The 115,343-nt window shown below is 42.5% G+C and carries 104 protein-coding genes and 1 pseudogene (1 of these 105 only partly in view); 64 read left to right on the top strand and 41 right to left on the bottom strand.

Features of this window, described 5'->3' with window-relative positions; translation table 11 throughout:
* Positions 1 to 5 precede the first annotated feature (5 nt).
* The 8 genes from AB8P51_RS09220 to AB8P51_RS09255 all read left to right on the top strand — a co-directional run bounded on the left by AB8P51_RS09220 (position 6) and on the right by AB8P51_RS09255 (position 7,199).
* Complete coding sequence (locus tag AB8P51_RS09220) at positions 6 to 527, top strand: DUF4199 domain-containing protein (RefSeq protein ID WP_369748539.1); 522 nt, start codon at positions 6 to 8, stop codon at positions 525 to 527.
* 37 nt (positions 528 to 564) lie between these two features.
* Entirely contained in the window at positions 565 to 1,539 is a 975-nt protein-coding gene (locus AB8P51_RS09225; protein ID WP_369748540.1) for a glycosyltransferase family 2 protein, read from the top strand.
* Positions 1,540 to 1,566: 27 nt separating this feature from the next.
* Positions 1,567 to 3,276: a phospho-sugar mutase gene (locus AB8P51_RS09230; protein WP_369748541.1), complete on the top strand. Its 1,710-nt coding sequence runs from the start codon at positions 1,567 to 1,569 to the stop codon at positions 3,274 to 3,276.
* Positions 3,276 to 5,099: an ABC transporter ATP-binding protein gene (locus AB8P51_RS09235; RefSeq protein WP_369748542.1), complete on the top strand. Its 1,824-nt coding sequence runs from the start codon at positions 3,276 to 3,278 to the stop codon at positions 5,097 to 5,099. The genes AB8P51_RS09230 and AB8P51_RS09235 overlap by 1 nt, the downstream gene beginning before the upstream one ends.
* Before the next feature lie 117 nt (positions 5,100 to 5,216).
* A complete protein-coding gene (locus AB8P51_RS09240; RefSeq protein WP_369749147.1) occupies positions 5,217 to 5,759 on the top strand; it encodes an RNA polymerase sigma factor in 543 nt (180 codons plus the stop codon).
* A gap of 31 nt (positions 5,760 to 5,790) precedes the next feature.
* Positions 5,791 to 6,312, top strand: coding sequence for a hypothetical protein (locus AB8P51_RS09245; RefSeq protein WP_369748543.1), 522 nt, complete (start codon positions 5,791 to 5,793; stop codon positions 6,310 to 6,312).
* Entirely contained in the window at positions 6,299 to 6,739 is a 441-nt protein-coding gene (locus tag AB8P51_RS09250; protein ID WP_369748544.1) for a hypothetical protein, read from the top strand. The genes AB8P51_RS09245 and AB8P51_RS09250 overlap by 14 nt, the downstream gene beginning before the upstream one ends.
* A gap of 106 nt (positions 6,740 to 6,845) precedes the next feature.
* Positions 6,846 to 7,199 (top strand): DUF6515 family protein, encoded by a 354-nt coding sequence (locus tag AB8P51_RS09255; protein WP_369748545.1) that lies wholly within the window; start codon positions 6,846 to 6,848, stop codon positions 7,197 to 7,199.
* 73 nt (positions 7,200 to 7,272) lie between these two features.
* On the opposite strand, the gene AB8P51_RS09260 is transcribed toward AB8P51_RS09255, so the two are convergent.
* Complete coding sequence (locus AB8P51_RS09260) at positions 7,273 to 8,319, bottom strand: WD40/YVTN/BNR-like repeat-containing protein (protein ID WP_369748546.1); 1,047 nt, start codon at positions 8,317 to 8,319, stop codon at positions 7,273 to 7,275.
* A gap of 52 nt (positions 8,320 to 8,371) precedes the next feature.
* On the opposite strand from AB8P51_RS09260, the gene AB8P51_RS09265 reads away from it, so the two are divergent.
* The 7 genes from AB8P51_RS09265 (at position 8,372) to AB8P51_RS09295 (ending at position 21,384) form a co-directional block, all read left to right on the top strand.
* Positions 8,372 to 9,583, top strand: a complete 1,212-nt coding sequence (locus tag AB8P51_RS09265; protein WP_369748547.1) for an RsmB/NOP family class I SAM-dependent RNA methyltransferase — start codon at positions 8,372 to 8,374, stop codon at positions 9,581 to 9,583.
* 128 nt (positions 9,584 to 9,711) lie between these two features.
* Complete coding sequence (purL, locus tag AB8P51_RS09270; protein WP_369748548.1) at positions 9,712 to 13,365, top strand: phosphoribosylformylglycinamidine synthase; 3,654 nt, start codon at positions 9,712 to 9,714, stop codon at positions 13,363 to 13,365.
* 166 nt (positions 13,366 to 13,531) lie between these two features.
* Positions 13,532 to 15,307: a long-chain fatty acid--CoA ligase gene (locus tag AB8P51_RS09275; RefSeq protein ID WP_369748549.1), complete on the top strand. Its 1,776-nt coding sequence runs from the start codon at positions 13,532 to 13,534 to the stop codon at positions 15,305 to 15,307.
* A gap of 172 nt (positions 15,308 to 15,479) precedes the next feature.
* Positions 15,480 to 15,932: a MarR family winged helix-turn-helix transcriptional regulator gene (locus AB8P51_RS09280; protein ID WP_369748550.1), complete on the top strand. Its 453-nt coding sequence runs from the start codon at positions 15,480 to 15,482 to the stop codon at positions 15,930 to 15,932.
* A gap of 14 nt (positions 15,933 to 15,946) precedes the next feature.
* Positions 15,947 to 18,352: a 3-hydroxyacyl-CoA dehydrogenase NAD-binding domain-containing protein gene (locus AB8P51_RS09285; RefSeq protein ID WP_369748551.1), complete on the top strand. Its 2,406-nt coding sequence runs from the start codon at positions 15,947 to 15,949 to the stop codon at positions 18,350 to 18,352.
* 2 nt (positions 18,353 to 18,354) lie between these two features.
* Positions 18,355 to 19,545, top strand: coding sequence for an acetyl-CoA C-acyltransferase (locus tag AB8P51_RS09290; RefSeq protein WP_369748552.1), 1,191 nt, complete (start codon positions 18,355 to 18,357; stop codon positions 19,543 to 19,545).
* A 24-nt stretch (positions 19,546 to 19,569) separates the two neighbouring features.
* Positions 19,570 to 21,384, top strand: coding sequence for an acyl-CoA dehydrogenase family protein (locus AB8P51_RS09295; protein ID WP_369748553.1), 1,815 nt, complete (start codon positions 19,570 to 19,572; stop codon positions 21,382 to 21,384).
* A gap of 67 nt (positions 21,385 to 21,451) precedes the next feature.
* Here the strand turns inward: AB8P51_RS09295 and AB8P51_RS09300 are convergent, their stop codons facing one another.
* Positions 21,452 to 23,473, bottom strand: coding sequence for a dihydrofolate reductase (locus AB8P51_RS09300; RefSeq protein ID WP_369748554.1), 2,022 nt, complete (start codon positions 23,471 to 23,473; stop codon positions 21,452 to 21,454).
* A gap of 160 nt (positions 23,474 to 23,633) precedes the next feature.
* Here AB8P51_RS09300 and AB8P51_RS09305 point away from each other — a divergent pair, with 160 nt between their 5' ends.
* Positions 23,634 to 25,070, top strand: a complete 1,437-nt coding sequence (locus AB8P51_RS09305) for an aspartate aminotransferase family protein (RefSeq protein WP_369748555.1) — start codon at positions 23,634 to 23,636, stop codon at positions 25,068 to 25,070.
* Here AB8P51_RS09305 and AB8P51_RS09310 read toward each other — a convergent pair.
* Complete coding sequence (locus AB8P51_RS09310) at positions 25,060 to 26,859, bottom strand: glycoside hydrolase family 15 protein (protein ID WP_369748556.1); 1,800 nt, start codon at positions 26,857 to 26,859, stop codon at positions 25,060 to 25,062. The two genes, AB8P51_RS09305 and AB8P51_RS09310, sit on opposite strands and share 11 nt — an antisense overlap.
* 101 nt (positions 26,860 to 26,960) lie before the next feature.
* On the opposite strand from AB8P51_RS09310, the gene AB8P51_RS09315 reads away from it, so the two are divergent.
* From AB8P51_RS09315 to AB8P51_RS09375, 13 genes are all read left to right on the top strand, one after another.
* Positions 26,961 to 29,171 carry a bifunctional alpha,alpha-trehalose-phosphate synthase (UDP-forming)/trehalose-phosphatase gene (locus AB8P51_RS09315; protein WP_369748557.1) on the top strand — a complete coding sequence of 737 codons (2,211 nt, stop codon included), beginning with the start codon at positions 26,961 to 26,963 and terminating at the stop codon, positions 29,169 to 29,171.
* Positions 29,134 to 30,048, top strand: a complete 915-nt coding sequence (locus tag AB8P51_RS09320; protein ID WP_369748558.1) for a hypothetical protein — start codon at positions 29,134 to 29,136, stop codon at positions 30,046 to 30,048. The genes AB8P51_RS09315 and AB8P51_RS09320 overlap by 38 nt, the downstream gene beginning before the upstream one ends.
* A 1-nt stretch (position 30,049) precedes the next feature.
* Entirely contained in the window at positions 30,050 to 30,679 is a 630-nt protein-coding gene (locus tag AB8P51_RS09325; RefSeq protein WP_369748559.1) for a TMEM175 family protein, read from the top strand.
* Positions 30,676 to 32,010: a M28 family metallopeptidase gene (locus AB8P51_RS09330; protein WP_369748560.1), complete on the top strand. Its 1,335-nt coding sequence runs from the start codon at positions 30,676 to 30,678 to the stop codon at positions 32,008 to 32,010. The genes AB8P51_RS09325 and AB8P51_RS09330 overlap by 4 nt, the downstream gene beginning before the upstream one ends.
* A 5-nt stretch (positions 32,011 to 32,015) precedes the next feature.
* On the top strand, positions 32,016 to 33,347 hold the full coding sequence (locus tag AB8P51_RS09335; protein ID WP_369748561.1) for a hypothetical protein: 1,332 nt from the start codon (positions 32,016 to 32,018) through the stop codon (positions 33,345 to 33,347).
* A gap of 10 nt (positions 33,348 to 33,357) precedes the next feature.
* Positions 33,358 to 34,986, top strand: coding sequence for a M1 family metallopeptidase (locus AB8P51_RS09340; protein ID WP_369748562.1), 1,629 nt, complete (start codon positions 33,358 to 33,360; stop codon positions 34,984 to 34,986).
* A 103-nt stretch (positions 34,987 to 35,089) separates the two neighbouring features.
* Positions 35,090 to 36,466 carry an amidohydrolase family protein gene (locus tag AB8P51_RS09345; protein WP_369748564.1) on the top strand — a complete coding sequence of 459 codons (1,377 nt, stop codon included), beginning with the start codon at positions 35,090 to 35,092 and terminating at the stop codon, positions 36,464 to 36,466.
* Positions 36,467 to 36,503: 37 nt separating this feature from the next.
* Positions 36,504 to 37,766, top strand: a complete 1,263-nt coding sequence (locus AB8P51_RS09350) for an amidohydrolase family protein (protein ID WP_369748566.1) — start codon at positions 36,504 to 36,506, stop codon at positions 37,764 to 37,766.
* Between the two features lie 124 nt (positions 37,767 to 37,890).
* Positions 37,891 to 41,103: a WD40/YVTN/BNR-like repeat-containing protein gene (locus tag AB8P51_RS09355; protein WP_369748567.1), complete on the top strand. Its 3,213-nt coding sequence runs from the start codon at positions 37,891 to 37,893 to the stop codon at positions 41,101 to 41,103.
* Positions 41,104 to 41,152: 49 nt separating this feature from the next.
* Positions 41,153 to 43,096, top strand: a complete 1,944-nt coding sequence (locus AB8P51_RS09360) for an alpha/beta fold hydrolase (protein WP_369748568.1) — start codon at positions 41,153 to 41,155, stop codon at positions 43,094 to 43,096.
* Entirely contained in the window at positions 43,093 to 43,779 is a 687-nt protein-coding gene (locus tag AB8P51_RS09365) for a DUF2490 domain-containing protein (protein ID WP_369748569.1), read from the top strand. Before AB8P51_RS09360 ends, AB8P51_RS09365 begins: the two co-directional genes overlap by 4 nt.
* A gap of 129 nt (positions 43,780 to 43,908) precedes the next feature.
* Entirely contained in the window at positions 43,909 to 44,496 is a 588-nt protein-coding gene (locus tag AB8P51_RS09370; RefSeq protein WP_369748570.1) for a superoxide dismutase family protein, read from the top strand.
* Between the two features lie 758 nt (positions 44,497 to 45,254).
* Positions 45,255 to 46,484, top strand: coding sequence for an LETM1-related biofilm-associated protein (locus AB8P51_RS09375; protein ID WP_369748571.1), 1,230 nt, complete (start codon positions 45,255 to 45,257; stop codon positions 46,482 to 46,484).
* A gap of 39 nt (positions 46,485 to 46,523) precedes the next feature.
* Here AB8P51_RS09375 and AB8P51_RS09380 read toward each other — a convergent pair whose 3' ends face one another.
* From AB8P51_RS09380 to AB8P51_RS09400, 5 genes are all read right to left on the bottom strand, one after another.
* Positions 46,524 to 47,282 carry a LytR/AlgR family response regulator transcription factor gene (locus tag AB8P51_RS09380; RefSeq protein ID WP_369748572.1) on the bottom strand — a complete coding sequence of 253 codons (759 nt, stop codon included), beginning with the start codon at positions 47,280 to 47,282 and terminating at the stop codon, positions 46,524 to 46,526.
* A gap of 63 nt (positions 47,283 to 47,345) precedes the next feature.
* Entirely contained in the window at positions 47,346 to 47,678 is a 333-nt protein-coding gene (locus AB8P51_RS09385) for a 2TM domain-containing protein (protein WP_369748573.1), read from the bottom strand.
* Between the two features lie 2 nt (positions 47,679 to 47,680).
* The gene (locus AB8P51_RS09390) at positions 47,681 to 48,028 is read right to left on the bottom strand and encodes a 2TM domain-containing protein (protein ID WP_369748574.1); all 348 of its coding nucleotides are present in this window, start codon (positions 48,026 to 48,028) and stop codon (positions 47,681 to 47,683) included.
* Positions 48,019 to 48,321, bottom strand: coding sequence for a 2TM domain-containing protein (locus tag AB8P51_RS09395; protein WP_369748575.1), 303 nt, complete (start codon positions 48,319 to 48,321; stop codon positions 48,019 to 48,021). The genes AB8P51_RS09390 and AB8P51_RS09395 overlap by 10 nt, the downstream gene beginning before the upstream one ends.
* 137 nt (positions 48,322 to 48,458) lie before the next feature.
* On the bottom strand, positions 48,459 to 49,781 hold the full coding sequence (locus AB8P51_RS09400) for a 2TM domain-containing protein (protein WP_369748576.1): 1,323 nt from the start codon (positions 49,779 to 49,781) through the stop codon (positions 48,459 to 48,461).
* 253 nt (positions 49,782 to 50,034) lie between these two features.
* On the opposite strand from AB8P51_RS09400, the gene AB8P51_RS09405 reads away from it, so the two are divergent.
* Positions 50,035 to 50,667 carry an FMN-binding negative transcriptional regulator gene (locus AB8P51_RS09405; protein ID WP_369748577.1) on the top strand — a complete coding sequence of 211 codons (633 nt, stop codon included), beginning with the start codon at positions 50,035 to 50,037 and terminating at the stop codon, positions 50,665 to 50,667.
* 14 nt (positions 50,668 to 50,681) lie between these two features.
* On the opposite strand, the gene AB8P51_RS09410 is transcribed toward AB8P51_RS09405, so the two are convergent.
* On the bottom strand, positions 50,682 to 51,416 hold the full coding sequence (locus AB8P51_RS09410) for a LytR/AlgR family response regulator transcription factor (RefSeq protein WP_369748578.1): 735 nt from the start codon (positions 51,414 to 51,416) through the stop codon (positions 50,682 to 50,684).
* Positions 51,417 to 51,418: 2 nt separating this feature from the next.
* The gene (locus AB8P51_RS09415) at positions 51,419 to 53,437 is read right to left on the bottom strand and encodes a histidine kinase dimerization/phosphoacceptor domain -containing protein (RefSeq protein ID WP_369748579.1); all 2,019 of its coding nucleotides are present in this window, start codon (positions 53,435 to 53,437) and stop codon (positions 51,419 to 51,421) included.
* A gap of 145 nt (positions 53,438 to 53,582) precedes the next feature.
* Here AB8P51_RS09415 and AB8P51_RS09420 point away from each other — a divergent pair, with 145 nt between their 5' ends.
* The 3 genes from AB8P51_RS09420 to AB8P51_RS09430 all read left to right on the top strand — a co-directional run bounded on the left by AB8P51_RS09420 (position 53,583) and on the right by AB8P51_RS09430 (position 55,416).
* Complete coding sequence (locus tag AB8P51_RS09420; RefSeq protein ID WP_369748580.1) at positions 53,583 to 54,095, top strand: ester cyclase; 513 nt, start codon at positions 53,583 to 53,585, stop codon at positions 54,093 to 54,095.
* Positions 54,096 to 54,139: 44 nt separating this feature from the next.
* Positions 54,140 to 54,910 (top strand): hypothetical protein, encoded by a 771-nt coding sequence (locus AB8P51_RS09425; protein ID WP_369748581.1) that lies wholly within the window; start codon positions 54,140 to 54,142, stop codon positions 54,908 to 54,910.
* 122 nt (positions 54,911 to 55,032) lie between these two features.
* The gene (locus AB8P51_RS09430; protein WP_369748582.1) at positions 55,033 to 55,416 is read left to right on the top strand and encodes a hypothetical protein; all 384 of its coding nucleotides are present in this window, start codon (positions 55,033 to 55,035) and stop codon (positions 55,414 to 55,416) included.
* A gap of 61 nt (positions 55,417 to 55,477) precedes the next feature.
* Here AB8P51_RS09430 and AB8P51_RS09435 read toward each other — a convergent pair whose 3' ends face one another.
* Entirely contained in the window at positions 55,478 to 57,172 is a 1,695-nt protein-coding gene (locus AB8P51_RS09435) for a PorP/SprF family type IX secretion system membrane protein (protein WP_369748583.1), read from the bottom strand.
* 441 nt (positions 57,173 to 57,613) lie between these two features.
* Between AB8P51_RS09435 and AB8P51_RS09440 the strand changes: the two genes are divergently transcribed.
* On the top strand, positions 57,614 to 58,903 hold the full coding sequence (locus AB8P51_RS09440; protein WP_369749148.1) for an MFS transporter: 1,290 nt from the start codon (positions 57,614 to 57,616) through the stop codon (positions 58,901 to 58,903).
* Between the two features lie 101 nt (positions 58,904 to 59,004).
* Positions 59,005 to 59,424 (top strand): DUF2141 domain-containing protein, encoded by a 420-nt coding sequence (locus AB8P51_RS09445; protein WP_369748584.1) that lies wholly within the window; start codon positions 59,005 to 59,007, stop codon positions 59,422 to 59,424.
* 32 nt (positions 59,425 to 59,456) lie between these two features.
* On the opposite strand, the gene AB8P51_RS09450 is transcribed toward AB8P51_RS09445, so the two are convergent.
* Positions 59,457 to 59,936, bottom strand: coding sequence for a Dps family protein (locus tag AB8P51_RS09450; protein ID WP_369748585.1), 480 nt, complete (start codon positions 59,934 to 59,936; stop codon positions 59,457 to 59,459).
* A gap of 97 nt (positions 59,937 to 60,033) precedes the next feature.
* Between AB8P51_RS09450 and AB8P51_RS09455 the strand changes: the two genes are divergently transcribed.
* A complete protein-coding gene (locus tag AB8P51_RS09455) occupies positions 60,034 to 60,972 on the top strand; it encodes a LysR substrate-binding domain-containing protein (protein WP_369748586.1) in 939 nt (312 codons plus the stop codon).
* Positions 60,973 to 61,025: 53 nt separating this feature from the next.
* On the opposite strand, the gene AB8P51_RS09460 is transcribed toward AB8P51_RS09455, so the two are convergent.
* Complete coding sequence (locus tag AB8P51_RS09460) at positions 61,026 to 61,223, bottom strand: hypothetical protein (RefSeq protein ID WP_369748587.1); 198 nt, start codon at positions 61,221 to 61,223, stop codon at positions 61,026 to 61,028.
* Between the two features lie 180 nt (positions 61,224 to 61,403).
* Between AB8P51_RS09460 and AB8P51_RS09465 the strand changes: the two genes are divergently transcribed.
* A complete protein-coding gene (locus AB8P51_RS09465; RefSeq protein WP_369748588.1) occupies positions 61,404 to 62,642 on the top strand; it encodes a D-alanyl-D-alanine carboxypeptidase in 1,239 nt (412 codons plus the stop codon).
* A 6-nt stretch (positions 62,643 to 62,648) separates the two neighbouring features.
* On the opposite strand, the gene AB8P51_RS09470 is transcribed toward AB8P51_RS09465, so the two are convergent.
* From AB8P51_RS09470 to AB8P51_RS09490, 5 genes are read right to left on the bottom strand one after another with little or no spacing between them, the layout of a single operon-like run.
* Positions 62,649 to 63,230, bottom strand: coding sequence for an NUDIX domain-containing protein (locus AB8P51_RS09470; RefSeq protein ID WP_369748589.1), 582 nt, complete (start codon positions 63,228 to 63,230; stop codon positions 62,649 to 62,651).
* A gap of 32 nt (positions 63,231 to 63,262) precedes the next feature.
* Entirely contained in the window at positions 63,263 to 63,916 is a 654-nt protein-coding gene (locus AB8P51_RS09475; RefSeq protein ID WP_369749149.1) for a DUF2461 domain-containing protein, read from the bottom strand.
* A gap of 42 nt (positions 63,917 to 63,958) precedes the next feature.
* Positions 63,959 to 64,759 (bottom strand): TIGR00266 family protein, encoded by an 801-nt coding sequence (locus AB8P51_RS09480; protein WP_369748590.1) that lies wholly within the window; start codon positions 64,757 to 64,759, stop codon positions 63,959 to 63,961.
* Positions 64,760 to 64,806: 47 nt separating this feature from the next.
* Entirely contained in the window at positions 64,807 to 65,322 is a 516-nt protein-coding gene (locus AB8P51_RS09485) for a hypothetical protein (protein WP_369748591.1), read from the bottom strand.
* Positions 65,323 to 65,332: 10 nt separating this feature from the next.
* A complete protein-coding gene (locus tag AB8P51_RS09490; protein WP_369748592.1) occupies positions 65,333 to 65,788 on the bottom strand; it encodes a DUF4442 domain-containing protein in 456 nt (151 codons plus the stop codon).
* Between the two features lie 133 nt (positions 65,789 to 65,921).
* Here AB8P51_RS09490 and AB8P51_RS09495 point away from each other — a divergent pair, with 133 nt between their 5' ends.
* From AB8P51_RS09495 to AB8P51_RS09530, 8 genes are all read left to right on the top strand, one after another.
* Positions 65,922 to 66,401 carry a DUF4870 domain-containing protein gene (locus AB8P51_RS09495; protein ID WP_369748593.1) on the top strand — a complete coding sequence of 160 codons (480 nt, stop codon included), beginning with the start codon at positions 65,922 to 65,924 and terminating at the stop codon, positions 66,399 to 66,401.
* Positions 66,401 to 66,931 (top strand): nuclear transport factor 2 family protein, encoded by a 531-nt coding sequence (locus AB8P51_RS09500; protein ID WP_369748594.1) that lies wholly within the window; start codon positions 66,401 to 66,403, stop codon positions 66,929 to 66,931. The genes AB8P51_RS09495 and AB8P51_RS09500 overlap by 1 nt, the downstream gene beginning before the upstream one ends.
* 130 nt (positions 66,932 to 67,061) lie before the next feature.
* Positions 67,062 to 67,403: a PadR family transcriptional regulator gene (locus AB8P51_RS09505; protein WP_369748595.1), complete on the top strand. Its 342-nt coding sequence runs from the start codon at positions 67,062 to 67,064 to the stop codon at positions 67,401 to 67,403.
* Positions 67,400 to 69,133 carry a PspC domain-containing protein gene (locus tag AB8P51_RS09510; protein ID WP_369748596.1) on the top strand — a complete coding sequence of 578 codons (1,734 nt, stop codon included), beginning with the start codon at positions 67,400 to 67,402 and terminating at the stop codon, positions 69,131 to 69,133. The genes AB8P51_RS09505 and AB8P51_RS09510 overlap by 4 nt, the downstream gene beginning before the upstream one ends.
* A gap of 133 nt (positions 69,134 to 69,266) precedes the next feature.
* Positions 69,267 to 69,989 carry a head GIN domain-containing protein gene (locus AB8P51_RS09515; RefSeq protein ID WP_369748597.1) on the top strand — a complete coding sequence of 241 codons (723 nt, stop codon included), beginning with the start codon at positions 69,267 to 69,269 and terminating at the stop codon, positions 69,987 to 69,989.
* 96 nt (positions 69,990 to 70,085) lie between these two features.
* On the top strand, positions 70,086 to 71,099 hold the full coding sequence (locus AB8P51_RS09520; RefSeq protein WP_369748598.1) for a dipeptide epimerase: 1,014 nt from the start codon (positions 70,086 to 70,088) through the stop codon (positions 71,097 to 71,099).
* Positions 71,096 to 72,151 (top strand): aminotransferase class I/II-fold pyridoxal phosphate-dependent enzyme, encoded by a 1,056-nt coding sequence (locus AB8P51_RS09525; RefSeq protein ID WP_369748599.1) that lies wholly within the window; start codon positions 71,096 to 71,098, stop codon positions 72,149 to 72,151. Before AB8P51_RS09520 ends, AB8P51_RS09525 begins: the two co-directional genes overlap by 4 nt.
* A gap of 106 nt (positions 72,152 to 72,257) precedes the next feature.
* Complete coding sequence (locus AB8P51_RS09530; RefSeq protein WP_369748600.1) at positions 72,258 to 72,701, top strand: hypothetical protein; 444 nt, start codon at positions 72,258 to 72,260, stop codon at positions 72,699 to 72,701.
* 73 nt (positions 72,702 to 72,774) lie between these two features.
* Here the strand turns inward: AB8P51_RS09530 and trxB are convergent, their stop codons facing one another.
* From trxB to AB8P51_RS09545, 3 genes are all read right to left on the bottom strand, one after another.
* Positions 72,775 to 73,743, bottom strand: coding sequence for a thioredoxin-disulfide reductase (gene trxB / locus AB8P51_RS09535; protein ID WP_369748601.1), 969 nt, complete (start codon positions 73,741 to 73,743; stop codon positions 72,775 to 72,777).
* 141 nt (positions 73,744 to 73,884) lie between these two features.
* Positions 73,885 to 74,538, bottom strand: coding sequence for a uracil phosphoribosyltransferase (gene upp / locus AB8P51_RS09540; protein WP_369749150.1), 654 nt, complete (start codon positions 74,536 to 74,538; stop codon positions 73,885 to 73,887).
* 111 nt (positions 74,539 to 74,649) lie between these two features.
* Positions 74,650 to 75,912, bottom strand: a complete 1,263-nt coding sequence (locus tag AB8P51_RS09545; RefSeq protein WP_369748602.1) for an FAD/NAD(P)-binding oxidoreductase — start codon at positions 75,910 to 75,912, stop codon at positions 74,650 to 74,652.
* Positions 75,913 to 76,161: 249 nt separating this feature from the next.
* Between AB8P51_RS09545 and AB8P51_RS09550 the strand changes: the two genes are divergently transcribed.
* From AB8P51_RS09550 to AB8P51_RS09565, 4 genes are read left to right on the top strand one after another with little or no spacing between them, the layout of a single operon-like run.
* A complete protein-coding gene (locus AB8P51_RS09550; protein ID WP_369748603.1) occupies positions 76,162 to 77,382 on the top strand; it encodes a sulfite oxidase in 1,221 nt (406 codons plus the stop codon).
* Positions 77,383 to 77,859 carry a monoheme cytochrome C gene (locus AB8P51_RS09555; RefSeq protein ID WP_369748604.1) on the top strand — a complete coding sequence of 159 codons (477 nt, stop codon included), beginning with the start codon at positions 77,383 to 77,385 and terminating at the stop codon, positions 77,857 to 77,859. It begins immediately after the preceding gene.
* Entirely contained in the window at positions 77,843 to 78,790 is a 948-nt protein-coding gene (locus tag AB8P51_RS09560; RefSeq protein ID WP_369748605.1) for a sulfurtransferase, read from the top strand. Before AB8P51_RS09555 ends, AB8P51_RS09560 begins: the two co-directional genes overlap by 17 nt.
* A 3-nt stretch (positions 78,791 to 78,793) precedes the next feature.
* The gene (locus AB8P51_RS09565; RefSeq protein WP_369748606.1) at positions 78,794 to 79,675 is read left to right on the top strand and encodes a sterol desaturase family protein; all 882 of its coding nucleotides are present in this window, start codon (positions 78,794 to 78,796) and stop codon (positions 79,673 to 79,675) included.
* Positions 79,676 to 79,683: 8 nt separating this feature from the next.
* Here AB8P51_RS09565 and AB8P51_RS09570 read toward each other — a convergent pair whose 3' ends face one another.
* The 5 genes from AB8P51_RS09570 to AB8P51_RS09590 all read right to left on the bottom strand — a co-directional run bounded on the left by AB8P51_RS09570 (position 79,684) and on the right by AB8P51_RS09590 (position 84,341).
* A complete protein-coding gene (locus AB8P51_RS09570) occupies positions 79,684 to 80,370 on the bottom strand; it encodes an aspartate/glutamate racemase family protein (protein WP_369748607.1) in 687 nt (228 codons plus the stop codon).
* Between the two features lie 60 nt (positions 80,371 to 80,430).
* Positions 80,431 to 81,492 carry a DUF3365 domain-containing protein gene (locus AB8P51_RS09575; RefSeq protein ID WP_369748608.1) on the bottom strand — a complete coding sequence of 354 codons (1,062 nt, stop codon included), beginning with the start codon at positions 81,490 to 81,492 and terminating at the stop codon, positions 80,431 to 80,433.
* Positions 81,493 to 81,547: 55 nt separating this feature from the next.
* Positions 81,548 to 81,892, bottom strand: a complete 345-nt coding sequence (locus AB8P51_RS09580; RefSeq protein WP_369748609.1) for a rhodanese-like domain-containing protein — start codon at positions 81,890 to 81,892, stop codon at positions 81,548 to 81,550.
* An 84-nt stretch (positions 81,893 to 81,976) separates the two neighbouring features.
* A complete protein-coding gene (locus AB8P51_RS09585; RefSeq protein ID WP_369748610.1) occupies positions 81,977 to 83,392 on the bottom strand; it encodes a rhodanese-like domain-containing protein in 1,416 nt (471 codons plus the stop codon).
* Positions 83,393 to 83,537: 145 nt separating this feature from the next.
* Positions 83,538 to 84,341, bottom strand: a complete 804-nt coding sequence (locus AB8P51_RS09590; protein WP_369748611.1) for a sulfite exporter TauE/SafE family protein — start codon at positions 84,339 to 84,341, stop codon at positions 83,538 to 83,540.
* 195 nt (positions 84,342 to 84,536) lie between these two features.
* Between AB8P51_RS09590 and AB8P51_RS09595 the strand changes: the two genes are divergently transcribed.
* The 6 genes from AB8P51_RS09595 (at position 84,537) to AB8P51_RS09620 (ending at position 90,006) form a co-directional block, all read left to right on the top strand.
* Positions 84,537 to 85,388 carry a universal stress protein gene (locus AB8P51_RS09595; RefSeq protein ID WP_369748612.1) on the top strand — a complete coding sequence of 284 codons (852 nt, stop codon included), beginning with the start codon at positions 84,537 to 84,539 and terminating at the stop codon, positions 85,386 to 85,388.
* A 158-nt stretch (positions 85,389 to 85,546) separates the two neighbouring features.
* Complete coding sequence (locus AB8P51_RS09600; protein WP_369748613.1) at positions 85,547 to 86,158, top strand: flavin reductase family protein; 612 nt, start codon at positions 85,547 to 85,549, stop codon at positions 86,156 to 86,158.
* Positions 86,159 to 86,162: 4 nt separating this feature from the next.
* Positions 86,163 to 87,317 (top strand): M20 family metallopeptidase, encoded by a 1,155-nt coding sequence (locus AB8P51_RS09605; RefSeq protein ID WP_369748614.1) that lies wholly within the window; start codon positions 86,163 to 86,165, stop codon positions 87,315 to 87,317.
* Between the two features lie 17 nt (positions 87,318 to 87,334).
* Positions 87,335 to 88,354: a hypothetical protein gene (locus AB8P51_RS09610; RefSeq protein ID WP_369748615.1), complete on the top strand. Its 1,020-nt coding sequence runs from the start codon at positions 87,335 to 87,337 to the stop codon at positions 88,352 to 88,354.
* Positions 88,355 to 88,409: 55 nt separating this feature from the next.
* The gene (locus AB8P51_RS09615; RefSeq protein ID WP_369748616.1) at positions 88,410 to 89,111 is read left to right on the top strand and encodes a hypothetical protein; all 702 of its coding nucleotides are present in this window, start codon (positions 88,410 to 88,412) and stop codon (positions 89,109 to 89,111) included.
* 157 nt (positions 89,112 to 89,268) lie between these two features.
* Positions 89,269 to 90,006, top strand: a complete 738-nt coding sequence (locus AB8P51_RS09620) for a slipin family protein (RefSeq protein WP_369748617.1) — start codon at positions 89,269 to 89,271, stop codon at positions 90,004 to 90,006.
* A gap of 119 nt (positions 90,007 to 90,125) precedes the next feature.
* Here the strand turns inward: AB8P51_RS09620 and AB8P51_RS09625 are convergent, their stop codons facing one another.
* A complete protein-coding gene (locus tag AB8P51_RS09625) occupies positions 90,126 to 90,596 on the bottom strand; it encodes an Hsp20/alpha crystallin family protein (protein WP_369748618.1) in 471 nt (156 codons plus the stop codon).
* A gap of 184 nt (positions 90,597 to 90,780) precedes the next feature.
* The gene (locus tag AB8P51_RS09630; protein ID WP_369748619.1) at positions 90,781 to 91,233 is read right to left on the bottom strand and encodes a DUF2267 domain-containing protein; all 453 of its coding nucleotides are present in this window, start codon (positions 91,231 to 91,233) and stop codon (positions 90,781 to 90,783) included.
* Positions 91,234 to 91,408: 175 nt separating this feature from the next.
* Between AB8P51_RS09630 and AB8P51_RS09635 the strand changes: the two genes are divergently transcribed.
* The 4 genes from AB8P51_RS09635 to AB8P51_RS09650 all read left to right on the top strand — a co-directional run bounded on the left by AB8P51_RS09635 (position 91,409) and on the right by AB8P51_RS09650 (position 93,406).
* The gene (locus tag AB8P51_RS09635) at positions 91,409 to 92,281 is read left to right on the top strand and encodes a universal stress protein (RefSeq protein ID WP_369748620.1); all 873 of its coding nucleotides are present in this window, start codon (positions 91,409 to 91,411) and stop codon (positions 92,279 to 92,281) included.
* A gap of 191 nt (positions 92,282 to 92,472) precedes the next feature.
* Complete coding sequence (locus AB8P51_RS09640) at positions 92,473 to 92,802, top strand: YtxH domain-containing protein (protein ID WP_369748621.1); 330 nt, start codon at positions 92,473 to 92,475, stop codon at positions 92,800 to 92,802.
* A gap of 6 nt (positions 92,803 to 92,808) precedes the next feature.
* Positions 92,809 to 93,168 (top strand): phage holin family protein, encoded by a 360-nt coding sequence (locus AB8P51_RS09645; RefSeq protein WP_369748622.1) that lies wholly within the window; start codon positions 92,809 to 92,811, stop codon positions 93,166 to 93,168.
* Positions 93,158 to 93,406 (top strand): DUF6327 family protein, encoded by a 249-nt coding sequence (locus AB8P51_RS09650; protein ID WP_369748623.1) that lies wholly within the window; start codon positions 93,158 to 93,160, stop codon positions 93,404 to 93,406. The genes AB8P51_RS09645 and AB8P51_RS09650 overlap by 11 nt, the downstream gene beginning before the upstream one ends.
* Positions 93,407 to 93,446: 40 nt before the next feature.
* Here the strand turns inward: AB8P51_RS09650 and AB8P51_RS09655 are convergent, their stop codons facing one another.
* Positions 93,447 to 93,845, bottom strand: a complete 399-nt coding sequence (locus AB8P51_RS09655) for a TonB-dependent receptor (RefSeq protein WP_369748624.1) — start codon at positions 93,843 to 93,845, stop codon at positions 93,447 to 93,449.
* A gap of 21 nt (positions 93,846 to 93,866) precedes the next feature.
* Positions 93,867 to 95,189, bottom strand: coding sequence for a Gfo/Idh/MocA family protein (locus AB8P51_RS09660; protein ID WP_369748625.1), 1,323 nt, complete (start codon positions 95,187 to 95,189; stop codon positions 93,867 to 93,869).
* 188 nt (positions 95,190 to 95,377) lie between these two features.
* Between AB8P51_RS09660 and AB8P51_RS09665 the strand changes: the two genes are divergently transcribed.
* Complete coding sequence (locus tag AB8P51_RS09665; protein ID WP_369748626.1) at positions 95,378 to 96,076, top strand: hypothetical protein; 699 nt, start codon at positions 95,378 to 95,380, stop codon at positions 96,074 to 96,076.
* A gap of 1 nt (position 96,077) precedes the next feature.
* Here the strand turns inward: AB8P51_RS09665 and AB8P51_RS09670 are convergent, their stop codons facing one another.
* The 8 genes and pseudogenes from AB8P51_RS09670 to AB8P51_RS09705 all read right to left on the bottom strand — a co-directional run bounded on the left by AB8P51_RS09670 (position 96,078) and on the right by AB8P51_RS09705 (position 108,074).
* Positions 96,078 to 96,845 (bottom strand): exodeoxyribonuclease III, encoded by a 768-nt coding sequence (locus AB8P51_RS09670; protein WP_369748627.1) that lies wholly within the window; start codon positions 96,843 to 96,845, stop codon positions 96,078 to 96,080.
* Positions 96,846 to 96,878: 33 nt separating this feature from the next.
* Positions 96,879 to 97,586: a PepSY domain-containing protein gene (locus AB8P51_RS09675; protein WP_369748628.1), complete on the bottom strand. Its 708-nt coding sequence runs from the start codon at positions 97,584 to 97,586 to the stop codon at positions 96,879 to 96,881.
* A gap of 4 nt (positions 97,587 to 97,590) precedes the next feature.
* Entirely contained in the window at positions 97,591 to 100,089 is a 2,499-nt protein-coding gene (locus tag AB8P51_RS09680; RefSeq protein WP_369748629.1) for a heavy metal translocating P-type ATPase, read from the bottom strand.
* Positions 100,090 to 100,092: 3 nt separating this feature from the next.
* Positions 100,093 to 100,632, bottom strand: a complete 540-nt coding sequence (locus AB8P51_RS09685; protein ID WP_369748630.1) for a DUF3347 domain-containing protein — start codon at positions 100,630 to 100,632, stop codon at positions 100,093 to 100,095.
* 65 nt (positions 100,633 to 100,697) lie between these two features.
* Positions 100,698 to 102,482 carry an efflux RND transporter periplasmic adaptor subunit gene (locus tag AB8P51_RS09690; RefSeq protein WP_369748631.1) on the bottom strand — a complete coding sequence of 595 codons (1,785 nt, stop codon included), beginning with the start codon at positions 102,480 to 102,482 and terminating at the stop codon, positions 100,698 to 100,700.
* 1 nt (position 102,483) lies between these two features.
* Positions 102,484 to 103,725, bottom strand: a complete 1,242-nt coding sequence (locus AB8P51_RS09695; RefSeq protein WP_369748632.1) for a TolC family protein — start codon at positions 103,723 to 103,725, stop codon at positions 102,484 to 102,486.
* Between the two features lies 1 nt (position 103,726).
* Positions 103,727 to 107,554: pseudogene (locus AB8P51_RS09700) on the bottom strand (efflux RND transporter permease subunit).
* Between the two features lie 112 nt (positions 107,555 to 107,666).
* The gene (locus AB8P51_RS09705; RefSeq protein ID WP_369748633.1) at positions 107,667 to 108,074 is read right to left on the bottom strand and encodes a hypothetical protein; all 408 of its coding nucleotides are present in this window, start codon (positions 108,072 to 108,074) and stop codon (positions 107,667 to 107,669) included.
* Positions 108,075 to 108,651: 577 nt separating this feature from the next.
* Here AB8P51_RS09705 and AB8P51_RS09710 point away from each other — a divergent pair.
* From AB8P51_RS09710 to AB8P51_RS09725, 4 genes are all read left to right on the top strand, one after another.
* Positions 108,652 to 111,216, top strand: coding sequence for a PAS domain S-box protein (locus AB8P51_RS09710; protein WP_369748634.1), 2,565 nt, complete (start codon positions 108,652 to 108,654; stop codon positions 111,214 to 111,216).
* 51 nt (positions 111,217 to 111,267) lie between these two features.
* Positions 111,268 to 112,338, top strand: coding sequence for a response regulator (locus AB8P51_RS09715; RefSeq protein ID WP_369748635.1), 1,071 nt, complete (start codon positions 111,268 to 111,270; stop codon positions 112,336 to 112,338).
* Between the two features lie 158 nt (positions 112,339 to 112,496).
* Positions 112,497 to 112,871, top strand: coding sequence for a hypothetical protein (locus tag AB8P51_RS09720; protein WP_369748636.1), 375 nt, complete (start codon positions 112,497 to 112,499; stop codon positions 112,869 to 112,871).
* 219 nt (positions 112,872 to 113,090) lie between these two features.
* Entirely contained in the window at positions 113,091 to 113,345 is a 255-nt protein-coding gene (locus tag AB8P51_RS09725; RefSeq protein ID WP_369748637.1) for a hypothetical protein, read from the top strand.
* 63 nt (positions 113,346 to 113,408) lie between these two features.
* Here the strand turns inward: AB8P51_RS09725 and AB8P51_RS09730 are convergent, their stop codons facing one another.
* The 3 genes in view from AB8P51_RS09730 to AB8P51_RS09740 are tightly spaced (at most 3 nt apart) and all read right to left on the bottom strand, a layout consistent with a single transcriptional unit that may run on beyond the window.
* Positions 113,409 to 114,383, bottom strand: coding sequence for an MlaD family protein (locus tag AB8P51_RS09730; RefSeq protein ID WP_369748638.1), 975 nt, complete (start codon positions 114,381 to 114,383; stop codon positions 113,409 to 113,411).
* A 3-nt stretch (positions 114,384 to 114,386) separates the two neighbouring features.
* Positions 114,387 to 115,169, bottom strand: coding sequence for an ABC transporter ATP-binding protein (locus AB8P51_RS09735; protein WP_369748639.1), 783 nt, complete (start codon positions 115,167 to 115,169; stop codon positions 114,387 to 114,389).
* On the bottom strand, positions 115,169 to 115,343 hold the end of the coding sequence (locus AB8P51_RS09740) for an MlaE family ABC transporter permease (RefSeq protein WP_369748640.1). The gene runs 608 nt beyond the window's last position; the window shows 175 of its 783 coding nt (coding positions 609-783); the start codon falls outside the window, past its right edge; it ends in the stop codon at positions 115,169 to 115,171. Before AB8P51_RS09740 ends, AB8P51_RS09735 begins: the two co-directional genes overlap by 1 nt.

Consider the following 115,343-nt stretch of genomic DNA (forward strand, 5'->3'; position numbering starts at 1 on the left):
AAATAATGGAACAAAATCAACCTAAAACAGGAAAATTTGCTTTAAACTTTGGTGTCTTTCTAGGGGTGGTTAGCGTGGTTTTTTCGCTTATGCTCTTTTCTCTGGATATGCACTACCAGGGTGGTATTGCTGTAATGTTAGTGAGCATTGTTATTACGCTCGTATTCATTGTTCTGGGAATGCTAAATTTCAAAAAAGCCAATAATGGCTTTATGAGTTTTGGGCAGGCTTTGAAGATAGGTGTGGGAATAGGGCTTATTGGTGCAGTAATTAGCGTCCTTTTTAACCAGGTGCTGATCAACTTCATCGATCCGGAAACAATGACTAAGGCTATGGAATACCAGCGTCAGCAACTGGAGGTGGCCGGACTTACATCAGATCAGATCGATGCACAGATGGGAATGGCGGAAAAGTTTTCCTCCCCTCTTATACAGATTGGTATTGGCCTTGTTGGTAGTATTATACTCAGCTTTCTGGTATCGTTAGTACCCGCCTTAATCCTTAAAAAATCGGCTCAGGATAATTAATATTCGTATTTTTGAAAGGAAGAAGCAACGATTCTCCATGAGCTTATCTATTGTCATTCCTTTACTTAACGAAGAAGAATCCTTAAAAGAACTTCATGATTGGATTGTGTCTGTGATGCAATCCAATCATTTTATATACGAAATCCTGTTTATTGATGATGGCAGTACGGATAACTCCTGGGAGGTGATTACCGAACTGGCATCCCGTAATGAAAATGTAAAAGGAATTCGATTTCTGAAAAATTTCGGAAAATCACAGGCCCTTCATGCTGGTTTCAGGGAAGCCTCGGGGGATATCGTCGTCACCATGGATGCCGATTTGCAGGACAATCCGGAAGAAATTCCTGATTTGATCAGGATGATTGAAGATGAGAACTATGATTTAATCTCCGGCTGGAAAAAGAAGCGCTATGACCACGCCCTCACAAAAAACATCCCTTCAAAACTCTTTAACTGGGCAGCGCGAAAAACCTCCGGGGTAAAACTTCACGATTTTAATTGCGGACTAAAGGCCTTCAGAAAAGAAGTGATAAAAAATATAGAAGTATCAGGAGAGATGCACCGGTATATTCCTGTACTCGTAAAAAACGCCGGCTTTTCCAAAATAGGTGAAAAAGTAGTGCAGCACCAGGCCAGGAAATTTGGCAAGACCAAATTTGGTGCTGATCGATTTATCAACGGATTCCTCGACCTGATTACCATCTGGTTTGTCTCCAAATTTGGCAAGAGGCCCATGCATCTGTTTGGAGCTCTGGGCGTACTAATGTTTGTCATCGGCTCGGGGTTCGCCCTCTATCTCGGCATTGATAAGTTGTTTATTAACCCGACGGGGCGTCTGTTGAGTCAGCGTCCCCAGTTCTATATTGCCCTTACCGCTATGATCATAGGAACCCAGTTCTTTCTGGCCGGCTTTTTAGGAGAAATCATGGTTAGATCGAGAAAAAGTGAGCCCAGGTATAAAATTTCCCATGAAATTAACCTCACTCATAGGGTAAAGGAATATTCTTCGTAATTTTATCTTTATACCAACGTATATTTCATGAATGACATACTTACAACCGCCAAAAGCTGGCTAACCGACTTTTTTGATCCGGCCGTTAAAAAAGAGATTCAGCATCTTATAGAAAATGATCCGGAGGAACTCAAAGATCGTTTTTACAAGAATATGGAATTCGGCACAGGAGGAATGCGCGGGGTCATGGGGGTGGGAACAAACAGAATCAATAAATATACCCTTGGTAAAAGCACGCAGGGACTGAGTAACTACCTCCATAAAGTATATCCCGATACCGAACTGAAAGTAGTAATTGCCTATGATTGCCGGCACAACAGTGATACCCTGGCCAGAACGGTGGCCGAAGTATTCTCAGCCAATAACATTAAAGTATATCTCTTTTCTGAGCTCAGGACTACCCCTGAACTTTCCTTTTCTGTAAGATATCTGGGTTGTCAGGCCGGTGTAGTTCTCACCGCTTCCCACAACCCCCCGGAATATAACGGTTACAAAGTATACTGGACAGACGGTGGGCAGATTGTTCCTCCACAGGACGGTGAAATCATAGCCGAAATCAATAACCTATCCGTCGAGGATGTGCGCTTTAAAGCCAATGATAATTTTATAGAGCTTATCGATCAGCAGGTAGATGAAGCATTCATTAATGCATCTGTAAAAAATGGGGATTTCAGTGCTCCCGGAAAAACCGATTACTCTATAGTTTTTACTTCTCTACACGGAACTTCAATAACCGCCATCCCGGAGGTACTCAAAAGAGCCGGGTATAGCAAGGTTACAATCATTGAAGAACAAGCAGAACCTGACGGGGATTTTCCTACCGTTGTTTCCCCTAATCCGGAGGAACCTGAAGCGTTGACACTGGCCATAAAAAAGGCAGAGGAAATTGGTGCAGACATGGTCGTGGGCACTGATCCCGATAGCGACAGGCTCGGAATCGCAGTGCGAAATCCTGAGGGAAAAATGGAACTGTTGAACGGGAACCAGACCATGGTCCTGATGACCAAATTTCTGCTCGATCAGCAAAAGAAAAAAGGCTTTAAAGGCAATGAGTTTATTGCCTCTACCATCGTCTCTACCCCCATGATGCAAAGTCTGGCATCGGCCTATGGGGTGGAATGCAAGACCTCCCTTACTGGCTTTAAATGGATAGCAAAGATGATCGTAGACCATCCGGATCAACATTTCGTGGGAGGAGGAGAAGAGAGTTTTGGATTTATGGTTGGGGATTTTGTCCGTGATAAGGACGCTGTTACTTCCACCCTGCTCGCCTGTGAGATCGGAGCAACGGCCAAAGCGAATGGAAGTTCATTTTACAAGGAATTGATCCAATGTTACGCAGACTACGGCTTCTACAAGGAAAAATTGATTTCTCTGACTAAAAAAGGGATCTCAGGGGCCGAAGAGATCAAGAACATGATGCAGGATTACAAGGAAAATCCGGTAAAATCCATCGACGGATCAGAGGTAATCACTGTTGACGACTATAATAGCTCTACCTCAACAGACATCAGAACAGGGAAAATTTCTGTAATCGACCTGCCAAAATCCAATGTCCTGATCTATACCACAGAAGATGGTACACGAATGGCAGCCAGACCCAGTGGTACTGAGCCAAAAATCAAATTCTACTTCAGTGTAAACGCTCCCCTGGACCAGGTAAATAATTTTAAGGAAGTAAATGACGCCCTGGACGAAAAATTAAAAAGAATTGTCAGCGAACTGAATTTGGATTGATGAATTACTTTAAAAAAATCCTGCGGTTTGCAGCGCCCTACAAGAAATACGCTTTTTTAAATATCTTTTTTAATCTGTTATACGCCCTATTCAGCGCACTTTCCTTTGCAGCCCTGATCCCAATGCTTGACGTCTTATTCAAACAGACCGAGCAGGTATATACAAAACCAACCTACGAGGGCATAGGATCCATAAAAGATTATGTTCAGGACTACCTCAGTTACCGGCTTACCTCCTATTCAGATGCCGACGAGATGCAAGCTCTTATTTTGGTTATAGGCCTGGTGCTTATTCTATTTTTTTTAAAGAATATCTTCAATTACCTCGCGATGTATTTTATCACCTTCCTCAGAAACGGGGTGCTGAAAGATATCAGGAACAGGATGTATGAAAAAATTACAGATCTCCCTATTTCATTTTATTCTGAAAAACGCAAGGGCGATGTGATCGCCAGAATCACTTCTGATGTACTCGAGATCCAACATTCCTTCCTCTCCATTCTCGAATTGCTGGTTCGTGAACCCTTAACTATCTTGTTTACTATTGGGGTAATGTTCTTTATCAGTGTAAAGCTCACCCTCTTTGTGTTTATTTTCATCCCCCTTGCCGGAATGATCATCTCCAGGATAGGAAAATCCCTGAAAAAGAAATCGGACCGGGTACAGAAAGAGCAGGGAGAATTCCTGTCTATCGTAGAAGAAACTCTGGGCGGACTAAGAGTAATCAAGGCCTTTAACGCAGAATCGAGGTTCTATAAAGTATTCTCAGCTTCTACCGAACGTTTCTTTCATTTTTCGAATAAACTACTAAACCGACAAAATCTCGCCTCTCCTACAGGAGAATTTCTGGGTATCGTGGTTATCGGTGTACTACTATGGTTTGGCGGGAAAATGGTTTTGGTTGATAAAACCCTCGACGCCTCCTCCTTTATAGCCTATATGGGGCTGGCCTATAACATCTTAACTCCTGCCAAGGCCATAAGTAAGGCGTCTTACGGAGTTAAAAAAGGAAATGCCGCAGCCGAAAGGGTGCTAGAAATCCTTGAAACTGAAAATCCGATCAAAGAGTCGGACAACCCGTTACAGGCAAACGATTTTACCAGCTCCCTTACCTTAAATAACATCGCCTTTAAATACGAAGATGACTGGGTCCTTGAGAATTTTACCCTGGATCTTCACAAGGGTAAAACAGTGGCTTTGGTTGGCCAGTCTGGTAGTGGTAAAAGTACGGTCGCTAACCTTGTAACGCGTTTCTACGATGTAAACAAGGGGGAAATTACCATTGACGGCACTGATATCAGGCAGCTTTCGAAACGCTCTCTGAGAGGCCTGATGGGACTGGTTACACAGGAATCCATACTATTTAATGACTCGGTCCGTAACAATATCTCACTGGGGAAGGAAGACGCTTCTGATGAAGAGATCATTGAGGCAGCAAAAATTGCCAATGCACATGATTTTATTACCCAGCTCCCAAAAGGTTACGACACCAATATTGGTGACAGTGGGAATAAACTGAGCGGTGGACAGAAACAAAGGCTCTCGATCGCCAGGGCAGTATTAAAGAATCCGCCCATAATGATCCTTGATGAAGCCACCTCTGCCCTGGATACGGAAAGCGAACGCCTGGTGCAGGAAGCCCTTGAAAAATTGATGCAAAACAGAACATCCCTTGTCATTGCGCACCGGCTATCCACCATACAGAAGGCCGATTCCATTGTGGTTATGGAAAAAGGAAAGATCCTGGAAACAGGGACCCATGAAGTCCTGTTAAAACAAAAAGGAGTCTACTACAAACTGGTTGCCATGCAATCCTTTGATTGAGATCATCCTGACATATTTACTTCCATTGGTCTAAAAAAAAGGTAATTTTATAGAGGAAATACCTGCGGATTAAACCTTTACGGTAAAATTCCGTCTTAAGTGCATAACAAACTAACTTTGATTGCTGAAGAAACCTTAGTAAAAGAACTAAAGCAAAAGGATACCCAGGCAAAAGCTTTTGAGGTGCTTATCAACACCTATAAAGAGCGGTTGTACTGGCATATCAGGAGGATTGTGTTAGATCATGATGATGCAGATGATGTCTTGCAGAATACCTTTATTAAGGTTTTCAGGAATATTGAAAAATTCAAGGGAGACAGTAAATTGTACTCCTGGATGTACAGGATAGGTACGAATGAAGCACTTACCTTCCTGAAGACGAAGTCGAAGAAACTGGGAGTAAGCAGTGATGAATTGATTGAAAGAAAGGCCAGTACGCTTGAAGCGGATGTATATTTTGAAGGGGACGCCATTCAACTTAAATTACAACAAGCTATTGCCAGCCTTCCTGAAAAGCAGAAACTGGTCTTCAATATGAAGTACTATGAAGAAATGAAATACAGCGAGATCGCAGAAATATTAGATGTCTCGGTAGGAGGTTTAAAAGCCTCATACCATCTGGCAGTGAAAAAAATTGAAGCCTTTCTTAAACAGGAGTGAGCTGTGCAGAAAGCAAAATCATACCTAAACCATGAAAAATATATCAAAAAAGAACAGTTTTAAAACGCCACCTGGCTATTTCGAGGGGCTATCAGATCAGATCCTGAGCAAATTACAGGAAGAAGATGCTGAAGGACTACCTGAAATGGAAGGATTTGCCGTACCTGATGATTATTTTGATAAGGTTGAAAAAGACATTCTTACCAAAACAGTTCAAAAAGAAAGTCGGGTAATTAAACTCAGGCCTTACAAATCCTATTTCTATGCGGCCGCAGCTATAGCTGTACTATTCGTTCTGGTAATTGGAATAGAATGGAACAGTACTCAATCCCTTACATTCGATGACCTTGCCGCAGCTGATATTACCAGCTACATAGAATCAAAGGATATGGAACTAAGTAGTTCTGAGATCGCGGAAGTTGTTCCGCTGGCCAGCCTTGAATTAGACGATTTTATGGATAGTTCGGTAGATAATGAGCAAATCATGGACTACCTGGAAGAAACCATAGATGATTTAGATGAATTAAATATCGACTTAGATGAAGAATTTTAATAAACTCCTCGCGATTGCCCTTTTCCTGATCTGCAGCACAACCTTTGCGCAGACTGGTGCGGGTATGGACAAGATAAAATCCCTGAAGATTGCTTTTATCACGGAACGACTGAATCTCAGTAGTGAAGAAGCCGCGATATTCTGGCCTGTTTATAATGAACATGAAGCCACCCTGGAAGCCCTGCGCCTTAAGGAACGAAATGACATCAGGGGCCGACTAAGAAATTTTCAGAATATGTCCGACTCGCAGATTGAAGAATTGATGGACGAGTTTCTTGCCCTGCAGAAAGAGAGAAACGACAGAAACATAGCTTTCCTCAATCGAATGACCAATCTTATCTCGGCAAGAAAGACCTTTCTGCTGATCAAGGCTGAAGATGATTTCAAAAAAAGGTTATTACAGCAAATACAGAAAAGGCGACAATAGGGGAAATTCGATAAAACGCAATTAAAAGGGGGCTATTAGCCTCCTTTTGTTTTAAACCCTTGTCTGTTTCCACAGTCTTAGAAGTATAACCCTTAAAAAAACCGTTATGAAAAAGCTTAAAATTGTTTTGGTCATTATTGCATTTTTTGGAGCCTTAAGCGCTTCCAATGCACAGAGAGTTGTTAAAGTAAAAGTATATCCCAAACACGGGACAGTTGTAACCACTGTACACAAACCGAGGCTGGTAATCCACAAAGGGATCCGATATCATTTTGCGGCTGGTGTTTGGTACAAGACAAGAGGCAGAAAATACGTGGTAACCGCCGCTCCAAGAGGTATAGTAATTAATACCCTGCCAAGAGGTCATAAAGTGGTATTTATCAAAGGAAGGAAATATTTTGCCTATAAAGGAATACACTACAAGAGAATAGGCAGAACTTACAAAGTTGTTTATGTATAATTAGATTTGGGTTGACTTTTTAACAGGAGTCGTATGTTAGTCAGGAAAGGGTAGACATTGTCTGCCCTTTTCTCTATTTAAAGCTTAGCCTGGAAATCCTGAATTTACCAGCGGCGTAAGCAGTTGAATCATTGACAAACCGCAGGGTGTAAAAAGGTTCTTCAGAGAGTTTTGTCCATTGTTTTCCCATATTAGCGGAATAGCTAACCCCTGAGTAAGAGACCGCCATAATCCCATTACCCCCACTACCCGGAACAAACTGAACGCAACTTGTATAACCGGGAATATCTCCGTCGGCCACAAGGCTCCAGGTTTTTCCACCATCAAGAGTAAGGGCTTTATTCCCTGTCTTACCTTCTGGTTCTGTGTAATCTCCCCCCATAGCAATACCCTTGTTTTCCGATGTGAAATGCAGGCTATAAATACCCTGTGTAGGTTCCTTACTATTTATAGGTGTTTTAAAAACTTCCCAGGTACTTCCCTTATCAGGCGAATAAAAGATCCTGCCTTCGGTAGTCCCAATCCAAGCCTTATCTTCAAAAAGTGCAATATTTGTGTTACTGGCAGCAAAAGCACCCTCCCCGGGAATGGCCTTAGGTAATTCTGAACAGGGTATTTTTCTCCAGCTGGAACCCCCATCACGCGTAACAAGTAAAGACAGGCACCCGTCCATCTCATCTCCAATAGCAAGTCCTTCACTATTATTCCAGAAGGCCATTGAATCGTAAAACACCCCTTCTTTATCTTCTTTATAGACCAATTCCATCAGACCCTGATTCCCGGTTTTAAACAACAAGGCAGGCCTGCCTGCAGACAACATAAAAAAGTCGGATTGAGTATGCCCCACTGCCCTGAATTCAGGATATAAAGTATCGTACCGCTGCTGTTTTGCTCTAATTTGCTCTGTGGATAAATCAATAGCTCCGAAAACTCCCCCTGTTCCGGCAAAAGCAACACTCCCATCCATAACTTCCAATGCCCGTATGCTCACCGAATCAGTAAAAAGATCCTCGATTTCAACACTGCTGAAATGTTGTGTAGATGGGTTATCAGAACAACTTAAAAATAGAAGGAAAAAACAGAAGGAAATTAAAGATCGCATCAGATATAATTTCCTCAAAAATAAAGGGTTTCCTATCTAAAACGGTACCTTTGCAACCTAAAATTTTCCCATGCGCTTACACAGGAATCTGGTATTTGCCGTAGTAGACGGACTACAGCTGATTTTCAATGAAGGAGTTTACGCTTCCAAGGCGGTTGAACAAACCTTGAAAATAGACAAACGCTGGGGCTCCAGAGACAGGGGTTTTATCGCCGAAACCATATACGATATCGTTCGATGGAAACGATTGTATGCAGAAATAGCAGAAGTAAAAGAACCATACAGCCGGGCTAATTTTTTTAGGCTGTTTTCTGTCTGGGCAGTCCTACGCGGTATACCACTTCCCAATTGGAAGCAACTGGAAGACACCCCCACAAGGAGGATCAAAGGACGCTTTGATGAATTATCAAAATTGAGGAAATACAGAGAATCTATCCCCGACTGGATAGATGATTTGGGACTAAAAGCCTTCGGGGAAAAATTCTGGGAGAAGGAATTAAATGCACTGAATCAGCTGGCACCCGTAGTGTTAAGAACCAATACTCTTAAAACATCCGTGCCATACCTGAGACAGCGATTAGAGGAGGAAGGAATCCCTACAGATCCTATTTCGGGATACCCGCATGCCCTGGTTTTAAGAGAGAGAACAAATGTCTTTACAACGCAGGCCTTTAAGGACGGGTGGTTTGAGGTGCAGGATGCCTCTTCCCAGCTCGTTGCTCCCATGCTGGATGTTGCGGCGGGTCTGAGAGTTGTAGATGCATGTGCCGGAGCCGGAGGTAAATCACTGCATCTAGCAGCCCTGATGGAAAATAAGGGACAATTAATCGCCCTGGATATCTATCAAAAAAAACTTCATGAACTAAAGCGGCGTGCCCGAAGAAACGGAGCTCACAATCTGGAAACCAGGTTAATCGACTCCTCAAAGGTGATTAAAAAACTTCATCAGAAGGCAGATAGAGTGCTTATTGACGCTCCCTGTTCAGGCCTTGGTGTTCTCAAAAGAAACCCCGATACTAAATGGAAACTCCAACCGGAGGACCTGGAAAAGCTAACTACCACCCAGAGAGAGCTTTTAAAAGACTACAGCAAGATGGTTAAACCAAAGGGGAAATTGGTATATGCCACCTGTTCAGTACTGCCACAAGAAAATGACCAGCAAATAAAAAACTTTTTAGACTCTGAAGAGGGAAGATTGTTTTCACTCACAGAAGAGCGGCATATCTATGCTCATAAATCAGGATATGACGGCTTTTATATCGCTTTACTGCAAAGGGATTGATCATTTCTGTTATCTGAGAAGGGTAAAGTAATGAACAATGACCCTTGAAAACTGTTGATAGGTCGATGTTAAAAAGCGACAGATTTAATGTAAATTTGGGCTCTTAAAATCCTGTTTAAACCTGGTTTATGATCTATTTTTTCGGGGATCCTTCTGATAAAGTTTATGCGGTAGAATCGCAAAAAGAACTAAGCGAACCCGACATGGGGAAACTAAGCTGGCTGTTCGGCAATCAGCATCTGATAACTTCAGCGTCTGTCGACGCTTTTTTTATTGGACCAAGGGCAGCAATGGTAACTCCCTGGAGTACCAATGCCACTGAGATTACCCAAAACATGGGTGTCACCGGGATAAGCAGGATTGAAGAATTTCAGGCTGTAACTGAAGGCTACAAGGATTACGACCCTATGCTTTCCCAGAAGTATAGTTCCCTTACACAGGATATCTTCACTATAGCAGTGGAGATAGAAACTATTTTGCCTATATCAGATATTGCGGCCTATAACCAAAAGGAAGGCCTGGCCCTGAGTCCAGAAGAGGTAGCCTACCTGGAAAATCTTTCAGAAAAACTGGGAAGGCCACTGACTGATTCTGAAGTCTTCGGCTTTAGTCAGGTAAATTCAGAACACTGCCGTCATAAAATCTTCAATGGGGTTTTTGTCATCGATGGAGAAGAGAAGTCTTCCTCCCTCTTTAAACTAATCAGAAAGACCTCAGAAAAAAATCCGAATAACATAGTATCTGCTTATAAAGATAATGTGGCCTTTATCAAAGGTCCGCAAGCCGTGCAGTTTGCGCCGGCTACTCCCGATAAACCCGATTATTACAAAGAAACCAAATTCGAATCGGTTCTTTCTCTTAAGGCAGAGACACATAATTTTCCCACTACCGTAGAACCCTTCAATGGGGCTGCAACTGGCTCAGGAGGGGAAATCAGAGATCGACTAGCAGGGGGTAAAGGATCGCTTCCCCTGGCAGGGACCGCCGTCTATATGACGTCTTATTCCCGACTGGAAGAAGATCGGCCCTGGGAACAGGCAAATGCAGCCAGGCCCTGGTTATATCAAACGCCTATGGATATTCTGATCAAGGCCTCGAACGGGGCTTCTGATTTTGGAAATAAATTCGGCCAGCCACTAATCGCCGGTTCAGTACTCACTTTTGAGCACCAGGAACATCAGCGCATGCTGGGATATGATAAAGTGATCATGTTAGCCGGTGGAATCGGGTATGGCAAAGCAGATCAGGCCCTGAAAGACAAGCCCAATAAGGGAGATAAGATCGTGATTTTAGGCGGGGATAATTACCGTATCGGGATGGGTGGAGCTGCCGTATCCAGTGCTGATACCGGAGAATTCAGTTCTGCCATAGAACTCAATGCCGTACAAAGATCCAACCCGGAAATGCAGAAAAGGGCTGCCAATGCTATTCGTGGCCTGGTAGAAAATGATCACAATCCCGTAGTATCTATTCACGACCATGGGGCAGGTGGCCATCTCAATTGCTTGTCTGAACTCGTGGAGGAAACTGGTGGTAAAATAGATATGGACAAGCTGCCTATAGGAGATCCCACCCTCTCTGCAAAAGAGATTATCGGAAACGAATCTCAGGAACGTATGGGATTAGTGATTGGAGAAAAAGACTGCGCCTTTCTCGAACGTATCGCATCAAGAGAACGGGCTCCCATGTATAAGGTTGGTGTCGCAACCGGAGACAACAGGTTTACCTTTGAATCCATTAAGCGAAATGAAAAACCGATGGATCTGGACCTGGCGGACATGTTTGGAAGTTCTCCTAAAACCATTATGACCGATACATCTGTAAGCAGGACATATGAGGCTCCCGAATACGCCTTCGGGCAGTTCAAAAAATATCTTGGAGATGTTTTACAGCTCGAAGCCGTGGCGTGTAAAGACTGGCTCACCAATAAAGTCGACAGGTGTGTGGGCGGCAGAGTGGCTAAACAGCAATGTGCAGGTCCTTTACAGTTGCCTCTAAACAACGTGGGGGTGATGGCGCTCGATTTTAAAGGGAAAGAAGGGATAGCAACGAGTATTGGGCACTCCCCTGTTTCCGGCCTGATCGATCCAACAGCGGGAAGTCTCAACAGTATTGCCGAAGCACTTACCAATATAGTCTGGGCGCCCCTTGAGGACGGTCTAGCATCGGTTTCCCTATCGGCTAACTGGATGTGGCCCTGCCGTAACACTGGAGAAGATGCCCGCCTGTTCGAAGCCGTAAGCGCTGTATCTGATTTTTCCATAGCGCTGGGGATCAATGTTCCTACAGGAAAGGATTCGCTTTCCATGAAACAGAAATACAAAGACCAGGAAGTGCTCTCACCCGGAACCGTGATTATTTCTGCGGCAGCCCATTGCAGCGACGTGAAAAAAGTAGTGGAACCGGTTTTTAAGAAAAGAAACGGCAGTATCTACTACATTAATTTCTCACAGGACAGCTTTAAACTTGGCGGATCCTCCTTTGCACAGAGTTTAAACAAGGTGGGCGCTGATGCACCTACCATAAGAGATGCTGAAAATTTCAAAAAGACCTTCAATACCTTGCAGGAACTTGTAAAGGAAGAAGAAATAGTGGCTGGTCATGATGTGGCTTCAGGCGGACTTATCACCACCTTGCTTGAAATGTGCTTTGCGGACAATCAACTGGGGGCAAAGCTCGACCTTTCATCCCTCGGTGAAAAGGATACCACAAAGTTATTATTTGCTGAAAATGCAGCAGTGGTTATTCAGGCCAGAAGTTCTGCGGTTGAAAAGGCTTTTGAGAAAAACAAGATCGAGTTTTATCGTATAGGTTCAGTTGTTGAAAAACCAGAACTTGCCATTATAAACGGTGAAGACCGGGTTGTTTTGAATATATATGAACAGCGGGATCTGTGGTTTAAAACATCCTATCTGCTCGATCAGAAACAGACCTCGGGAGACCTTGCCAGGCAGCGGTATGAGAATTATAAGAATCAGCCTTTGATATACCGCTTCCCTGAACATTTTGAAGGAAAATTACCCGTTTTTCAGGGATCCAGACCCAAGGCTGCCATCTTAAGGGAAAAAGGCAGCAATTCAGAAAGGGAAATGGCCAACGCTATGTTTCTTGCCGGATTCGATGTAAAGGACGTGCATATGACCGACTTGATCAGTGGGCGGGAAACCCTTGAGGATATTCAGTTTATAGGTGCAGTAGGAGGTTTCTCCAATTCGGATGTTTTAGGCAGTGCCAAGGGCTGGGCCGGGGCTTTTAAGTACAATGAAAAGGCGCAACTTGCGCTGCAAAGGTTTTTTTCAAGACCGGACACGCTCTCTGTAGGTATTTGTAACGGCTGCCAGCTGTTTATGGAATTGGAGCTGATCAATCCGGAGCATGAGGTACATGGAAAAATGACCTACAACGATTCACATAAACACGAAAGCAATTTTACCTCCGTCTGTATTGAAAAGAACAATTCGGTAATGTTAGCTTCTCTCGAAGGGAGCACGTTGGGAGTCTGGATTTCGCATGGAGAAGGTAAATTTTCCCTGCCCTACCCTGCAAACCGATATGGCATTGTCGCGACCTACGGATATGACCAATATCCGGCCAACCCCAATGGCAGTGATTACAATGTCGCAATGCTCTGCGATCCTTCCGGAAGGCATCTGGTAACCATGCCCCACATTGAGCGGAGTATTTTTCCGTGGAACTGGGCGCATTATCCTTCAGGAAAAGACGAAGTGTCGCCCTGGCTTGAAGCTTTTGTAAACGCAAGAAAGTGGCTGGAAAATAGGTAAGCGCTTACCTACCCGGTTATTGCATAATTCAATGAAAAGGTGTCCATATCGACTGCCAAATAAGTTGGATTTTTACAATCTGGCAATTTTTGGCTTTCAATTTTAGCAATCTTGTTTTAAAATCCCACTCCCTTTTCTTACTTTGCAAAGACCATAATACCAAAGTATGCAAACAGTCACCCGTCTTTTCGACATCCCACATTACCAAAATGAGAATTTTCCTCTGGAAAAAGCCTTTGTAAGCAAGTACAAAGGGGAATGGGTGGCCACCTCTACTAAAGACTATATATCGAAAGCAAATACTGCGAGTCGGGCCCTTATAAAACTAGGGGTAAAGGCTGGAGAGAAGATCGCCGTGATCTCCATGACCAACCGAACGGAATGGAATATCATGGACATTGCCATATTGCAAATCGGGGCGCAGAATGTTCCTATTTACCCTACCATTTCAGAAGAAGATTACGCCTATATCCTGAATCATTCTGAAGCAACTTACTGCTTTGTCTCCTGTACGGAAGTACTGGAGAAAGTGAACAGTATAAAAGCCGATGTTCCGGGCCTGAAAAACGTCTATTCTTTTGATGAGATTGATAGCTGTAACCATTGGACAGAATTACTCCGCCTAGGGGAGGATGAGAGCCTGCAAGCAGAGGTTGAAGCACGGAAAGAAAAGGTTCAGCCTGAAGACCTTGCCACCCTTATCTACACTTCAGGTACTACAGGAAGGCCTAAAGGAGTGATGCTATCCCATAACAATATAGTATCAAACGTCCTTGCCAGCAAACCGAGGGTTCCCTTCAATCAGGGAAGTACCTCCCTCAGTTTTCTCCCTGTCTGTCATATCTTCGAAAGGATGATCCTGTATCTGTATCAGTACTGTGGTATCACTGTGTACTTCGCTGAGGGGCTGGATAAAATCAGTGACAATCTCAAGGAGATAAAACCCAATGTAATGACAGTTGTACCCAGATTACTGGAGAAGGTATACGATAAGATCATAGCAAAGGGTGCCGATTTATCCGGGATAAAGAAAAAGCTCTTCTTCTGGGCTGTTGAACTGGGATTGAAGTATGAACCCTATGGAGCCAACGGCTGGTGGTATGAAAAAAGACTGGGAATCGCCAGGAAACTCATTTTCAGTAAATGGAAGGAAGGACTGGGAGGGAATCTTGAAACCATGGTTTCCGGAAGTGCAGCCCTGCAAACAAGGTTAAGTCGGATATTCGGTGCAGCTGGAATCCCCGTGATGGAAGGATACGGACTCACGGAAACTTCCCCCGTCATCTCGGTAAACGATCAGCGCAACCGTGGCTGGAAAATAGGAACTGTAGGTAAGATTATTGAGGATGTGGAGATCAAAATCGCATCTGATGGGGAAATTTTGTGCAAAGGCCCTAACGTAATGATGGGGTATTACAAAGATCCAGAAAAGACAAAAGAAGTATTGCAAGATGGGTATTTTCACACGGGAGATATAGGCGAAATTGACGAAGAGGGCTTTTTAAAGATCACAGACCGTAAAAAAGAAATGTTTAAGACTTCAGGGGGGAAATACGTTGCCCCGCAGCTCCTGGAGAACCGACTTAAACAAAGCAGGTTTATAGAGCAGGTAATGGTAGTAGGTGAAGGAGAGAAAATGCCGGCTGCCCTTATACAACCTAACTTCGAATTTTTGAGTGAATGGGTTAAAAGACACCATAAAGATCTAAGCAGTCCTGAAGAGATTGTCAGGGACCAGGAAATCCAGAAAAGAATTCAGAAAGAAGTAGATGAGGCAAATGAACAATTTGCCAAGTGGGAAAAAGTGAAGTCGTTCAGATTAACTCCTGATGTCTGGACGGTTGAAGGAGGGCACCTCACCCCTACCATGAAATTAAAACGGAAGATCGTGAAAGAGAAATATCGCAATCTCTACAACGACATCTACGGCCACTCAGATTAGTATATCTTTAAAGTAATTCCCTTCTATCCGGTTTTATCCATGCGAGAACTAAAGCCATAGTATTCCTTTAAATATTAATCAGAAAGATCGTTGCTATCCATCAGGATATTTTAACTAATTTATTATGCATGCATAATAAATTTTTTATATCTTTGACTGGTTTAGATGACTTATGCAAGAGATAACGATTGATTACGCCCTGCGCGCCACATGGCAATCCGTGGTGAGAATGTACAATGAAGAGGCCAAGAAGTTTGGTTCAACCATGGCGGTTGGTTTCACGCTTTTGAGTATTGACCCGAAAAAAGGAACGCCTTCAACTTCCCTGGGGCCAAAAATGGGGATGGAAGCCACAAGTTTGTCACGAATCCTCAAGAGTATGGAGGAGAAAGGACTGATTGAACGCAGGCCAAATCCTGATGACGGAAGAGGAGTCCTTATTTATCTAACCCCTTTCGGATTAGAGAAACGAAAGGATTCTAAAGATGTGGTACTTAAGTTCAATGAAGTTGTGAAAGAACAATTATCTCAGGAACAGCTCAACAGTTTCTTTGAAGTGATGGATACAATTAATCACATCGTCGCCGAAAAGAAAATTTTCAATACGGAAACAACAACTAAATAACTCAATTCTCATCAATGAACAAGCATATTAAAAAAGTAGCAGTTATCGGATCCGGGATCATGGGAAGTGGCATTGCCTGTCATTTTGCCAATATCGGTGTCGAAGTCCTGTTACTCGATATTGTTCCGCGCGAACTGACAGACAAAGAAAAAGCCAAAGGACTCAGTCTTAAGGATGCAGCCGTAAGGAACCGTTTGGTAAATGATTCCCTGACCGCAGCTCTGAGATCCAAGCCCTCCCCCATCTATCACAAGGATTTTTCCAAAAGGATTACGACGGGAAATCTCGAGGATGATATCGCCAAAGTAGCCGGGGTCGACTGGATCATTGAAGTCGTAGTGGAACGCCTAGACATTAAAAAACAGGTCTTCGAGAGTCTGGAAAAACACAGGACTCCCGGCACTCTGATCACATCAAACACCTCCGGGATTCCAATACACTTTATGAGTGAGGGAAGATCAGAAGACTTTCAACAACATTTCTGTGGAACTCACTTTTTCAACCCGGCGAGATATCTCAAACTCTTTGAGATCATTCCCGGACCTAAAACTAAACTAGAGGTACTTGAATTCCTCAATAGTTACGGGGAGAAATTCCTGGGTAAAACTTCTGTGGTTGCCAAAGATACACCGGCCTTCATAGGAAACAGGATCGGGATCTTCAGTATTATGAGCCTTTTCCATGCCGTTAAGGAACTAGACCTAACAGTGGAGGAAGTAGACAAACTTACCGGTCCCGTAATCGGAAGGCCTAAATCGGCTACTTTCCGAACAGTGGATGTCGTAGGTCTCGATACCCTTGTACATGTGGCGAATGGAATTCACGAAAATTGCCCAAAAGACGAGCGTCATGAACTCTTTAAACTTCCCGAGTTTATTGAGACCATGGCAGAGAACAAATGGTACGGAAGTAAATCGGGCCAGGGTTTCTATAAGAAGGTAAAAAATGACAAAGGCAAGAGTGAGATCTTAACCTTAGATCTTGACTCTATGGACTACCGCTCAAAAAAGAGCGCGAAATTTGGAACTCTGGAGTTGACCAAATCCGTAGATAAGGTAATCGACCGCTTTAGTATCCTTGTCGGAGGGAAAGATAAAGCAGGTGAATTCTACCGTAAAAGTTTTGGAGTACTCTTCGCTTATGTTACCCACCGAATTCCTGAAATTTCAGACGAACTATACAAGATTGACGATGCTATGAAAGCTGGCTTTGGCTGGGAACACGGGCCATTCCAGATCTGGGATGCCATTGGATTAGACAAAGGCCTGGAACTAATAGCCGCCGAAGGTCAGAAGGCAGCAGCCTGGGTAGAGGAAATGAAATCAGCCGGTGTAAAGTCGTTCTACGAAGTAAAAGACGGAGCCACTTATTTCTATGATGTTCAGAAGAAATCCATGGTAAAAGTACCAGGGCAGGATGCTTTTATTATACTCGACAACATCCGGAAAACCAAGGAGGTATTTAAAAATAGTGGAGTAGTGATCGAAGACCTCGGAGATGGTATCCTCAATGTTGAATTTCAGTCTAAAATGAACACCATTGGGGGCGATGTCCTGGCCGGTATCAATAAAGGAATCGACCTTGCGGAAAAAGATTTTCAGGGGCTTGTTGTAGGAAATCAGGCTGCGAATTTTTCAGTAGGAGCCAACATCGGTATGATTTTTATGATGGCCGTTGAACAGGAATACGATGAGCTTAATATGGCCGTAAAAATGTTCCAGGATACCATGATGCGGATGCGCTATTCATCTATTCCTACTATTTCAGCACCCCACGGGATGTGCCTGGGAGGAGGCTGTGAACTATCTCTGCATGCAGATAAAGTAGTAGCTGCTGCCGAGACATATATCGGTCTGGTAGAATTCGGCGTTGGTGTTATCCCAGGTGGAGGCGGATCCAAGGAAATGGCTCTGAGAGCGTCAGATACTTTTAGAAAAAATGATGTGGAACTAAATGTACTTCAGGAATACTTTTTAACTATAGGAATGGCAAAAGTTTCCACCTCTGCCTACGAAGCATTTGACCTGGGGATTTTACAGAAAGGTAAAGACGTAGTTGTTGTAAATAAAGATCGTCAGATCGCCACGGCGAAAGCCTATGCCAAACTCATGGCTGAATCGGGTTATACCCAACCTATCCGAAGAAAGGATGTAAAAGTCCTCGGAAAACAAGCACTGGGAATGTTCCTTGTTGGAACAGACTCCATGGAGGCCGGACATTACATTTCTGAACACGATAAAAAGATTGCCAACAAACTCGCTTATGTGATGGCAGGGGGAGATCTTTCTGAAACAAGTTATGTGAGTGAGCAATACCTGCTCGATATTGAACGTGAAGCTTTTTTATCACTTTGTACCGAAAGAAAAACATTGGAGAGAATACAACACATGCTAAAAACTGGTAAACCCCTAAGAAACTAAAGATGAAAACTGCATATATAGTAAAAGCCTACAGGACCGCCGTTGGAAAAGCCCCCAAAGGATTATTCCGATTTAAACGACCAGATGAACTGGCTGCGGAGACCATTGAGTACCTGATGAAGGAAGTACCTCAGCTGGATAAAAAGAGAATTGATGATGTCATTGTTGGGAACGCCATGCCGGAGGCGGAACAAGGTCTTAATGTGGCCCGACTTATCTCCCTGATGGGATTGAAGATCGAAGATGTCCCCGGAGTAACTGTAAACCGTTATTGTGCATCCGGGTTGGAAACCATAGGTATTGCCACGGCAAAAATACAGTCGGGAATGGCAGATTGCATCATTGCAGGTGGGGCCGAAAGTATGAGTTATATCCCCATGGGTGGATACAAACCTACTCCCGATTATTCAGTTGCCAAGGAAGGAAATGAAGATTATTACTGGGGTATGGGATTAACCGCCGAAGCAGTTGCAGAACAATTTAAAGTATCTCGGGAAGATCAGGATGAGTTTGCTTACAATTCGCACATGAAAGCCCTTAAGGCTCAAAAGGAAGGTAAGTTTGACGATCAGATCGTTCCTATAGAAGTTGAACACACCTTCGTCAATGCCGCGGGGAAAAAAGAAAGCACCACTTACACCGTAAAAAAAGATGAAGGTCCCCGAGCTGACACTTCAAAAGAGGTTTTGGCCAAACTCCGTCCTGTATTTGCAGCAGGAGGTAGCGTAACCGCAGGAAATTCTTCCCAGATGAGTGATGGGGCCGCATTTGTTCTGGTCATGAGTGAGGAAATGGTCAAGGAACTTAATTTAGAACCCATCGCACGATTGGTGAATTACGCAGCCGCCGGTGTAGAGCCCAGGATTATGGGAATCGGACCTGTTAAGGCTATTCCCAAGGCTCTTAAGCAAGCAGGGATGAAGCAATCACAACTTGAGTTGATCGAATTAAACGAAGCCTTTGCTTCCCAGTCACTGGCTGTGATACGGGAATTAGATCTCAACCAGGAAATTGTGAACGTGAACGGAGGCGCTATTGCCCTGGGTCACCCCCTTGGATGTACCGGTGCTAAATTATCGGTTCAGTTATTTGACGAAATGCGCAAGCGAAATATGAAAGGTAAACACGGCCTTGTCACCATGTGCGTTGGAACCGGACAGGGAGCGGCAGGAATTTTTGAATTTTTGAATTAACACACCTACAAAATATTTACAACCATGAGTACCGAAACAGTAAACAAAGATATTTTAAGAGGAGGCCAGTTCCTCGTCAAGGAAACCAAATGCGAAGACGTTTTTACATTGGAGGACCTCAATGAGGAACAAAAGATGATGCGTGAAAGCACCAAGGAGTTTGTTGATCGTGAACTTTGGGCCCATTGGGAGCGATTTGAAAACAAAGACTATGAATTCACCAAAGAATGCATGCTTAAGGCAGGAGAACTCGGATTTCTGAGTATTGCTGTCCCTGAAGCCTACGGCGGAATGGGCATGGGCTTTGTCTCCACTATGCTGGTATGCGATTATATCTCCGGAGCTACCGGCTCTTTCAGCACAGCATTCGGAGCACATACTGGGATCGGCACACTGCCTATCACCTTATACGGAACCGAAGAGCAAAAGAAAAAATACGTGCCCAAACTGGCCACCGGAGAATGGTTTGGTGCCTATTGCCTTACAGAACCAGGGGCCGGTTCAGATGCCAATTCTGGAAAAACAAAGGCCGTTCTCTCAAAAGATGGAAAATTCTACAACATCACCGGCCAGAAAATGTGGATCTCCAACGCCGGATTCTGTAATCTGTTTATCGTCTTTGCGCGAATTGAAGACGATAAGAATATTACCGGCTTTATTGTAGAAAACGATCCGGAAAACGGAATTTCCATGGGAGAGGAAGAAAAGAAACTGGGAATACATTCGTCTTCCACCCGCCAGGTGTTCTTCAACGAAACTAAAGTTCCTGTTGAAAATATGCTTTCCGAAAGGGGAAATGGGTTTAAGATTGCCATGAATGCCCTTAATGTTGGAAGGATAAAACTTGCGGCTGCCTGTCTTGAAGCTCAGCGCCGTGTACTTAACGAAGCAGTGAACTACGCCAACGAACGTGTTCAGTTTAAAACCCCTATCATCAATTTTGGGGCTATCAAAGCCAAGATCGCTCAAATGGCCATCAATGCCTATGCGGGTGAATCTGCCTGTTATAGGGCTGCGAAGAATATCGAAGACAGAATCGCGATCAGAGAAGCTGAAGGTAATACACATCAGGAAGCAGAACTGAAAGGTGTTGAAGAATACGCCATTGAATGCTCTATACTAAAGGTTGCTGTTTCCGAAGATGTTCAGAATACTACAGATGAAGGTATTCAGATCTTTGGAGGAATGGGCTTTAGTGCCGATACTCCTATGGAAAAGGCCTGGAGGGATGCGCGAATTTCCAGGATCTATGAAGGAACCAATGAAATTAACCGAATGCTCGCTGTAGGTATGCTGGTCAAAAAGGCGATGAAAGGACATGTAGACCTTCTGGGACCTGCAACGGCGGTAGGCGAAGAATTGATGGGTATTCCTTCTTTCGAGACTCCTGATTTTTCTGAACTCTTCGCTGAAGAAAAAGACCTAATCACCAGATTGAAAAAAGTTTTCCTTATGGTGGCCGGTAGTGCCGTGCAAAAATTTGGGCCGGATCTGGAATCACATCAACAGCTGCTGCTCGCTGCTGCTGATATTCTGATCGAAATCTATATGGCTGAATCAACGCTCCTGCGTACCGAAAAGAACGCTAAGCGCAATGGAGAAGCATCACAGGAAATCGAAATTGCCATGACTCAGTTGTATTTGTACGAATCTGTTGACATTATCATTAAGAAAGGAAAAGAGGCGATCGTATCATTTGCAGAAGGAGACGAACAGCGAATGATGCTGATGGGCTTAAAAAGGTTTACCAAATACACCAATCAGCCCAATGTTGTGGCCCTTCGCAATAAAATTGCAGATAAAGTGGCAGCAGATAATGCGTATACCTTCGACTCATAAAAAAGGTCATTCATAATAAAAAAACCGCCTCAAAAGGGCGGTTTTTTGTTTACTTATTGTGGGCTTACTAGTTTAAAAAACTATAAGTGCCTGAATATGAAAGCATTTGCTCAACAAAAGTTTCGGGTTGCAGCAATTTTATATCTGTAATCTCCCCGTCCGCATCGGTCTCAGGAAGCAGAACCGGATTGACGAATCCGCTATAGGGAGGCGTTTTAAAAGCCTTATTCCTCTCCAATACCTCAGCGTGCAATTTCTGATCTACCTTTACCCCATACCCTTCTACAAGATCCTGAGCCGCTTGGAAATCACCTTCCGACTTAATTCGCTGGGTTTCCCTTAGCAACTGCCCAAAGAGTTCCCTGAGTTTAGAATAGTCGTTGATGTTGTAATACGTTTTACCGTCTCGAACTACCTTCTCTATAACATTCTCATCTTTTCCTTTTTCGAATACCCAGGCAGATACCCATTGCCTGTTAACCATATGGTCTTCTTCAATGTCATCCCCTAATTCAATCCTGATCAACTGGGTAACCAAGCCATTTCTGATATAGCGATCAAAGGCTGTCATACCCAACTCCTTCCAGTCATCTGTCAGGCCCAGTTCCTGCAATTTAGGGTCCATTAAATAATACAATCCAACGAGGTCTGCCCTCCCCTCTTCCATCGTAGAGGCATAATTCTTCAGGGTTTCTTTAGGCTGACCTACGCCTTCATTGAGCTGACCCGAAGCATGACCTACTACCTCGTGTAATGCCGTAAGCAGTTTAGAAGCGGTCTTACCATATTTGATCTCTCTGGCTATTTCTTCTTCATCATGAGCGTATTCTTTTAACCTGCCTGATCCACCTGCATTGCTATAGGCCTCAATAATATTACCCAGAGATACCGATTTACTTCCGTGTTCCTGACGTATCCAGTTGTTATTGGGCAGGTTTACCCCAATTGGGGTACTGGGAGATGCATCTCCTGCCTCCCCGGCCACATTAACGGTCTTATAGGAAACCCCAACCACATTTTTCTTTTTATGCGCTTCCATCAAAGGAGACTCATCTTCAAACCACTGGGCGTTTTCAGAAAGGACTGCCATCTGTCTGGACATTTCAAAATCCTTGAGCTGTACAATGTTTTCATAGGATCCTTTGTATCCCTTCGGGTCGTTATACACTTCAATAAATCCATTGATCCAGTCGATGTCCCCATCCCTGGAATTCACCCAGGAAATAGCGTATTCATCCCAGGTATCAAGACTACCTGTTTTGTAGTATTCTATGAGAAGTCCCAGAGTATTTGCCTGTTGTTCATTCTCAGCGACTCCTTTTGCTTTTTCAAGCCATTTGATGATCTCGTCTATAGCTTCACCGTAGAGTCCACCCGACATATAAACCTCCTCTGTGATCTTACCATTTATTTTTGAAAGCCTGGAGTTTAAGCCCGTTTCAACGGGTCTTCCTTCCGGACCTTTGTAGGCACTGGCGTAGAACGCTTCTACCTCAGCATCGGTTAGACCTGGGTCATAAAAATTAACAGCTGATGCTGCTACGTTATCAACGCCTTTCTTCTTATTCACTTTCTTGGCATCTGCTTCATTGAAAATCACTTCAAACGCTTCACCCTCCAGATTTGAATCCGTTTCTTCGAGTAAGCCTTTAAGGTATTCAGGACTGAAGGCAGGTTTTAATTTATCGTTTGAATAATGATGGTGGATCCCATTGGAAAACCATATCCGTTTCAAATAAGTTTCAAATGCCGTCCATTCATCTGTAGATTTATCTCCTGAATAGTTCTGGTATACATTTTCGAGGGCTCTTCTTATTTCCAGATTATACCTGTAATTCTGGTCCCAGATGATATCTCTTCCTGCAAGACCGGCCTGGGTGAGGTAGTAGACGAGTTTCTTTTGGTCTAGAGTCAGTTCGTCAAAACCGGGAATCTGATATCTCAGAATTTGAATATCCGCAAACTGATCTACAAAGTATTCAAAAGTGTCTGATTGAGTAGTCGCAGATGCTTCAGCAGTTTCCTTTTCCTGGCAGGACCAAATGAGTCCAATCGCCAGCAAGGCGATTAAAAAATGTCGTAATTTCATGATTTTAGTTCTGTTTTCGTTCTCCCTCAAAAGTAAAGATTTAGGATACAATTCTGTTGTTTTTTTTAATTATATCATTTCGTAATTCAGGCTTACAAACACCTTTTATTTTAAAACATAGATTTATCTTTAGGCGAAACTACCTCATCTATCCATTCTCATGAAATCCACTTTATTAAAGCGCGTTTATCAGCCCGAACTATTTCGGGAACAAGGACATGCCCTTATCGACCTGCTGGCGAATCATTTGGAATCGTGTCAACAAAAGGAGGATAAAAAGGTGATCAACTGGAACCTTCCTGAGGATGAAAAAACTTTCTGGGACGAGTTTCTTCAGCAAGGATCAGAAAAGGAATTTTTTAAGGAAGTGCTTTCCCATACTACCCATGTCCATAATCCGAGATATATCGGCCATCAGGTTTGTGCCCCTGCACCGCTTGCTGCCTTGTCGGGATTGGTAAGTTCAATCCTCAACAATGGAATGGCTGTTTATGAAATGGGCATGGCTCCTACAGCCATAGAACGAATCATAACAGATTTGATTGCCGGCAAAATAGGTTTTGATAAAGACTCCAGAGGCATTTTAACCTCCGGGGGCACCCTTGCTAACCTCACCGCCCTGCTGGCAGCCAGAAAAGCAAAAGTGCGGGTTGATGTCTGGAAGGAAGGAAGTTCTAATCCCCTGGCAATTATGGTTTCAGAAGAAGCACATTACTGTGTAGACCGGGCTGCCCGGATCATGGGTCTGGGAAGTGACGGAATTATCAAAGTTCCGGTGACGGAGGGTTTTGAGATAGACAGCTCTGAACTGGAGTCGAGTTTTCAGAAAGCAAAAGATAAAGGATTGGAAGTCTTTGCCGTGGTTGGGAGTGCCCCTTCAACCGCCACAGGAATTTACGACGACCTTGAAGCCCTTGCCGCGTTCTCCAAAAGGCACGATCTATGGTTTCATGTAGACGGAGCTCACGGCGGGGCCGCAGTATTCTCCGAAAAATACAAAGGGACTGTAAAAGGGATTCACCTTGCCGATTCTGTGGTAATTGACGGGCATAAAATGATGCTGATGTCCACCATTACCACTGCGCTCATCTTTCGTGAAGGCATGCACTCTCATACAATTTTCAGTCAGGAAGCAGAATACCTCCTGCAGCATTCAGACGATGAAGATTGGTTCAATCTGGCAAAACGGACATTTGAATGCACCAAAACCATGATGAGCCTGCAGTGGTTTCTTCTTTTAAAGACCTATGGAGAGGAAGTTTTTGATGATAATGTGACTACTCTATATGATCTGGGACAACACTTTGGAAAGATGGTCCTGGAAGATCCTGATATGGAATTGGCAGTTATTCCTGAGTCTAATATTGTCTGTTTTCGCTACCTGCAATCGGGACTTTCGCAGGAAGAAACGAATGAAGTCAATAAAAGAATCAGGAAGGAGTTACTGGAAGAAGGCAGGTTCTATATAGTTCAAACTCGCATCAGAGGAAAACAATACCTTCGCTGCACCATAATGAATCCTTTTACTACTACAGGCCATCTTAACGAACTGCTTTCCCTGATTAAATCAAAAGGAAGGCGAGGCCTTAGCTCATAGACTCCAGAATACGTTGCTCGGTAGCTTTTTGGGAAAAGTTGATCGCACACTCGATAAGTGCGAGATGCGAATAAGCCTGAGGAAAATTACCCAGCAATCGTTTGGTTTTAAAATCGATATCCTCGCTAAATAATCCCAGATGATTCCCATAACTCAAAACACGGTCGAATAGCTTCTGTGCCTTTTCTTCTTCTCCAATTTTAAAGAGGCTGTTGATAAACCAGAACGTACAGATGGTAAAAGAAGAAGAGGGCAAACCAAAATCGTCCTTATTTTTATATCTATATAGGAGACCGTCGTTGCTCAGATGTTTCTCTATTGCCTTTACAGTACTGATATACTTTGGATCCCTCGCAGGAATAAATCCGTAAGATTCCATAAGTAAGACCGAGGCATCGAGGTTTTTGCTACCATAAGATTGGGTAAAAGCCTTAACATCATCATTCCAGGCCTTGTCCATTATGTCTTGTTTAATCTCCTGCTCTAACATACTCCATTTCTCAATCTTCTGCCATTTCCGAAAGATACGCGCCACTTTGATCGCCCTATCAATAGCAACCCAACACAAGACCTTGGAAAAGGTAAAATGCCGGTCTTCTTCTCTAAATTCCCAAATCCCTTTATCGGGTTCCTGCCAGTGCTCTGAAACTATCCAGGCAATACCTTTGGTAATTCCCCAGAGCTCTTCAGCATTTTCAATATTGGTACTGAAGATGTTCAGTTGGGCGTGAATAGCATCCATCAATATGCCGTATATGTCGTTTTGCCTTTGCTTATAGGCGGCATTCCCAATCCTGACCGGCTTAGAGTTCTTGTAGCCCTTTAAGTGGTCCAGGGTTTTCTCGGTAAGTTTTTTCTCTTTGTTGATCCCATACATGATCTGCAGCTTCTCTCCTTTTTCAGGGATGAGATCAACGATAAACTGCAGATAACGACGCGCAACATTAACGTGGCCCAGGTCTACCATCACCTTGATCACCATAGAAGCATCCCGAATCCAGCAAAACCGATAATCCCAATTTCTAACTTCGCCAATAGTTTCCGGCAAGGATGTAGTAGCAGCGGCCAGTACTGCCCCTGATTTGTTATAGGTAAGTAACTTCAAAGTGATCGCGCTTCTGGTGATCTGTGCATTGTATTTCTTATAATTTGGGGTTTTGTTACTCCAGTTTAACCAATAGACCTTGGTCCTTTCCAATTCCAGATAGATCTTCCGGGTACTGGGTAGGAAAATTTTCTCGTTATAGGCAATTAAAAAATACCCGTTCTCCGTAACCTCTAACTCCCTGCCTTCCATCATAGCATTTTTGTTAAAGGAGGTGTATAAGAAAACCGTTTCAAAATTTTTGCCTTTTGTCAAACTCGCGATAAAATTCTTTTTGATATAGGACTTTGTTTCCCCCTGCGCATAGGCAAGTTTAGGTTCGTAGTGCACACTAAACTTTGGTTTTCCGGAGATGTGCTTAATATATCGCACAACTTCAGGAGGAGCGTAATATTGACTTTGACTAGTTAAATACCTGGGCATGAAGTCATGGATTTCAAACACATCGTCTCCTTCTCTGAACTCGGTAATTAAAACCGCAGTATTTTTTTTATATCGTTGTTTGATCGCGTAGGAAGGAGCTACTCTTATACCGAAACAACCTCCTATCTCGTCGTCCAGAAGTTTGGCAAAGACAGAGGAAGAGTCGAATTCCGGTAAACAACACCAGTCAATTGAGCCTGTTTTTGAAACAAGTGCAGCACTCCTGCAATTTCCTATAATTCCGTAATCTAAGTTGTCCATAAATAAGAATGCTGTAAAAATTCTGCTTTCATTGCAATTGCGCCTCAATTTGTCGAAATTTAGAGAAACAAAAGAGAAAAAGGGTTAAAAACGTTCAATTTATGGCCAAAACTATCATAATCTCAAACAGACTGCCTGTACAATTGCAAATTGACAACGGTTCCATCAAAGCCATACCCAGTGTAGGAGGCCTGGCAACCGGAATGAAATCGGTGCATTCAGAAGGGCAAAGCCTTTGGATAGGATGGAGTGGCCTTACTGAAGAGGAAATCCCCGAGGAACTCGAAAGTGATATTGACAAGGCCCTCGCAAAACATGGTTCGTCCAAAGTAAAACTCACCGAAGAAGAAGTAGATGGCTTTTACTACGGCTTCAGTAACCGCACCATCTGGCCCCTTTTTCATTATTTCCTGGAATACTCCGAGTTTGAACTCTCCAGTTGGAATACCTACAGGGAGGTAAATCAGAAATTCGCTGATGCCATAATTAAAGAAGCAAAAGAAGAGGACATCATCTGGGTCCATGATTACCAACTGATGTTGGTTCCTCAAATGGTAAGGGAAAAAAGACCTGACATCTCCATCGGATTTTTTCTTCATATTCCATTTCCCTCTTTTGAGATTTTCAGAACACTCCCCTGGAGGGAAGAAGTTCTTATGGGCCTGCTGGGTTCAGACCTTATTGGCTTTCATACCTACGATTACGAAAGGCATTTTTTAAGCTCTATTAGGCGTATCCTGGGCCTTGAGGTAAGTTTTAATGATATTTATCTCGAAGACCGAATCGTTAAAGTTGATTCCTTTCCCATGGGGATTGATTACGCTAAATTCCACAATGCTGCCAAACAACACGATGGTCTGACTAAAAAGGCACAGTCCGATCTCCAGCGCAGGCTCAATGCACATAAGGAGTCGACTCCCGATGCCAAATTTCTCTTGTCGATAGACCGCTTAGACTACTCTAAGGGAATTGCAAAACGGCTGAATGCCTATGAATATTTTCTAAATAAATATCCCCAGTATAAGGAGAAGGTCCGACTCATCATCCTGGCTGTTCCCTCTAGGAGCAATGTACCCCAGTACCAATTACTAAAAAGGGAAATTGATGAATTGGTAGGAAGAATTAATGGAGAACTGGCTACGGTGAGCTGGACTCCAATCTGGTATTTTTACCGCTCCCTGCCTTTTGATAACCTTATAGATCTTTATACCTCCTGCGATATAGCCTGGCTAACTCCCATCCGTGACGGGATGAACCTGGTAGCCAAGGAATACATCGCAACCCGAACAGATAAAACAGGTGTCCTTATTTTAAGTGAAATGGCCGGTTCGGCAAATGAAATGAATGAATCCCTGTTAATTAATCCTAATAATTTTGAACAGATCGCCGACACTATCCATAAGGCCATCCAAATGCCCGAGAAAGAACAAAAAGCCAGGAACAAGGTCTTACAAAAACGACTGGAACGATATAATGTGGAGAAATGGGCCAATGATTTTATGCGTTCACTTACCGAACAAAGAGATAAAGATCCAACCTATGTAGCCCAAAGATTGTCGGTTGATCTTACCAACACACTCATCAAAGAATACCGGGATGCGAAACACCGACTTCTGTTTCTGGATTATGACGGGACCCTGGCGGGATTCCACAATGATCCGCAGAAAGCTTCGCCTGATAAGGACCTTTATAATTTACTAGACCAGTTAAATGACCTGCCCAATACCGATGTCTATCTTATCAGTGGGCGGGATAAGGAAACTTTTAGCAAGTGGTTTTTAAAAAAGAAATACAATATGATCGTTGAGCACGGCGTATGGCTCTCTGAGGGAGGCAATGAATTTACGATGCTCGAGAATGTCAAAAAAGACTGGATGGAGAAGATCCTCCCTGTACTGGAATCTTTTGTTGATCGAACCCCTGGTAGTTTTATAGAGGAAAAAAATTACTCTCTGGCCTGGCATTATCGCAATACCGATCCCGATTTCGGCCAGAAACGAGCTTCTGAACTCAATACCGTGCTGCGAAGTCTGATTGCCAATGACGATCTCAGCGTACTGAACGGCAATAAAGTGATGGAGATTAAAAGCAGTAACGTAAATAAGGGACGGGCTGCAATGCGTATTTTTACAAGAAACGACTACGACTTTGTATTTGCTATTGGTGATGACTGGACCGATGAGTTTATGTTCCAGGAATTACCTGATACGGCAGTAACAGTCAAGGTTGGGAGGCAAAAAACTCAGGCAAAATATTATCTAGATAGCATAAAGAATGTTCGCGATCTTTTATCCCGGTTTATTAAGAAATAAAAACAGCTGGCTTTACCTGCTTGGTATCCTCTTTATTTTAACGGCTACAAAGGTCAATTCACAGGCCAATACCGAAGTTTTTCTTATAAAACTCGAACAAGCTGAAGATTCGCTTCGCCTGGGTAATCCCGTAAATATCTCCAACAATCCCGGATATGATAACCAGCCTTCGTTTTACAATGACAATCTGGTGCTTTTTTCTTCTACCCGAAACGAACAAACAGATATAGCGGCATATGCCCTTAATAAAGACAGTATAGTCTGGAAAACCAATACCCCCAAAGGCAGTGAATACTCCCCATTAAAAATTCCGGGGAGTCAGAATTTTAGCGCCATTCGTCTTGACCTGGACGGCAAACAGTTACTTTATAAGTATAACTGGAAAACAGGGCGTTCGCAGCCTGTGGTAAACGACCTCAAAGTGGGGTATCACCTCTGGTTTAGTGAGGACATCCTGGTATCAACAGTGCTGGTGGAGAATCGTATGGATCTGGTAGTCTCCAACCTACAGGATTATACTAATTATACTTTTCAAAGGAATGTGGGGAGATCACTGCACAAAATTCCCAACACTGCATTGATAAGTTTTATCAGTAAAGAAGATGATGAGTGGATTTTAAAATCGATGGATCCGGTTTCAGGGGCAACGCAAATTATTACAACTTTGCCGGAGGGCGCACAGGATATGTGCTGGCTGATCGATGGTTCCATACTTGCCAGACAAGGAAATCAGTTGTTCCGTTACACCCCCGGGAAGGATAATCCCTGGCAACTCTTCGCGGCTTTTCCGGAAGGGGAAATCGGAACGATTACGCGCCTGGCAACAAACGCGATTTCCAGTTTTTTATTGATGGTGGCAGAAATACCAGATAATTAATATGAAATTCCTCCATAATTCGGATAGGGTTGAGGCTTTTAGTGACGGCGTTTTCGCTTTCGCAGCTACTCTTATGGTTGTCACCCTGGATATGGATGAAAGCCTACAACTCATAGGCGCTAAAGCAACAAATTTTCTTAGTTTCGGAGTGAGTTTCTTTGTATTGGTAATCCTATGGAAGGTCCATTATAATTTTTTCAGGAAAACTTCTTATATCGACAATTGGATCATAACTTATAATTCGATCCTGCTTTTTGTCGTACTGTATTATGTATTCCCATTAAAATCGCTGATCAATTCCTGGATGGGCGTGAAATCCATAACAGCTGATGAACTCAGTGCCCTTTTTGTTATGTATGGGTTTGGTTTTGCACTTATATTCCTTTGTTATACCCTTATGTATTACAGAGCGTATCGCAAAACCAGGGCCCTTAGCAAGTCGATAGAACTGCTCTTTTCCGCCCAGCATTTTTCTTTGTACGTATTTACGGCAATTCTCTCCATTCTGCTCGGTATTTTAAAAGTAGGTATTACCTTTGGTACACCAGGATTCTTTTATGCCCTGTTGGGGCCCTTGTGTTATTTCCACGCTGTCTGGTTTGATAAAAAATACAGAAAAAAACTATTATGAAACATTTGTTCTTTTCCCTTTTATGTTTGATGACCTTTGGTTCTTTTGCGCAATCATCCGACGATATCTACAACATAATCGATGCGGTTTCTGCCGACAGAATTGAAGCCGATATAACTACTTTAGTCGGATTTGGCACCAGGCACACACTTAGTGATACCACCTCAACAACAAGGGGGATTGGTGCTGCCCGGCGATGGATCAAAAGTGAATTTGAATTGATTTCCTCTCAGTGCGACAATTGCCTTGATGTTTTTTACCAAAAGGAATTAGTGAAAAAAGGAGAAAACCAGCGTATTGTCAATGACGTTATGGTGGTAAATGTTGTCGCTGTGCAAAAAGGTACCAAATATCCCAATAGATATATTATCATGAGCGGTGACATCGACTCCAGGGTGAGCGATCCCACCAACTTCACCGATGATTCCCCGGGAGCCAATGACAATGCCAGTGGAATGGCGGGCACTATAGAAGCTGCCAGGGTGTTATCCAAATACAAATTTGAGAACAGTGTGATCTATGTTGGGCTCTCAGGAGAAGAACAGGGACTCTTCGGGGGTAAATCCCTGGCTGCATATGCCAAAGAAAAGGGATGGGATATCATCGGCGTTCTCAACAATGATATGATCGGGAATATCAAAGGAGTTGACGGAGTGGTAAGCAACAGGGACTTCAGAATATTTTCAGAGCCTGTTCCGCCCACAGAAACCGAAAGGCAGAGAAGATCCCGCAGATTTTACGGGGGAGAAGTTGATGGAATTTCCAGGCAATTGGCCCGGTATGTGCATAAGACTACTAAAACCTACATGCCGGAAATGAATCCTATGATGATCTATCGTCTCGATCGCTTTGGCAGAGGCGGCCACCACAGACCCTTTAACGATCAGGGTTTTGCGGGAATCCGAATTATGGAAGCCCATGAAAACTATACCCAGCAGCATCAGGACATCCGTATGGAGGATGGAATTGCCTATGGCGATGTACTCGAACATGTTAATTTCGACTATGCTGCTAAACTAACAGCCGTCAATGCTATTAATCTGGCCTCTATTGCTTGGGCACCACCCTCCCCTTCAGAAGTTCAGATCGGCGGTATTGTGGAGCCATCAGCTATCCTGAAATGGAGTAGCTCTGATGGTGCAAAGGGTTATAAAGTCTACTGGAGGGATACCACCTCCCCTACCTGGGATCACAGTCGATATGTAGGTGACGTTACCGAATATACCCTTGAAGGAATCGTGATCGATAATTATTTCTTTGGTGTTTCAGCTGTAAGTGAGGACGGATTTGAGAGTCCTGTTGTTTTTCCCAATGCAATTTTCAGGAATTAACAGAAATGAAAGTTATCAATCGGACCTATTATCTGGCTGGCCTTGCAGCCCTGGCATTACTGCTTTATAACTGTCGACAGGTACCTGATGACAAGAAGTCTTTGTCACCCCCAAAGGAATTAAAGGATCTGAATACGGTATTTGATGACTATGAACGCCTGGAGAAAAGTGGAAAACACGCTGAACTGGCAGCCAGACTTATCGAAGTCAACACAGACCTTCAATCTTCTCAAATCTATGTTGAAGCTGCCACTTTATATCATTTGGCGAATAAAAATGATTCAGCCATTATAATGCTCCATAAGGCAATAGATCACGGGATGGCTAATCCAACTATACTGAGAAAATTCCCGGGCTTAGAGCAGGTTAAAAACACACGGATACAACATTTAAACCTCCGCCTCGATTCCCTAGGGAAAGTCCTGCATAAAATCTCGAATTTTGCCCTTGAAACACGCGCCATAGACCAGTTTTGGCCCTACTTTAAAAAGGCAAAGGCAAATCCAGACAGCGCCCGTGTTATTTTAAAGGATTATATTCTAGAAGGTCCTCCCGAAATCAGAGACTATTACGCAATTCGATACTACAACCTCGACAATATGTACGGGCAAATGATCAATGGTGCACCTGAATATTATACCTATTTAATGTCTCATCTGAGTAATGATAGTCTGGAAGGCCTGAAAAATAAGGCTGCCAGAGCTATGAAAACATTTAAAACACTTTATCCCGATGCGGTATTCCCTAAAGTCTATATTGTTCCGGGGCTGTTGAATTCAGGGGGAACAGCCACGGAAATGGGGCTTTTCATTGGAGGGGACATGTACGGAAGGTCCGCATCCATGCCCCTGCAGGAACTCAACGACTGGCAAAAAGGAGCCATAATGAATATGGAAGACCTGCCTCAGCTTATACTTCACGAATTGATGCATTTTCAGCAGAATTATACAGATCGGGAAAACGAGGACACAGTCTTGTACAAGGTCATCGAGGAAGGGGTGTGCGATTTTCTAAGCGAACTATCCTCGGGTATACCCATAGAATCGGCCCAACTCGAGTATTTGAAAGATACCTCCAATTTTGATAACATCCTGAAGGAATTTAAACGCGACCTTTATACTGAGGATCTTTCACTCTGGATGTACAATGGAGGATCAATAGAAGACAGACCTGCCGACCTCGGCTATGCCATGGGATACCTTATCACCAAATCGTATTACCGCAATTGCAGCGACAAGGAACAATGCCTGGTAGACCTATTAAACACAAACGATATGACTTCTATCTTAAAAGGTAGTGACTACGGCCATATCCTGGATAAACAACCTGATGCATAAAACCCGACTTATGAAAAGTTTCGTCTCTTCAATTATATGCCTGCTTTTACTTTCTTCGTCTTTCTCTCAACAACAGGCATTTACCCTTCAGGACAGCTTAAGGGGCAGTATTACACCCGAAAGAGCATGGTGGGACCTGCTTTTTTACGATCTGGATGTAAGTGTGAATCCGGAAGAAAAATATATTGAGGGAACCAATCTAATCAGGTATAAGGTGTTAGATGAAAATCAACTCATGCAGATCGACCTGCAGGAGCCTCTCAGGATCACCATGGTTCAGCAAGAGGGGAAACCCCTCTCATTTACCTCTAAGGGCTTTGCGCATTTTATTGAGCTGGAAGAGAAACAGCAGATTGGAGATATTGGAGAAATTGAGATATCATATGCCGGAACTCCCAAAGAGGCTGTCAATGCCCCCTGGGACGGAGGGTTTTCCTGGAAGAAAGATAAAAACGGAAAACATTTTATCGCCACTTCATGCCAGGGACTCGGAGCAAGTGTCTGGTGGCCCAACAAAGACCATATGTACGATGAAGTTGACAGTATGGCTATCCGTGTTACGGTACCCAAAGATCTTGTGGCCGTGGCAAACGGAAGGTTAAAGAATAAAGAAGAAACCTCAACTACGACAACTTTCGACTGGTATGTTACCAATCCGATAAATAATTATGGTGTAAATATCAATATTGGAGATTACGTCCATTTTGAGGATGCCTACCAGGGTGAAAAAGGAGAACTGGACCTGTCTTATTACGTGCTTCGCGATAACGTGGAGAAGGCTAAAAAGCAATTTGAACAAGTTCCCCTTATGCTGAATGCCTTTGAACACTGGTTTGGCCCTTATCCCTTTTACGAAGACAGCTTTAAACTGGTGGAAGTCCCCTATCTGGGGATGGAACATCAAAGTTCCATTACCTATGGCAACGGATATCAAAACGGGTATCTGGGTGTTGATCTCTCCGGCACTGGATGGGGCCTGAAATTCGATTTTATCATTATCCATGAATCAGGGCACGAGTGGTTTGCCAATAATATCACCTATAAAGACATTGCCGATATGTGGATCCACGAAGGATTTACCGCTTATTCCGAAAATCTTTATCTCGATTATAATTACGGAACAAAAGCCTCAGAAGAGTACGTGCTTGGAACGAGGCGCAGAATACAAAACGACCGACCTATCATAGGACCCTATGGCGTAAATAAAGCAGGATCTTCCGACATGTATTACAAAGGAGCCAACATACTCCATACACTCAGACAATTATTGGAGGATGATGAAAAGTGGAGACAAATATTAAGGGGCCTTAACAGCAGATTTTACCATCAAACAGTGACTACCGGAGAGATTGAGAATTACCTGAGTGAAAAAACAGGAATTGACCTGACAGCGTTTTTTGAACAATACCTCAGGACTACTCAAATACCTGTTTTAGAATACCGGATTTCTGATGACTCTATAACTTACAGGTATACCAATATTGTTTCTGATTTTGACATGCCTGTTCGAATTTTCTTAGGGGAAAAGGAACATTGGCTTTTTCCCGAAGAGGATTGGAAAACAGAACAAGTTGAAAACGCAAATCAATTGGTTTTCGACCCGAATATCTATGTGCTGCCCATGGCAAGAGTTGAATAAGCTGACTTATTCGTAAAAATTTGAATCGGTAAACCCAATACTTTTTACCTTATCTTTAGTTTTCATTGTTGAGCAATGAGCCTTCAATTTCAAAATCCCGAGCATGAAACTTAGCTTTCTTATATTCCTGACTATCCTGGCCCTGGGCTGCAAACAAGTGGAGGAGCCACAGCTTAAAGAAAGTATTTTATTTGCGGATGTGACCATAGTGGATGTGGTAAACGGAGAGCTCAGGGAACATCAGTATGTCAAAATTGATTCCGGAAAAATCAGTAGCATTTCATCAAACATTCCGGAAGGCATCGATTTTAAAACTACTATCGATGGAAAAGGAAAGTACCTTCTCCCGGGACTTGCGGAAATGCACGCCCATATCCCTTCCCCTCCCGTATCAAAGGAATCCCTGGAAGAGACCCTCTTCCTTTACCTTTCCAATGGAATTACTACCATTCGAGGCATGCTTGGCCATCCCTCACACCTCGAATTGAAAAAACTCGTTTCCCGTGGTGAAGTCCTGAGTCCAAGGATTTATACCTCCAGTCCATCCCTGAATGGAAATACGGTCAGGACCCCTGAAGAAGCCATATCCAAAGTGCGGCAGTACCAAAAAGATGGATACGACTTCCTTAAAATACACCCCGGAATTCAAAGACCGGTTTTCGATGCCCTGGTTGAAACCGCAAGGGAAGTGGAAATCCCTTTTGCCGGACATGTCCCTGTAGATGTAGGAATTCATCATGCCCTGCAAAGTGGCTATGCCACTATTGACCATGTTGATGGGTTTCTGGAGGGCTTAGTACCTGAAAACAAGAAAGTGAATCCCAGAGACAATGGGTTTTTTGGTTATAATTTTACACCTCTGGCAGATACCAGTTTGATTCCTGCACTGGTAGAACAGGCCAGAAAAAACAAGGTATGGATAGTTCCCACCCAAAGTCTGTTTGAGCGCTGGTTTGCTCCTGTTTCCGCAGACAGGCTACTCAATGAACCCGAAATGGTCTACATGCCGGTTACGACACTCTCAAACTGGAAGATCAGGAAAGAACAATCTACGGGTCAGGGAACAGGTTTTAACGAAGAACAATGGGACCAATTTCACAGCATCAGACAGCAATTAATCAGGGCATTGAACGAAGGAGGCTATGGGATGCTCCTCGGATCGGATGCTCCACAACTGTTTAATGTCCCCGGCTTTTCCATCCACCATGAAATCGATGGGATGGAAGCGGCAGGAATGAATAATCTCGACATTTTACAAAGCGGCACTATTAACCCGGCCATCTTTTTCGGGGAGGAAGATTCCTTTGGCCAGATCAAGGAAGGTTTGGCGGCAGATCTGCTGCTGCTTGGGGAAAATCCACTTGAGAACCTGGATGCTTTAAAACAGCTGAAAGGTGTTATGGTGAGGGGCCAGTGGTTAGATAAAAAAACAATCGATAAAAAGCTAAAGGTTCTGGCCTCTCATGTTAAAGACCAATAAGTATAAAATATCGACTAACTTAAGGAATCATCTACCTGTGAATTCACGTCATCAATTCTTTTGTATTCTCCTGTTCTTCCTTTGCAGTTCCCAGGGATTTGCTCAATTACTCTTAAAACCAGAACGCGTCTTTGACGGAGATATAGTTCACCAGGGATGGGTTGTTTTGATTGATGGCAAGCAAATCATTTATGCCGGCCCTGATTCGAATGTGGAAATCCCGGAAGGGACTGAGGTTCTCGACTTAGCCGGGAAAACATTGTTGCCCGGAATTATTGAAGGCCATTCCCACCTTCTTCTTCATCCTTATAACGAAACCTCCTGGAATGATCAGGTCTTAAAGGAATCCTCAGAAGAACGAGCTATTAGAGGGGCCATACACGCAGAGAAATCTCTTCTGGCAGGAATTACCAGCATGCGTGATCTGGGATCCGAAGGAGCTGGCTACGCCGATGTTGCTTTAAAAAAATCGATATCATCAGGACTCATTCCGGGACCCCGCTTACTGGTGGCCGGCCCGGCCATTGTAGCTACGGGGGCTTATGGTCCGAAAGGATTCCATGATAAGGTAGAGGTTCCCTTGGGTGCGGAAGAAGCAAGTGGAGTGGAAGGAGTAATCAAGGTAGTGCGCAGACAGCTGGGCAAGGGTGCAGATTTTATAAAGGTATATGCCGATTATCGCTGGATTCCGGGAGCAGCTTCGCAACCTACTTTTCTTCCCTCAGAGTTAAAAAACATGGTGGATGCCGCCACCAGTACCGGGAGCTATGTTGTTGCCCATGCCAGTACTCCGGAGGGGATGCGCAGGGCGGTCCTGGCCGGGGTTGAAACCATAGAACATGGGGACGGAGGAACCCGGGAGGTATTCGAATTGATGAAATCCAAAAATGTAGCCCTATGCCCTACCCTGGCAGCAGGCCATGCCATAGAGCGCTATGGGGGATGGGATCCGGGCAGTGACCCTGATACCGACCGTATCCGCAGTAAAAAAGCTTCTTTTAAATTGGCTCTGGAAACCGGTGTGACAATCGTCTTTGGGGGTGATGTGGGTGTCTATCCGCACGGGGAAAATTACAGGGAAATGGAATTGATGGTCGATTACGGAATGACTCCAATAGCAGTGCTTAGTGCTGCCACAAGTGTAAATGCCAATGTATTTCATCTCAACCGCCTGGGCCGGGTTAAAAAAGGGTTTCTGGCGGACCTGATCGCAGTGGAAGGTGACCCCACCGAGGACATCAGCTTCATGAGAAACGTAGCTTTCGTTATGCAGAACGGCACCGTATACAAAAATCAATAACTATCCTTTATCTCTAAATAAGACCCAAAGAACTTAAGTTTGAGGAGTTGGCATTAACAACTCTTTAAGAAATACTCATACCCTTTTTGGTATATTTAGCTGACCGTAACGAAACTAACGACTAATGAAAAAAACACTACTCTCCCTGATGCTTTTCGCATCGTTTTCTCTGCTTTCACAAGAATTTAAAATGGACCTGGTACAGGACCTTAAACCACGAAATATTGGTCCCGGCGGGATGAGCGGAAGGGTCACCGCAATAGATGTGGTGCAAAGTGATCCCGATGTAATGTTTGTGGGTACGGCTTCAGGAGGACTCTGGAAATCTAATTCGGGAGGAATTAAATGGGCTCCTGTCTTCGACAAGGAAGTAACGGCATCGATAGGAGCCGTTGCCATACAACAAAGCAATCCATCCGTTATCTGGGTAGGCACAGGGGAAGGAAACCCGAGAAACAGCCTTAATGGCGGTTACGGAGTATATAAATCCCTGGACGGAGGCAAGAACTGGATGTCCGTCGGCCTGGAAAAAACAAGGCATATCCATCGTATTATCATAGATCCCACAGATCCCAATACAGTGTATGTGGGTGCAATAGGTTCTCCCTGGGGAGAACATCCCGAACGCGGGGTATTTAAAACCACAGACGGAGGAAAGACCTGGAATAAAATCCTGTTTGCAAATAATCGTACAGGGGTAGCCGATATGGTGATGGATCCCACCAATCCCAATAAACTTTTTGTTGCGATGTGGGAACACAAAAGAGATCCCTGGTTTTTTAAGTCGGGAGGCCCCGGCAGTGGCCTGTATATGACCCATGATGGGGGTGCCAACTGGAAGCAGATTACGGAAGACGATGGTCTGCCAAAAGGTGAATTGGGGAGAATAGGGATTGCGGTAGCAAGAAGTAAACCCAATGTGGTTTATGCCCTTGTGGAAGCTAAGAAAAATGCCTTGTATAAATCTGAAGACGGCGGTTTTAAATGGAAAAAGATCAACGACAAAAGTGATATTGGAAACCGACCTTTTTACTACTCTGAGATCTACGTAGATCCGCAGAATGAGAACAGGGTATATTCGGTCTTTACCTATGTCAATGTTTCAGAAGACGGTGGAAAGAACTTTTCCGAATTAATGCCGGCTTATGGAGTACCCAACGGAGTACACCCCGATCATCACGCCTGGTGGATCCATCCTGAGGATGGTAATTTTATGATTGACGGGAATGACGGGGGAATGAATATTACAAGAGACCGGGGGGAAAGCTGGCGATTTATTGGCAACCTTCCTGTTGGGCAGTTCTATCACATCAGTACTGACAACGAATTTCCATACAATGTCTATGGCGGAATGCAGGACAATGGCTCCTGGCGTGGCCCGGCCTATGTATGGAAGGCACAAGGGATCAGGAATAGTTACTGGCAGGAAATCGCCTTTGGAGACGGATTTGATGTAGTACCGGACAAAGATGATTCCCGCTTTGGCTACGCGATGAGTCAGCAAGGCTTTGTTAGCAGGTATGACCATATTACAGGTAACAACTATACGGTGAGACCCACACCGCCTGACGCTGAAACAAAATTGCGATTTAACTGGAATGCCGGGATTGGGCAGGACCCTTTTGATAACTCTACGGTCTACTTTGGTAGTCAGTTTGTTCATAAGAGCACAGACAAAGGTCTGACCTGGGAGGTGATCTCCCCCGACCTTACAACCAATGATCCTGAGAAGCTGAAGCAAAGTGAGAGCGGCGGACTTACCATGGATGCAACCGGTGCAGAAAACCACTGTACCATCCTGGTGATTGAACCTTCCCCTGTGGAAAAAGATATGTTATGGGTAGGTTCTGACGATGGAAGGGTGCACATCACTCAAAACGGAGGAGCCAACTGGACGGAAGTCACGCAGAATATCAAAGGCCTCCCCAAAGGAAGTTGGATCGCACAAATTAAAGCTTCCCCCCGCAACCGTGGAGAAGCACTTCTTATAGCTAATGATTACCGAAGATTTAACTATACACCCTACGCTTACAGGACCAGAGATTATGGCAAATCATGGGAAAGGATCGTCGATGCCTCGGATGTGCAGAGTTATACATTGTCTATCGTGCAGGATCCCGAAAACCAGAATTTGCTATTCCTGGGAACCGATGACGGATTATACGTATCCTTTGACGGTGCAGGAAAATGGCAGAAATGGACTGAAGGGTTTCCCACAGTTTCTACCAAGGATCTAACCATCCACCCCCGTGAAAATGATCTGGTAATCGGCACATTCGGCCGGGCAGCCTGGGTATTGGACGATATCAGACCCTTAAGGGCAGTTGCGGCAGATCCCGGAGTCCTCAATAGTACTATTGCGGTATTCGATCCTCCTACGGCTTATCAGGCTGCCTATCAACAGCCGACAGGTAGCCGATTTGGAGCAGATGCCCTTTTCAATGCAAGTAACCGGGAATACGGGGCGATGATCACCTATTATCTGAAAGAAGGGCATAAGAAGGGTGAAAAGAAAAGCGAATCAGAAGAGAAAACAGATGAATCGGGGGAAGAAGATGGCAGTGAAAAAACAGAAATAACAAAGGACTCGATCTTCGTAAAGATATACAAGGGCCAGGAACAGATTCGTACCCTTAAATACAAAACACCTGAAAAGGCCGGTTTCCATCGGATCTATTGGAATATGGATGAAAAGGGACCCGACCGTCCCTCGAGAACGATTCGGAAAAGAAACAGGGAGTCAGGTGGCGTAGAGGTGAAGCCGGGAACTTACAGGGTAGTGGTTTCCTATGGGGAAGAAGAGGACGAGACTATGATCACGGTCGCTTCAGATCCAAGACTAAATGTGCCTCAGCCAGCGATAGACGAGGTATACACTGCGAGCAAAAAGCTCGAGAAGTTTACCCAAACCGCCGCAGATGCCATAGAACAGCTGGCGCAGAGTAAAAAAATTGCCGATAGGTATCAAAAAGATCTCAAGGAACTGGATAAGGAAAAATTCGAGGAGGCCATAAAGGCTTCGAAAGAAATCTCAAAAAAGATTGATAGCCTTATCGATATCTATGTAGGGAAAGTTGATAAACGCCAGGGTATTACCCGAAATCCTGAACTCACTGTAATGAGGAGAATTGGTACAGCTTACCAATACGTACGTTCCAGAAAATCGGGAATTACTCCTACGGAAAACCGACTTATGGAATTTGCTGAAGCGGATCTGAAAGAAGCCCTGGAAAAAACAAACACCTTCTTTAAGGAGGAATGGAAATCCTACAGGGAATCCATTGAACCGCTTAGTATTTTGATGTTCAAAGAAACAGCAGACATTAATCTGGACTAAACAGCCGGGGATTGGAAATAAAATGATAACCGATAAATTTCAAAGACAAATGAAAAAGGTAGCACTACTGATTTTCCTGGCAATTTTATGGAATTGCAAGGAAAAAGAAGCCACAGATACCATCGCAGAAAATCTGAAAACCTACACCATAGAGCAGATGATGGACAATGAGAATGTATGGGGAGGAAGTTTTTCTCCAGATCTTTCCAAATTGCTGGTCACCAGCAACAGATCGGGTATTTATAACATGTACACAGTGCCCGTCAAAGGTGGAGATTTTCAGGCCGTTACCGAATCGGACAGTTCTTCCGTCTTTGCGATCTCGTATTTTCCTGAAGATGAGCGGATGCTCTTTCGGATGGATAACAACGGTGACGAGATCTACCATATTTTCCTCAGGGATAATGATGGGACCCATAGAGATTTAACGCCCTATGAAGGAGCGAGATCTCTCTTCTATCGCTGGGCAAAAGATGACAAAGGATTTTTCTTTGGTTCAAATAAGCGCGATAATAGGTATATCGATTTGTATAAAATGGATCTTGCAACCCTGACCCCTACCCTCGTGTATCAAAACGATGAGGGGTATAACCTGGAAGCTATCTCAAATAATGGAAAATTACTTGCCCTTAGCAAATCGATCAATACCAACGACAGCGATCTGTTTCTCTATAATCTTGATGAGGGTACGCTTACCCAGATAAATGAAAATCAAAGTGCCAACAGTGCTCAGGATTTTACCCCTGACAACAACGGGTTTCTGTATACCACGGATGACGGGAGTGAATTTTCATATGTGATGCAATTCAATATTGCCGATGGTTCAAAGCAAAAAGTGATGGAACGCGACTGGGATATTATGGGCACGTATTTCACTGAAACCGGGAAATACCGGGTAAGTTATATAAACGAAGATGCCAAGAATACCATTGAAGTAGTGGAAGTTGATACGGGTGAAATGATGAGCTTACCTGCCATAGGAAACATGGATATAACCAATGTGGCCTTTTCTGATGACGACAGTTTGATGAGATTTTACGCCGGTGGTTCACATACTCCTTCCAACCTCTATGTTTACGATATTGCGAGTGGGGAGCAGACAAAACTGACCGATGTTTTAAATAAAGAAATCCAGGCTCAGGATCTGGTACAGGCAGAAGTTATCCGCTATCAATCATTTGACGGCCTTGAGATCCCTGCAATCTACTACAAACCTCATCAGGCATCTGACAGCAACAAGGTGCCGGCTCTGGTATGGGTTCACGGAGGACCAGGTGGGCAAAGCAGGCAGAATTTCAGTTCTTTTATTCAATACCTGGTGAATCACGGCTATGCAGTATTAGCCGTAAATAACAGGGGAAGTAGTGGGTACGGTAAAACTTTTTACCGGATGGATGATCTCAATCATGGAGACAAAGATCTCAAAGACTGCGTAGAAGGCAAGAACTGGCTTGCTACTCAGTCGGAAATCGATCCGGAAAAAATAGGTATTATCGGCGGGTCTTACGGTGGCTATATGACAATGGCTGCGCTCACTTACACCCCTGAGGAATTTGCAGTAGGAGTTAATCTTTTTGGAGTGACCAACTGGATCAGGACCCTTCGCAGCATCCCGCCCTGGTGGGAATCCTTTAAAGATGCACTTTACAAGGAACTGGGAGATCCTAACAGTCAGGATTCACTGAGACTGCGTGCAATTTCTCCACTTTTTCACACCGATAAAGTTACCAAACCCCTGATCGTACTTCAAGGTTCAAAAGATCCGAGAGTTCTGCAGGTAGAGTCGGATGAGATCGTCGCCGGAGTTAGGAAAAATGGTGTCCCCGTAGAATATGTCCTATTTGAGGATGAAGGCCATGGCTTCGTTAAAAAAGAGAATCAGATCACCGCTTATAGTAAAATACTCGAATTCCTTGATGTATACCTGAAAGAGGATAAAGGGGAACCTATACAGGACGGGAGCACAATGGAACTTCAAACAGAAACTGAATGAGAAAAATATTTCTTGTCTTAGCCCTGATGCACTTCGGGATGGTCCAGGCCCAGGATACCGGAGAAGATGACTGGGGAGCCTGGTATATGTATTTTGGAACAAATCAGATTGCTGAGAAACTCAGTATTCATTCCGAAGCACAATTTCGTTATTATGAAACAGCGGGTAATTTCAACCAGCTATTACTTCGTACCGGATTGAATTATCATATAAACTCCAATGCCATTGCCACTTTTGGATATGCTTATATCAATACTGACAATACCTTTGAGGAGTTTGAAAATGAAGTAAATTTCAAGGAAAACAGGATCTTCCAGCAATTCATCCTTAAAAATAAGGTTGGGGAGTTTAATTTTGAGCATCGTTATCGGCTTGAACAGCGTTTTATTGATTTCGGTTCCTTTACCGATACCCAGCACAGGGCCAGGTATCGTTTGCAACTAACGCTGCCTCTTACTGATACTTTTTTTCTGAACGCCTACGACGAGGTATTTCTGAATTTACAGGACGATATCTTTGGACAAAACCGATTGTACTTTGCCTTTGGGGTTCATATTACCGAGAATGCAAGCCTGCAAGTGGGCTATCTGAAGAACCATTTTAATCAGATCAATTACGATCGGTTTCAACTGGCTATTTTCTTTAATCCCGATTTGCGGAAAAAGTCGAAAGCAGCAGACTAGAATATCTAAGCTTGTAAAAAATAGAAAAATTTTTAATCAAGACCGATGATCTCCTCAGATCCAGAAAAATCCAATTGACATCGCCCGGATTATTGTGTAACTTTAGGGGTAATTCAAAAAAATATAAAAATGAAAATTATTAAAATATCAATCTTAAGTCTTCTTCTTGCACTAACTTTTAGTTGCAAGGAAACCAAAAAGGAAGCCGGCGAGGCCGCAGAAGAAATGGAAGAGAAGATGGAAATGGTAAAGGAAGAGATCATGGTGGAAGCCGTAGCTTTTAAGATGGAACCTAAAAGCGATAGCAATGTGGCAGGGGAAGTCAAATTTACCGAGGAAGATGGAAAAGTAACCATGGAAGCCAGTTTTTCAGGGCTTACCCCAGGCGAGCATGCTATTCACATTCATGAAAAAGCCGACTGCTCGGCGGATGACGGAACCTCTACAGGAGGCCACTGGAATCCAACAGCGGAACCTCACGGGAAATGGGGAGATGATACGGGCTATCACAGAGGGGACATTGGAAATTTTGTAGCTGATGCCGATGGAAATGCCACTGTGGAGTTTTCCACCGATCTCTGGTGTCTGAGTTGTGAGGATGAAACCAAGAATATTGTAGGTAAGGCCGTGATCGTACATCAGGGAGTTGATGATTTTACCTCTCAGCCCAGTGGTGCTGCAGGCGCTCGGATCAGCTGTACGGGAATTATAAAATAAAGTACATAAATAATTACAAAGAAGGCTGCCTCATAGGTGGCCTTTTTTTATGACTTTTATCTATACACTTATTCACTTTTAACCTCCTATGGTCTCAAAAATCGTCTCTAAGTCTTTTCGATATAGGGTGTCACAAGAGAATTACGAATCCCGAAAATCAGGATCACGTTACTAAAGGATGATGTAGAAATAGACTATTTGCGAAGCAGATTTTGCAATGATCGGTTAGCCATCCAAATTTTAATAAACACAAGGAGCATAGCTACGGTCCAGCTGACAAAAAGGAAGTATTCCATAACGTAGGTGATTCGGGTCGGTTAATACTCAATTTTAAGTTTACTATCGTTCTATTGTAATACTTGGGGCATTATAATATGAACTTAAACGATAAAAATAGGCATTTCGTCTATGTTTTCCTAAAGAATTGCAGGAAAATCGAGCAATAGCACAGCTCTTTTCGACGAAATGCCATAGATATCTTATTATTTTCTGATGTTTCTTAAAGGGCATCAACCCGCATCCTGATCAATGGTCCATGTTTAAATGCAGGCACTTCTAAGGAATTCCCAAAAAAAATTGTTTTACTCATTGTTTATGATTTTTAAGATTATCGTTACCCTACCTACGGAAAGTAAATGGCGGGGTTTGGTCTTAAATGTTAATTTCTTCTTAATTAGAATTGATTTCTTTTTCATTATGACGCATTGTGTTCTTAGAAAAGTCATTTTTCCCGTACTTTAGAATCAAATTCTCAGGATATGAATCCCTCGGGACCGGGCTGGATCAATAAATTTGGAGAGGTTGTAAGAAATAAGGCTGGGATTTATTCCGACTTCTCAACCTTGTATACAAGCCTGAAAGAATACGGCTTTGTCTACGGGATGAATGTGGAAACACCATCTTATATAAGTATAGAACATTCTCCCTCTGAGGATGAACGAGCCAAAATTAATCTGCTTACGGCTTTGTACTTCACCTTTGCCGTGGAAAGACAGGAGCATAGTTTTGATGATTTTTTGGAAACCATCTTTGAGTTTTACAAGGAACTCAAAGTGAGTCAGATCTCTTTATTAAACAAGATCCTTACCGGGAGTAAAACATCTGCACAACTCGAAAAACTGATTGAATCAAGGGTCTACCTCGATGATAATGTCATCAGCAGGACCTTTAATAGCATTATCACCAATTCGCTGTTGTTTATTGATGTTCTCACTTTCAGGTATTTCTTAAGGGACGGAAAGGAAATTGTTAAGGAGGCGCAAAAACTGGAGTATTTAGCCATCAACATTACTTATCACGCGCTGAATGCCAAAGAGAAAAACAAGGCCGACGAAAAATTGTCTCAGTTATTCGCCGCTTCCCTTACCTTTATCGATGGGGATAAGGAAAAGTTTGATGGCTCTTATCGGGAAATCTTGCTGAACAATTGTTCCCCCTGGGAGAATCAGTATTTTTTGGATGTAGCCTGTCTTACGGTATGGGAAGATTATTCGCTTGATTACAAGGAGTCACAATTCATTTATGGCATTGGAAAAGACATGGGGTTTACCGATGAACAGATTGCCACATCCCTGGAAGACATCACCATCTTTTTTAAAAAGAATATTAATAAAATCTCATTTTTAAAGGATACCAATATGGCCGTCCAATTTTATGACAGCATGTCGAGGGTGGTAAACAAATTGATCCTGAGAAATAGTAAACGCCTTCAAAAGGAACTTGCGGAAAGTAAGGAATTGGTTTTTCTGATTTCGAAAGGAGCCGTAAAAGATCTTAGTGCTGATGAAAAGAAAAAAGTTCAGGACCAACTTGTGGACGTCTTTAAAAGTGTTCCTTCTCTGGCCATTTTTCTCTTACCCGGAGGAGCTGTTCTCTTACCTATTTTTATCAAATTGATCCCCGCTTTGCTGCCTTCATCTTTCGACGAAAACCGGGTTGTGAAAAAGGAAGAAAATACTCAAAAAACCAACTATAAGAAAAATCTATAGTGAATATTACCTATCTGTATTTCAGGTATTTGATTAATCTTATTCCAACCATAACTTAAAATCTCTTACACGCTCCCTGCTGACGATGATTTCCTGATCTGAAGTCTTGTTTAACTTGATTTGCAACCTCGAATTTGTATAGGAAATTATGTCGCGGATATGGTTGATATTGATCACATATTTCCTGCTCACCCTGAAGAAAATTTTAGGTGTAAGTTCAGACTCTAACTGCTCGAGGGTACTGTCGAGCAGGTATGCTCTTCCTTCGGTAGTTGCCGCATAGGTGCCTTTGTTCTCACTGTAAAAACATTCCACATCATCTGCATGGATAATCTTGAGGTGCTGCCCTACCCTGACGGTAAATCTTTTTTTGTATTCCCGGTCGATCGGGTTCACCAACAACTTTTTTATATCTTCAAAGTCGACCGCCATCCTGGAACTGGAGACTGCGTTTTGCGATTTATATTGAGCAACTGCTTTTTCCAATTCTTCCTCATCAATAGGCTTGAGGAGGTAATCCACACTATTAAGTTTAAAGGCCTGCAGGGCGTATTCGTCAAATGCCGTCGTAAAGATGATCGAACTTTTTATCTCAAGTAGTTCAAAAATCTCGAAAGAAAGGCCATCAGACAGCTGAATATCAAGGAAAATCAGATCTGGATGCGGATTATTCTGAAACCACTGCAAGGACTCTTCAACAGAATGTAAGGTTTTTTTGGCCTCAAGTCCGAGCTCAGACAACATCCTCGACAATCTTCTTGCAGCCGGTTTTTCATCTTCAATTATTATTACATTCATATTTTCAACGATCATTACCTTTAATGGGATTAATTAGATTTTGAACTACAACAGCGTATTACTCTATTGGTTCTCCTCCTGTTCCATATACCTCCTGATTTGATTTGCTTCCCATTGCTTTAAGATTGGAATTTGTGGTGAGAATACCCGGATACCATGAACAAACAATCCTATTCCCCATAGAATCGGGACACTTAAAACGTTCCAGATGAGCCATTGTACAAATGAGGGATCAATATTGGCAGTATTCATCTCAAGAAAGTTAATTCCCCAAAGCCCTTCAATTACGATAATAGCGTTTACTACCAGATAAATCGTAAGATGCCTGTAGAATCCTTTTATCTTTTTTACCCTTTTTTGGGCCCTCTTATAAGCCTCAATTGATCTTTCGTCCATGACTATTTATATTTTGCGGCGTCGCGTTTGTCTTTATCGATATATTTCCTGATCTGTCTCTCCTCCCAGTTCTTCCCTAGTATCGGATTATAATCAAATACCTTGGCAGCGTGGAAGGCCAGGCCAATTCCCCAGAAAAAAGGCGTGAAGAAGGTGCCAAACTGCCAGAAAGTATCTCCGTCATCCAATGCTCTTACCAGGATATTCACCAGAATAAAAGCATTTATTACGATGTATATACTTAGGTGGATATAAAAACCCTTGAGTTCTTCTACTCTCTTCTTGGCTTTTTTTAATTTTTCACTTTCAAATTCCTTTTCCATTTTTTCCTGTTTATTTCTTATTCCCATCTTTTTATCTCATCATCATCACGCATCAATTCCTTTATTTTCCTTTCCTCCCATCCCTTTCCAAAGAAAGGATTGAGGTCGAAAGTGCCAATGGCGTGAAACAGAATGCCGATACCCCATCCAAAGGCTGCCCACAAAAACCACATGTATCGCCATTCATTGGTAGCATAATTGATCAGCGCCAGGGCTGATATTACCAGCACATACGAAGTGAGGTTTGTATAAAATTTCTTTAGTCGGTCTACGCGTTCTTTTGCCCGGAGATACTTATTCTCTTTACTTAAATCTTCCATGATTAGTGTTTAAATATTATTGATTACTTCAAATTTCCTTTTTTATTCACTGATTTAAAAAACCATACAACCCAATTGTAATTTTTTGATGATGAATCGTATCCCGAGGAAAGGGAATTACTCAACTCAAAAGCAATTTAAAAGTCGTCCTGCTCCATAAACTCCTTGATCTTACGCTCTTCCCAGCGCCTTCCCCAAAGCGGATTGTACCCATAGGCTTCCATTCCGTGGGTGATTAGACCTATCCCCCAACCCAAAGCCGGGAATAATACCCAGGGGAAATCTGTCGTCCGGTAATTTAGCCAGGCCAGAAAGGGGATCACTATACAATAGGCCAGCAGGTTACCAAAAAATCCTTTGATTGCCTGCACCCTCTCTTTTGCTTTTTCATAACGCTTGTCTTCTATATAAGCTTTTTGTGTTTCCATACTTCCAATTTGTTTAGTCAGCATCGGTAATTCAACCATAAAATCTGATGCCGTTTTAATAATATTTACTTCTCTATTTGACAATATAGAGTACCGCTGCTGTATATTTCGCAGCCCTACCCCACTGCTTCTCTTTACAACAGGTTTTTCCTGAAGGTTGTTCTGCACTACCAATTTTCCATTATCCTCAAAAACCTTAATTCTCAAAGGCTTTGAAGAAGTCACAACATTGTGTTTTACTGCATTTTCCAGTAAGAGCTGTAAAGAAAGAGGTACGATCTTAGCATCGGGAATACTGGAGGTTTCCGGTATTTCGAAAGCTATTCCATCCTCGAAACGCATGGTCAGTAACTTCACGTAGGTCCTGGCAAAATCGAGTTCCTCGTTTACAGGCACCAGGTCTTTATTCTTTTGCTCCAACACATATCTATATACCTTAGATAGGGCCGTAGTAAATCGCTGGGCTTGCCTGGGATCCTCCTCTATCAGACTGGTCAGTACATTGAGACTGTTAAAGAGAAAGTGTGGATCCAGCTGGTTTTTCAGGGCATCGAATTTGGCCGAAGCCGTCCCGGCAATTATCTTTTGTTCTTTGATCTTGGTATCCTGAAGCGCTTTCCAGAAATAAAAGGCATGAATAAACAGGGAAATGACAAGGGTGATGACCAGGGCAATGATATAGTTGATCACACTTTCATTTTCAATAAAGTCCTCAAAAGTATTGTTGTAAATGATCACTTTTATAAACCATCTTACTAAACCAAAAGCTATTACAGTTAAAATAACCGAGCCTATTGCACCAAACCACAACCTTTTTACAGCTTGTGTTTCCCAGCTGTATTTTCTGCTTGCATAATTGTGAAAGGAAGATCCGACAGCCGTGAGGACAAAACAGTAAATAAAAGATATCCCTGTCATTTCAAACAAATCCATCATCAGTACAGGTTCGCCAAAATTCACAAGGAGATTCAATAGCACAATAACTATTGTAAGTATCAGCGACACTTTTAATACGGTATTAAATTCTTTCATTTTTTGTGTTTCTTAACGCTCCGTGAACTCAAACTCCTTTGTTTAAAGGTAGCAAAAAGTATATTTTGTAAACAGACCTGCATGTGTTTGTCGATGTGTTTCTACAGAAAAAATTATTCTCTGCAAATATCAGACGATACCTTTTGCTTTAAAAAAAAGTATGACCGAATTGTGAAATAGGTCTTCTCAGTTGTAAGCAAAGTGCCCCAATACCTGATTTAATTTATCTATTTTTAACCTCAGTTATCTCCTTATGTATATTCCATCACAGTATAAAAACGAAAACATTTCCGAGGTAAGGGACTTCATTAAGGCCCACTCCTTTGCAATCCTTATAAATCAGTCGGAAGGAAAACCATGGGCCACTCACACTCCACTTGAATTAGGAAAAGATGAAAACGGAAAGGACATCCTAATCGGCCATATAGCCAAAGCCAACCCCCAATGGAAAGCATTTGAGAACAACCCCAGGGTCCTCTGCATTTTTCACGGACCGCATTCCTACATCTCATCTTCCTGGTACAAAGAGGAAGAAGTGCCCACCTGGAACTATATCGCCGTACATATTTATGGCAGGGTGAAAGTCATGAGCACTGAAGAAGTATTGCAATGGCTTCACGGTCTGGTAGATCATTATGAAAAGGAGGAAAAAAATCCGATTTCCCTTGAGCAGATGTCCCCGGCTACGCTTAAACAGGTGCGAGGGGTTGTGGGATTTCGAATTCAGATAGATGAGATACAGGCAGCATTTAAACTTTCTCAGGGACGGGAGGAAGATCATGAAAGGATTATCAAGGAGTTGAAAGCTAAAGATGAACCAGGAAGAAGGCATATAGCTGATATTATGAAAAAAAAGGAGGACAGCCGCTCGGAAGAATCAGAATAGCCGATGAGCATCTCCTAAATTGTCTGCAGGTGCTTCAAGAGTCCTTCACGGTGCGACTTGCTCAGTGGAATAGCCTTTCTGTTGATCTCAACATGACTTTCCGCAACTACATCTAATTTGGAGATATTTACCAGAAATGAACGGTGTACCCTTACAAATATGTCTCCGGGTAATTTGTTTTGCATGTCTTTTAAGGTAGTGGTGAGCACGTATTCCTTTTTGGGCGTCATAACATGACAGTAATTTCGGTCGGCCTCAACATAAAGTATATCCTGGAGCAGTAATTTCACCATCTGTCCGTGATGCCTGATAAAAATCCGATCATTGAGAAGGGCCATATAATCTTCTTCTGCGGGAGCCGATTTACTTTTGGTTTTCACCTGTTCGGTAGCCAGTGCCAGGGATCTGAGCATATTACTTTTGGTAATAGGTTTAGCGATAAAGGCAAAAGGATGAGTCTGTCTTGCTTCCTCAAAGGTCGGTTCATCATTGTTGGCTGTGATATAGATAACAGGTATATCGGAAAATTCCTGAATCTTCTTCACCGTATCTATTCCGTTTAGCGCGCCTTTTAAGTTGATGTCCATCAGAATGATTTCAGGGGTGTTTAATCGAGAATGGATCACTGCTTCCTCCCCCCTCGATTCAATCCCGGTTATCTCATACCCTGCTTTAGTCAGTTGCAGCGAGATATTAGCAGCGATGATCATATCGTCCTCCACAATGAGAACACGGGTTTTACTGTCCATACTTATGCGGCTTTTATACGTTGAAAATCAAATGAAACCATTGTTCCTTTGTCTACCACTAACTTCATTTCTCCATCGAGCTGTGTTGTTAATAATTCGATAAGCTGGGTACCGAAGCCGGTTCCATCAGGTTCTTCCGACATCACCTTCCCTACCCCGTTATCGGAAACTTCAAGGTGCAAAACAGATTCGTGTTGCTCCAGGGAGACACGAATAATACCTTTCCTGTTTTCTGGAAATGCATATTTTAAAGCATTCGAAAGGAGCTCATTGACGATGAGACCTATGGGAATAGCATGATCGATATCTACGGAAAGTGGTTTCATCGAACATTCGAGTTCCACCCTGTCTTCCATTCCATATGAGTTAATCACATGATTCCCTAAATTTTTAAAGTAGTCCTTCATCTCAATATTAGAAAGGCTGTTTCCCTGATACAGTTTCTGATGGATCATACTCATACTGTGGACACGCTGCTGACTCTTCACCATTGCATTTCTGACTTTTTCATCACTGATTTGTTCAGACTGAAGGGTGAGCAGACTCGATACGATCTCTAAATTATTTTTCACCCTGTGATGTATTTCTTTCAGCAGGAATTCTTTTTCCTCATTCTGGAGCTGTAGCATTTCATTACTCCTCTTGTTTCTTCTCACTGATTTAAAAATTAAAAGAAGATAGAGGAAGAGCAGAAGGATCACGATCATACCCAAAGTCTGAATAACGCGTTGCTTCTTTAGCTGGATTCCCTGAAGCTGTATCGTACTTTCTTTTTCTGCAACCTCCAATTCAGTTTGAATCTGAGACATGCGTTCGGCCGCTTCTTCGGTAAAAACCGCTTTCTGCAACTGATCATATACTTCGAAGGCGTGGTAGGCATCTTTGTAATTACGGCTGCCTGCATAGGCCTTTCCCAGATTTTGGTAAGCTTCACTGAGAAAAAAAGCATCACTGAAATCCTCAGTCGCAATTTTAATACTGGTTTCAAGACTGGAAATTGCTGATAGGAATTTCCCCTGAAGATTTTGCAATTTTCCCAGGGAAAGCCAGGAGCGCATCAGCATAAAATTATTGTTAAGGCGTTCACTGTACTGAATAGCGTTAAGTGCCGCGGTTTCTGCCTCAGCATAGCGAAACGAACCACCGTAGAGTTCGGCCAGGGAAATATAAATATCACTAAGGTTATTATAAAATCCATAGCGCTCCCCTATGGAGATAGCATGATTATAATATTTTAAGGCATTGTCGAGATCATTCAATGCCAGGTACTGGTTCCCAACCACATAGAGTGTAAAATCGTAATCGAGATCGTTCATTCCATAAGCTTCAAAAAGACGGAGGGCCTGCAGGCCGTGTTCCAGCCCCTTATCGTATTTTTCCTGTTTCCAGAACAAGTTACTCAGGTCGCTGTACGCCAGTGCCTGTGCGTGAAGATCTTTGAATTGTTCCCCGAGACGCAGTGATCGCATGGCGTATTCAGCTGCAGTGGTAAGGTTGCCTTCACGCTCATAAACATAGCCGAGCTGTGTATAGAGAAAGGGAAGTTCTTTCTGGTCTACAACACCGATAGCCTGTCCGAGGACAATTCTGGCACTGTCTAATTTTTCATCCCGTAAGAGGATTGCCCCCTGGGTGATCTGAAATCGTCCCACCCATTCATTCCGCCCACTGACCAGCGCCTCCTTTAATCCTATTTGGGTAAACTCGTAGGCTTTTACGAGATCGCGTGTATGCCAGTAGTAAGCGAGATCATTTAAAATAGTAAACCTGAGCGAATCGGTAGGTGCACTTTTATACCCAAACTCAAGTGTATCGAGGTAGGACAAACCAAAATTATCGGTCTGTCGGAAGACCTGTTTGTAGGAATTTTCTTTGCTGAAGTCAATAATTTGGGACATGGCCTGCTGTCCGCTTATAATTGTGAAGAGGCCGGTACAAACAACTCTGATCCAAAGTGTTCTCATTTCTAATTCTGGCTCACTGAGGGGAAATGAGGCTATGAAAGATACAAAATATTCCATTAGCATCCGGAGGATAAAAAAAGGCAGTTGTTCGGACACTCGTTGTGGGTCTTCGTCCGCAGGACCTCCGATTGTTACATATAATTGCTTTTATTAAATCCTGATTTGGCGATAAGCAGCTGATCTGAAATGCTAATCAAAGAGAATGAAACGTGCTACCCCATATACAATCCTGCTAGCGATAGTACTGATAGGTTGTCAAACTGTAGAAAAAAAAGGGCCCGAAAGCACTTCAAATGTAGAAAAGGTGGCTATCACCTATGTCGATTCGTGCTGGAATACGGGAGATTTTTCCTCATTCGACAGGATAATAGGCAAAGGGTTTGTCAGGAATCTGAATGGACTGGAAGTGGCTAATGGACGCATGGAGCTCGAGGCTTATATCCAGAATTATATAAGGGCGTTTCCCAACCTCCGAATCACTGTCAATAAATTCATTGAAAAAGATGATAATGTAATACTACAATGGTCTTTCAGCGGCACCAATACCGGGGAATTTGCAGAATTTATCGCTACAGGAAAAAAAGCCATAGTAAACGGAGTGACGCTAATCACCTTTGATTCGGAAGGAAAAATGATCCAGGAAAACACTTATTACAACGAACTGTACTTGTTACAACAATTGGGCTTCACTTTAAATCCGCCTAATTTAAAATAAGAGTAATCAAAAGCAATCTATAGCTAAACCTAATCTAAACAATCATGAAAACAAAGTTGAAAGATTTATTAATTATCGTCTTACTGAGTTTTTTACCCTTCTTCCTCTTGGCGCAGGAATCGAAAACGACACAGTCTTTCTGGGTCCATGAAGACGTGGTGAAACCGGGAATGATTGCCGAATACGAAGCAACCTGTAAAGAATTGGTCAGCAATATGAAAAAACACAGTGTTGAGGAAGTTGCATTTATTGTGACCAACACATCTGACCATCGCTATCTGTATGTGAGTCCGGTTGAAAATATGGCTGATCTCGATAAGCCTGTTTTTGCAACCCTTTCAGAAAAAATGGGGAAGGAAGCCATGGGCGCCTTGTTCAACAGAATGGACAAGTGCTACGATGTAGAACACGATTACATTGTTACATTAGATATGAATCTTTCTTATCAACCGGGTGGAATTAATCAAACACCCGAAGGGGAAGACTACCGAAAATTCCACTATCTCTATGTCACCCCGGCCAATCGCGCCAAGGTGAAGGAGAAAATGATAGCGGTTAAAAATATGTTTGCCAGTAAGGGATCTAAAATGCACTATCGTGTTTATCGCAGTGGATTCGGAACCAGGGGTGAGTTCTATATGGTGGCCGTAGCAGCAAAAGACGAAGTAGATTATGCACAGAAAGCAATGGCAAACGACCAGTTAATTGGGGAAGATGGTAACAAAGTAATGTGGGATCTCTTTGCCGATCTCCTAAGCTATGAAGAATACACGGGGAGAATGAGACCCGATATGGCATATAGCGCTATGAATTAAAGCAGCGCAAACTCTCAACTATCCAACCTTGCTGAAAGACCCGAATAACTTCGGGTCTTTCTTCGTTGTGAAGCTTGTGAAAAACTACTAACTTACGAGACAACCTTTAATTTCAACTAACTATGTTACGAAGTAAATTTTGGCAGGCATTTTTTGCAATAGGCCCAATTGCCATGCTCTTCCTTGGAATGATAGCATATTTTATCTTCCTCTTTTTCATCTTTAGCAATATGGATGATTTCAATCACAGTTCAGGCAACTACTCCGCACATTTGATTTTGGGGAACCTGAGTATCTTTTTGATTTTCATCTTCCTGGCGGTTTTAATCTCCTTCGGAAGTCTGGTTTTCTACATTGTGCATGCAGCTAATAATCCGAATCTACGGGAAAATAATATGCTACTGGTGTGGATACTCCTGTTCATTTTCGCCAATGGAATTGGACAACTCATCTACTGGATCATTGAGATCGTCAACAAAAGGGACAAGGAAATAATACCCGGATAAAGTTAAGCCCGGGTAATCACTCCCGGGCTTTATCACTCAACATTAGAGGCCCTTTTAATTATTAGTCATCGAAATTCAGAGTAGCCATCCTGGTGTTCGAAGCTTTTTGCACACTCATAATCCATAGTTCATTCCCGTATTTAGAACGGAAATCCGTTTTGATCTCTTCCAGATCTTCCTCCTGGTCTTCATAATGGGCCAGGTAGACATAATTAAGGCCATTGATTGGATTAGTGAAATATCCGGCTTCTATACCTTTTTCCTCAAGTGCGGCCAGGAATAATTTAAGATACTCTTCAGTCTCAAAGACATTCGCAATAACGTAATGACCTTCAGGAACGCCTACGAGATTCTCCAGCAAAATGGTCTCGTCAGCTCTTTGATTTGGAGCCATGGTCATCTGACTAAGTCGTTTCAGGGAATCTAAATTTCTCTCCATCTGAAGTTTGATCGATTCACTCAGGCGTACCGGAGTACCTTTTTCCTCATTCTGTGCTACCAGGGCAGGTTTTTCATATCCCATTGCATTCTTCATCTCATCGAGTTCTCTTCTGGTGTTTCTTATGGCGAGCTCATAACGACGCTCCATTTCTGAATTGATGTGGCTCTCCAAAGAATCTACCTTATAAACCAATTCATTGATAACAGCGTAATTTGCCCGATTTAGCCTGCGTAATTTATCGATTTCCAGATATAAGGGATTTTTGTTCTTCTTAATCCTCCGCTTCCTGTCGATCCAGTCTGTTGCCTTCTCATCATCCACATCCACTTGAACCATGTCTTCGGTTAAGGTAGGAATGAAATTATATGCCACGGAGATCTCATGGGTAACCCCAAAATTTTCGATATCCTGGGCAAAGCCTTTTTCAAAGTTATACCCCAGGGAGAGTCGCTTATTTATATTGAAGCCCACCCCTGCGGATCCTCCGTAAAAACTATCGTAACCTGCCTGAAGCCAACCTAGTTTGGGCAAATCAAGGATGATTCCTCCCCCAAAGACCAGGTTTTCTTCTCCAACCTTTCTCAATCGAGCTAAGGGCATAATCCTTCCCTCGGTAAATACACCCTGGGCGTATTCAAAATTTTTGGTGTACTGCAAATGGGCAGAAAATGATTTTTCATTGAAAGTGGTTAGTGTCTCCCCCGATTTAAGGTTAAAATCAAAGAGGTTTTCTGCATATACTCCAACGTCAAAACTTCCAAAGGAAACATTAAGTCCCGGTTGGAAGGCGATAATTGAATTTTCATTAAAGGTGGCTAATAGAGGGTCATCTTCATTAGTCACAGCCCTACTCTCGTCAAAACTGCTGCGGTAATAGGGAATATTGAATCCAAAAGTGAGATTACTCTTTGGCGACAATCGCACCCCATAGGCATAATTGGTGAGCAGGCCGATATTTGAGACCAAACCTTCCTGCTGATTATACACACTGATTCCCAAGCCTGTACGGTCGTTGATCCTACCGCTGTAACTCAGAAAATAGTTCTGAAAGTTATCCTGGAAGTAGGCCGACTGGCTTCGGTGAAAAAAGTTTATATATGACTTGTCTTCCCTTACGGTAGAAAATGTAGGGTTGATCAGAAATCGATTAAATTTTAAAAGATTTTGAAAAGGTACGTTATAGGAAACATAAGGTGTTTCTTCCTGGCTAAAAAGGTGTCCCGAAAATGAAAGACTCAACATAATCAATGCCCAAAACCTAAAATGGACAACACTAACAGAATCCTTGAAAATAGATAGATTATTGCAGAACATGGCACAAGTATTATCTGCACTAAATCAAAGCTCCTTTCACAAGGTGGGAACACCTTTCGCCAAGAATAAAAAACTCAAATTAAGAAGGAGTAATTTTTAGTACATAGGTTAATATTTTCGTAAGATTTGGATTACCAAGTTGAAGAATGGTCGATAACTAGGCAACTTTTTTCGGCAAAATGCAGTGCTTTGATTAAGAATTCGACGAATGACTGCATAATTGTTAAAGAAAGAGGTTATTCATCGAGAATTTGATATTTGTTTTCTTAAAACACCCCTGTTATTTTTTCATAGGTTCTTCTAATCGCCCTGTATCAGGGACATCGACCATACTTCGTTAAAAAGACCTACATTTATCAGCATCATCAATTTTTTTAAAAAATGGAACATATCTCAATCAGTTCGATAAAACCGCGACTATCATTTTGGCAGATTTGGAATATGAGCTTTGGCTTCCTGGGTATACAATTTGGATTTGCCCTGCAAAATGCCAATGTCAGCCGAATTTTTGAAACCCTGGGTGCTTCTAAGGATGAACTTCCCATCCTATGGCTCGCTGCGCCCGTGACAGGTTTATTGGTACAACCGATCATTGGATACTACAGCGACCGTACCTGGCATAAAAAATGGGGAAGGCGACGGCCTTTTTTTGCAATAGGGGCCATTCTGGCCACCCTGGCCTTGTTTCTCATGCCCAACTCCACAGCCCTCTGGATGGCTGTGATTATGCTTTGGCTATTGGATGCCTCTATCAATATAAGTATGGAGCCTTTTCGAGCATTTGTTGGCGACATGCTCCCCAATGAACAACGCACCAGTGGCTTTGCCATGCAAAGCTTTTTTATAGGTCTGGGGGCCATTATCGCTTCAGCCCTGCCCTGGATCTTTACCAATTGGTTCGGCATCAGTAATATTGCTGCAGATGGTGGAATACCCGATTCAGTAAAGTGGTCTTTCTATCTGGGAGGTATTGCTTATTTCTGCGCAGTCATGTGGACGGTATTGAAAACAGATGAATATCCTCCTGATGATCTGGAACAACTGAAGGCAGAGAACGCCAGTAAGGGAATTTTTGGTGGTTTGATGGAATCTTTTCTTGGGATTTTTAAAATGCCGAAGACCATGGTACAACTGGCTTTTGTACAATTTTTCTCCTGGTTCTCCCTATTTGCCATGTGGATTTACACCACCTCGGCAGTTACCAGCCACATCTATGGCACATCAGATACGAGTTCGGTACTTTACAATGAAGGCGCCGACTGGGTAGGGATTTGCTTTGCGATTTATAATGGGATTGCAGCACTTGTAGCCTTTCTGCTTCCAGTCATCGCCAAAAAGCTAAGCAGGCGCATAACCCATTTGCTTGCTCTTGTCTGTGGAGGAATCAGTTTGTTATCTATTTATTTTATCACAGATCCCAATATGTTGTTGGTGGCCATGATAGGGGTTGGTATTGCTTGGGCCAGTATACTGTCTATGCCCTATGCCATGTTATCGAGTATCCTGCCTGCCAATAAAATGGGATATTATATGGGGGTGTTTAACTTCTTTATTGTTATCCCCCAGATCGTTGCGGCAGGTATACTGGGCTTTATGTTAAAGACTTTCTTTGGAAATGTTTCTATCTATGCCCTTATCATAGGTGGGGTTTCCATGATACTCGCAGGCTTGCTTTGCCTGATCGTTGAGGACAGGGATGTAGCCGTTACTACCGAAAAAAGTGACCAATAATTACAATTCGGACAGGAGTTTTTACAATTCAGTAGGTCTTTTTTAGCCGGGCCAGGGAGTATGTACACCTTTGATGCATGTTAATCAATAAACCCGGAATTATGAAAAATTTATCGTTAGTATTTGCTTTTGCTCTTCTCTCTCAATTCAGCTTTGCACAGGAAACCCAGGGTGCTGATATCGTCATCACCATTGAAAATGTATTAACAGACGGAGGACAGGTATATGCCGCCTTGCACACCGCTGAAACCTTTATGCAAAGTGAAGGAATTGATTTTGATGTAGCTGAAGGCAAAAAAGGGACTCTTCTCTTGAATTTCAAAGGAGTGAAACCCGGAACCTATGCCGTTATGGTGATGCACGATCTGAATGGCAACAACCAAATGGACTTCGACAACAACGGCATGCCCCAAGAAAGCTACGGAATGTCGGGCAATGATATGCACATGGGCCCTCCAACCTTTGATGCAGCCAAGTTTGAGGTTACAGAGGAAGATCTGGAACTGAATATCAGATTTTAACTTAAAAAAAAGCCCACCGAAGTGGGCTTTTTTTATATCTCTTCCGCCAGCCAGGCTTTCATCATCCAGACAGTCTTTTCCTGTTCTGTAATAAAATCACTCATCATCGAATTTGTTCCCTCATCATTTGCTTCATCAGAAGCATCGAGGATGCGCCTTTCTATTTTGAGTAGCTCCTTCAGGGAATCAACAATAAGTCGGATAGCCTTTTCATCAACGGTAACATTTTTTCCCTGTGGCACCTTGGCAATCTCAATGTAATCCTCAAAGGTATGCAGGGGCACTTCTCCCAGGGTTAAGATTCTCTCCGCTACCATATCTACTTTCAGGTTAGCATCATCGTATAGCTCCTCGAACTTCACATGGAGATCAAAGAATCGCTTTCCTTTGATATTCCAGTGGATCCCTCTGAGGTTCATATAGTAGCGTTGAAAATTCGCCAGTAAAACATTGAGTTCTTTTCCTAATTCGCGTGACTGTTTTGCATCCAGTCCAATACTGTTTAATTCCATTCTTATCTGATTTTAGCATAAATTTATCATATAAATAACAGTAAACATCATAGGTTTTATCGATAGTTTTTATAAATTTATTGCGTAACACTATACTATGACGATTACACAATTACAGTATGTTTTAGCCGTGGCCGAATATCAGAATTTTACCCTGGCCGCGGAGAAGAGTTTTGTCACTCAACCTACCCTGAGTATGCAGGTTCAAAAGTTAGAAGACGAACTGGATGTCCGGATTTTCGACCGCAGTAAAAAGCCTATCTCCATCACAGAGGCAGGAAGGAAAATTGTGGCACAAGCGAAGAATATTGTGAATGAAGCGAAACGGATTAAGGATATAGTCGACCAGGAAAAGGGGTTTATCGGGGGAGAATTTACTCTGGGAATAATCCCAACAGTTATGCCCACCCTTTTACCTATGTTTCTGAAGACGTTTATCAATAAGTATCCCAAGGTGAATCTGGTGATACGGGAACAGAATACGGAAAGCCTTATACGCAACCTTCAGGACGGCCACCTCGATGCGGGAATTGCCGCAACTCCTCTGGATATAGAGTTTATAACAGAACGCCCTTTATATTATGAACCTTTTGTAGGATATGTACCCAAAAGCCACAGACTGAGCAAGGAAGAAAAGCTTAATCCCGAATTACTTGATATACGGGATATCCTGCTTTTGGAAGACGGGCATTGTTTTCGGGAAGGTGTGGTTAATTTGTGTAAGGCATCCAAAAATTTCGAAGATCACTTCCATTTGCAGAGCGGGAGTTTTGAGACCCTGGTGAATCTGGCTAACGAAGGATTGGGAATGACGCTCCTTCCCTATCTCAATGCTGTTGCCCTGGATGATCGAAAGAAATCAAATTTAAAGTATTTTCAGGAACCCTCTCCTGCCCGTGAGATAAGTCTGATCTACCACAAAAAAGAATTGAAACTTCATATCACCAACGCATTAAGGGAGGTTATTGCTTCTGTAATAAGGGGGGCAATAAAATTTCAGGACGTAAAAATTGTTAGTCCGCTTTCAAAAAACTGAAAGCAGCGCGTGAAGAACATAAAAAAATAAAGCTGCCCCGGGGGGCAGCTTTTTTATGCTTTTATATAAATTAAACTTTCTCTTAGCTCTGGTTTGTCGGTTATAAACCCTAGTAACCAGTGTTTTAGTTCTTCAATTTCATAGGGTAACAGCTTTGAAATTGCTTTTTGTAGTTCTTTGCTGAATAACTTTGCATCGAAACTAACTTTTTGAAGTACTGTTTTGTAATACTCCAACATAGCTCTAGCCATACATGTGTATTTTAGTTAGACTGTTTAAACGAAATTAACAAAAAAAGGTGTTCGTTATTGTGTGCGATTGGTTAAATATTAGATAATTTCACCTATTAATCGATGAATGGCACAATAGTCCGATAAATGAAAGTCCACAGATCCACACTTAATACATTTCTTATCTTTCTGATAACCTGCATGTTAACAGCATGCTCCTCTCTAAAAAATAGAAAAATTGAGAAAGACCTGTCTGAGAAGCTAGCGCTGAGTGGTTTTGAGGATCATTTCACCGGCCTGTTCATCTATGCACCTGAGACCAGAGACACGCTCTTCTCTGTAAATGAACATAAATACTTCACTCCGGCCAGCAATACCAAGATATTTACGCTTTATACAACCCTTAAAATTCTCGGTGACTCCCTTCCGTCCCTGCGATATAAAATAAGTAGTGACACCGTTTATTTTCAGGGAACAGGGCACCCGGGAAGTTTACATCCCGAGCTAAAGGACAGCAGTATTGTTAACTTTCTACAGAACTTTGAGAATCTGATTTATATTCCTGCAGCTTTTTCAGAGGGAAGGTTTGGCCCCGGCTGGGCATGGGAAGATTATGAAAGTGCCTTTGCCCCTGAAAGATCCTCCTTTCCCCTCTACGGAAATGTGCTGACTATTTATCGGAATAAGAACCTAACGGTTATTCCGGAATATTTCCGGGATAGCATCAGCGAAGCTCAACTTTCAGGAAAAAGACTCGAACATAAGAACCTTTTCTACATAGCCACAACAGGCAGAGACAGCCTGAAAATCCCATTTAAAAGCGGGAATAAGCTCACTGTAGATTTGCTTGAAAGGGCCATAGGAAAATCGATCATCACAAGAGAGGTATTTCCTGAAGGGGATTTTAATCTTCTGTACGGAGATACCCCATCTGACAGCCTGTACAAATTACTCATGGAAGACAGTGATAATTTTGTCGCTGAGCAATTACTTCTGGCATCATCTGCCGCTCTTACCGACACTATTTCTTCCAGCCTTGTAAGGGAATTTGTCTTAGATACCTATCTGGCAGATCTTAAAAATCTTCCCAGATGGGTTGATGGCTCGGGCCTCTCAAGATATAATTTATTTACTCCGGCTTCCATGGTGTTTGTGCTTGAAAAACTTTACAAGGAATTCGGGAAAGAACGCATTTTGTTCCTCTTCCCTGCAGGAGGTAAGGAGGGAACCCTCAAGGACTGGTACGGCAGTCCGGATAAGCCTTATCTCTACGCCAAAAGCGGAACTCTTGGAAACACCTATTGCCTCAGTGGATATCTGATGACGAAATCAGGGAAATTCCTCCTGTTTAGTTTTATGAATAACCATTTTATGGAAAGCAGCTCCAAGGTGAAACCAAAAATTGAAAAATTACTTGAAGTAATCAGGGATTCCTATTGAAGGAGATCAAAACAATTGCTGAAGCTTTGCGTACTGCAAAAGCATGATCGTCTTGGCATCTTTAATCTCCCCGGATTCTATCATTTCCAAAGCCCGTTCAAAGTCGATTTCCATCACCTCAATATTTTCGGTCTCATGATCAGCACCGCCGCCTTCATTTACTTTCATGGAATGGTTATAGGGTGCGATAAAAAAGTGTAGAATCTCTGTTACTGCTCCGGGCGACATATAGGCTTCAAAAACCTTTTGTACTTCCCGGATTCGATATCCCGTTTCCTCTTCAACCTCCTTTTTAATGCAGTGGAAAGGATCCTGATCATCAAGCATTCCTGCACACACTTCAATCATCATCCCGTTGGGATTATTGTTGACATATGTAGGCATTCTGAATTGGCGGGTAAGAATCACCTTTTTAGTCTCAGGATGGTACAACAAAATAGCAGCCCCATTGCCCCTGTCGTAAGCTTCACGCCTTTGCGTCTCCCAATTTCCGTCCTCCTTCTGATATTCGTAGGAGAATCGGTATAAGGTATACCATTGGTCTGACAGAACTTCCTTGATGATATTTTTAATTTTCCCGTATTTCAAGATCTCCGGATTCTTTTTGTTACTTGATCGGTTTACACTGTAATTGCCTTGTTGAGGAAACGTCTGAAGGGCAACATTTCCCTGTACACGGCTATGATATATTCGTCAAAATCAGGCCTGAGGATAATTTCTTCTGTCAGCGGATGCACTACCGCGAAGGTCTTATTCCTGATCAGGTCGATATGCGGATGGTCATTTGAAAACCCTTTTGGAGAAGTTGTTAGTTTTTGATCTTCATACAGATCCCCGAAAACCTTTTTAAAGGATGGTTTGTTTAAGATCTTTAAAAATGCCTCTCCATCGTAGTCGATTGCTTCTCTTACACTTCTGAGTCTTTTTGGATCAGGCCTCCATAACCCCCCTGCAAGCAGGGATTCCCTTATGCCTATCTGAATATAGAAATCGGCCGATTTCGGAGCCTTGTCTAATCCGGCACCGAAGTGATCCTTGTACACAGGTTTGTTCGGGTGGAACATCAGGTTGTTATTGATCCTGTTGATCCCGGCTTTTCCGGGCGTTGGATAGTATTCCGGGTCTATTTGCGACAAACGGGTGTCGAGTCCGTCCAGCCATTGAATAAAAGAATCCCTCAGCTGGTGGTAGGTTCTTCGATGCCTGTCCATCCATTCTTTGGAGTTATTCTGATCTAACTCACGTAGAAATTCGAGCAGTATTTTAAAGTTGATCGTCTTATTCAAACTTTACAGTTGACAGAATTCGTATTCGTATCAGAATCGGTTATCCCCATCCAGAATATCCCCTAAACCACCTAAAATACTACCTTCTCCTTTGTCTTTTCCTCCACCCTTTGGTGCAGAAGCCCAGACCCTTTTAGCCAGCCTGCTGAAGGGCAAAGACTGCACGTATACCGTGCCGGGTCCGCGGAGCGTGGCAAAAAATAGTCCCTCACCGCCAAAGAGAGTGTTTTTAATTCCACCAACAAACTCAACATCGTAGTCTACGTCCTTGGTAAATCCGACGATACAGCCGGTATCTACTTTAATGATTTCGCCCGGACCTAATTCCTTTTTAGCCAGGGTTCCACCAGCGTGGACAAAGGCCATCCCATCTCCTTCTAACTTCTGCATGATAAATCCTTCCCCGCCGAAGAGGCCACGTCCCAGTTTCTTTGAGAATTCAATCCCTACTGAAACGCCCTTGGCAGCACATAAAAATGCATCTTTCTGACAGATAAATTTTCCCTGCTTTTCAGTGAGGTCGATTGGAAGTATTTTTCCAGGATAAGGTGAAGCAAAGCTTACCCTCCGTTTATTTCTAGCGACATTGAGGAAGGAGGTCATAAACAGGCCTTCTCCCGTAAGAATTCGTTTCCCAGCGGATAGCAGACTGCCCAATACTCCTTTGTTCTGATTAGATCCGTCGCCAAAGATGGTATCCATCTGTAGGTCAGTATCCATCATCATAAAACTTCCTGCTTCTGCCACTACGGCTTCCTGGGGATCAAGCTCAATTTCTACGTACTGCATCTCTTCTCCAAAGATGTGATAGTCTATTTCGTGTGCATTCATTTTGTTGGTTTTACTTTTATCTATATGTATGCTTTGTTTGTCTGATGTTACATTCTTCGCAATAGACCCAGAGCCACATCTTCAATTTCGCGAAAACGCTGAGTACCGATCATGAGCTTCTTGCCATTTTTCAATTTCAGGGCCAGGCCTTTTCTGCCTTTCACATTGTAAACGGTACCATAGAGGGATGAAAATCTCAAACCATAGCCAATCATCGGACTGTATTTTACAATCTCAGCCGACGCCACATCTTTCCAGCGGATCCTTTTATTGGCAAGAGGGATGAATTTGATATGAAGATGATCTCTGGTTATGATAGTACGCATTTTTAATTTCCAGAAGAATAAGCACACCAGAAGCATTCCTATCAGGAAAATTATAAGTCCAATGTCAGACATAGGGTTATTACCAAATGGTACTTCCAGCATAATTTGTTGTACAATCCCGTATCCCGGAATTAATAGGATAACAAATAGCAAAAGCCAGATATACCACTGTGTAAATCGTTGTTCCTCTTTAAAGAGAACATTCTGTATTGGACTTTGGTAAACAGTTTTTGCCATGCAGCTCGAATTAACTCTTTACTTTCAGTGTCCATTCGAAATCGAATACAGAGACCACAATACCCTGTTCGTTTACCCCTGTAGAGGTCATCCAGCAGGTGACTCCCTCCCCTGTTTCCACAGCTTTTTGCAGCGCATTACTAATTTTGTAGCCATCCTCACAACTAAAGGTGATTTTTCCGGTAGCCTTTTTAGTAAAGGTAGCCTTGTTGTTTGCTACCAGCATGGATACTTTTTTTCCACTTTCCGTGATTTGAGACATTACCAGAGCTCCGGTAGTCAATTCTGCGGCCATCCCCTGCACTGCCCAGAACATGGATTTAAAAGGATTCTGGTTGATCCATTTATGGGTAACTGTAACTACGGCCCTTTCTCTGTGGAGTTCCCGTAGACGTACTCCCGTCCACCAGGCCGCAGGTAGCTTAAAGAAAAGGAAGGTGTTGAACTTACTGACAGAGGTGGCCATATAATAGGATTTAAGTCTCAAAAATACCACAATTCCCTGAATCCAAAATTGTTAATATTATGTTAATATTTAGTACTATGTTTTGCATAATACCTTCTTTTAGATATATATTTGCATAAGAAACTAATATGCCATGACAGAAACATTGTCCAAACACGAGAGAAATTTGTCTGCTGCCATCCATGCTTCTACCTTTAGCAGGTTCTTTATTCCTTTTGGAAATATCCTGCTTCCCCTTGTTTTATGGCTGGCTAACAAAAAGGATTCGGCATTTGTTGACTACAATGGAAAACAAGCCCTGAATTTTCAGATTAGCCTGCTTTTGTATTCTGTTGTCTTAGGAGCAATATCCATTCCCTTCTTTTTTGGCCTTATCCCGGATATGTTTGATCATGGGATTATACAATGGGGGAATCACGATCCCTTTAATGGTATCAATCTCTTTGTAGACTGGGACGATTTTCCTTTCGGAAGAATCTGGCCCCTGGGTATGGCCGGACTCGTGCCTGTAGCCATATTCCTGATCAATATAGTGTATACTATTCTTGCGACCCTAAGGACCAATGAGGGACAGGAATTTAAATACCCTATCACGATTAATTTTATCAAATAATGAAAAGAGCACTGTACATAGTATTTGCCATTCTGATGCTTAATGGAATATCTCCAGCTCAGGCACAGCTCGCCGAGGACGCTGATTTATACCAACTCCTCAGGGAAAAAGACAGTGTGCTGTTCCATGCTGCCTTTAACAATTGTGATCCCGAGACCATGGCTTCGCTCTTTACAGAAGATTTTGAGTTCTATCATGACAAAGGGGGAACCACCCTGGGCCGAGAGACATTTTTGGCTCCCATGTTCAAGAACTGTTCCCAAAGAACAGAAGACTGGATTCAACCTTCAAAACGAATTCTTGTAGAAAACAGCCTTAGCGTTTATCCCTTGCAAAAAGACGGGATACTTTACGGCGCAATTCAGCACGGGATGCATCGATTTGAGTTTTTAAATGAAAACAAAGAATATCAAAAGGGAGATATCGCCCGCTTTACTCATCTCTGGGTACTGGAAGCCGATCAGTGGAAAATAAAACGCGAACTGAGCTATGATCATCAGCCAGCCTCGAGCTATAAAATTGAAAATTAAATACACACATCAGCAAATGAGTTTATTCATCAATCAAAATCCCATGAAACCACAAAAAACGAACAGTTAACCCTATGCTGGATGAAGATCCGACTCATCACCGGACAGCATGTAACAGAAGAAAAAAATTATGAACATAGAAAACACAAAAGCGCAAATGCGTAAGGGAGTGCTGGAATACTGCATCCTGTCGATTCTTCAGGAGGAAGACAAGTATACTTCTGAGATCCTCGACACCCTAAAAAACGCTAAAATGCTGGTCGTAGAAGGTACTATCTACCCATTACTTACCAGGCTGAAAAATGCCGGATTATTGAATTACCGATGGGAAGAATCTACCTCCGGACCGCCCAGGAAGTACTATGGGCTTACAGAGACAGGAAAAATGTTCCTCAAAGAACTAGATACCACCTGGGACGAACTCAGAAATGCCGTGAATTTGGTCACCAACGCTAAAAAAGTAAAAAAATGAATAAAACAGTCAATATAAATCTCGCCAACGTCCTTTTCCACATTGATGAGGAAGCTTTTAACAAGCTGAAACGGTATCTGGAGGCCATAAAAAGGTCATTTTCCGGCACAACGGGTAGTGACGAAATTATCGCAGATATCGAAGCACGTATAGCCGAACTCTTCCAGGAAAGGATGGAGAACGATCGACAAGTGATCACCATGAAGGAAGTAGATGCCGTTATACAGGTTATGGGACAACCCGAAGACTACAGGGTAGATGAAGACATCTTTGAAGATGCCCCCAAGACCGAAGAACGCAAGGCTCCGAAACCAAAAAAACTCTACCGGGATATTGATAATAAATACATCGGAGGAGTCTGTTCAGGCCTCGAGCACTATTTGGGAATAGACAGTCTTTGGATCCGCCTGATCTTTATCCTTCTTACCCTTACTTCTGGTTTTGGCCTTATCGCCTATGGCCTACTATGGATCCTGGTTCCCGAAGCGGTCACCACCTCCCAAAAACTGGATATGCGGGGTGAACCTGTGAATATTTCCAACATCGAAAAAAAAATTAAAGAAGGCTACGAAGATGTCGCGGAAAAAGTAAAAGGGGTAGATTATGAGAAAGTCGGAAACAAAGTTAAAAGCAGTGGACGGACTTTTTTCGACGCCCTGGGTAATGTGATACTGTTCCTGTTCAAAGTGATTGCCAAATTTATTGGTGTCATTTTGATCATCATAGGAGCATCAACCCTTATAGGGCTGTTTATCGGATTATTCACTGTGGGGACATTGGATATTATTCATATCCCGGGGCTCGACTTTTACGATATGTTCAACGCTTCGGGCACACCCGTCTGGCTGGTTTCACTGCTATCATTCTTTGCCGTTGGAATTCCCTTCTTTTTTGTACTGTACCTGGGCCTTAAAATCCTGATCAACAATCTGAAATCCATAGGGAATATTGTTAAATTCTCCCTCCTGGGCCTCTGGTTGATTTCCATCATAGGCCTTGTAGTTTTAGGAATTCAGGAAGCAGCTGCTCACGCTTATTCTGGCAGCACAACGGTTAAGGAAGAACTGCTGTTGCCTGCAGATCAGGATACCCTGGTGGTAAGACCTATGAGCAGTGAATTGTTCGACAATCAGGAAAATATCGGCTTTAACCATATGACCCTCACCTATAATGAAGAAGGAGAACGTCTGTTGTTTTCCGACGACATCCGCTTCGACATCACGAAATCCACAGACACTCTGGCCTATCTTAAAATACGCAGGAATGCCGATGGAAGCTCCCTTTCAGATGCCAGGGAGAGGGCATCAAACATCCTATATTCCTATGCGCTGGAAGGCAATACCTTGTCCTTAAACAACTACCTTACCACGGCTCTTGAAAATAAGGTCCGCGACCAGGAAGTTAGGGTTACCCTGTCTGTTCCTGAAGGAACCCTGGTACGGTTTGAACCCGGTATGCGCAGGTACATAGGAAGGTTAACCCGATACGATAAAGACATTTACCGGGGGGATTTGGTAGACTACCTCTGGCTGATGAAGTCGAACGGGGAGTTAGAATGCCAGGACTGCCCTGAAAACATGAATGGAAGACTCGAATGGAGTGATGATGAAGGCAGGATTATCATCGATGAAGATGGAATAGATATTAATGTAAAAGATGGAGGTGAATCGTTTAAATTAAAAATAGATGACCGCGGTGTTGAGATAAAAGCCGATGATGACAATTTTTAATTGACATTTCATCCTGATGATTCAACAACTCAGTAAATGAAACTATACGCTTAACAACTAGTAAGATACTTTTGATTTGATCTTAATTACTAACAACCCCCCGGTTATCAATCACCGGATAAAAAACAATAACATGACAACACTAGCTAGAATTGCAATCGCCGTACTTATGGCACTTTTCTTGTCCTCATGTGCCTTCGACATGAATTTCGGGCAGGGAAAAAAAGGTAATGGCATAGTCGCCAAAGAAACAAGAGAAGTTTACGAAGACTTCACTGAAATTTCAGCCTCCGAAGGTCTTGATGTTTTTGTCACCCAGGCAGATAATTTCTCCATTGAAGTTGAGGCCGATGAAAATATCATGGATTTAATAGGCACCGACATTAAAAATGGGAAATTGAGAATCCACGCCATCGAAAATATTGGAAGGGCTACCAAAAGAATCCATGTCACCCTTCCAGAGGTAACCGGACTTTACGCCTCCAGCGGATCTGACCTGGTCACACAAAATGTGATCCGCGCCAACAAGATAGCCCTGGATGCCAGTAGCGGAGCCGATATAAAAGCGGCCGTGGTTGCTGAAGAAGTAGAAGCTGACACCAGTAGTGGGGCAGATATCAGGCTTGAAGGAGAGGCTCAGATGTTACGCGCTGATGCCAGCAGCGGCTCAGGAATCAGAGCCAAAAATTGTGAAGTAAGGGTTTGCTACGCCGATGCAAGCAGTGGTGCCGATATAGATCTCAATGTTTCCGAATCACTTGTAGCTGAAGCAACCAGTGGTGCCGACATCTCATATTCGGGAAATCCAACCGTTGAAAAGAACAAATCTTATTCCGGAAGCGTCCACCGAGATTAATTACTGCTTCCAGACAAACCATAAAAACCCCGAAATTTTCTTCGGGGTTTTTTAATTCACTCTTTGCTTTGTTTATCTTAGGTCTAAATTAAATATATGCAAGTTCGGCTGTCCCAACACACGCTTCATCTCAAACACCCTTTTACCATTTCCAGGGAGTCGCACCAGACGCAGGATACATTAATCGTACACCTGAGTCAGGATGGAAAAACAGGCTATGGAGAAACCACTTCAAACCCCTACTACGGTCACACTATCAAAAAGCTGAGCGAGGAGATAAAAAGTGTAAGCTCTGAAATTGAAAAATATCTTTTTTCTAAACCTGAAGAATTCCATAAATGGTTAAAGGGAAAAAACCTGTCCAGCTTTGCCCTCTGTGCCCTGGATCTGGCCGCCCACGATCTTTACGGTAAAATGCAGAACACCCCCCTCTACGAGCTCTGGGGTACTTCTATTGAGAATTATCCTTTGACTAATTATACCATTGGTATTGATTCCATTGAAAATATGGTTGCGAAAATGAAGGAAAAGCCATGGCCCATCTACAAAATAAAATTAGGTACTTCTGAGGATTTAGATATCGTAAGGGAACTGAGAAAACACAGCGATGCCATTTTCAGAATTGATGCCAACGGTGCATGGACGGCGGCCCAAACCATCGCAATAGCTCCTGAACTCAAAAAACTCGGAGTTGAATTTATCGAACAACCGCTCAGGGCCGACGACTGGTCGGGCATGGAAGAAGTTGCCCATCATTCGGTCCTGCCTGTGATTGCAGATGAAAGCTGTCTGGTTGAAGAGGATGTAGAACAATGTGCGCTGCACTTTAACGGAATCAATATCAAGCTCACCAAATGTGGCGGACTAACGCCTGCTCTTCGTATGATTGAAAAAGGCAGGGCTCTGGGATTGAAAATAATGGTCGGCTGTATGACGGAGTCTACCGTTGGGATTTCTGCCATCGGGCAATTATTACCCCAATTGGATTATGTGGATATGGATGGTCCGATGCTGCTGAGCAATGACATTGCCACTGGTATACAGATCAATGAAGATGCAACGATCACCTTTCCAATGCTCGGAGGTAGTGGTATAAGCCTTGTCTCATGAAAGTAAGGATACAGACATATCCGGGAACTACCCTTGAAAATAAGGGAGATAAATATCATTATTTTGGAGGCACCTCCTATCTGGGAATTCAGCTGGAACCCCAATTCACTGCGATCGCCCTGGAAATGATTAAGCGGTACGGCACAAATTACGGTGCCTCAAGAAGATCGAATATCCAGTTGGAAATCTACGAACAGGCTGAGACTTATCTCTCGGGGTGGATTGGAAGTGAAGCCAGCCTAACAATGTCATCGGGATATCTTGCAGGGCAACTCATCGCACAACATTTTAAGTCGGGTGATCATAGATTATTCTATGCTCCAAATAGCCACTCTGCTTTATATACAAGCAATACCAGGCCCTATACCACCTATACAACCCTCAACATCGCTTTGCGGGAACACCTCGACAAAAAAGAGAGGGCAGTACCCGTTGTTTTCCTCGATTCCATAGATTTTTCCGGCTGCAATTATCCTAATTTTGAAATTTTAAGAACACTTCCTCTGGATTCCTGTATCCTTGTCGTTGACGATTCGCACGGAATAGGAGTAGTAGGAGAAAATGGGGCCGGAGTATACCGCACAATAAAGTCCCTTCCCTGCAGGGAACTGTTGCTTTGTGCTTCTCTCGGAAAGGCAGTAGGAATTCAGGCCGGGGTCATTGTGGGAGAACGATTGAGGATTGAGAAATTGAAAGCTTCGGATTTCTTTAATGGGGCAAGTCCTGCCGCCCCTTTTTACCTTGCTCAATTCATGGAGGCTGAAGAAATTTACAACCTAAAAAGAAAAATACTACAGAAGAATATCTCCTTATTTCTCGATCTGACAAGAGACCTCAAGATTCTGAATTTCATGCCTCAATATCCGGTTTTTGGGTACTCAGATCATAATGTGACCGAAGGCCTCAGGGAACGACATATCCTGGTAACCGACTTCAGGTACCCCACTGAAGATTCTTATGCCACCAACAGAATTGTGCTCACTGCGGCTCACACTGAAGAAGATATAAAAGTACTGGCAAAAGCATTAAATTCTTTTAAACAAATGCCATGATTAGTTCAGGACTGCATCAGGAGGTAAATTATCCCTGAATGTTAAAGCTTTTCGCAAAAAAATTGTATCTTAATTGAAGTTTTACAGGACACTAAACTATTTGACTATGAGAAAATATATAAAGATCGCCGGGCTTGCAATTATATTGGTAGTGGCTACTGCTATGCTATCTTCCAAACCAAATACCATGCATGCTATGCAGGGCGTATGGGAGTTGCAAAGTTTTTCTAACTGGAATGGTGAGGCTATCGACACGGTTGATAAAGCCCCCGGATATCGTCAGGTGAAAATTTATTTCAATGGTAAGATCATGTGGTCCCGATGGGTACCCGGAGACAAGCAGGGAAGATTTGGATATGGTTCGTACAAAATCACGGATACAGAGCTTCAGGAAACAATAGAATATGGGGATTATGAAATGATGCAGGCCCTGGATACCATGCGGGTTTTTACTTTTGAGCTAGATTTAAAAGACGAAACCTATAGTCAGATCACCTTAGACGGAGAAGGGAATCCTACTTTTTCAGAGAATTACGTGCGTATAGACTAGCTGAAGTATTTAGATTTAAAAAATAAAACCCCGGGTTTCCGGGGTTTTTCTATTACTAAATCTTATTAATTAATCACGAATTTATTTCCGCAGGAGTTTCTACACTGGCGAGATACCGTTCGGCGTCCAATGCGGCCATACATCCGGTCCCGGCTGCTGTTACCGCTTGTCTGTATTCCTTATCCTGCACATCTCCGCTAGCAAATACGCCGGGTTTGGAGGTTTTGGTAGATTTCCCTTTGGTGATCAGGTAACCGGTATTATCCATTTCCAATTGACCCTTAAAGATATCTGTATTGGGTTTGTGACCAATAGCTACAAAGAATCCGGTGATTGAAATTTCTTCCTTTTCGCCGGTTTGGTTATTGACCATTCTGAGTCCTTCAACGACCTGATCCCCCAGAATTTCATCCACCTCTGTAAAATAGCGTATATCGATATTAGGAAGGCTGTTCACCCTGTGCTGCATGGCTTTTGAAGCCCGCATTTCGCCTTTTCGAATCAACATGGTCACCTTTTTACAGATATTGGCCAGGTAAGAGGCTTCTTCTGCCGCAGTATCTCCTCCTCCAACTATGGCAACTTCCTGTCCTTTGTAAAAGAATCCATCACAAACCGCACAGGCCGAAACTCCCCCTCCACGCAAGCGTTGTTCACTGGGTATGTTCAGGTATTTTGCCGAAGCCCCCGTGGCAATGATCACTGTTTCCGCTTCAACAACTTTAGAATCGTCAATGGTAACCTTATGTATTCCCCCCACCTGGTTGCTGAATTCTACCCCTGTAGCCATACCAATGCGCACTTCTGTACCGAAGCGTTCGGCCTGTTGTTGCAGCTGTACCATCATAGTAGGTCCGTCTATACCTTCCGGATATCCGGGAAAGTTATCTACTTCTGTTGTTGTTGTCAGCTGTCCTCCGGGTTCCATTCCGGTATACATCACAGGTTTCAGATCTGCACGTGCCGCGTAAATTGCGGCGGTATATCCAGCGGGCCCGGAACCTAAAATCAGGGTTTTTATTCGTTCTATAGATTCTGCCATAATTTATCTTCTAGTATAAAATTAGTGTGTAAAAATACCTTATTACAGGGATAAGAATAAAGCAAAGTTATCAAAAGTTATTATAGTAACATAGCAGGTATAATCAATCAAAACAGGGCTGTTAGATAAACCTAAAGGCTCTTACAATTTTACCCCAAAGGCAAGATCCCCGGCATCTCCCAATCCCGGAACAATATAGCCTTCCCTGGTGAGCTCCTCATCAATAGCGGCAATCCACAGGTGGGTGTTTTCGGGAAAAACTTTCTTTATATAGGACACCCCTGGCCTGGACCCAATCACAGAGATAATGTGAATTTGTCTGGGTGTACCGTGCCCCAATAGTGCCTTGTTTACATTTTCCAGTGTTTTCCCCGTGGCCAGCATAGGATCTGTAAGGATAAGGACTTTTTCGTTTAAATCCGGAGCGGCAAAATATTTTACAATCACCTCAAATTCCTCACTATTATCCTTGTGGTGCCGGTAGGCCGAAATAAAGGCATTTTCGGCATGATCATAATAATTTAACAACCCCTGGTGCAAAGGCAAACCGGCCCTTAACACTGAACATAAAACCAACTGATCTTTTGTTTTTCTTACCGATGCCTTTCCCAGCGGAGTTTCCACTTCAGTCTGTTGGTAGGCCAGGGATTTGCTCAATTCATAACCCAGGATCTCACCGATGCGTTCAATGTTCCTCCTGAATCGCATACTATCCCCCTGCACCTCCTTATCGCGGATTTCTGCAATGAATTGATTTAGCAGTGAGTTTTCCTTATCAAGATGGTGGATAATCATAAAATAATCGTTTTCCACTAAGGTAGTATATCCCATTCATTTCAGCGCAAAGAGAAAGCAGAAGGTACAATACCTCCTGCTTTCAACATCCACATATTAAAATAGATGAAACTAAACCTTTTTACCCTTCATCATTTTGTTCCAGTATAGATAAGGGAGCATATACTTTTTCAGCATCCACAGACGCCAGTGCTCCTTTGAACTATCGAAAATCAGCATCTGCTTTAATTTGGGATCAGGCGTGAAATTATTCTGATAATCAAATTCGGCCAGCACCATCTTGCCATAACCGGTGACGAGTGGACAGGAAGAATAGCCGTTATACGACTTATTACTGGCCTCCTGATTCTTGAGCATCTTCATTATATTATCTACAACGATCGGTGCCTGTTTTCGGATCGCAGCTCCTGTTTTGGCAGTAGGAAGTGCTGCCACATCACCCAATCCAAATACATTGGGGAATTTGACATGTTGCATGGATCCATGATCCACATCCAGCCAGCCAGCCTCATTTGCCAGGACGGATTCCTGTACAAATTTAGGAGCCGTTTCAGGCGGGGCTAAGTGCAGCATATCAAAAGGCATGCTGATTACATCTTCTTTGTTAATCTCCTCCCCTATCTTATTTCCTTCTTTTATCGCAACCCTTTTGTCATCAGGGGCCGTGTACTTAAAATAAATGATCTGTTTATCTGCATCGATCTTAAATGGGGCGTAATACGGTTTAAAATGCATTCCATATCTGTCGATCACCTTCAACAGGGTCTCTTTCACCTTTTGCACCCCAAAAATTACGGTTCCGGGAGTCGCAAAAATCACATTCGTATCCTTGAGGATTCCTTTTTTCCTGAAATAATCGGCCGATAGGTAGGCTATTTTCTGAGGGGCTCCCCCACACTTTATGGGTGTTGTGGGTTGTGTAAATACAGCATTGCCACCTTTAAAGTTCTGAAGTACCTTCCAGGTATGTTCCGGATCTGTATAATTGCTGCAGACAACACCTTTATCAATGGCCTCTGTTAATCCCTCTATCAGGGAAGTATCGTTGACAAGGCCGGTTGCCACTACCAGATAATCATAGGAAATGTCTCCTGATTTTGCTGTTGTAACGGTATTTTTCTCTGGTACTAGTTTTGTTGCATAATCCTTGATCCAATCTGCCCCTTTGGGCATCACAGACGCCATAGGTCTTGCCGTCTTCTTATAATCATAGGTGCCCGCCCCCACTAATGTCCAGGCTGGCTGGTAGTAGTGTGTATCGGCCGGTTCTATAATTCCTATTTCCAGCTGTTTGTCTTTTTTTAGTAGTTGGGCCGCTGTCATGATCCCTCCGGTGCCTCCACCAATTACAAGTATTTGATAGTGCTTTTTCATTTTTAGTTTCATTACTTTAATCTATACAAGATACTGCTAATAGAGATAGTTCTATGTAACACAGGTAACATATCTATTTGGAAGACATGACTAACTTAAACCATTATTAAAAATAAAGGACAGATTACCTTCAATCTGCAGCCTGATTATCTATACCGGAAATAAAATTTTATTTCAGGGAGGTCATGCTGCCAGAAGCAGGTATATTTTTAACTTTAGTGCAGACCTAATTGAGTCATCCTTTTAAATATGAAAAGACGAAATTTTATTAAAAATACCGCCCTGAGTTCTCTGGTAGCTGCCGTGGGTACCGATATTGTCTTTGGATCGATCCTTCCCGAAGGTTATGAACCTTTGGCCCTGCAGGATCCCGATCCCTTTGCTCTTTTCAGCAAAGACCAGGAAATGGTTGTCTTAAATGACAAGCCATGGAATATTGAAGCCAGAGCCCATCTGCTGGATGATAAAATCACCCCGAATAAGTTTATGTTTATTCGAAACAATGGGCTAATCCCCGAGGACATAGATGCTCGTAACTGGACTATCACCATTGATGGAGAGGCTGTCGAAGAGACCAAAACGTATACGCTGGCCGAGTTGAAATCAAAATTTAAAACTTACACCTACCAGTTAACCCTGGAGTGTGGGGGTAACGGGCGTAGTGAATTTGACCCCCCCGCCAAGGGAAATCAATGGACGGTTGGAGCCGTTTCCTGTGCCGAATGGACGGGGGTACGACTCAAAGATGTACTGGAGGACGCCGGGTATACCAATAAAGCGGTTTACATCGGCTACCATGCTGCAGACGTTCATCTGAGTCGGGATCCGGAAAAAGAACCTATTTCCAGAGGTGCCCCAATGGCGAAAGCGTTGCAGGATGAAACACTGCTGGCATTCCAGATGAATGGAAAGGATATCCCGTTGGCACATGGCTACCCATTGCGTTTGGTTGCAGGGGGATGGCCGGCTTCTGTTTCCGGTAAATGGATACAGCGGATCAGTATTCGAGACAGGGTACACGACGGAACCAAAATGACTGGCGATGCTTATAGGGTGCCCTGTAATCCTGTCGCCCCCGGCGAAAAAGTAAAGGAGGAGGATATGTGCATTATCGAATCCATGCCCGTAAAATCCCTTATTACCTATCCTAAGTCGGGAGCAATGATAAAATCGGGACAGAAATTAAATATCAGGGGGCATGCCTGGGCTGGAGAATTAGAAGTAACGAAAATGGAGTATTCAATCGATTTTGGTTCTACCTGGCAAAGCTGTCTGGTTGAGCGGCCAAAAAACAGGCTTGCCTGGCAGCATTTCAATGCCTCTGTTTCCTTTCCTAAGAAGGGATATTATGAAGTGTGGGCCCGTGCCACTGATGCCAGAGGGAATAGTCAGCCCATGCTCTTACCCGGATGGAATCCAAAGGGTTACCTCAACAACGCCTGCCATAGAATAGCGATCAAGGTTATATAAATGGAAGATCAAGATAAATTTAAATCAGGTATCAGGAGTATCTACCGCCTGTTAAGCACTTTGATGGTTCTTTTTGTCATCACTGCTTTGGGGATTATTTACCTGATTAATGATCCGACACTGTCTTATTTCAAGGAGGTGGAAACCACGGAATATGTACAGCTTGAAGCAGAAGATGATTTTGATAAAATAGAGAATGGTATTCATGTCCGCACCGGATTTAAAGATGCAGAGGGCCTGATGACCGTGGTGAACAATTGTACGAATTGCCATTCTGCCCAACTGGTCATCCAAAATCGTATGAATGAAGAAAGGTGGATCGCGACCATCCGCTGGATGCAGGAAACACAAAATCTATGGGACCTGGGAAAAAATGAAGAAATCATTGTGAATTACCTGGTTACAAACTATCCCCCAAAGAAAAAGGGGAGACGGGAGATTCTAAGCAATATTGATTGGTATGAACTTAAAGAATAGTCTTTTCCTGTTGGTTATTTTGGCCTCTGTCTTGTCTTGCAAGGAAAATGCAAAGAAGTCGACAGAAAGGGAGGTTGTATTAAACACACATCTGATTCCCTATAACAGTCCGTTGCTCGATTTTGATGATCCTACCGTTGCAATAATCGACTTCAGGAAAAAAGACGCTTATAGAGCAGGACATCTGCAGGGAGCAATCAACCTGTACCGGGATGATATTCAGGATGCTACTTTGCCCTATAAAGGTATACGGATAAGCAAGGAACAGTTGGCAAAACGTCTGGGAAATGCAGGAATCACAGAGAAACACACCATAATTGTGTACGATGATAAAGGATCTTCTGATGCTTCCCGACTATGGTGGTTATTACGCCTTTATAATTTTGACAATGTGCATATTTTAGATGGCGGAATTGGCCATTGGGAACGAATGGGAGGTAAACTCAGCCTGGAAGAGACTGCAGAGAAGCAGAACGCTTTTCATTTTGTTGACAAACCTGATCAATTAATCCTGGTCGAGAAAGATGAATTATTAAAGTTGATCAAATCGGATGCCTCTCAGGCAATTATTTTAGACACAAGAAGTACGGACGAATACAAAGGGTATCAGCAAAAAGATGGGGCCAAAAAAGCAGGCAGAATCCCGGGGAGTGTAAATATCGACTGGGCTGAAGCTATTGACTACGGAAATACTTTTACTTTTAAACCAGTTGGAGAATTAGAAAAGATTTACAGTAGACTGGGCGCCACAAAAGAAGATACCATCATCGTCTATTGTCATAGCGGTGTACGTTCTTCTCACACTACCTTTGTCTTAACGCAGCTATTGAATTATAAAAATGTAATGAATTACGACGGCTCCTGGGTGGAGTGGAGTTATGACGATCTCCTCCCCTATGAATCAGATTCGATTTCCGTCGAAAAAAATTAAACTATGGAAAATTATTTAAACGCTTTTTTAAATGCCTTTAATGGCAGTGTTCAATGGACCTGGAAGTCCATTATCTTTGAAGTGCCCTGGTATACCAACTATTTCTGGGGACTAATCGCGATCTCACTCTTTGTCTGGATACTCGAAATCCTCTTCCCATGGCGGAAAGACCAATCTATTTTCAGGAGAGACTTCTGGCTGGATGCCTTCTATATGTTCTTTAACTTCTTTATGTTTTCCATTGCTATCAGTGGTTTCTATAAGATGCTGGAAGTATTGTTCAAAGACGTTGGAATTACCGCAAAAAGCCTGGCGATAATTGATATTTCAGCATTCCCTATGTGGTTGCAGCTTCTTGTATTTTTTATTGTACTCGACTTTGTACAATGGATTACTCATATTATGTTACACAGGTATCGAATCCTGTGGAATTTCCATAAAGTCCACCACTCCGTAAAGGAAATGGGCTTTGCGGCTCACCTTCGGTATCACTGGATGGAAAATGTTCTGTATAAACCTCTGAAAGTTTTCGGGGTGATGATCCTGGGAGGCTTTGAACCCAGTCAAGCATATATCGTACACTTTGTAGCCATTGCCATTGGTCATTTTAATCACTCTAATATTAAGATCACCTGGGGGCCGCTAAGGTATATTTTCAACAATCCGGTGATGCACCTGTACCATCACGCCTATACCCTGCCCAAAGGCTCTTACGGAGTAAATTTTGGTATCAGCCTGAGTCTGTGGGACTATATTTTTAAAACCAATTATATCCCCGAAGACAGCGGAACTGTAGAATTAGGCTTTCCCGGGGACAAGGATTTTCCACAGGACTTCCTGCATCAGAATATCTATGGTTTTGGCAAGGATAAGAAAAAGGGATAAAGCTTTGATCAGGAGTTCCCCAGAATAAAATCAGCAGCCATCCTGGCATGAAGGTCTGTAGTGGCGAGTAAGGGGATGTCTGAACTTTCAGGAGAGATCAAAATAGGCAATTCGGTACAACCAAGAACTACGGCCTCTGCCCCTCTTGCTTTTAACTGGCTGATCTGATCCAGGAAAAATGCCCGTGCTTCATCAGTAAACTGGCCCTGTGTTAATTCGCTGGAAACATACTTATGAGATTTATCAAGAGCTTCACCTTCGGGAATAATCGTCTCTATTTCGTAGTTGTCTTTTAGTAATTCAGGGATGAACCCTTTGGTCATGGTAGGTTTATTCCCCAGCAAACCAACTTTGCCCACGCCCAATCGTACAGCTTCTTTCCCTGTGGCATCGGCAATATGGAGAATTGGGATATCTATTCTGGGTTGAACAAATTTGTAGGCCATGTGGGGAGTATTCGCACAGATTACCAGGGCTTCTGCACCTGATTCCTGTAACTTCCGGGACACCTCAAGATATTTATTATTGATCTTCTCTGCATCCTGCGCCCGCATGATTTCAATATTGATACTGTAGATCAGCAATTCGGGATTCCCCTGGGTACCGATAGTTTCACCTACCATTTCGTTAATGAGTTTATAGTACACTATGGTTGAATGCCATGAAGTACCCCCAATAAGTCCTATTGTCTTCATAATCTCAATTATTAACGTAATATAAATCTCTGGTACCTATGGTGCTAAGAATGCTCTAAGTTATTCCTTCACAAACTGGATTTTCCACATCCCCCTTACTTCACCATCGACATATCCCACTGCTTTATCTTCCGGATAATAATTTTTTAATGCCAGCTGTACGGGCTGCTGTATTTCTATATCAGGTGTACCGTGACATTGAAGACACATGGCATTGGTGGTAATCGGACTGTAGTAGTATACTTCGTCGTTTGCCATTTCCTTTAGGATAGGTCTTATCTCTGCCTGATTCTCTAACTGTCTTTTAAAGGCTATGATATAACCTTGTTCCTCATCTGACGCTTTATTATCCTGATTTCTGGGTTTATCCGAAACACGTTTGATCCTCACATTTTTCATGATCGCAACACTATCTGTTATCCCGGAAGCATTGACCTTGCAAAATGAAATCGCCCCTTCGGGTCCTTTCTCCTGTATGGCCATAATGAGCTTTTTTCCCAGTGCTCCCTGTGCTGCTGCACTTATGCTGGCTCCATTTTCAAGGTAGTATTCTGCTCTGGGAAAAAAGGAATCTTCCTCCTCCCCGACGGTTGCATTTTTCCCTTTTCCTTTACCTTTTCCCATACCTTTTCCCATACCTTTTCCCATACCTTTTCCCATACCTTTTCCTTGTCCATGTTGGTTTTTTCTGTGGGCCTCGTACCATTCGGGTTGTGGGATTTCTGTTTCATAGAGAAAGGAAGCGATATCTTTAACCTCCTCTTCTGTATAGGGTTGATAAGGCATAATCCCAAATTTTCTGACTGCCCCGCGCATCTTCACCTTTTCAGGCTGAGGGTCGTTCAGCCAGTTGAGAAGGGCTTTGGTAAATTCATCCTTGTTTGTCTGCTCCTCAATATAATGCCACTTAACGGCTACCATAGGTGGGGCAATCATGTTTTCTTCGGAGGCAACCGGACTATGGCAGATATAGCACTCGTTTTCTACGATCTCCTTCCCGGGGATCAGTGATGCATCCATAGCTAATTCAGCCTCTACACCTTCCATTTTCTGATACTCCTTTTTAGCATCTTTGCAGGAGAAGAAAAGAATTGTAACCAAACCTATTATCAGTAATCGCATAATTTAATTATCTCAGGCCTTTAATGTAGTTAGAAACGAATAGATAATCCCGAAATCATTTCCATTTCAGAATTCCTCCTTTAAGGTCATATACCTTTTCAAAGCCCATTTTTACTAATTTATTTGCCGCTTTTAAACTCCTGTTTCCCGATCTGCAGTACAGGTAAACGGGTTTGGACTTATCGAGCTTTTCAAAGCCTTCCTTAAAAGCCCAGGAATTAAAATAATCAATGTTCAAAGCTCTTGCAATATGACCTCCTTTAAATTCCCTGGGGGTTCTTACATCGACCAGTTGAACATCATTGTTGTTAACGGCTTTTTTATACGCATCAACTTCAAGAACCTCTACTTTTGAAGAGAATTCATTTTTTGAATTTAAAATTTTACTGAGGACTGACATGATCTTTGTTTTGTATTTTGGAAAAATGGGGGCAGCCTTAGCTAGAAGACTACCCCCTCAACAATCCAACCAAAAAAACTAATTCTATAATAAGGTGGTGGGGCATATATATTCTGATCTCTCAATCTCGGTTTCAAGTATGCCGTCAAATCCATCGGAAACGTCCCTGAAGTTTTCCCAGCCCCTTTGTTGCAGTATGGATGCGGCAATCATACTGCGATATCCACTACCACAATGAAGGATAAATGGTTTGTCTTTCGGAAACTGAGCCAGATGGCTATTAATCTCATTCAAAGGAACGTTGATGGCGCCTATCACATGCTCCGAATCGAATTCACTCTTTTTTCTCACATCTATAATAAGCGGTTCTGAGGATTTGTATTCCTTCTCCAATTCTTTAGATGTTAAACGGGCTATAGTTTCATACTCTTTTCCCTTCTTTTTCCAGGCTTCAAAACCGCCTTTTAAGAATCCGATTGTATGATCATAACCCACCCTCGATAAACGCGTAATTGCCTCTTCTTCTTTCTCGGGATAAGTAATCAACAGGATTTGTTGTTTTACATCAGGGATCATTTCCCCTACCCACATGGCAAAACTTCCATCCAGCGCAATATTGATGCTGTTAGGCACATGTCCTTTTGCGAAATCTTCAGCATCCCTGGTATCAAGCATTACGGCATCAGTTTCATTGGCAGCGGCCTCAAAGGCTTCAGGGGTCATAGGTGTTTCTCCCCTCTGTATTACTTCATCAAGACTTTCGTACCCTTTAATATTCATCAGTACATTCTGAGGAAAATACCCTGGTGGAGTAGTCAATCCTGTCAATAGTTCTTTGATGAATTCCTCCTTGGTCATATCGGCCCTTAGGGCGTAATTAACTTTCTTCTGATGTCCGAGGGTATCTGTGGTTTCTTTGCTCATCATCTTACCACAGGCAGAACCTGCTCCGTGGTTCGGATATACGATCAGGTCATCCGACAAGGGCATTATTTTATTTCTTAGAGAATCGAACAGATGTCCTGCCAGCTTCTCTTCTGTAAGGTCAGAAATAACATGCTGTGCCAGGTCTGGTCTTCCTACATCACCGATAAACAAAGTATCTCCGGTAATAATTCCGTGTTCCTCGCCTTTGTCATCAATAAGGAGGTAGGTAGTACTTTCCATGGTATGACCCGGGGTATGGATTACTTTCACCTGGTAATCTCCTACTTTAAATACCTGTCCATCTTCAGCAACCGTGGCTTCGTACCCTGGTTTCGCGGTTGGCCCGAAAACAATTTCCGCGCCTGTTTTCTTCTTAAGATCTAAATGTCCGCTTACAAAATCGGCATGAAAATGAGTTTCAAAAACGTATTTAATCTTCGCTTTATCTTTTTTTGCTCTTTCAATATACGGCCCTACTTCCCTCAGGGGGTCAAAAATGGCTGCTTCGCCTTTACTTTCAAGGTAGTAAGCTGCGTGTGCTAAACATCCTGTATAAATTTGCTCTACTTTCATCCTGTTTTAATATTTATTAATCTTTAATCTTTTTCTTAACTCCCTTAAAATTAGGCATATCGACTGGTAAGAATAGTGACTTAAGTTACAAAAGTGCCAAAACGGGAAACTCCGTCCTATGATAATTGTCAGTACTCAAAACTGATCAGGTCCAAAGTTCTTTTACCAGAATATAGATACCCATAATCAGGACAAACCAGCCAAAGGATTTTTTAAGCTTGCTGCCTTCAATAAATTTGTTCAGCCATACTCCTAAAATGATTCCGACGAGGGAGAATGCAGTAAAACTCAATAAGAATAACCAATCGATTTCCATGGTTTCTACATCCCCGATAAACCCGATCAAGGACTTAATAGCGATGATCAGTAAGGATGTCGCGACTGCCTTTTTCATAGGCAGTTTCGCCAGCATTACCAGGGCGGGAATGATAAGAAAACCTCCTCCTGCTCCTACAATCCCTGTAATAACTCCTACAACAAATCCTTCAAGAATGATCATAGGGTAGTTATACTTAACAACGGCATCCTCATCGTCACAATTCTTACACTTTCCCTTGATCATAGAATAGGACGCCAACAGCATAATAATGGCAAAAAATACCATGATCCCAATATCACGGGTAACGGTAAATGATCCCACCTGAAACAGGAATTCAGGAATAGCAGGGACAAGGAACCGCCTTGTGAGATAAACAGCTATAAACGCAGGAATGGCAAATACAATAGCCGTCTTAAAGTCGACTAACTTCTTCCTTATATTCTGCAAGGCTCCTGTCAGGGAGGCTACACCTACAACAAAGAGGGAGTAAGCTGTGGCAACCACAGGATTAATGCCCAGTAAATAAACAAAAATTGGTACAGTGAGGATAGATCCTCCTCCTCCGATAAGACCCAGTACGATTCCTATGATGAGGGCTCCAATATATCCCAGTATCGATGTTATTTCCAAAGTATATAATTATGACGGCAAAAGTACGTGGCAATAGTTGCCCCGGTCGTAACTCAGGTTACAGACATTCATTATCGATGGTTCTTTTAAGTTGAAATAGAAAAGCTCCTATTTTATTTAAGGAGAATATGACAATCATCATTTTATATAAAAAGAGGATTCTCTAGCTTGAAGCATATTTCAAAGTCTGTTCTTATGAAAAACCTCCTCTACGCCACTGATTTTTCGGAAAATTCGATCCCTGCTTTTCATTTTGCTGCCATGCTGAGTGAACGACTCAAGGCAAAATTACACGTACTCCATGTTTATGATATGAAAGCGACCTTTATCAGCACTGTTAGCCTTACATATGGAAAACGTGAAGAAATAATGTATAAGGAGCAGCTTGAAAAACTAGAGGATTTTTGCAAAAAAAACTATGGTTCGGAGCTACCTAACTATATGAATCTGATGGTTCATGAACACGGTATCAGCGCGGTTGGGATTCTCGATAAAGTAGAATCACTCAATGCAGATTTGATACTACTGGGAACAAAAGGAAGTAGCGTGATTAAAGATTTGATCATTGGGAGTACTGCTACATCTCTTATAAATAATTCTTACATCCCTGTTCTTGCGGTACCGAATGAATATAAAAGCAAGCCCATAGATAAAATTATTTATGCCACGGCTTTTGAAGAAGCAGATATCCTCGCAGTTAGAAGGCTGGTAGAATTTGCCGAACCTTTTGAGGCCGAAATAAAACTCGTTCATGTTTCAACCAAAAATGAATATGCAGGGGAAGATCAGATGGCATGGTTCAGGGATATGTTAGAACAAAAGGTGGCGTACAAGAACATTAGTTGTGATCTGCGTTTTTCGGATGACATATTCAATACCTTATATAATTATTTCATGGAGGAAGATGCAAGTATAATTGCCATGCTGGAACGCGAAAGTCCTGGTTTCTTTAAAGGCTTATGGCACAAGGACACTGTTAAAAGGATGAAGTTACAGCTAGACAGACCCCTTCTGAGTTTTCACAAAAAATATCTGATACAGAAATAAAAGTGTAAGTACCTTTCCGGAAGCCCTAGAGTCTGTTTTTTATCATAATGTTCAGTGTCCTATACATCACAAGATGCTCTTTTGGAACATACCAATACCTGACTAATATCATTTATTATTTCAGCTTCCTGGTTTACATTTAAGGATATCCCTTTTATATGGAAACTATCAAAAAGCAAAACATTCAAACCCTGGATTTATCCAGTCCCATTTGGGAGCGGGTATTCACCATTGCCCCCCTCGTAGTCATTGGCACTATAGAGGGGAGTAAGTACGATCTGGCACCAAAACATATGGTTACTCCCATGGGTTTTGGTAATTACTTCGGATTTGTTTGTACCCCCAGGCATAGTACATATCAAAATATTAAACAGACGGGTAATTTTACCGTTAGTTTCCCAAAACCTGAACAAGTAGTGCATACTTCTTTGAGTGCTACTCCCAGATCTCAATGTATTAGCAAGTCGGATGATATATTAGATTCTCTCTCAGTTGTCAAAGCAACAACTATGGATGTTCCTATGATAGCCGGAGCCTACTTTTACCTGGAATGTGAACTCTTTAAGATTATTGACGGTTTTGACGACTTTAGCATGATTACCGGGGTGATAAAAGCAGCCCATGTAGATAAAGATTATTTGAGGGTCTCTGAGTACGATGAAAGAGACCAACTCAGAAGGAATCCATTGCTAGCCTATATTGCCCAGGGCAGATTTGCCCACATATCTGAAACCTTCAATTTTCCGTTTCCAAAGGATTTTAAAAACTGAACTCTTGAAAGAAGCCGCTTCCATATTAGAATATTTAAGGGCTGAGGCGAATGACATGCAGGCTTTTTTAAAGGAATTAGTAAGCATAGAAACTCCATCCAGAGATGCTGCCGCCCAATTACATATTCTTCGCCGCCTGGAATCCGAATTTCAAAAGCTCGATTATTACACTTTCCTTATGCCGGGTAAGAAAACAGGAGGGTACCTCTATGCCCGGCCCGAAAAAAGGATAAAAAATAAACCTATACAACTGCTTTTGGGCCATTGTGACACTGTCTGGAAAACTACAACCCTTAAAGAGATGCCGGTTGTAAAAAGGGAAGATAAAATGCGAGGTCCCGGTGTATACGACATGAAAGCCGGTATCACACAAATCATATATGCCTTAAAAGCAATCAGGGAAAATCATTTGGAGGTCGCCGTGACTCCGGTAGTTCTCATCAATTCTGATGAAGAAATAGGTAGTATAGAATCAACCTCAACCATAAAAAAACTGGCAAAGATTGCAGACCGGGCTTATGTCATGGAGCCACCACTGGGACTCAATGGAAAGTTGAAAACCGCGCGAAAAGGCCTCGGAAGGTTTACTATTACCGTGCATGGGAAGGCAGCCCATGCCGGCCTGGATCCTGGCAAAGGAATCAATGCTATTGTAGAATTATCACATCAGATCCAGGAACTCCATGCGATGAATGATTTTGAAAAGGGCATCACGGTAAATATAGGCACCATACAGGGAGGCGTTTCGGCAAATGTTGTAGCCCCGGAAAGTAAAGCTGTTATTGACGTGAGAGTTGAAAATATTAAAGACGGGGAATTTATTAGTAAAAAGATATACGGTTTAAAGCCCAGTCTTCCCGACATAAAATTGGTCATTGAAGGAGGAATAGGACGACCCCCTATGGAAGCAAATGAACGGAATCAAAAACTTTGGGAAATGGCACGAACAAAAGCAGTGCTTTTAGGTTTAGAACTTTCCCAGGCTATGGCCGGGGGCGGATCAGATGGCAATACGACGAGCACATATACGGCCACCCTTGACGGCCTGGGTACACCGGGAGATGGCGCGCACGCCAATCACGAGTTTATTTTTTATGACCAGCTTCCTGAAAGAACTGCTTTATTAGCTCTTTTACTACTTGCAACTCCAAACTCTTAAAATTAAAGTGAATTAGTATGCCTTCAAATTTTATCTATACCTCCCTTACAAGAATATCAGACCTGGATAAAAAAAAGTTTGATCTAAAATTTCTCGACAGATCGCTTTGGGCCACCGGAGATTACGTGGTGGGAAAGATTAAAGATCCGGGAGGCCCATCCCTCCTTCTGGAACTTCCTAATGGGAGAATGAGGGGAATTATAGGGGGCGAGTACATTGTAGGTGCATTAGGTAAACGCTTTGCAACCCTAGAGGCAACGGGAACATGGCAGCAAGTAGGTGAAGACTTAGAAATGAGCGTACTTACCGGAGGTGGGATTCTGGGTAAACTAACTTCAAAATCGGCATTTCTGCCAAATTTGATGAAAGTTTCCTACAAAGGACATGTAAGTCGGGAAGGAAAGAAGATCACCATGGATCAGTTTCTGCCTGAAGTAGAGCCTTTGGCCTTTAACACCCCGGTTGTTCTTTTTGTCGGCACCTCAATGTCTGCAGGAAAAACAACTTCGGCCAGAATCGTAACAAATGTGTTTAAGTCGGCAGGATATAAAGTTATCGGGGCTAAACTTAGCGGGGCTGGCCGATATAAAGACATACTCGCGCTTAAAGATGTTGGTGCAGATGCCATTTTTGATTTTGTAGATGTAGGCTTACCTTCCTCAATATGTCGGGCTGAAGTTTACGAAGAAAAAATTGAGTTGCTTTTAAGTTGTATGGCACATCAGAATGCTGATGTTGCCATTGTGGAAGTTGGAGCTTCACCCCTTGAACCTTATAACGGTGATCTGGCAATTAAGGCCCTTGGTAATAATATAAAATGTACCATCCTGAGTGCGACAGATCCTTATGCTGTATACGGTTTGATGAAGGCTTTTAATATGGTACCGGATATCGTTACGGGCATCACCACAAATACCCTTGCCGGTTCGCATATGGTCAGGGAATTATGCGATGTTCAGACCCTTAATCTGATCGATTCGAGTACTGCTCCGGCACTGAAGAAAATACTCTCAGATAAAACAGGCCTGGTGTTGTAATCAAAAATTGATTTAAACCTCTAACAACCTGATTTCCATTACATATCTTTAATGTATGCCTTATAATGAAAGGTCACATTCAAATTACTATTTCCTGGGGCAGCTCAAATCCCCCGGGCAGTATACCATGTTGATCCCTTTTTTAGGTATGACTTGTTTTGTGATCCTCTATCTGATCGCAGCTCTAGTATATCCCGGTGGCTCAGCTGTGAATCCTCAGCAGGTCGGTTTTAGTTTTTGGAATAATTATCTCTGTGATTTACTCGATGAATTTGCGATCAATGGCAGTTTAAATTCAGCCCGCCTTTACGCAAGATTGGCCTTAGGAGTACTTTGTACCAGTCTGATGCTTCTCTGGTTCTATTTACCCAAACTTTTTGTGCGAAAGACCCTCAATCAATATATAATGTGGTTTTCAGGTTTACTGGCATTCCTTGTCGTCTTTTTTATGGCCGGGAATTCACATGACCTGATCGTTAGGATTGCCGGGGTTTTTGGGGTTGTTGCCTTTATAAGTTGCTCGAGGGAACTTCTCAGAGCCGGGTATTATCGTTTAGGCCTGCTCGGACTGTTTTGTCTGCTCATTTTTGCGGTCAATTACTACATTTACGAGACAGGCATAAATATCATACTATTGCCCCTGATACAAAAAATCACATTTGTTTCCTGTCTGATATGGTTTTTCGGGCTGAACTACTGCCTGATGAAAAGGTTGAAAGAAACAGTTCCCCGAAAGAATCCTGATTCGATAACGTAATCACATATGGGGTTTCCAAGGACAGGTACAGGTTAATTTATAGTGCGCTTTGGATGATGTTGCCTTCTCCTTTTTTCGTATCTTTAAAAGAGGGCCAGTTACTCCGTAATTCGGTGCGTGCATATAGAACTGAATTTTAATTTTAAATAGAATTGTTATGAATCCCATGATGTTTTTCCTGTTAATTCTTTTCTTATTCCTGCTTGCAGGGATTCGGATTATTTTTGAATATAAACGCGCTCTTAAATTCCGGTTTGGGAAGTATGTGAAGACACTGAAGCCCGGCTTTAGGTGGATCATCCCTATAGTGGAGACTATTCAGGTGGTAGACATAAGGGTGATCACGATCAATATCATTTCCCAGGAAGTAATGACAGAAGACAACGTGCCCTGTAGTATCGATGGGGTGGTCTTTTTTCAAATCAGAGATCCGGAAAAAGCGGTTCTTGAAGTGGAGGAATTTTCCTTCGCCATAACGCAACTGTCTCAGGCTGCCCTGAGGGACGTTTGTGGAAAGGTAGAGCTAGATACCATTTTATCTAAAAGAGAAGAGATGGGGAAAAATATTAAAGCGATTGTTGAAAGTGAAACTCATCAATGGGGTATTGAGATCATCGATGTAAAGATCAAGGATATACAGTTACCTGAAAACATGCGAAGGATGATGGCCAACCAGGCTGAGGCTGAAAGATCGAGAAGAGCCCGTATCATCTTAGCGCAGGCTGAAGAACAGGCCGCAGATATGCTTTTGCAGGCCGGGAAAAAGATCGATCAGTCACCTTCTGCAATCAAACTGCGTTTGTATCAAACCCTTTCCAATATCGCCGCAGAAAAGAATTCAACCATTCTGTTCCCATTCCCTGAAGAAGTATTGCCCAGAAAATCAAAGGAATGAAGGTCTTTTTAATGGAAAGGAATTAATTGAATACCCAATAAAAATGCCCTCCTGCGGGGGCTTTTTTAATATAAGCAATCATCATGAGCAGGAGGGCAACCTTTAAAGTGGGGATCGTGTCATGCAATTTCCACTTTTTTGGGTTTTAATTTTTTAGCTTCTTCCTTCTTAAGGACTTTAAAGCTCAGAATACCGTCATTGTATTTGGCTTTAATTTTGTCTTCCAATACATTTTCCGGTAACTGTAGTGATCTTTCAAAAGAATTATAGGAAAACTCTTTCCTGGTATAATTCTCTTTTTTGGTTTCCTCGGTATCCTCTTTTTCGGCCTTGATAGTCAAATAACCATTTTCAATAGATACGTCGAAGTCTTTTTTTTCGAAACCCGGAGCGGCAAGTTCTATTTCGAAATGACGATCTTCCTCCCTGATGTTAAGAGCAGGTTCTCCTGAACGTCCATTCCAGAAATCTTCATTTACTAACCCTTTTTTCCAAAATCGATTATCGAAGAAATCTTCCATGTCGAAGAAATCGGAGGTAATCAAATTGGTAAAGGGGCGATTCCGATTTTTAAATCTAACAAGTGTCATGATCTTGAAAATTTAGGTTAAACAATCCGTTAAATGGTCAGAAAGCAAGGTATTACAAGCCCTGAGTATTTCCTATGATTTATGTCAGCTTACACAACTTAATTTCTGATAAACCATTCCCACTTTCCCCGGTTCCTCTCCTGAGGCATGTCCATTTAAAATATACAGATAACTGCTTTTAAACCTAGAACATTAAATTACTGTATATCATGCTTTTGAGATCCTTGGGCAGGCCATCCCGGATGTCCTCCATTTCACCCAGTGAGATATACTTTCTCAAGTATATAAAAGTGGTATCGATATATCGTTCGGCCAATTCATCATTGTATTCAAAATCATTAACAGCCGCTACTCCGTCGTGTTTGCGTACGAGTTCTATAAATTCTACCATCTTTTTCACTCTTGGCTTTGGCCTTTTCATATTCCAGCCATTTACATATACCGCTTTGAGAAACATCGGTAACTGAGCTAAGAACTGAAGTGATTCCTGAGGCGAAATAATATCCCTCAGAGCATGCATAATTGATGAAAAAATCCTCCCGGCCTTTTCTGTGTTTTCTCCCAGGTTCATTTCTTTGGCGTAGTCCTTTAAAAAACGGTTTCCGTCTTTTGCATATTCGTTAAAATTAAGTGCCATGATAGTACGTTTTAAGGTTATTCTTTAAATATCCTTGTTACCCTTAATATTTCAAATGATTCTCGTCATGTAACTGATTCGTAATAATTAGTACGATATGAGTCAGGAGAGCTGATAGAGATCATTCCATTTAATTTTCTGGCAGCTTACTTTTAGAAAAATAAAAGAATAAAAGATGAAAAGGATCCTTTTACCTACCGATTTCTCTGATACCGCCAGGAATGCCATTAATTATGCGCTGGCCTTGTTTGCAGAGGAAGCCTGCACATTTTACGTTCTACATACCTATACCCCCCCTATTTATCGAATCGACTATGTGCTGGGCGGACCTGCCTTTAGTGCCGTCCCTGATGCGGAGGTCAACCGCTCTCTGGACGGACTTGAAAAGACTATATCTGAAATGAAAGGTATATCCAAAAATCCCGATCACCGGTTTGAGGTCATTTCGGCCTTTAATATCCTGAGTCATGAAATAAATGATATCTCCGAGAGTAAGAAAATCGACTTGGTAGTAATGGGTACTAAAGGGGCTACAGGAGCTAAGGAAGTATTCATAGGCAGCAATACCGTTTATGTATTGCGAAAAGCTACTGCGCCTGTGTTGGTTATCCCTTCAAATACAGTTTTTTCGCCTATAAAAAAAATACTTTTCCCAACAGATTACCAATCTGAATACAAAGAGTCAGAGTTTCAAAAAATACTCGGTCTGGCCGACCGGTTCGAAGCTGCTATTACCGTACTCCATGTAAAGGAAACCCTGGAACTGGCAAAGGAGCAAATAAAACACAAGGAGCACCTCAGCCATCTTCTAAGGAACTACGAACATGAGTTTGTTGAACTACAGCAAGACCTTATGCCTTATGCGGTCTTGACATATCTGGAAAATGAATCCTTCGGACTCCTGGCGATGATGAATAAAAAACACAATCTTCTGGAACGAATTCTCGACAGGCAAAATGTTGATCAGCTGGGCTATCATATCAAAATACCTTTTTTGGTGGTCAGAGATACAGCAAGAGTTAGCAAAGCTGAAGCGGCCTCAGCCTAATTCACTCAGGTTCTAAGTTGGAAAGGCATTTATAATTAATAGGAAAAACGCTTCTTAAGAAACAATTTTATTGCCCAAAAAAAGCAATTTAAAACGTTCAAAATGACCTGGATCATTTCACATGATGATTGTCCTATTTAACTTAGGACTATTAAGTAAAAACCATTTATTAATTCTTTAAATCATAAGTCATGACAAACAACACAGGTAATGTCTTATTAGCACTTGTAACAGGAGCTGCAATAGGAGCAGGAATTGGAATTTTGTACGCGCCCGATGAAGGAAAAAAAACGCGGAAAAAAATTAAAACAAAAGTGAATGATGCCAAGCATGATCTCACTGAAAGATTGACCCACGCGAAAGATGAACTCACTAAAACCGTTGATGAAAAGAAAGAGCATTTTGAGCATAAACTTGAAGAAGCTGTTTCCAACATGAGCTACAAGGCAGATGATATAATTGCTACCCTTGAGCGTAAATTGGAAGACCTTAAAAAGAAAAATGCCGCACTTCAAAAATAAGTTCTTATGGTTCTGAACGACCTAAAATATAATATCTCCGAATTAGATGAGCATACAAATTCGTATGTGAAGGAAACTGTTGAATACGCCAAGCTTAAGAGCTTTAAACTATCCATGGTCATTGTGACCTACTTTGCCAAATTATTTCTACTTGGCATATTTGGACTACTTGCTTTAATGCTCTTAAGCCTGGCACTTTCTCTGGCATTAGGAACCATATTGAATAATACGGTATATGGTTTTCTGATTGTTGGTGCTGTATATCTCCTTCTGGGTGTAGTATTCTACCTAATGCGTAATAGTATCAACAGACCTATACTAAGAATATTTTCTAACCACTTTTTTGATGACGACAATGATGAATAAGAGATACAGTTCATTTGAAGAGATAGACCAGCAACTTGAAATTCTCGAGTTGCAGCGTAAACTGGATTGGGAACATATAAAACTAAACACTCAGGCCGTAAAACAAACGTTGTCACCGACCCACTTTAGCAAAAAAATAGAAAATGTTTTCCTACAGGCCATACTTGGCTTTGCCCTAAAGAAATTTGTACAAATAAGAAGTCGAAAAAAACATAAAGAAATCGCCTCTGCTGCCTGATCCTTAGATAATTATATTGAGTAGAAAGCCGATATTACGCTTACCTAAGTATAATATTTATAACCCCATTAGCCCCTCTGGCCCCATACAGGCCTAATTCTGCAGGTGTTTTGTACACTTCGATGGATTTAACATCATCCGGGTTAATACTTCCTAAAATACCAGATAACCCACCGCTATAGACCGCTCCGTTAATCAGAAATAAAGGCTCACTCGTATTAGAAAATGAATTCGGGCCAAAAACCCGTACCACATTCCCCCTGACCGTAACACCGGGAGCCCTTTGCAACATATTCAGTATACTGATCTCCCCCTTTTGAGCCTTTACCGATCTCACATTATATGAATCAGGTTCGCCTGAAATCGTAGTTACTCTTTTGCTGGTGCAGCCATATGTTAGTATGCCCGCTGTTACCAATAATATTATTTTCTTAATCATAAGTCTGATATTTAATATTCATTAAGAGCCATTCCATAGCTTCCAGGGTTGTCTGTAGCTTGGTGTTAGATAGGAATTCACTTTAGAATGATTCGAGATAATTCCCTTAGCGGGATCCCATTCCAGTCGTTTCCCGCTGCGATAAGCGATATTGCCCAGGTGTGCAACCAAAGCCGCGTCCCTGCCCATCTCAATTGTACAATTAGGGTCTTTTCTACTCCGTATACAATCATAAAAATTCTTAGTATGTTCATCCAGGGGATTCACAGAGCTCTTTCTGGGAGGCAAAGCCTCAATCAGGTATTTACCGTCTTCCTGAAAGGGCAAAACCTTCCAGCTTACCCTGTTCATTGCAAGGATGCCATTTTCTCCAATAAAAGCCACCCCCGGCTCCCCTGATTCTTCTAAGTAAGGAGAAGTACCCATGGCCATGTATTGATCCCAAATCAAACTAAAATTTTCAAAATCATAGACTGTGGTGAGCGTATCCGGAGTCTCTGCAGCATTATCCGGGAAGGCCATTTTTCCTCCAATTGCCATGACTGATTTTGGTGAACTAACATCCATGCCCGCCAGAACCATATCGAGCATATGCACCCCCCAGTCGGTCATTAAGCCTCCTGCATAATCCCAGAAATACCTGAAGGAGCCGTGGAAACGATTCTGATTAAAGGGACGAGACGGAGCAGGACCCAGCCATCGGTCATAGTCTACCCCCGGAGGCGTGGGGCTATCGGGGACCACATCGAAGCCCTTCCCATAGTTGACCGTAGCCCAGGCTCTCACTTGTCGGATTCTACCCAATACACCAGTTTTTAAATAGCTAAGAGCTTCGATCCAATGGGGATCACTGCGCTGCCATTGCCCTACCTGCACTACCCTATTGTATTTTCGCGTTGCATCTACCATCAGATTGGCTTCAGTAATGCTATTGGCGATGGGTTTTTCAACATACACATCTTTTCCTGCGGCACAGGCATCTGTCATCTGAATACAATGCCAGTGATCAGGAGTACCAATTATCACAGCATCCAGTCCTTTTGCTTTAAGAAATTCCCTGTGATCTTTAAAGGTCTTAGGCCGCTTTCCAAAGTTCGATTCCAGTTCCTGGGCTCTGCTTTCCAATAAAGAAGAATCTACATCACATAATGCCACGCATTCGGTCCCAGGTATCTTTAAAAACGAGCTTAAGTTAGCCCATCCCATGCCTCTTACGCCAATTAATCCTACCCTTACATTGACATCAGCAGTTGAGTTTGTATTTGCGCTTAGTTGAGTTAAAGGTATCCCAGTAGCCAGGGTAGCTGCCCCAAGGTTTCTGATGAAAGATCTGCGATTATGCATAACAAGGTGATTTTAGCATAAAGTAATTAATTTTTACCACTTCTGCCTCAATTCTTGCGAACCAGCGAGATTATAAATATGTCTAAAGGCTGATCAAAATCATTTTATTCTTCTGCATATCAGCCTACATTTAGAAATAGCTTGTAAAGCAGGTCATTTATTCAATTATTCATTTTATACCCATAGCCATGATCATCAAATTATTAAAAGCCCATAAACAAAAGGAAGATTTTTACGCCTTTTACAAGAAAATAGAAACCCACGTGCCTGAGGTACGCGAATTTATCTCAAGGAGTTTAAAAGCTGCAGAAAACGAGGGTAAATTAGATCGTGGGTACTATGATCCACAAGGTATTTTAGATGAAGTGTATCTCGCCGTTTTTTCCGAATTCGATTCTGAATGGGATGAAAAAGCCCTGAGGTATTATCTCTTAAAAATAGCTGTAGATAAGCTAGACGAAAAAAAAGTTCTCGAAGCCACAGTATCTACACCGGTTAGTACTGGTGATTTACTAAATGAGGAATTGAACCGACTAAAAGAAGATTTCACTACTGATGGGGATGGCGACCTGATTTTAAATACAGAGCTCGATGATATTTCCTATAAACAGGAAAAACGATATCGCCAGGATATCTACATGGATGAAATAGTAGAGAGACCCATCCTTGAAAAATTGAAATTAGATGAGGCTTTTCAAATATCAGCTCGTCGCCGGGCGTTCTTTGGTTATCTGTACAGTACGATACCCCATATAAGTAAGACCATTTTTGAACTCCACATCTATGCAAATCAATCAGCTCCCGAAATTTCTTTGATTATTGACACAGAAGAGGAGAAGGTAAGGAGGGTTCTCAAAATGATCACAGAGCGATTTAAAAAAGTATAAATTATTTTAAATCGATTTCCAGGAGCACAGGACAATGATCAGATCCGTAGTGTTCATTTAGGATCTCAACGGTTTTTACCTTGTCGATCAGGGACGAACTCAACAGAAAGTAATCTATACGCCAGCCCACATTGCGCTCCCGGGCCTTAAACCGATAACTCCAATAGGTATAAGCTTCAGTATCTGGATGGTAATGTCGGTAGGCATCAACCAAACCTGAATTGATAAAGGCATCCATCCCATCGATTTCCACCTGAGTATAGCCTGCAGTCTTGTTGTAATTCGATTTGTCATTTTTCAGGTCGATTGCCCTGTGGGCTACATTTAAATCTCCGCAGACGATCACGGGTTTGGTCTTTTCTTTTTCCCGGATATACTTCAGAAAGTCGGCATCCCACTGCTGACGATAATCAAGTCGGTCTAACTTTTGTCCTGCATTTGGCACATAAACATTGATCAGAAAGAATTTATCATACTCCGCACAAAGGATCCTTCCTTCCTGATCGTGTTCGGCCACGCCCATATCTGTTACTACCTCTTCAGGCTTTTCTCTGGCGAGAATAGTGGTCCCGGAATATCCTTTTTTCTCGGCTGCATTACTAAATATGGCGTAATTGGCAAGCGGCTTCAATGCCTTTTCCACTTCCTCTTCCTGGGCCTTTGTTTCCTGAAGGCAGACAAGATCGGCATCGAATTCATTTATGGATTCAAAGAAATTCTTTTTGACGATGGCCCTGATGCCATTGACGTTCCAGCTAACAATCTTCATAGAAAATTGGATTTAAATCGTTAATTATGGGCATTAATTTTTCTTCCTTGCCTTTTTCTGAAGGGTTGGAGAGGTTAGGTAAAATAATGTAAACCCGCTTAAAATAGTAACAAGACCGAAAAGAGAAAATACGCGGAGTAGGAGCGTATTAAAATCATCCCTGCCCTGGTAGTCCATAGTGTGCATCATCCAAAGAAAATCGAACCAGCGCCAATCCCTGTACCTTACGGTCTGAAATGACCCGTCAGCAATGGAGACGTAGGCCCGAACATTTTTTGGGGTATCATAGGCTATAACATAGGCGGGAAGGGGTTTACCCCTGTATTCGTGATGGCTGCCAGCTTCTTCAAGTAGCTCAATACTCTTGACTTCCAATTCTGGCAACATATAATTTCCTGCTATCTGCAAAGCCTCCTCCTGAGTTACCTTTCCCTTTATATCCCCTGTTTCCGCATCCATCAAATAGGAATTGTTGATCCAGTAATAAGGCCTGCCCCCTATTTCTCTCAATTCGAGGGATGAGACTCCTTTTATGTCGCCTGAAGAAACGGGATTTACCAGCTGGTCAAAAGCCATGGGAGTGTGATTCTCCTTTCTGAAATGATCCCCATGTATCTCGTCGATATCTGTCCAGCTAAAATAAATTCCACTCACGGTCCACATAAGGAATTGAATCCCCAGGATAAGTCCAAGGTATCTATGCAACTTCCTGAATTTTCGTGTTGTTTTTCTTTTCACCATCTTCTCAGTCTATTTTGGCGGTCCGCAGACGGAGCGCATTGGCTATCACCGATACGGAACTAAAACTCATAGCGGCAGCGGCAATCATCGGAGATAAAAGTATACCAAAAAACGGGAACAGCACTCCGGCAGCCACAGGTACCCCGATGGTATTATACACCATGGCAAAAAACAGGTTTTGTTTGATATTTTTCATCACTGTCCTACTTAAATTTTTGGCTCTGGAGATTCCCTGAAGATCACCTTTTACCAGAGTAATGGCTGCGCTTTCAATAGCCACGTCGGTACCTGTCCCCATGGCAATACCCACATCGCTTTTCGCCAGTGCCGGGGCATCATTGATCCCATCGCCTGCCATAGCCATCACTTTTCCTTCTTGTTGTAGTTTTTCAACTTCCCTGAGTTTATCTTCAGGGAGCATACCGGCTTTAAAATCGGCTAGTTCGAGTTCATCAGCTACCGCTCTGGCAGTTGCCTGATTATCTCCGGTGAGCATAATCACATCTACTCCCTGCCGTTGCAATGATTTAATTGCTTTCTTACTGCTCGACTTAATCTTATCTCCTATGACTACAAAGCCAACAACCTCAGAATTAATCGATAAATAAGAAACGGTCTTACCCTGTTTTTGAAAGCTACCGGCCTTGTCCTTTATTGCCGGAGTAATTTTACCTCCAGACATTTCCATCATTTTCTCGTTGCCCAGGGCAAGTTCTTTCTCTTCTACCTTTCCTTCAACCCCTTTCCCGGTTACAGCATTAAATCCGTCTACATTTAGATATTCTACACCTTTCTCTTTGCCAAAAGACACTGTGGCTTCTGCTAAAGGATGCTCACTTAATTTATTTAAAGAAACTATGTATTGCATAATATCCTGCTCAGAAAATAAAGAACTCGTCGCATTAAAGGATTCTACTGAAGGCTTACCTTCCGTGATTGTCCCTGTTTTATCAACGATAAGAATATTGACCTTGTTCATCTTCTCCAGGCCTTCAGCATTCTTGATCAGGATGCCGTTCTGTGCGCCTTTACCAATCCCCACCATAACAGACATGGGGGTAGCCAGGCCAAGGGCACAGGGACAGGCGATAATTAGAACCGCGATTGCATTAATAAGGGCATAAACCTGAGCGGGTTCAGGACCCCAGATAGCCCATACCACATATGTAATTATCGAAATTAATACTACAATCGGAACAAAATATCCGGATACCTGGTCGGCCAGATTTTGAATAGGAGCCTTACTCCTGCTCGCTTCATTTACCATTTGTATAATCTGGGACAGAAGGGTATCTGAACCAATTTTTTCAGCCTTCATCAGAAAAGACTGATTCCCATTTATGGTCCCGCTTGTCACCTTCTCTCCTTTGCTTTTACTAACAGGGATTGGCTCCCCGGTTATCATCGATTCGTCAACAGAGGTTTCGCCTTCGGTAACGACACCGTCAACCGGAATCTTACCACCAGGTTTTACTCTCAGAATATCACCTAATTGAATTTTATCTATGGCTACTTCCTCTTCTTTTCCATCTTTAACACGAATTGCTTTATTCGGTGCCAGTTTCAGCAATTCCTTTACGGCAGAGTTCGTTTTACTATGTGCCCTGGCTTCCAGGACCTGCCCCAATAAAACCAGGGTCAGAATAACGGTGGCAGCCTCAAAATACACATGAACACTTCCGGTCTCAGTCTTAAACTGAGAGGGGAAAAAATCAGGAAAAAACAGCCCGAACACACTAAACAACCATGCGACCCCCGCACCAATACCAATGAGTGTAAACATATTGAGGTTCATTGTCTTAATACTGCGGTATGCCCGTTCAAAAAACATCCATGTGGTATAAAAAACCACCGGCAGCGATAGCGCAAACTGAACCCAGTTCCAGCTATTCTGTGATAGGATACTATACAGGGGGTTGTTTTCAATCATTTCTGACATAGCAATCAGAAAAATTGGCAGTGTAAACAAAACGGAGATCCAAAATTTCCTCAGCAAGGCCTTATATGATTTTTCCTCCGCAGACAGATCCGGTTCTACAGCTACCAGGTCCATCCCACAGATAGGACAGCTTCCGGGTTCATCACGTACTACCTCGGGATGCATAGGACAGGTGTATGTAGTTCCGGACGTGGTCGATATACTCTGTTCCTCTACCAGTGCCATCCCACATACAGGGCAATCTCCGGGGGCATCATAGGTTTTATCCCCCTCACAATGCATGGGGCAATAGAAAGTACCTGTTCCTTTACCCTGGGGGCTTTTTTCTTCTTTTGCGACCGGGGCATCTGTTTTGTGTTTATGTATGCTGTATCGGCCACCGTCTTCTTCAAGGGCATGTTGAAGTTTTTCGAATGGAACATGGGCCTCCATTTCCAGGGTCGCAGTAGCTTTTTCCAGATCCACATTTGCCTTATCAACTCCTTCAACCTCTGAGAGTATTTCCTCCACATGCTTCCTGCAACCATTGCAGGTCATTCCCTGTACGTGATAGGTGTGTTTCATTTCTTACTGGGTATAAGTTTCTGTGATCTTACCGCAGTTAAGCATTTTAGATCCAAAATAAGGATTCCTGATCACAGATTCTGAAGATAACCAGGATGCGCCATCATTGTTAAATGCCATTGGACAATACTGTTTGTACACAGCTCCACCCGCCAGCTGGTCCTTTATAACAGGCTCAAGGAGTGTTGTAAGCTCCGAAAAGAGGAGGCGCTGTGATTCCAATTCATCAGAAGCACCGATCAATAAAGCAACCTCATTAATTTTTCCGTAATCTCCTCCCTCAATGGAATCAAACTCCATGGCCACTTTTGAGGCTTTGTCAGCATCAGATTCGATCAAAGCATTCCGTAGTTCGATATATCTCTCAAAAATATCCCCGGCATCTGAACTGTTGAAAGTGATTTTGGAATCCTCCTTTGCAAAAACCTTCATCCTTTCCTTTTCACTGCTATTATCAACATTTGATGTTTTATTTTCTTTACATGAAAATACCAGCACTGTAAGTACAAAGGCTAACATATTCGTTTTCTTTAGTGTTTTCATATTCATTAATTATAAAAGATTAGACTTAAAATATTTGTTGACGTTTATTAGATAATACAGCATTCTTACAATTCTCCACTAACACTCCCACAAGTGAGCATGGCGTCTCCGTAATAAGGGTTTCTTATCTCCTTTGAAGAACTGAGCCAATCTGCACCCTTGTTGTTATTAGCCATGGGGCAATGAAGTATATATAGAGCTTCTGAATTGGCATTAAATACCCTTTCGATGTATATCATATGGATTGACACCTTTTCGAAAGACTTTCTGATCTCATCGAGCGTCTTCATATGTGGAATATGTTCCAGGGCTTTTTTAATTTCACCGCTCTGATTTAACCAGACTTGCTGAGCTTCTCCCGTGAATAATGACATTTTTATACTTTCTATATTCTTGATAAATCTCGAACCGGTATTTTTAGCTTTTTCAAGATCATCGTTCACCAACGCATCTTTTATCGCCAGGTAATCCCCAAAAATGGTAACAAGGGCTGCCTTGGCCTCCTGACCTATAGCATAGGACTCTATTTCGTTTGTGATTGAAGATTGTAAATCATTTTGTATACCCGTACCGCCATGGTTGTGGCCTGTCATTGCAGGACCGCCTTCGGGATTCATCATACTGGGTTTTCCGGCTAATTGGGCAGCAGCATCAATGCTGAAGGTGCCATTAACGGCTATTTCCTCTCCAGCCTGAAGTCCGTCTTTTATAACAAAACCATTCCCCAGAGCAGGACCAAGAGTCACGATCCTCATTTTAAAATCCACCCCGTCTGAAGTTTTGTTCTTAACATACACAACCGAACGTTCCCCGGTCCACATTACTGCCGATTTAGGGATGATTACCGCATCTGATTGTACAGGTAACTTTGCTTTTAGCTCAGCAGACACAAACATTTCAGGTTTCAACCTCAGGTCGCTATTATCAACCTCAACTCTAGCTTTTGCCACCCGTGTCATAGGATCCAGTACGGGATCGATAAAAGAAATTCTACTTGTGAAGTTCTCTCCCGGAAGGGATTGAACAGATAGAGAAACTTCATCGCCTTTCTTTACCCAGGCCATGTCTGATTCGTAAATATCCAGTAAAATCCATACTTTTTTGAGATTGGCAATTTGATAGATGACCTGTCCCCTGTTTACGTAATCGCCCAGGTTGATGTTTTTCTCAGTTACATAACCCGAAATATCGGCGAGTATGGGCAATTCATCACGTATTTTCCCTGATTCGAGTATTTGTTCAACTTGTCTGTCTGAAAGTTTCCAGTTTCTGAGTTTTTCCTTGGCTGATTCAAAAAGTATAGGCTGGGTTCCGGCAATTTTTCTGGCCTCAAAGAGCTCTTCCTGTGCATTGACAAGTTCAGGGGAATAAACAGTTGCCAGTACCTGGCCCCGGTTGACATATTCCCCTGTGAAATTTACTGCCAGTCTCTCGATACGGCCGGGAATATGTGTCGATTGAGAATAAACCTGGCGTTCATCGGGTTGTACTTTCCCATTGATACGTAAAAGCTTTACCGGTTTGGCCTTCCCGACAATTTCAGTAGAAACACTGGCGATCTGCATAGCTGTCTGCGACATGTGTATTGCCGCGGGATCGGATTCGATTCCGTCGCCGTTTTCAACGGGAATCAGTTCCATTCCGCAGATCGGGCAATTTCCCGCTTCATTTTGTCTTATCTGAGGATGCATGGAGCAGGTCCATATTGTTTCTTCTGCCATCTCACCTTCATGGAGATGTTCCTCTGCCATACCTTTCTCAGAGCCTCCGAAGAAAACAGCTCCCAGTGCCAGACCGATAATGAGAGTTATCGCTGCGATGCCTATTATTTTTTTTGTTTCAGTTTTCATCTTAAAATCTTTTAGCTGTGATGTATTCCAGTTTTGCCTTCGCAATAGTGTATTGAGTTAAAGCACTGACTTTTGATTTATCAAAATTTAAAATTTGCTGCTGCATCCTTAGTACTTCTTCAAAATCCTTTCCCGAGTTGCCGTAGGATGAGAGGAGCAGGTTGAGTATCTGTTCCGATTCATTGCGCTGTTCCTCATAAAGGTTGATCAGATCAGACTGTTCACTGATCTCATATAAAACCTGTTCGTATTCGGCTTGAAGGGTATTTATAACTTCCACCTTTCTATACGCATAGCTCTCCTGCATTAATTGCGCTTCTTTAACCGCTGCCTTGTATTTCCCCCTGAAGATTGGAAGGCTTACAGTCAACATTGGCATGATGGCATCCTTACCGTTATCTGAAGGGACAACGGCACCTGCAGGCAAATCGGTACGGTTTCCAACCATGATATAATCCAGACCAATACCCAGATTAGGCAGACCTTTCTTTAGTGCCACCTGTTCTGATGCCTCCCCTGCTTTGACCCTTAATTCCTCTGCATATACCAGTGGATGTACCGGGTTAATAGAATCGTGTAAGGAATCTATAGGTAGGGGTTCAAGAGACAGAGAATCGACTATTATAATTGGGTCTTTTTCATTACGGTTTAACAAGGCGTTGAAGCTTTCCTGTAATGGCTTTTCTTTCTTCTTGAGAATGCTCAGCTTGGTCTTTGCCTCTTTTAACATGATGTCGACCCGCAGAACATCCACCAGGGTCCCATTTCCATTTTTAAATTTGGAATTGGATACCGTCTTAAAAGATTCAAGTATTTCTACATTTCTTTCCTCCAGCTTACTTAATTCCCGGAGTTCATACAAGGGGTAATAAACCTTAGAAAGTTCATAGTACAGTCTGTTCTTTGAGTTCCGATAATCTTGGTATTTTGATTCCGCCATCAGACTGGCGGCATCGCCCTGGGCTTTCAGCGTACCAAACCACGGAAACATCTGTGATAGTGAAAAGCGGGCCTGCTGAGGCCCCACACGGGTTTCCACCATTTGCCCGAAGGCACTAACTGAAAGCGAGGGATCAGGCAGGCTGCTAATCTGAGTTACCTGCTGTAATGCAGCTTCAAATTCCCTGTGCTGAGCTAACAGGCCCGGATTGTTCTCTGAGGCGATTTTAAAATAATCGTCCAGGGTCTGCGCCTTCAGGCCGGTAGCGAACAAGATGAAGAATACGATGATAACCTGCTTCATTTTATGCTATTTTTTTAGTTTGATTTTTAATCACGGTCTCCCTCCAGAACGCCTGAAGTACGGGTACAACAAACATGGTCATAATCTGAATGGCCATTCCCCCAAAAGTGGGTATCGCCATAGGGATCATAATATCGGCTCCCTTGCCCGTTGAAGTAAGCACCGGGAGTAAGGCTATTATAGCCACCGCGGCCGTCATCATAGCGGGCCGAACCCTTTTCTTTCCGGCTTCAAGTACAGCAGCCCTTACGGCTGGTATCGTTTTTGGATCTTTTTCTTCAAAGACCTGATGAATATAGGTTCCCATGATTACACCATCATCAGTGGCAATTCCAAACAGGGCAATAAATCCAACCCATACAGCCACACTCAGGTTGATGGTCTGCATTTGAAACAGATCTCTCATATTCACTCCCGATACAGAGAAATTTAAGAACCAGTCCTGTCCGTATAACCACAACATAATAAACCCGCCGGCAAAGGCCACAAATACCCCTGAAAAATGGATGGAGGAGGCAATCACCGTTTTAAACTGGAAAAAGAGGAGTAGGAAAATAATAATCAGACTGATCGGAATAACAATGGCCAGTCTGCTCACAGCCCGGATCTGATTTTCATAACTCCCAGAGAACTTATAGCTGATCCCGGCCGGTACCATTAACTCTCCTGTATCAATTTTTTGTTGAATAGTTTTTTGGGCATCCTCTACTACAGTGACTTCGGCAAAACCGTCCTTTTTATCAAACAGTACATATCCTACCAAAAAGGTGTTTTCGCTTTTGATCGCCTGTGGCCCCCTCACATATTCAAATTCAACCAGCTGAGAAAGCGGAATCTGGGCGCCAACCGGAGTTGGTATCAATATTTTACGCAGGGCTTCAGGGTTATCCCTCAGCTCCCTTGGATATCTCACCCGTACCGGTAATCTTTCCCTTCCTTCAACCGTAGAGGTGATTTTCATCCCACCAATGGCTGTTTCAATACTTTGCTGCACATCTTCGATAGTAAGGCCGTACCTAGATATTTCATCCCGATTGATATTTAAATGCAGATAAGGCTTACCTACGATGCGATCAGCAAAAACTGCTTCCTTTTTTACAGAAGGGACTTCCTTTAAAATGGATTCAAGCTGCATCCCGAAGGCCTCTATCGACTTCAGGTCAGGGCCGTACACTTTAATTCCCATCGGAGCGCGCATCCCCGTCTGCAACATAACCAGCCTGGTTTCAATGGGCTGCAATTTAGGAGCTGACGTCACTCCTGGTATCCTGGTAACCTTTACGATCTCATCCCAGATATCGTCTGGTGATTTAATATGAGGTCGCCAGTTCCTGTAGAATTTACCATTCTCATCTGCAAGCAGATCCTCCCGGGAAATACCTTTAGCCAGAGCCTCTTCGTTAGTGAGGCTGTCCTGATTTACAGTAATAAACCGATCTTTCCTGTCTACTTTAAACCTAACCCGTCTCCCCTCTTCATTCAGGATAAATTCGGGTTTGTAATTGATGATATTCTCAAACATGGAGATAGGAGCCGGATCCTATGCAGTCTCAGCGCGCCCCAGCTTGCCAACTACCATATCTACCTCGGGAATATTCCCCACCAGCATATCGATTTGCCCAACTACCTTCCGGTTGTATTCTATCCCAGAATGAGGCATAGAAGTAGGCATAAGCAGGTAACTGCCCTCGTCGAGGGAAGGCATAAATTCAGATCCGATGCCGGGAAACAGTTCTGAAGCTGCTGTCCAGCCAGAAGTCTGTCGCACATTTTTCCAGCCGATGGATTCCAGTCCTTTCGCCATAAAACCAAAGGTGGAATTAAAGCCAAGCCAGACCAGCAAGCCAAAGAAAAGAGTGACTGCCGGAATAAGCATAAACTTCCCTTTATTCTCCAGGCACCACTTTAAAACGGTTTCGTAGAAATGGACGATCGCTAGCAGGGCTGCCAGGATGATTCCGATGAGGAACAGCACAAAGATGAAATTGATGATCGTTCCATTCTGAGGCCCAAGTGGCAACCATTCTTCCGACAGGAAAAAGGAAGCGATAAAAATAGTGAGACCTAGATTGATATAGGTGGGATACGCCTTATACTTCTCGGGCCACCTGGGTTCGAGAAGGTTATTAATGCCTATCAATGTAAGTGCAATGGGCAGAAACATGGAAAAGTAAATCGAAAAAAGGATTCCCGACACTATGAGTAGAACAGACCAGAATCGTCTTACTCTCTGTTTGTTGTAGTTGATTCCAAAAACAAAATGGGCCAGGGCCGGCAATACCACAATCCCGAGGATAAAAGCGCTGAGGAGGGCAAACGTTTTGGTAAATGCCAGAGGCTTAAAGAGCTTTCCTTCTGCCGATTCCATGGCAAAAACAGGAATAAAACTAACCACCGTGGTCGCAAGGGCTGTCGTGATCGCTGAGGCAACCTCTACCGTAGCCTTGTAAATGAGCTGCATCAACTCTTTTCCCTTCACCCCTTTATTTTCAGGCATCTCCAGATGACGAATGATGTTTTCCACAAAGACAATACCTACATCAACCATCACCCCGATTGCGATGGCAATTCCGGAAAGGGCTACCACGTTGGCATCCACACCTGAGTATCGCATGACGATAAATGTCATCAGTACACCTATAGGTAGGAGTCCGGAAATGATAAGCGATGCCCTTAAATTAAGAACCAGGACAAGGACAACGATGATACTGATCAAAATTTCATGAGACAGAGCATTCTCAAGAGTACCGATTGTCTCCTGTATGAGTTGTGTCCGATCATAAAAGGGAACTATGGTCAATTGACTTTCAACCCCATTTGCCAGTGTTTTTTTAGGAAGGCCGGGGGCAATTTCCTTTATTTTTTCCTTGACGTTATTGATAACTGCCAAAGGGTTAGAACCATACCGAGCAACTACCACACCCCCTGCAACTTCTGTCCCTCCTTTATCGAGCACCCCTCTGCGTGTGGAAGGTCCCAGGCTAACTACCCCTATGTCCTTGATACGAACAGGGACGTTATTCTGTACGGCCACAACCGCTTTTTCTATATCGGATGTGTTTTTGATATACCCCAGTCCCCTTACAAGATATTCGGCCTGGTTGATCTCAATAGTCTTTGCACCTACATCTTTATTGGAGTTTTTTACCGCCTGCATCACACGGTACAGGGGAATATTATACGCTTTTAGGGCATCGGGATTTACATCGATCTGATATTCCTGTACAAAACCACCTATTGAGGCTACTTCTGATACCCCTTCTACAGCACTAAGGCCATATTTTACATAAAAATCCTGTACGCTTCTGATTTCCTGGAGATCCCAACCGCCCGTTGGATTGTTATCCTTGTCCCGCCCTTCCAGGGTATACCAGTAAACCTGACCCAGAGCGGTGGCATCCGGACCTAATACTGGAGTGACGCCTTCGGGGAGGATACCTGCCGGCAGCGCATTTAATTTTTCAAGGATTCGTGAGCGCGACCAGTAAAACTCGGTGTCTTCGTCAAAAATGATGTATATACTCGAAAACCCGAACATGGAAGAACTCCGGATGGTCTTTACCCCCGGGATTCCGAGTAAATAAGTGGTCATGGGATAGGATATCTGATCCTCTATATCCTGGGGTGATCTTCCGGGCCACTGTGTAAGGACAATTTGCTGATTCTCGCCAATATCGGGAATGGCATCAACAGGTACAGGGTCTTCAGGTAAAAATCCCGTATCCCAGTTAAAGGGTGAGGTGATAATACCCCATGTGGTAAGGGTTATCAGCAAAAGAACATTTACCAGTTTGTTCTCTAAAAAGTATTTTATAGTTCTATTCAACATAATTTAAGTGTGGGTATTGAATCTCCAGTGAAACTTCAATATCGCGGGTATAAAATACCGCGTACCATGCCCAAAACGTTGGGATGGTATGTACTTAAATTATGTTTTTAAATCAGAAATGTCTGGTCCATGACCTGGACATCGCGTGTGAGAAGAGGGGGGAATATTCCTTAAAAGGGATAGGTTGTTTATCAGCCTCATTGAAAAAATGAGTGTAAACCAAGAAAAAGGATATGATCAGATTATGCTGTTCAAAAGAGATATCTGAGGCTACGGAATGCAGATCATCCTGCCCGGAAACTACAACTTCCACGTCAGAACAACAGTGGTTTTCAGCACCCATCATGTCATCAGAAGTTGCACCATCCATTGCCATGCCACAGTCATCTGCCTGTTGGAAGAGCTTAAAATCAACGAGGGAATCTCCACAGAAATGCATGTCCATGGAAAAGGACATAGTAGAGAACAAGACCATAAAGGCCAATGTTAGAGCTCCAATTTTATGTCGACGTGAATCCATTTCCCTACAAAACTACAAAATTAATGGTTTTATTGTCCTGATTAACAAAAGTTTACCAGGCGAATTACTGTAAACTCTCTTATTTTCAATTAGTTAAAGGGTACTCAAAGTAATGAATTCCGGAAGCGAAATAACAAAAACAAAAAGTCATTGAAACAGACTAGAGTAAGTTTATCATCCCCACTATTGCCAGCCCCTCTTATCAAGGTTTGACATACTGTTTTTCAGTGTCGATTTGATTTGGGGGTGTTTTATTTTGTGGAAATTACCAATACCTTTTGCTTTTAGTTTTTCCCACCCATTCCAGTATTGATTTCCTGTAGTTTACGCAGCTGTATGACGCATTCATACATATCGCCATATATGATAAATATCAGTTTTGTGTAGGACAATACGGCATATCTTTGATAGAAGTGCATGCTGTAAGTTCTTTCTATCTTAACTGGAAGGAAATTGCTCAGGCTCCTTTGAGGAAAAGACCTTTTAGTTTAATAGAATGATCAGGTGATGGCTGTCATGTCAAAATCATCTGTTTCATATCTGAATGAATACCTGCGAACCCTAATTAACACCTCCAATGAAAGACTCCGATTTATCACATACCGGAGCGCAAAACGGAAAAAAGGCCCTTATTGAAAGTAATCGGAAACTCCGTACACTTGTCAGTAATCTACCGGGGGTGGTGTACCGCTGCCTTAATGATTCTGAGCGGACTATTGAGTTTATCAGTGAGGGATGTTTTGAACTTAGCGGGTATAAATCGGATCAATTCTATGATCCTGATCCCATCAAATGGGCAGATATTATTCATCAGGATGATAAAGAAAAGGTTTACGCTAAATTACAGCTAGCGTTGTCTGAAAAACAGCAATTTCATCTGAATTACAGAATTGTTGATGCAGAAGGCAATATCAGATGGGTAAGCGAACACGGAATGGGGATTGCAGATAAAGGTGGTCCCATTACCCGTATGGAAGGATTTATAGAAGACATCACAAGGCAAAAAGAGGTTGAAGAGGTACTGAAGAGCAGGAACAGGGCACTTAATGTTGCTGAAAAAGGCATCGTAATATCTGATGCCAAGATGGAACGATTTCCAATTGTCTATGTCAATGAAGCATTTGAAAGGATCACCGGGTATAGTAGGCAGGAAGTATTTGGTAAAAACTGTGATTTTCTACAGAATGGTGATAAGAAGCAGCAGGGAATTAAAATCGTTCGTGCTGCATTGAGAAATGGCGAAGCTTGTAAGGTAGTAGTCCGCAATTATAAAAAAGACGGTACTCTTTTCTGGAACGAACTGTCCATAACCCCCGTAAGAAATGATAATGGTGAACTAACCCATTTTATTGCCGTTCAAAATGACATAACTGAGCGTAAAAAACAGGAGTGGTTTAAAGATAGTAAGAATTCAATTCTGGAGATGATCGTTGCACATGAGCCTTTGGAAGACATCGCATTAAAAATTGTAGAATTATTAGAAAATAGTCTAAATGACTCCTATGTTGCTATTTTAATGGCTGAGGAAGAAATGCGGAACTTAAAGATCCTGGCCGCCCCCAAACTCCCTTCAGATTTTGTAAGCGCCCTGAATGGAATTGTCATTGATCCAAAATCCTGTTCCTGTGGTATTGCGGCATATGTGAAAAAAGAAATACTGGTGGCCGACATGGCAAAGGAAAATTCCTGGCGAGAACACAAGGCATTTCCTTTTCGTGATGATCTAAAGGCATGCTGGTCATTTCCTATGCTCACGCACAGCAATGAAAATCTGGGTGCCCTATCCGTTTATAGCAAAAAAGTAAAAACACCCAGTTCGGAAGAAAAAAAGCTGATCAAAGAGGCAGCTCAACTAGCGAGTCTGGCAATTGAACAAAATAATGTACGAACAGAATTGCGGAATAGCCGGGACCAATTGAAGTTCTATGCACAGGAATTGGAAAAAACGGTTGAAAAACGCACTGTGGATCTCAGTTTGACCGTCACAAGGCTGGAAGCACTAAATACCGATCTGGAAACTCAGATACAAGAACGTAAAATAGCAGAAGAAAGAGCAAAGACCAGTGAGGCTATCTTTTCGCTTATTGCTCAAAACTTTCCAAAAGGCGCAATTATTCTCATCAATAAGGAGATGGAAATTGTCTATATCGAAGGTACTGCCTTGATGCATATCAGAAAGCAAAAAAAGCCTTTTGAGAGGATAAATATTAACGACCTTGAGAATTTTTCTAAAAAGCGAAAAGCCATAATCAAAGATCATGTGAGAGCCACCCTTGAGGGAACGCATTTGAGTTTTGAAATTATCTACAGAAGGAGGAACTATATGGTAAATTCAACTCCCCTGAGAGACCGGGGTAATGGAATTACACATGCCCTGATGGTATTCCATGATATTTCTGAGCACAAAAAGGCAGAGCAAAATATCCGTATAGCACTGAAAAAGGAGCAGGAACTCAACGATTTAAAATCCCGCTTTATTTCAACGGCTTCGCACGAGTTCAGAACACCTTTGAGTGTTATCCTCTCCTCGGCTACGCTAATTGAGAGACAGAATGAAACCGGGAAAGAAGAAGCCCGATTAAAACACACCAACCGCATAAAATCGAATGTCCAGAATTTAGTAGTCATCCTCAATGATTTTCTCTCCCTTGGCAAACTCGAAGAAGGAGCCATTACACCTGGTTATCAGTGGTTTGACCTGCTTGTATTATCAGAGGCAATACTTGCGGAGATGGAGGTCAATAAGAAAGTCGGACAAACCTTTGAAATCATTACTTCTGCCCAGGACATTCAGGTCTTCCTCGATCCCAAGCTGATGCGACATATCCTTAACAATTTACTGAGTAATGCCGTAAAGTACTCTGATGAAAACCAGCCTGTCATCCTTAGAATAGAAAAAGATCAGGAAAGTGTATCTATCGAAATCATTGATCAGGGCATTGGGATTCCTAAGGAAGAACAGCAAAACCTATTTCAAAGGTTTTTCAGAGCTAAAAACAGTTTGAATATTCACGGTACCGGCCTTGGGCTGCACATCGTTAAACAATATACAGAACTCATGGGGGGTAACATCAGGGTGAAAAGTGAAGAAGGAAAAGGCAGCACATTCCGGGTCACTTTCCCTGTATCGAATAAAAATTAAGTCCAAAACCTCCTTGGGGAGGAATAGTAAAACCAGAAAAAAGTTAATTTGATGAGAAAAGTACTGTTAATCGAAGACAACAGGGATGTTCTTGAGAATACGGCCGCCTTACTCGAGTTTGCAGACTATAAAGTATTTACTGCTGACGGCGGGGCCGACGGTATTATCCAAGCCAAAGAAAATAGCCCCGACATTATTATATGTGATATCATGATGCCTGAAGTAGATGGGTATGCCGTACTTGAAACTTTGAACCAGGATGATAAAACGGCAGGTATCCCATTTATTTTTTTGACGGCAAAAAGTGAGATCACGGATATGAGAACGGGGATGTCCTATGGGGCTGATGACTATCTAGTCAAACCTGTAAAGGAAAAGGAATTATTGGAGGCAATAGATTTAAGACTAAGGAAGAATGATTTTTTAAAAAAGAAGTTTACGAAAAATGCAGTAGGTATTAATACCTTTTTTGAGGGTGTTTCAGAATTTCTGGGGATGGAACTTCTCTCGGCAAACCGGGAAACGCAGACGTTTGGCGACAAGGAGGAAATATACAGGGAAGGTGAGGCGGCAAATCATTTGTATTTTATTCAAAAAGGAAACGCAAAAACATATCGAGTAACGGAAACTGGCAAAGAGATGGTTTCTGGCATCTATGGAAAGGGAGACTTTATCGGGCAACTCTCCATTCTTAATAACCACGGCACCTATATTGAAACGGCTTCTGCCATTGAAAACGCAGATTTACTGAGTATCCCCAAAGAAGATTTTACCAAACTGGTGTACAGCAACAAAGTGGTTTCCAGGAAGTTTATAAATCTTATATCAAACGATCTGGAACAATTGCAGGAACAATTGGTAGACATGGCCTTTTCTTCCGTAAAACAACGAGCGGCAAAAGCACTACTCGAACTTAATGATAAGGGAATCATCGAAGATAAAGAACATAGGGGCATCAATATTCCAAGGGAAGATTTTGCGGGAATAATTGGCACTGCTACTGAAACAGCCATACGGGCGCTATCTGAATTTAGAGGTAAAGGCCTCATAGGAATAGGAGAAAAGAAAAAACTGGTTGTACTAAATAAAGAAGGCTTAAAACTTATTGCCGATTTCGGATAAAATGCGCAGCTCAATTCTCCGTTAACGGGCCATACCTTTTCCTATTATCATCACTCTATAAAAGCGATTATAATTATTATTTGCACGGTCTCAGAATGATACAGATCATTTACATCTGCATTATCATTTCGTTTATTTGAAGTATAAAATCAGATGTAATGAAAAAGTTATATGCACTACTCCTTCTTGTATTTCTGGGCTTGAGCAGTTGTGGCCCGGTTATCGTGTCTCATCGAATTGGAAATCCACCCCCTCCATGGTTTTATCCAAACAGGCTGGAACTGGTGAGATATGTATATTTCCCCGATATCCGTATTTATTATGACTTGTCTGCACGGACTTATATTTATCTCGATGGGGGCATTTGGGTCAGGCGAAATACCTTACCACCAAGGTATCGCAACTACGATTTAGGAAGATCGCGGTATGAAAGAATTCGAAATTACCACGATGATGATATCAAACGGTACGATGAACAGAACAACGCAAACAGAGGGCGAAGCAATTTGGACTCCAGGAGAAGAAGAAATTAGAATGCAAAAACTAAACTCCTGATAAATAACATGTTAATTCGAAGATAGTTGGGCCTTCTAAAATCTTAGTTCAATTGATTTTAATCATTTAGAATTCATACCGTGTAGATTATTTTAGCAAAGTTGATTATAAAACAAAGTCGCTTTCATACATTTTATTAGAAATATATTTCGTCGAATCTGTTTGAAGTGAACTCTGTTCATGAAAAGCTTTTTACAATGAAAACAATGCAGGAATTGTTGGGCGAAATCATTCTGCTCACTAATTATATCGAAACGGAATTCCCCGAATTATATAGATTCCTGGATGAGAATCCGATGACCATCCCCATATCTGAACAGGCAAGTATAGATAGGGAAACTATGCAAGATTATCTCGATAGTCTGAGACTATTATTAGAGCATCAGCTGGAAAGGCACCAGAGTGACAAAATGTTAGGAGGTCATTTAAAGAACGGATCTTCCATGCTTTAACAGAATTATGTCTTATTCTATCTTATGCACGGAGCGCAAAGAAAAACCGTTAAACCCATTCTCTTATTCCTTCCTCCCTTTCTCTTTTTCAAGTTTTTTAAAATAACGTCTGAATAAGAAGTTGTGTTTCAGCGCTTCCATGTTTGCATTGAAACGTAATGTCCCCTCTTCAATGTTTTGCATGGTATGTTGTAATTGATTGACAAAAACAGTGTCGGTAGCCAGATAATTTATTGTTCCTTTTCCTTCGTAAATACGTGTTGAAAGACTATCTAAAGTGCGGGAAACAGAAACCATTTTTACACTTGACAATTCTAAGTTGGTAAGAATATTTTTCATCTGTTGGCCTGAAACTGAATCGTTGGTCAGGACATCTGCCACACTGTTTTCATATTCAATATTCGCTACAATTTCATTGAGCTGTTTAAGCATTATATTCGCCTGAGTGCTTAATTCTTTAAGATTGGCAGAGGTCTGCAATAAGTTATCAGACATTATGGTATCATTGAGCAATCTTCCAAAGGTTCCTTTACCATTTTTCAAGGCTTCCGTTACCTGTAACAGGTCGGCCGTTAAAATAGCCGCATTTTCATTGGTTACATTGAGGGTGCTCAGCATATCTTCAGCTCCGATTTTACTGTAGGAGGCAATTTGATCACCCGATGAGATGGGAGGCCCTGCCTCCCTACCCGGTACGATATTGACGATCATACTTCCTACGAGTCCGTCCGAACCTATACTGGCTATAGCGTTCTTTCTAATATGTGAGAGCATTTTCTCCTGTATGATCATATAGACAACAATGGTAGTGTCATTGGTCATTTCTATGTCCTTCACGGTACCAATATCAATACCTGAATAACGCACATTATTCCCTTTTTGCAGTCCGTTCACGTTCTTAAAAACAGCGTTTATCTGGAAGGTACTCCCAAAGAGATTTTGTCTGTTCCCGATTAGATAGGCGGCTACTACTAGTAGCACTGTGCCAAGCACCACCAAGACTCCTAATCTAATATTCTGTACTGTTGACTTTTCCATTTCCTATTTTTTAAAAAATGCCTGAACATTTGGATCATCCAATTGTGTAAGTTCATTATATGTACCCTCAGCGTAATTAATACCATCCACGAGCAATATCATACGTTCAGAAATTACCCTGGCACAATCCACATCATGGGTAATAATCAGTGAAGATGTGCCGTATTTTTTTTGAATACTTCGCATGAGTTCGATGATTTCTTTCGAGGTGATAGGATCCAGTCCGCTGGTAGGTTCATCGTAAAAAATAATTTTAGGCCTTAGAATGATGGCACGCGCAAGGGCCACCCTCCTTTTCATTCCTCCTGATAGTTCGGCCGGCATAAGGTCCATGGTGTGTTCCAGCCCCACACTTTCAAGGGCCTCTAAAACATAAGGCGTCGTATCGGTGATTTTTCCCATTTTCCTGCGGTGTCTCCGCATTGGAAATTCCAGGTTTTCCCGTACTGTCATAGAATCATAAAGGGCGCTTCCCTGGAACAGAAATCCAATATTTGCGCGCAGGGCATCAAGGGCTTCCTGCTCTAGTGTGCTAATGTCCTCCCCCATCACCTTGATGGAACCGGCATCAGGATTCATCAACCCTACCAGGCATTTGATCATTACAGATTTGCCCGATCCGGATTTACCCATGACTACCAGGTTTTCTCCTTCAAAGAGCCGCATATTAAAACCATTGAGAACATGATTGTCTCCGAAGCTCTTATAAAGGCCCTGAATGTCGATAATAACTTTCTGGTCGCTATGAGTCCTTGAATCTTTCTTTATTTCTTTCTCTTTAATCATTACAATTCATAAAATATGTCTGATATAAATACGGCAACAAAATCGATCACAAATAATAGCATAGAGGTAAATACTACAGCTGTATTCGCAGCCATGCCCACTCCCGCGGTCCCTTTTTTACTGTAATAACCCTTATAACAGCCAACAAGGCCAATGGCAAAACCAAAGAAGAAC

The organism is Muriicola sp. SD30 (assembly GCF_041205185.1).
Taxonomy (GTDB): Bacteria; Bacteroidota; Bacteroidia; order Flavobacteriales; family Flavobacteriaceae; genus Muriicola.

Coding starts and splice junctions, on each gene's coding strand:
- AB8P51_RS09510 (WP_369748596.1), top strand. CDS start 67,400: ATGAATAAAACAGTCAATATAAATCTCGCCAACGTCCTTTTCCACATT.
- AB8P51_RS09630 (WP_369748619.1), bottom strand. CDS start 91,233: ATGGCACTTAATTTTAACGAATATGCAAAAGACGGAAACCGTTTTTTA.
- AB8P51_RS09330 (WP_369748560.1), top strand. CDS start 30,676: ATGAAACATTTGTTCTTTTCCCTTTTATGTTTGATGACCTTTGGTTCT.
- AB8P51_RS09720 (WP_369748636.1), top strand. CDS start 112,497: ATGAAAAAGTTATATGCACTACTCCTTCTTGTATTTCTGGGCTTGAGC.
- AB8P51_RS09360 (WP_369748568.1), top strand. CDS start 41,153: ATGAAAAAGGTAGCACTACTGATTTTCCTGGCAATTTTATGGAATTGC.
- AB8P51_RS09320 (WP_369748558.1), top strand. CDS start 29,134: ATGTTCGCGATCTTTTATCCCGGTTTATTAAGAAATAAAAACAGCTGG.
- AB8P51_RS09465 (WP_369748588.1), top strand. CDS start 61,404: ATGTTAACAGCATGCTCCTCTCTAAAAAATAGAAAAATTGAGAAAGAC.
- AB8P51_RS09305 (WP_369748555.1), top strand. CDS start 23,634: ATGAAATCCACTTTATTAAAGCGCGTTTATCAGCCCGAACTATTTCGG.
- AB8P51_RS09460 (WP_369748587.1), bottom strand. CDS start 61,223: ATGGCTAGAGCTATGTTGGAGTATTACAAAACAGTACTTCAAAAAGTT.
- AB8P51_RS09600 (WP_369748613.1), top strand. CDS start 85,547: ATGGAAACTATCAAAAAGCAAAACATTCAAACCCTGGATTTATCCAGT.
- AB8P51_RS09545 (WP_369748602.1), bottom strand. CDS start 75,912: ATGAAAAAGCACTATCAAATACTTGTAATTGGTGGAGGCACCGGAGGG.
- AB8P51_RS09580 (WP_369748609.1), bottom strand. CDS start 81,892: ATGTCAGTCCTCAGTAAAATTTTAAATTCAAAAAATGAATTCTCTTCA.
- AB8P51_RS09300 (WP_369748554.1), bottom strand. CDS start 23,473: ATGAAATTACGACATTTTTTAATCGCCTTGCTGGCGATTGGACTCATT.
- AB8P51_RS09655 (WP_369748624.1), bottom strand. CDS start 93,845: ATGATTAAGAAAATAATATTATTGGTAACAGCGGGCATACTAACATAT.
- AB8P51_RS09725 (WP_369748637.1), top strand. CDS start 113,091: ATGAAAACAATGCAGGAATTGTTGGGCGAAATCATTCTGCTCACTAAT.
- AB8P51_RS09380 (WP_369748572.1), bottom strand. CDS start 47,282: ATGAATGTAATAATAATTGAAGATGAAAAACCGGCTGCAAGAAGATTG.
- AB8P51_RS09230 (WP_369748541.1), top strand. CDS start 1,567: ATGAATGACATACTTACAACCGCCAAAAGCTGGCTAACCGACTTTTTT.
- AB8P51_RS09340 (WP_369748562.1), top strand. CDS start 33,358: ATGAAAAGTTTCGTCTCTTCAATTATATGCCTGCTTTTACTTTCTTCG.
- AB8P51_RS09275 (WP_369748549.1), top strand. CDS start 13,532: ATGCAAACAGTCACCCGTCTTTTCGACATCCCACATTACCAAAATGAG.
- AB8P51_RS09640 (WP_369748621.1), top strand. CDS start 92,473: ATGACAAACAACACAGGTAATGTCTTATTAGCACTTGTAACAGGAGCT.
- AB8P51_RS09530 (WP_369748600.1), top strand. CDS start 72,258: ATGAGAAAATATATAAAGATCGCCGGGCTTGCAATTATATTGGTAGTG.
- AB8P51_RS09435 (WP_369748583.1), bottom strand. CDS start 57,172: ATGTTCTGCAATAATCTATCTATTTTCAAGGATTCTGTTAGTGTTGTC.
- AB8P51_RS09235 (WP_369748542.1), top strand. CDS start 3,276: ATGAATTACTTTAAAAAAATCCTGCGGTTTGCAGCGCCCTACAAGAAA.
- AB8P51_RS09520 (WP_369748598.1), top strand. CDS start 70,086: ATGCAAGTTCGGCTGTCCCAACACACGCTTCATCTCAAACACCCTTTT.
- purL (WP_369748548.1), top strand. CDS start 9,712: ATGATCTATTTTTTCGGGGATCCTTCTGATAAAGTTTATGCGGTAGAA.
- AB8P51_RS09570 (WP_369748607.1), bottom strand. CDS start 80,370: ATGAAGACAATAGGACTTATTGGGGGTACTTCATGGCATTCAACCATA.
- AB8P51_RS09290 (WP_369748552.1), top strand. CDS start 18,355: ATGAAAACTGCATATATAGTAAAAGCCTACAGGACCGCCGTTGGAAAA.
- AB8P51_RS09225 (WP_369748540.1), top strand. CDS start 565: ATGAGCTTATCTATTGTCATTCCTTTACTTAACGAAGAAGAATCCTTA.
- AB8P51_RS09425 (WP_369748581.1), top strand. CDS start 54,140: ATGAAAACAAAGTTGAAAGATTTATTAATTATCGTCTTACTGAGTTTT.
- AB8P51_RS09385 (WP_369748573.1), bottom strand. CDS start 47,678: ATGGACGAAAGATCAATTGAGGCTTATAAGAGGGCCCAAAAAAGGGTA.
- AB8P51_RS09705 (WP_369748633.1), bottom strand. CDS start 108,074: ATGGATTCACGTCGACATAAAATTGGAGCTCTAACATTGGCCTTTATG.
- AB8P51_RS09635 (WP_369748620.1), top strand. CDS start 91,409: ATGAAAAGGATCCTTTTACCTACCGATTTCTCTGATACCGCCAGGAAT.
- AB8P51_RS09565 (WP_369748606.1), top strand. CDS start 78,794: ATGGAAAATTATTTAAACGCTTTTTTAAATGCCTTTAATGGCAGTGTT.
- trxB (WP_369748601.1), bottom strand. CDS start 73,743: ATGGCAGAATCTATAGAACGAATAAAAACCCTGATTTTAGGTTCCGGG.
- AB8P51_RS09575 (WP_369748608.1), bottom strand. CDS start 81,492: ATGCGATTACTGATAATAGGTTTGGTTACAATTCTTTTCTTCTCCTGC.
- AB8P51_RS09675 (WP_369748628.1), bottom strand. CDS start 97,586: ATGGTGAAAAGAAAAACAACACGAAAATTCAGGAAGTTGCATAGATAC.
- AB8P51_RS09680 (WP_369748629.1), bottom strand. CDS start 100,089: ATGAAACACACCTATCACGTACAGGGAATGACCTGCAATGGTTGCAGG.
- AB8P51_RS09285 (WP_369748551.1), top strand. CDS start 15,947: ATGAACAAGCATATTAAAAAAGTAGCAGTTATCGGATCCGGGATCATG.
- AB8P51_RS09280 (WP_369748550.1), top strand. CDS start 15,480: ATGCAAGAGATAACGATTGATTACGCCCTGCGCGCCACATGGCAATCC.
- AB8P51_RS09620 (WP_369748617.1), top strand. CDS start 89,269: ATGAATCCCATGATGTTTTTCCTGTTAATTCTTTTCTTATTCCTGCTT.
- AB8P51_RS09515 (WP_369748597.1), top strand. CDS start 69,267: ATGACAACACTAGCTAGAATTGCAATCGCCGTACTTATGGCACTTTTC.
- AB8P51_RS09730 (WP_369748638.1), bottom strand. CDS start 114,383: ATGGAAAAGTCAACAGTACAGAATATTAGATTAGGAGTCTTGGTGGTG.
- AB8P51_RS09245 (WP_369748543.1), top strand. CDS start 5,791: ATGAAAAATATATCAAAAAAGAACAGTTTTAAAACGCCACCTGGCTAT.
- AB8P51_RS09670 (WP_369748627.1), bottom strand. CDS start 96,845: ATGAAGATTGTTAGCTGGAACGTCAATGGCATCAGGGCCATCGTCAAA.
- AB8P51_RS09645 (WP_369748622.1), top strand. CDS start 92,809: ATGGTTCTGAACGACCTAAAATATAATATCTCCGAATTAGATGAGCAT.
- AB8P51_RS09505 (WP_369748595.1), top strand. CDS start 67,062: ATGAACATAGAAAACACAAAAGCGCAAATGCGTAAGGGAGTGCTGGAA.
- AB8P51_RS09345 (WP_369748564.1), top strand. CDS start 35,090: ATGAAACTTAGCTTTCTTATATTCCTGACTATCCTGGCCCTGGGCTGC.
- AB8P51_RS09615 (WP_369748616.1), top strand. CDS start 88,410: ATGCCTTATAATGAAAGGTCACATTCAAATTACTATTTCCTGGGGCAG.
- AB8P51_RS09560 (WP_369748605.1), top strand. CDS start 77,843: ATGAACTTAAAGAATAGTCTTTTCCTGTTGGTTATTTTGGCCTCTGTC.
- AB8P51_RS09690 (WP_369748631.1), bottom strand. CDS start 102,482: ATGAAAACTGAAACAAAAAAAATAATAGGCATCGCAGCGATAACTCTC.
- AB8P51_RS09450 (WP_369748585.1), bottom strand. CDS start 59,936: ATGGAATTAAACAGTATTGGACTGGATGCAAAACAGTCACGCGAATTA.
- AB8P51_RS09555 (WP_369748604.1), top strand. CDS start 77,383: ATGGAAGATCAAGATAAATTTAAATCAGGTATCAGGAGTATCTACCGC.
- AB8P51_RS09420 (WP_369748580.1), top strand. CDS start 53,583: ATGAAACGTGCTACCCCATATACAATCCTGCTAGCGATAGTACTGATA.
- AB8P51_RS09440 (WP_369749148.1), top strand. CDS start 57,614: ATGAGCTTTGGCTTCCTGGGTATACAATTTGGATTTGCCCTGCAAAAT.
- AB8P51_RS09455 (WP_369748586.1), top strand. CDS start 60,034: ATGACGATTACACAATTACAGTATGTTTTAGCCGTGGCCGAATATCAG.
- AB8P51_RS09395 (WP_369748575.1), bottom strand. CDS start 48,321: ATGGAAGATTTAAGTAAAGAGAATAAGTATCTCCGGGCAAAAGAACGC.
- AB8P51_RS09710 (WP_369748634.1), top strand. CDS start 108,652: ATGAAAGACTCCGATTTATCACATACCGGAGCGCAAAACGGAAAAAAG.
- AB8P51_RS09325 (WP_369748559.1), top strand. CDS start 30,050: ATGAAATTCCTCCATAATTCGGATAGGGTTGAGGCTTTTAGTGACGGC.
- AB8P51_RS09315 (WP_369748557.1), top strand. CDS start 26,961: ATGGCCAAAACTATCATAATCTCAAACAGACTGCCTGTACAATTGCAA.
- AB8P51_RS09525 (WP_369748599.1), top strand. CDS start 71,096: ATGAAAGTAAGGATACAGACATATCCGGGAACTACCCTTGAAAATAAG.
- AB8P51_RS09310 (WP_369748556.1), bottom strand. CDS start 26,859: ATGGACAACTTAGATTACGGAATTATAGGAAATTGCAGGAGTGCTGCA.
- AB8P51_RS09715 (WP_369748635.1), top strand. CDS start 111,268: ATGAGAAAAGTACTGTTAATCGAAGACAACAGGGATGTTCTTGAGAAT.
- AB8P51_RS09355 (WP_369748567.1), top strand. CDS start 37,891: ATGAAAAAAACACTACTCTCCCTGATGCTTTTCGCATCGTTTTCTCTG.
- AB8P51_RS09495 (WP_369748593.1), top strand. CDS start 65,922: ATGACAGAAACATTGTCCAAACACGAGAGAAATTTGTCTGCTGCCATC.
- AB8P51_RS09480 (WP_369748590.1), bottom strand. CDS start 64,759: ATGAATGCACACGAAATAGACTATCACATCTTTGGAGAAGAGATGCAG.
- AB8P51_RS09660 (WP_369748625.1), bottom strand. CDS start 95,189: ATGCATAATCGCAGATCTTTCATCAGAAACCTTGGGGCAGCTACCCTG.
- AB8P51_RS09550 (WP_369748603.1), top strand. CDS start 76,162: ATGAAAAGACGAAATTTTATTAAAAATACCGCCCTGAGTTCTCTGGTA.
- AB8P51_RS09650 (WP_369748623.1), top strand. CDS start 93,158: ATGATGAATAAGAGATACAGTTCATTTGAAGAGATAGACCAGCAACTT.
- AB8P51_RS09610 (WP_369748615.1), top strand. CDS start 87,335: ATGCCTTCAAATTTTATCTATACCTCCCTTACAAGAATATCAGACCTG.
- AB8P51_RS09250 (WP_369748544.1), top strand. CDS start 6,299: ATGAAGAATTTTAATAAACTCCTCGCGATTGCCCTTTTCCTGATCTGC.
- AB8P51_RS09500 (WP_369748594.1), top strand. CDS start 66,401: ATGAAAAGAGCACTGTACATAGTATTTGCCATTCTGATGCTTAATGGA.
- AB8P51_RS09735 (WP_369748639.1), bottom strand. CDS start 115,169: ATGATTAAAGAGAAAGAAATAAAGAAAGATTCAAGGACTCATAGCGAC.
- AB8P51_RS09405 (WP_369748577.1), top strand. CDS start 50,035: ATGTATATTCCATCACAGTATAAAAACGAAAACATTTCCGAGGTAAGG.
- AB8P51_RS09370 (WP_369748570.1), top strand. CDS start 43,909: ATGAAAATTATTAAAATATCAATCTTAAGTCTTCTTCTTGCACTAACT.
- AB8P51_RS09625 (WP_369748618.1), bottom strand. CDS start 90,596: ATGACACTTGTTAGATTTAAAAATCGGAATCGCCCCTTTACCAATTTG.
- AB8P51_RS09695 (WP_369748632.1), bottom strand. CDS start 103,725: ATGAAGCAGGTTATCATCGTATTCTTCATCTTGTTCGCTACCGGCCTG.
- AB8P51_RS09485 (WP_369748591.1), bottom strand. CDS start 65,322: ATGGCAAAAACTGTTTACCAAAGTCCAATACAGAATGTTCTCTTTAAA.
- AB8P51_RS09490 (WP_369748592.1), bottom strand. CDS start 65,788: ATGGCCACCTCTGTCAGTAAGTTCAACACCTTCCTTTTCTTTAAGCTA.
- AB8P51_RS09415 (WP_369748579.1), bottom strand. CDS start 53,437: ATGGAATATTTTGTATCTTTCATAGCCTCATTTCCCCTCAGTGAGCCA.
- AB8P51_RS09685 (WP_369748630.1), bottom strand. CDS start 100,632: ATGAAAACACTAAAGAAAACGAATATGTTAGCCTTTGTACTTACAGTG.
- AB8P51_RS09390 (WP_369748574.1), bottom strand. CDS start 48,028: ATGGGAATAAGAAATAAACAGGAAAAAATGGAAAAGGAATTTGAAAGT.
- AB8P51_RS09265 (WP_369748547.1), top strand. CDS start 8,372: ATGCGCTTACACAGGAATCTGGTATTTGCCGTAGTAGACGGACTACAG.
- AB8P51_RS09410 (WP_369748578.1), bottom strand. CDS start 51,416: ATGGACAGTAAAACCCGTGTTCTCATTGTGGAGGACGATATGATCATC.
- AB8P51_RS09430 (WP_369748582.1), top strand. CDS start 55,033: ATGTTACGAAGTAAATTTTGGCAGGCATTTTTTGCAATAGGCCCAATT.
- AB8P51_RS09295 (WP_369748553.1), top strand. CDS start 19,570: ATGAGTACCGAAACAGTAAACAAAGATATTTTAAGAGGAGGCCAGTTC.
- AB8P51_RS09445 (WP_369748584.1), top strand. CDS start 59,005: ATGAAAAATTTATCGTTAGTATTTGCTTTTGCTCTTCTCTCTCAATTC.
- upp (WP_369749150.1), bottom strand. CDS start 74,538: ATGATTATCCACCATCTTGATAAGGAAAACTCACTGCTAAATCAATTC.
- AB8P51_RS09595 (WP_369748612.1), top strand. CDS start 84,537: ATGAAAAACCTCCTCTACGCCACTGATTTTTCGGAAAATTCGATCCCT.
- AB8P51_RS09255 (WP_369748545.1), top strand. CDS start 6,846: ATGAAAAAGCTTAAAATTGTTTTGGTCATTATTGCATTTTTTGGAGCC.
- AB8P51_RS09335 (WP_369748561.1), top strand. CDS start 32,016: ATGAAAGTTATCAATCGGACCTATTATCTGGCTGGCCTTGCAGCCCTG.
- AB8P51_RS09585 (WP_369748610.1), bottom strand. CDS start 83,392: ATGAAAGTAGAGCAAATTTATACAGGATGTTTAGCACACGCAGCTTAC.
- AB8P51_RS09365 (WP_369748569.1), top strand. CDS start 43,093: ATGAGAAAAATATTTCTTGTCTTAGCCCTGATGCACTTCGGGATGGTC.
- AB8P51_RS09400 (WP_369748576.1), bottom strand. CDS start 49,781: ATGAAAGAATTTAATACCGTATTAAAAGTGTCGCTGATACTTACAATA.
- AB8P51_RS09220 (WP_369748539.1), top strand. CDS start 6: ATGGAACAAAATCAACCTAAAACAGGAAAATTTGCTTTAAACTTTGGT.
- AB8P51_RS09375 (WP_369748571.1), top strand. CDS start 45,255: ATGAATCCCTCGGGACCGGGCTGGATCAATAAATTTGGAGAGGTTGTA.
- AB8P51_RS09665 (WP_369748626.1), top strand. CDS start 95,378: ATGATCATCAAATTATTAAAAGCCCATAAACAAAAGGAAGATTTTTAC.